This is a genomic window from Microbispora sp. H10836 (assembly GCF_012999525.1).
In the GTDB taxonomy this organism is placed as follows: domain Bacteria; phylum Actinomycetota; class Actinomycetes; order Streptosporangiales; family Streptosporangiaceae; genus Microbispora.
In genome coordinates this window covers 1-107,479 of record NZ_JABBWU010000028.1, presented here as the reverse complement: position 1 = coordinate 107,479, position 107,479 = coordinate 1, and the positions used below count along the sequence as shown (strand labels likewise).

Genomic DNA, 107,479 nt, shown 5'->3' with positions numbered 1-107,479 from the left:
CCTTCAGCAGCCCGTACACGGCCGGCACCTGCGCGCCGTGGCACACCAGCGCGATCGGGAGGTTGCGCGCGAAGAAGTGCTCGGTGATGCGCCTGACGTCGGCGTCGACCCGGATCCACTCGGGGGCACGTCCCCCAGGGATGATGAGGGCGTCATAGCGCTCGACGTCGACCTCGGCCCAGGGCACGTCGACCGGCAGCTTTCGGCCGTTCTTCTCCACGTAGGCGTCGGAGTTGGGGTCGAACTCGTGGATGACCAGCTGAACGTCACGCATCGTCCGTGACGAGACGTCGACGTCCCAGCCCCCCTCCTGCACGCGATAGTAGGGATACATGGTGTCGAGCTCCTCGGCGGCATCGCCGGTAAGGAGCAGTGCTCTGGGCACCTGCTTCTCCTCGCATATGGGGCGGGTGAGGTGGATCCGATCCGATCCGATCCGGTTGAGTCAGCATTCCTCGGCCCGGCCCGCCCGTCAAGCCTTTACGCCATTCCGTCCGCGTCCTTGACCTCGTCGAACAATCGGCGGAACCGCTCGCCGGACAGCAGGATGTGCCGGCGCATGGCGTAGGCGGCGGCGTCGGGGTCACGCGCGGCGATCGCGGCCAGAACCTCTTCGTGCTCGGCCATGGCCAGGTGAGTGACCTGGGTGTCGTGGAGAAGCCGGAACAGGTGCACGTGCGTGTGCAGGCGAGCGAGCGCTTCGCGGATGACCTGGTTCTCCGCGCTCAGGGCGACGAGATCGTGAAAAGCGGCGTCGCGTAGCCCGAAGGCGCCATAGGCCACGAGCCCGTTGCCCCCCTCCAGCTCCGCCATCTCCTCCAGCATTCGCCGCAGACCGGCCACCTGCTTCGAGGATGCGCGTTCGGCGGATCTGCGCGCCGCTGCCGGCTCGAGGAGCAGGCGGAGCTCAAGCATGTCCTCGAATCGCTGACGGGTGATTTGAGGGGGAATGCGATAGCCGGCATGGGGCACACGCACGACCAGGCCCTCGGCCTCCATGCGGTTCAGAGCGTCTCGGATCGGCGTCTGCGAGACCCCCAGCTCTCGCGCCAGGACGTCGATCGTGACGCGGGAGCCAGGCTCGATCCGTAGCGACATCAGCTGTCCGAGCAGCGTGTCGTACACCTCGTCGGCAAGCCGGCCGCGAGATCTTCGCGGCGGCGTTCCGCCCGTCATGGCCCCACGGCGCCGCGCGATCATCACTTCGTCGTCCATCGTGACGTGAGACCTTTCTTACGTTTTCGGAAACCTGTTGACTTCGGTCGCAACGCTGCGGGATGTTGACGCCCCCACTCGGATCGTATAGGAAAGGTGGCGGATGCCAGCCATCCTTCACCCTCGCGAAACCCCCCGTCATCGCTCCGCTTCGATCAGTTGGAGCTCCCTATGAGCATGCTCGACGTCCTACTCGGTTCGCCCCCGGGCCGATAAGGACCGAAGGACTTCTCGACTGCTTGAAGCGCCATTACGTCGCGGCGTACCCGTGACGCCGGTCTGCGGGTCAGCCCTGCGACAGCCGGCAACACGCCTGAACACCCCCCAGCAACTGCTCGGCGAAGCACGCAGCAGGGCTCCAGAGGTCCCCCCCAGAAAGCAGGCAAGAAGATGCGGTATCCGAAGCGAATAGGACGACTGCCCGTTCCCGGTCGAAAGGCGCGGCTGGCGACGGCGGCCATGTTGGTGGCCGCGGCCATGGCGGCTTGCGGCCAGGACGACGGCGCGACGTCGAGCGCCCCCAAGGCGCCGGCGACCATCCCGGAGCTCACCAAGGACCCGCTGACCCTCAGCTTCATCTGGTTCGACTGGCCCCCCGCCCACGCGCTGGAAGACTTCGCGAACGCGGAGTACACCAAGGACCGGCCGAACGTGACCATCAAGGTCAACACCGTGCCGAACGCGAACTGGCACGACGCGATGTTCACCCAGTTCGCAGCGCACAAGACCGACTTCGACATCCCGATCCTGGACTCGCAGCACATCGGCGAGGCCGTGACGAACGGCAACATCCTCGACATCACCGACTTCGTCAAGCAGAACATCGAAGTCAACGCCTACAACCCGTACCTCCTGGCGGCCTACGGCCAGTACCCCCAGGCGGAGACCGGGAAGCGCGACGAGAACGCCAGCCTGTACGGACTGCCGCTGCTCGGCGACACCTGGACGATGATCTACCGCAAGGACCTGATCGGCGACACGCCGCCGCAGACCTGGGACGAGATGATCTCAGTCGCCGAGAAGTGCCAGGCGGACAACCCCGGCGTCAGCGGGCTGGCTTTCCACCAGGCCAACGGCTCCGACGCCGCGGCCGTCACCTACAACACGGTCAACGGCGTCTACGGCGGCAACCTCTGGGACGCCAAGGCGCGCAAGATCGACGGCGTCGTCAACGACGCCGCGGGCCAGGAGGCGATGGACGTCCTGGTCAACAAGATGAAGCCGCTGACCGCCGCAGGCTCCGGCAACTGGTTCATCGACGAGGTGAACGCGGCGGTCGCCCAGGGCAAGGCATGTATCGCGTTCAACTGGATCGCCGCGAGCGGCGGCCTGCTCGACCCGAAGCAGTCGACGCTCGGCACCACGCGGGAGCAGATTCTCGACAAGCTGGGCTTCGCCCCCCTGCCGAGCCAGAAGACGAACCTGGTGCCTCTCGGCGGCATGGGGATGCACGTGTCGGCCTACTCCCCGGAGGCGAACCAGGCGGAGGCCCTGAACTTCATGAAGTGGTTCGAGCAGGCTGACATCCAGAAGAAGTGGGCCGCGGCTGGTGGCGTGCCATCGCGTACGGACGCCCTGGAGTCGCCCGAGTTCCTCAACGCCGGGCCGTTCAACAAGGTGTACACCGACTCGGTTTCGCGGATGCGGGACATGTGGAACGTCCCCGAGTACGCGCGCCTCATCGACATCGAGAACACCAACGTGAACGCGGCTCTCAACGGCGCGAAGAGTCCGAAGGACGCGCTCAACGACATCGCCAAGGAGCAGCAGGCCGTGCTCGACTCCAGCGGCCGCAAGGGCGGCGGCGGACTGTGAGTGACCCCGTCCCTCTGACGATCGACCAGCCCGGGCAGGTGGCGTCCGCGACGCCGCCTGCACCGGGCCGGTCCCGCCGCCTGAGCGACCGCTGGCTCGCCGGGGCCTTCATCTCCCCCGCGTTGCTGCTGTTGCTCGCGATGTCGGTGTTCCCGTTGCTGTGGGCGTTGTACCTGTCTTTCACCGACTACTCGGCCACCCGCGGGGGGCCCGCCCATTTCGTTTGGTTCGAGAACTACACCGCCATCCTGACGTCGGCGCAGGTCCACCTGAGGGCCTTTACGACGTTGATCTACGTGGTCGGCGCGGTCGTCTTGCAGACCGTGCTCGGCTTCACCATCGCCTACCTGATCTCACGGCGCACGCACGGGCGAGGACTGCTGACCACTCTGTTCCTGGTTCCGATGATGCTGTCGCCGGTCGTGGTCGGGCTGTTCTGGCGATTCATGCTCGACGCGCAGTTCGGTGTGGTCAACAGCATGCTCGGCTCGCTCGGCCTGGGGAAGGTGGAGTGGCTCACCCGGCAGGGAACGGCATTGCTTTCCCTGATCGTGGTCGACACCTGGCAATGGACGCCGTTCATCATGCTCATCGCACTCGCGGGCCTTACCGCGGTCCCCAAGTACCTGTACGAGGCCGCCTCGATCGACCGGGCGTCCGAGTGGTTCCGGTTCCGCACCATCACTCTTCCGCTGGTGTGGCCGCTGCTCCTCATCGCCGTGTTGTTCAGGGCCATCGAGGCCTTCCGCCTGTTCGACCTCGTCTACATCCTCACCAGCGGAGGTCCGGGGGTCTCCACCGAGACGTTGTCGTTCCACGTCTACAAGGTCGCGTTCCTGGGCTTCAACACCGGAACCGCCTCGGCGTACGGGATCCTCATGGTCCTCGTCGTCCTCGTCCTCACGCAGCTCTACCTGCGCTACTTGAACAAGCTCAAGGAGGACTGATGGCCGTCTCCGTCGACGAGGCCGTGTCCACAGGTCCTGGCCGGGATCACACGCCCTCCACGCGGCGCCGTGGCGGCCGGGGCCGCTCCGTGCTGGAGGTCGCGCTGCTGACCGTGCTGGCCGTCGTGATGCTCTTTCCGGTGCTGTGGATGATCGAGACGTCCATCAAGGAGAACCGGGACGTCTACGCCATCCCGGCCAAGTTCTTCGACTTCAAGGTCACTCTGGACCATTTCAAGGACGTGTTCGCCGGCTCCGGCGGCGGTCGCTCGGCCTTGTCCGTCTCGTTCCTCAACTCCGTCGTGGTCGCCGGGGTCTCCACGGCGCTGGCCACCGTGCTGGGGGTCCCGGCGGCCTGGGCCTACTCACGCTTCTCCGTGAAGGCCAAGAAGGACCAACTGTTCTTCATCCTGTCCACCCGCTTCATGCCGCCCGTGGTGGTCGTGATCCCGATCTTCCTCATGTACCGCCAACTCGGACTCATCGACAACAAGCTCGGCCTGATCCTCATCTACACCGCGTTCAACGTCCCGTTCACGATCTGGATGATGAAGGGGTTCGTCGACGAGGTGCCCGCAGAGTACGAGGATGCCGCCATGCTCGACGGCTACACCCGCCTGCAGGCGTTCTGGAAATTCACCCTTCCCCTGCTCCTGCCCGGCATCGCCGCGACGGCGGTCTTCGCACTCATCTTCTCGTGGAACGAGTTCGTGTTCGCCATCTTCCTTACCTCCAGCGACAGCGTACGGACGGCTCCACCCGCCATCGCCGGCCTCATCGGTGGAACCACTACGGACTGGGGTCTCGTGGCCGCCGCCTCCGTAGTGTTCGCCCTACCGGTGCTCGTCTTCGCCTACCTGGTGCGCAAGCACCTCGTCGCCGGTGTGACGCTCGGGGCGGTGCGACGCTGATGGCGGGCATCGAGGTGACCACCCTGCACAAGCGCTACCCGGACGGGACGGTCGCAGTCGAACAGGTGGACCTGTCCATCGGCGACGGTGAGCTGTTCGTGATGCTCGGCCCTTCGGGTTGCGGCAAGACGACCACGCTGCGGGCCATAGCCGGCCTGGAGAGGCAGACGTCGGGCGACATCCGCATCGGCGACACGCTGGTCAACGACCTGCCGCCCGCTGAGCGCGACATCGCCATGGTGTTCCAGTTCTACGCTCTCTACCCGCATCTGAGAACCCGCGACAACCTGGCGTTCCCACTGCGGGCCGAGGGACTGCCCAAGGCGGAGGTGCAGGAGCGGGTCGACGAGGCCGCCCGGCTGATGCGGCTTGGTCCGCTCCTGGACCGGCGACCGCACCGGCTGTCCGGCGGGGAGCAGCAGCGCGTCGCGCTTGCCCGCGCCCTGGTGCGACGACCGCGCGCATTCCTCATGGACGAACCGCTCACCAATCTGGACGCGGAGCTGAGGGCGGACATGCGCACGGAGATCAAGCACCTGCAGGGGGAGCTGGGGACGACGATGGTCTACGTCACCCACGACCAGGTCGAGGCGATGTCGCTCGGTCACAGAATCGCCATCCTCAACAAGGGCCGCGTCGAGCAGATCGGCACGCCGCTGGAGGTCTACGACCGTCCGGCGAGTCTTTTCTGCGCCGCGTTCATCGGCTCCCCGCCGATGAACCTGATCGAGGTGGAGGTGGCCGACGGGAAGCTGCGCGGTCAGGGCGGACTGGTCCTCACGCCACCGCCAGCCCTGCCGCGCGACCGTCGCCTGGTCGCAGGCGTCCGTCCGGAGGCGCTGGAAGTCACAGAACCGGGGGCGGAAGGTTCGGTCCCGGCCCGCGTGGTCTCGGCGGAGTGGCTGGGCGACGAAATCATCTACGTGGTCGACCACGGCGGCCAGCGCGAGGTACGAGTTCGGATGGCACCGACTGTCCGTTTCGCTGCTGACGCACCGGTCGGGCTGCGGCACACCGGCGGGCCCCCGCCGGTCTACGACGTGGACACGGAAGAGCTGGTGGCCTGATGGGAACCGTGGCAGTACACGGGCTGCGCAAGTCCTTCGGCAAAGTCCAGGCCCTGGACGGGGTGACGCTGGACGTGCCGGACGGCTCGTTCTTCGTCGTGCTCGGGCCCTCCGGGGCAGGCAAGACGACGACCCTGCGAGCGATCGCCGGCCTTGAGAAGCTTGACGCCGGGTCGGTGCATCTGGACGGGAGGGACGCGACCGGTGACACCCCGGCCGCACGCGACCTGGCCATGGTCTTCCAGAGCTACGCCCTCTACCCGCGACGCACGGCGTACGAGAACATCGCTTCGCCGCTGCGGGCCCGCCGCTGTTCTTCGAGCGAGATCGCCGCTGCCGTCGAGCAGATGTCGAGCCTGCTGCACATCGAACGTCTGCTGCAGCGTCGTCCCGCGCAGATGTCGGGCGGTGAGATGCAGCGTGTCGCCCTGGCCCGGGCGCTGGTCCGTCGCCCGCGCGCGTTTCTCATGGACGAGCCGCTGACGAACCTCGACCTCAAGCTCCGCGTCGAGATGCGCACCGAGCTCACCCGTATCCACCGGAGCCTCGGGGGGACCTTCGTCTACGTGACCAACGACCAGGTCGAGGCCCTGTCCATGGCCGACCAGGTCGCGGTCCTCAAGGAGGGGAAGGTGCAACAGGTCGGAACGCCGGCCGAGGTGTACGAGCGTCCAGCCAACCAGTGGGTCGCGGGCTTCGTCGGGAGCCCGTCGATCAGCCTGCTCGCCTGCCACGCCGAGGGAGATCGCCTGGTCGGGGCGGAGGGCTGGACGCTGCCGCGGCCCCGCTGGACCACGGCTGAGGACGGTCGTCCGCTGCTGCTGGGCCTGCGCGCGGAGGACCTGTCCGTCGAGCGGCGTGGGGACGCGTCGTTGCCGGGTGAGCTCTACGGCCTTGAGCCGCTCGGTGACCGAACGGTGGTCGACGTCCAAGTGGGGACGGAGATGCTCAAGGTCAAGGCACGACCCACCTTCACCGCTACGCCGGGCGAGCGGCTGCATGTCACGGTCGACCTGGACCGTGCGCACCTGTTCGACGCGGGCACCGGGCTGGCGCTGTCCGAGGCCGGGAGGTAACCGCCCGGGAGGTAACCGCACAGGGCGGCGACGTCGACATGCGCCCGCACGTGGCAATCGAGCCTCGGCGACCATCACCGGTGGGCACGGCCTGACGACGCTGAAGCAGCCATGGTCCGAGAAGGCGACCGGTGGCGCGGAGCGTCGCCCTGCAGCCGGGGCCAAGGCCACGTTCGACCCGCTCGGCAACCTCGACCCCGACGAGGTCGTGTGAGCCGTTCGTCAACGCGCGTGGCGCGATCGCCGAGGTCACGCTGGACATCACCAAGAAACATCGCAGGAGGCGACGCAATGAGTGACCCGATGAACGTCCTGGCCCCCGAGCACCGGCGGCTCCGGATCGGCGACGCCTGGCGCGACGCCGCCAGCGGAGCCACGTTTGCCGTCGAGGACCCGGCCACCGGCAAGACCATCGCCGAGGTGGCGGACGCCGGCGTCGTCGACGGGCTCGCCGCTCTGGACGCGGCGAGCAAGGCGATGGCGGAGTGGGCGGCGACCCCGCCGCGAAAACGGTCAGAGTTGTTGACCGCGACGTACCGGGCACTGACCGAGCGATCCGAGGAGGTCGCCCGGCTGATAACGCTCGAGATGGGCAAGCCGCTCGCCGAGGCTCGGGCAGAGGTGGCCTACGGCGCCGAGTTCTTCCGTTGGTTCGCCGAGGAGGCGGTGCGCGTCGAGGGGCGCTACAACACCGCTCCCAATGGTGGATATCGCATCCTCACCGTGCCGAAGCCGGTCGGACCGTGCGTCTTCGTGACGCCCTGGAACTTTCCGTTGGCCATGGGTGCCCGCAAGATCGCTCCTGCGCTCGCGGCGGGTTGTACGACGATCACCAAGCCGGCCGCCCAGACGCCACTCACCATGCTGTTCCTGGCCCGCATCATGGAGGAAGTCGGCGTTCCCGCGGGTGTCGTCAACGTCGTGACGACCAAGCGTTCCGGCGAGGTGGTCTCAGCACTGCTGGCCGACCGTCGGACCCGCAAGCTTTCGTTCACCGGGTCGACCGAGGTCGGGCGCGTGCTGCTACGACAGGCGGCGGACAACGTGCTGCGCACCTCCATGGAACTGGGCGGCAACGCGGCCTTGATCGTGTGTGCCGACGCGGACCTGGACGTCGCGCTCGACGGTGCCATGGTGGCCAAGATGCGCAACATCGGGGAGTCCTGCATCGCGGCCAACCGAATCTACGTCGAGGAGTCGGTGCGCGAGGAGTTCACGGCGCGCTTCGCCAAGCGTATGGGCGCGCTCTCGGTGGGCCATGGTCTCGACGACGGCGTGGACGTCGGGGCGTTGATCGACGAGGCCTCGGTCACCAAGATCGAGGAGCTCGTCGCCGACGCGGTCCATCGCGGCGCCCGTGTCCTGGTGGGCGGCGAGCGTCCGGATGGGCCGGGCCACTTCTATCCGCCTACGGTCCTCGTCGATGTGCCCGAAGACGCGCGGATACTGGAGGAGGAAATCTTCGGCCCGGTGGCGCCGATCATCTCGTTCACGTCCGACGACGAGGTGATCGCGAAGGCCAACGACACCGAGCACGGCCTGGTCGGATACGTCTTCACCCGTGACCTCCAGCGGGCGCTCCGGTTCACCGAGGGGCTGGAGACGGGGATGGTCGGCATCAACCGTGGTCTGATCTCGGACCCGTCAGCTCCGTTCGGAGGCGTGAAGCAGTCCGGGATCGGCAAGGAGGGGTCGCACGAGGGCATCCTTGAGTACCTCGACGTCACCTACGCGGCGATCGACCTACCGTGACCGGCCTGCTGCTCGGGGTGCCCGCCGAGGATCACCGCGCCCTGCGCACACATGACCTGACCGGCCTCCACCCGTGGGGCGGGACCCGGGCCATGGTCGGCACGAATCCGCCGGCACCCGGGGACGCCGTCGACTCCGCCGGTGTGCGCGCCACAGACGCGGCCGCGGCGGTGGACGGGGCGATCAGCCCTTTCGGCGCTCCCAAAGGCTACGCCCTCAGGCTCATGATCGAGGTGCTGGTCGCGACCTCGACTCGTACCGGCCTTGGCGACGATGTCCGCGGGACCCTCGACCCGACTGACCCGCCCACCAAGTACGTCTTCATCGCGATGGACCCGGGGGCGCCCGGGCGCGACCGAGTCCGGGAGCCCGGCGCGCGCCTGCGCCACCCGGCAGCCAACCTTGCCGACGCCGTCCCGGTCTCGCGGGTGACCTGGACGTCCGCCCAGCAAATCACCGCCGACGTTCCAGAGAGGCACTGACATGCTTGAGACCGTCCGCGGACCACGCCAGCTGATAGTGGGCGAAGGGGTCGCGCAGAACATCCCACGAGTGGTGGCCGAGTGTGGCTCGCGAGTCCTCATCGTGACCGACCGGTTTCTTCTGGGGCAGCCGGGCGTGGCCGAGATCGTGGCCGCCGTGCGGGAGAAGGTCGCAGTCGTCGGGGTGTTCGCCGACGCGACTCCGGACGTGCCACTCGCCGATGTCGCCCTGGCCGTCTCGGCCGCCGCAGAGGTGGACGCCGACGTACTCCTCGCCATCGGGGGTGGCACGGTGATCGACCTCGCCAAAATCGTCGGCGTAATCCGGCGCCACGGTGGGACGCCGCGTGACTTCTACGGCGAGTCGAAGGTGCCGGGGCCGACGATTCCTCTCGTCGCGGTCCCGACGACGTCAGGCACCGGCTCCGAGCTCACGCCCGTCTCGGTGTTGACCGACCCGGACCGCGAGCTGAAGGTGGGGGTCTCCAGCGTCCACATCGTGCCCGACTTCGCCATCGTCGACCCCGAGCTCACCTACACCTGCCCTGCGACCGTCACTGCCCACTCCGGCATCGACGCGTTTTGTCACGCGGTGGAGAGCTACACCGCGCGACCCCGGGCCCACGGACCGAGCGACCCGGTGGAGCAGGTCTTCCTCGGCCGCAACCCGATCACCGATCACTACGCGCTCCTGGCCGCGGAGCGGATCGCCCGCAGCTTGCCCCGTGCCGTCAGGGACGGAGGCGACAAGGACGCGCGCGCGGACATGTCCTATGGGTCCATGCTGGCCGGGCTCGCATTTGCCCACGCAGGCACCGCGGCTCCGCACGCCCTCCAGTACCCCATCGGCGCAGCCACCCACACGCCGCACGGCCTGGGCGTCGGGCTGCTGCTGCCCTACGCGCTGGACGCGGCCAGGGATGCCATCAGCGACCGGTTGGCCATCCTCGCCCGGGTGTGCGGGCTCGACGTGACCGATGCCTCGGATGCCGAGGCCGCAGATACGTTCCTCACCTGGCTCCACGGGCTCCTTGCCGACATCGGCATCCCTGCCAGCTTGGCGGACATCGGCGTGGCACGCGCCGACCTCCCGCGCTTCGCGGAGATGGCCAGTGGCGTCACCCGCTTGATCCAGAACCATCCGGGCCCGGCCGACACCGCCAGCCTGACCGCGATCCTCGAAGCGGCCTGGATCGGGGACCGGACCCGGCACGTCCTGACTCCGGAGCAGAGATAGTGACGGGCCTTTCACATGACGACGAGTTCTCTGCCCCACCTTAGGTAGGAATTGTCGGCTACGCCTTAATGGGAGCCGCCCATTCCCAGGCCTGGCGCACGCCTGCACGCCCACCAGGCCGGCCACCACCCCAAGATCATTTCACTACCCGCCTAACAGGTGGCCGGCGCTTCGGGCCTCGTCGCCCGTCTGCCCGCATGGCCCCCTGCGCGTCAAAACAGGGTGTCGCGCACGCGCAACGGCCGGTACCCCGTGGGTCCGAGCTGGGCCAGCTCGCCTTCGATATCGACCTCGATGGAACCGAAGAAGTTGATGTTCTCGCTGTGTGCCGGGGAGATGTGCGCCAGGACCTCCTCATCGATGAGCCGCCCAGCCTCGCGCATCGACTCCACCGCCAGGCCGTAGTACTCGGTCGTCCAGGCGACCACGGCGTTGGTGAGCAGGGTCAGACACCACGCCTGTTCACTCTGCTGTTCCAGATGGCGGCTGCGGATGGTGCCCTCGTGGGCGTGCAGCAGTCGCGTTTGAGCGCGTGCAGCGACTCGCCCTTGTTGAGCTGGCGGGAGATCTTGCGCCGGTAGGCGGGGTCGGCCAGGTAGCGGGCGGCGTAGATGGTGCGGCGCAGCGCGCCGTACTCCTTCAGCGCCGCCGCCAGCGCGTTCTGCCGGCTGGATGCGGAGAGTTTGCCGACCGGCAGGGATGCGGTCGGCGTGGCCGAACTTCAGCGACCCGGCCAGCCTGAGCAGGTCGTCGTAGTGCTCGGTGATCAGACCGGTGTTCAGCCGCCGAGTCGTTGACCAGCGTCACCCCGTGGGTGTCGGTCGCATGCTCGGTGATCGGGATGTCGGTCGCGTTGCCCAAGATCTCGTCCAGCACGTAGTGGGCCTCGCGGTTCGTCGCGACGATGATCTTCGTGCAGTAGGTGGTGTGCTGATCGGTCACATGGGTGTAGGTCGACAGGCCCTCGTGGGCGAAATACCTGCTCAACGCCCTGGCGGTGACCGACTTGCCGCGGGTGGGGAAGCGTTGCCCATCGCTGGAGGACAAGGTGTCGGCGCCGAAGATCGGGGTGAGCGGCAGCATCTCGGTCAGCTCGGCCTTCAGCGCGATCGCCTCCGCCGGCACGTCCTCCGCGGTCAACGGCGAGATCACCAGGTCGCCCTCCTCGTCCAGGCGCACCGGGCCGTCCCCGGCGGCCAAGACCTCCTCCAGTTCCCCCAGCGCCTCACCCAGCTCCCGCTCGGCCCCGGCTAGGGCACCGGAGGCCTGTACGGGCTTGCCGACCAGCCGGCAGAACTCCGCCCGCTGCGAGGACCACTGCCGCGGCGTCAGCAGGTAAGCCGCCGGGTCGCCATATCGGCGCGAGCCCGGCACGAACACATCCCCGCTGCGCGGGCCATCCCGCAAGGCCAGCAAGGTGCACAACTCCCAATAGTGCCGAAAATCGCTGGCGTTACCGCCGGTGGCCGCCGGGGGGCGGTGCCGTATGACCGGGTGCGGTCGTGCAACGGGGCGGGAACGCGCTCGATCTCCTCCTGATCGACCGCCTGGGGCTCGGCCTGGCGCCGGGCATGCTGCGCGACACCCTCGCGCACATGCAGCTCAGGCGTTGGGCTGCCAGGGTGCCTCGCTGAGCAGTCGGTCGCCGAGTTCGGTCCGCGAGTAGAGCACCTGCCGGCCCGCACGACGCGAGGTGAGCAGCCCGGCGGCGCGCAGCGCCTGGAGGTGCACGCTGAGCGTCGGCGCGGAGAGCGCCATCTGAGTGGCGGCCTGGCTGGTCGACATCGGCAGGTCGAGCTGGGCCAGCAGGGCGGCCCGGGTCTGCCCGAGCACGCCGGCAAGCGCCGAGCCGGTCTGCTCGGGGTGCTCCTCCCAGAGCCGGCCGAGGCCGCGCGGGGAGTAGGAGACGCTGGGGGCCTCTGGCTGCGCGGTCCGCAGCAGGACGTCCGGCCAGGCGAAGGCGCACGGCACGAGGAACAGGCCGCGCCCGCCGCAGTCGGCGTGGCCCTCGTAGTACTTGACGATCCTTAGCGTCTCGTCGGCGAACGTTACCGACGGATGCAGGTCGCTCATCATCCGGTCGACGCCGCCGTCGGCCAGGGCGTCGAGCCGGTAGGCGATGTCGTCGTTGAGTAACGCATCGATCCGCGGCCAGTCTGGGGCGATCGCGACCCGGTGGTACGCCTCGAGCGCCTCCGTGACGGGGCCGATGCCCGCATCCGGCCGGTCCACCAGCGCCTGGAGCAGGGCTCGCCGTCCTTCGCGGCCGGGCCCCTGCTGGGCGACCGGATGGGCCGCCAGGTGCGCCAACTCCTGCGCCACGATCTCCGGATCGGCGTCGGCGATCTGCGCCAGCGCATCCGCGAAGGTCGAGGACCGGCGACCGGGCGGCGGCACCAGGAAGTCGGGGATGTAGCCCTCCGGACGCACCAGCGCCCGCAGTAGGTCGAGGTCGCGCTCGCGCAGCCGGCCCGCTCGCTCGGCGAACCTGTCGATCCAGGGACGGTGCAGGTGCCGTCCTTGCCTGCGGGCGGCCAGCGTACGCAGGCTGGCGACGGTCTCCATGAGGGGCGAGGCGGCGAAGCGCACGCGGGTCAAGTCCGTCGCCGTGAAGTGCAGGTGGATCACGCGGCGCCCCTTCCGATTAGATCTGAGCCTAATCGTGGCCGTGCGCGTGAGGTCACCGCAGACTGAGGACATCCACCCCGACCACGGATAGGACATCGAAGATGCGCACGCTGATCTACACCGCCTTCGTCTCGCTGGACGGTGTCGTCGACTCTCCCGGCGGCGGCAGCCGCTCCGAGGCCCACCGCAGCGGCGGCTGGACCTTCAAGGACATCGAGTTCCTGCCCGAGGCGTACGAGCTCAAGGGGCGGGAGACCGAGGAGGCCACCGCGCTGATGTTCGGCCGGACCAGCTACGAGGTGTTCTCGCCGGTGTGGCCGGACATGGAGGAGTTCGCCGCTCTCAAGGAACTGCCGAAGTACGTCGTCTCGACCACCCTCGGCCAGGACGCCCTCGTCGACAACTGGGGTGACATCACGATCCTGCGCTCCCTCGAGGACGTCGTGAAGGTCAAGGAGACCGACGGCGGCTCCATCTTCATCCACGGCAGCGCCACCCTCGCCCGCAACCTCTCCGACGCCGGTCTGATCGACCGCTACCACCTGCTGGTCTTTCCCGTGCTGCTCGGAGCGGGCAAGCGGATGTTCAGCGACACCGACAAGGACAAGCAGATGCTGAAGGTGGTCGAGTCCGAGACGTACGCCAACGGCATCACCAAGCTCGTCTATGACGTCGTCCGCTGAGGTGGCCGTCATGACCCGCGAATCGATGATGGAGGTCCTGCCCGCAGCGTACGAACGACTGCACGCGTACGGGCCGGAGTTCGGCGGTGACGAGGAGGGCAACCACGGGCTGACCAACCACGGTCCGATGGCCGTGGAGGTCATGGTCCGGCGGGGGCTCGACATCGACGTCGAGGGCTGGCTCGACCGCTACGTACGCCGCCTGGCGGAGCTGCCCGGCACGAGCGCGGCCATCCAGCCCGGCGAGTGGGGCGCGGCGCTGGGCCAGGCGCGACGGCTGCCCGACTGGGCCGCGTACTTCCGGCACGAGCTGACCGAGCGCCCGTGGCAGGAAGTGCTCGCCGTGTGGTGGCCCCGGCTGCTGCCGGGCATCGTGGCCGGCTCGACCCACGGCGTGATCCGGGTCAGCCACGCGGTGCGTACACTGCGCGGCACCGCTTGCGCCCCAGCACGCCAGACCCTCGACGAGCTGGCCCACGGGCTGGCGTTCTGGGCGGCGCGCTACCGCGAGCTCGCCGGGGTGGTCGCGCCGGAGGGCGCCCTCACACCGCAACAGGCCCTGACAGCCGTCACCCGGCTCAACGACCAAAGCGGCTTCATCGCCCACCGGCTCGACCGGCTCGAGCGCAGCCCGGGCTGGACTGCGAGCCTGCGCGCGCTGATACCCGCCGCGTCCGCCGAGGAGGTCCCCGCGCGGCTGGAGTCGCTCGTCGACAGCGCCGCCAGGGCCTACCTCAGGCTCGGCCACGGCTCGCCGGTCCTGCTGGTCCACGCCGCTACCGCGCCCAACGCCGTGCGGCACGTGCTCCCGGTCCTGCCGGCCGAGCAGTGGCTGCCAAGTCTGACGGCGGCCTGGGCGGCCGTGGCGGCGGTCATCGCGACGTACGCCCCGGCCCGGCCGGCCCCGTGCGCGGAGATCGTCCGGGGCTATCCCGAGCTGACCCGCGAGGACGCGCTCCAACGGGCGGCTGAGCACGGCGACGAGCACGTCCTGAAGTTCGCCGACACCGCCGTCGAGTCATACGACCGCACCGGCGACCCCGAGCTGCTCGCCGCGACCCTGCACGTCGGCGAGCTGATCGACCGTCCCTGACGGGAGAAAGGTCAGATCCCTACGACGACCTTGGCGCGGACGTGCGCGACCTCGAGGTGTGAATTCGCGGTCAACGACGGTGCGCATGGCCGCCGTGTTCAAATGAGCTTCCTCGTCATCCAGGGAACTGTCCGTTTTGGCGGAATCCAGCGGCGGCGAATCTACTATGTAAAGGCCTGGGCTCTGCGTAGCCCTTCTCCGTGGTGCTCATAGGCCGGGGCTTCCGTGACCTGTAGGGCGTATGCAGCAGGGCGTGGGGAACAGAGGCTGTTAGCTGACTGCGGATGGCGGATCACTGACACCACCTCGACACCCTGTGACGCGAATACTCACTCGTGCCGTGCCATGCGGCGATATCTGTACGGAGCACCGTTATCAGAAGTGAGGCGAACGCCGGTTGATCACCTTCATGACCTTGAGTGGTTTTCTCGGGGCGGGCAAGACCACCACTCTCGTCGCGGTCGCGAAACATCTCCAGTCGCAGGGCCGCAGGGTCGCGGTCATCACCAACGACCAGGGCACCGAACTGGTGGACACCCAGCTCGCCAAGTCGGCGATCGCGGAGGCCGGCGAGGTCACGGGCGGATGTTTCTGCTGCCGGTTCGAAGACCTGCTGACCGTCGCGCAGCGCCTGGTCGACGGCCACCAGGTGGACACACTGCTCGCCGAGGCGGTGGGCAGTTGCACCGATCTGCAGGCCACCGTCATCCGGCCGCTCAGTGCTCACTACGGTGAACGTTTCGCGCCCGCCCCCCTCCTGGTTGTCGTCGAACCGGAAAGGCTTGACGCGCTCCGTACGTCGTTGCCGCTGGACGACACGGAGTCGGACATGTCCTACCTGTTCGGCAAGCAGTTACAGGAAGCCGACGTGATCGCGCTCAACAAGATCGACCTGCTCGACGCGGCGGAGGCCGCCGCCGTCATCGCGGATCTGCGCGAGCGGTACCCCACGGCCACCGTGCTCGGCTACTCGGCGAAAACCGGCGAGGGGCTGGAACAACTGGTGTCTTTTTGGCTGGGCTCGGAGCCCGTCGGGCGCGGTCTCGACATCGACTACGACCGCTACGCCAACGCCGAGGCCGCGCTGGCGTGGCTGAACCTCAGCCTGGACGTGACGGCGGCGGAGGGCTTCGACCCGGACACCTGGGCCCGTGCGCTGCTGGAGCACCTGTCCGCGACCGCCGCGCGCAACGGCTGGATGATCGGCCACGTGAAGATCAGCCTCGAGTCCGCAGGTGACCTGAGCAAGGTGAGCGTGACCGCCGGCGGTGCCGAGCCGACCGTGGACGCCGCGGTGGGGAGGACGTTCACCGGTGCGGAGGCACGGCTCAACGCCCGCGTCGCGTGCGAGCCCGCCGAGCTCGACGCCGCGGTGGTCGAGGCGGTGAAGGCGGTGTCCGCCGCCACCGGCACATCGGCCGTGCAGAGCGCCGGCGTCCCGTCGTTCAAACCCGGCTACCCGCGTCCCACCTACCGGATCCCCGCGGCGGCAGGATGAGGTGAAGCCGGGGGCGGCCTGGGCTCGCCGCCGCACCCGTCCGCGCGTGAAGGAGGCCGCCGTGGCTCACGAGGAGATCGTCGACCGTTACTCCAGGTTCGCCAGGAACGCGATGACCGGCCAGCCCGCCCACGCGTCCTTCGGTGAGGGCTGCGTCGGCGCCGCCGGCTACGACGACACCGCCGCCCTGCCCGACGGTGCCCTGCGCGCCAGCCTGGGCTGCGGCGACCCCGTCGCCGTGGCCGACCTCCACGAGGGCGACGTCGTGCTCGACCTCGGCTCCGGCGGCGGGATCGACGTCCTGCTGTCCGCCCGCCGCGTCGGCCCCACCGGCAAGGTCTACGGCCTCGACGCCAGCCCCGACATGCTGAGCCTCGCCCGCGACAACGCCGCACAGGCCGGTGTGACCAACACCGAGTTCCTGCACGGCACCATCGAGCACGTCCCCCTGCCCGGCCGTACGGTCGACGTGGTCATCTCCAACTGCGTCATCAACCTGTCCGACGACAAGGCCGCCACTCTGGCCGAGGCGTTCCGCGTCCTGCGCCCCGGCGGCCGCTTCGGCGTCAGCGACGTCGTCACCGAGGACGGCATCCCCGACCAGGACCTGCGCCGCCGCACGGAGACCCGCATCGGCTGCACGGCCGGTTCCCTGACCGTCGGCGAGTATCGCACCCTGCTCATGAACGCCGGCTTCACCGGCATCACCATCACACCGACCACCGACCACGGTGATGGCGTCCACTCCGCCATCGTCAAGGCCGGCAAGCCTCCCGTCGCTCCCGGCTTCGAGATCCGTCCCATGCGGGACGCGGACGCCGCCCAGGTCCTGGAGGTCTACCAACTCGGCCTCGACACCGGCCACGCGAGCTTCGAGACCACCGCCCCGACCTGGGAGACGTTCAGTTCCGCCCGCCTCGGCCATCTGCGGTACGTCGTCGCCGACACCCGTACGGGCCAGGTGGTCGCCTGGGTGGCCGCCTCCCGCGTCTCCGCCCGTCCCGTCTACGCGGGCGTCGTCGAACACAGCATCTACGTCCATCCCGATTACGGTTCCCGGGGCCTGGGTCGTGCCCTTCTGAACGCCTTCGTCACCGCCAGCGAGGACGCCGGCATCTGGACCATCCAATCCGGCGTGTTCCCCGAGAACACGGCCAGCCTGGCCCTGCACCAGGCGGCCGGCTTCCGCGTCCTCGGCACCCGCGAACGCATCGGCCGCCATCACGGCGTCTGGCGCGACGTCTTCATGATCGAACGCCGCAGCCCCGCCATCTGACGTCACCGGGATCCGGGGTACGGCCCTACAGCGCGACCAACGCATTCAGGCCCACTGCTGATGAAGCGTGGCAGTTACCGCCTCGATTTCAGAGTCAGAGGCTGAGCGCCACACCTCGCTGTCTTGATGTCGAACGGGTACGACAATTTTCGGGTGGATCGTCCATACGACCGTCCGGAGAGGACGCTGTTCCGTGATCACTTCCTGATGCGGTTGGGGCCGGTGCCCAGGGCGAGGAAGCCGGCGAGGGCGGACACGGCCGCTAGCAGGGCGAACAGGTGCGGGTAGCCGCCCAGGGGCGGGGCGAGAGTGGCCCCGGCGAAGGGGGCCAGAGCCGCCTCCGCGGCCGGTCGTCATCTCCGGTCGCGGCCGCGCTGGTGTGGAGGTCGGTCACCGCGGTCAGCAGCCGCCGGTGGAGGCGGGAGCGCCGATGCCGATCTGCAGGGTGGCCGGGGCGGCACAGCAGCCACCGGACGAGGAAGCCGCGTTCTCGGGCTGGTCGAACAGCCCGGAGCCGCCGCACACCCCGGTCTCGGGCAGGACCAGTTCGACGCGTTCGGCGGCCTCGCGGTCGCCGGCCAGGGCGGCGGCGATGGACCGGGTCTGCTCATAGCCGGTCATGGCCAGGAACGTCGGGGCGCGGCCGTAGGACTTCATGCCGACCAGGTAGACGCCCTGCTCGGGGTGGGACAGCTCGTTGACACCGTGCGGGTAGACGGTGCCGCAGGAGTGCAGGTTGGGGTCGATCAGCGGCGCCAGCGCGAGCGGGGCCTGAAGGCGCTCGTCCAGGCCGAGGCGGACCTCGGACAGGAACGACAGGTCGGGGCGGAAGCCGGTCAGCACGATGACCTCATCGATCGGCTCGGTGGCCCGGCCGTCGTCGGCGATGAGCACCAGGCGGTCGCCGTCACGCTCGATCGCGGCGGTGCGGAAGCCGGTGACCGCGCTGGCGTGGCCGGCCTCAACGGCGGCCTTGGCCGCCAGACCGAGGGCGCCGCGGGCGGGAAGCTGGTCCGCCTCGCCGCCGCCGAAGGTGTCGGCGCCGATGCCCCGCCGCAGGACCCAGACCGTGTGCGTGCCCGGCTCCTGGGTGGCCAGGTCGGCAAGGGCCGCCAGCGCGGTGAAGGCCGAGGCCCCGGAGCCGACCACCGCGGTGCGCCGCCCCGCGTACCGGGCATGTACGGCCGGGTCCCGCAGGTCGGGGACGCGGTAGGAGATGCGATCGGCCGCGCTCTTCTCACCGAGCGCGGGCAGACCGTCGCCGCCGAGCGGGTTGGGGGTGGTCCACGTGCCGGAGGCGTCGATGACCGCACAGGCACCGATGCGCTCTTCGCGGCCGTCGGCGGCGCGTACGTGCACGGTGAAGGGCTGCTCGTCGCGGCCGGAGTCGACCACCCGGTCTCGTCCGGCCTTGGCCACACCCGTGACGGTGGTGGTGTAGCGGACCCTGTCGCCGAGGGCGTCGGCGAGCGGCTGAAGGTACTGCTCGGCCCAGTATCCGCCGGTCGGGTACGTCGCCGCGTCCGGGCGGACCCAGCCGGTCGGGGCGAGCAGCTTTTCGGCGGCGGGGTCGACGACCTCACCCCAGGTGGAGAACAACCGCACATGTGACCACTCTCGGACGGCAGATCCGGCCGCGGGGCCGGCCTCCAGCACCAGCGGGTCGAGTCCGCGGTCGATCGAGTGGGCGGCAGCGGCAAGTCCGATGGGACCGGCTCCGATCACGACGACGGGCAGTTCGGCGGCGGGCGTGGTCACGGCGTCTCCTCTGATTCAACATTCGTTTATAAGTTGCGCGGCCAGCATGGCATCTGTTTCGATAACCGTCAACATAGACACTCATCAAATTAGGGACGGGGTTCGTCATGGACGCCGAGGTTGTGGTGATCGGGAGTGGCCAGTCGGGGCTGGCCACGGCGTACGCGTTGCGACGGGAGGGGTTGACGCCGGTATTGCTGGAGGCCGCGGACCGGCCCGCCGGGTCGTGGCCGCACTACTACGACAGCCTCACCTTGTTCTCCCCGGCCCGCTACAGCTGCTTGCCGGGCATGCCGTTCGGAGGGGACCCGGACCGCTACCCCCGCCGGGACGAGGTGGTCGACTACCTCACCGCCTACGCCGCCCGCCTGGACGCCGAGATCCGCACCCGCGCTCGCGTCGCGGAGGGCAGCGCGGAGGGCAGCGCGGAGGACGAAGGGTTCGGCATCACCCTGGACGACGGCAGTCGCTTCGCCGCGCGGGCCGTGGTTGCGGCAAGCGGAACCTTCGGCAACCCCTATCGGCCCCCGCTGCCCGGTCTGCGGGACTTCACCGGGACGATGCTGCACGCGGCCGACTACCGCGCCCCCGAGCCGTTCGCCGGCCGGCGGGTCATCGTGGTCGGGGCGGGGAACTCCGCGGTGCAGATCGCCGCCGAACTCGCAACCGTGGCGACGGTGACGCTGGCCACCCGCGCCCCGGTCCGCTTCGCCCGCCAGCACCTGCTCGGCCGGGACTTGCACTTCTGGCTCACCGTCACCGGGCTGGACACCGCGCCGCTGGGCCGCCTGCTGCGCACACCTCCGACTGTGCCGGCCCTCGATGACGGCCGCTACCGCTCAGCCCTGAACGCCGGTGCCCCGGATAGGCGTGCCCTGTTCACCGAGGTCGGCGACAGCAAGGTGACCTGGGCGGACGGCACGACCGAACAGGTGGACGCGATCGTGCTGGCCACCGGCTACCGCCCCGACCTGCCCTACCTGGCAGGGCTCGGCGCCCTGGACGCGGCCGGGCGTCCGCTGCACCGCGACGGCGCCTCGCTCACCCACCCCCTGCTCGCGTATGTCGGGCTCGAATGGCAGCGCAGCCTGTCGTCCGACTCGCTGCGCGGGGTGGGTCGGGACGCCGCCCGCTCCGCCCGGCGGCTGGCAGCCCGCCTGCGCCGCTGACCGGCCTGCAGCCGCCACCGGACGAGCGGACTGGGCTGGCCCTCACGTGTTGGTTCGATGTGTGTCAACATAGATGTATGTCGAACATGCGGACACTGCCGGTGCTGGAGCCCGAGGCCGTGGTGCCGTGCTGCCCGCCGCTGACCGAACGCACGCTCACGGCCGCAGAAGCCGAGCGGACGGCGGCGATGTTCAAGGCGCTCAGCGACCCGGTGCGGCTGCGCCTGTTCTCCGCGGTCGCCTCCGCGCCCGGCGGCGAGGCGTGCGTATGCGACATCTCCGATGTCGGGGTGTCCCGGCCGACCGTCTCCCACCATTTGAAGAAGCTGAAGGAGGCCGGTTTGCTGGCCTCCGAGCGGCGGGGCACGTGGGTGTACTACCGGGTCGAGCCGAGCGTGCTGGCCGGGATGGGCCGGCTGCTGACCGGCGCCGCCCCCGCCTGAGAACCACAGCCTGGGTCTGTATGCGGTGGGGCTGCTCCGGACTTGCCGGAGCGGCCCCCGTGCCGTCGACGGGGGTGTCTTGTCAGGGGGTGACGGGGGCGAATCTGCGGCGCCAGGCGAGGGAGACGTAGACCAGCGCCACCAGCACGGGGACCTCGATCAGAGGTCCTACGACCCCCGACAGGGCCTGGCCGGAGGTGACGCCGAAGGTGGCGATGGCCACGGCGATCGCCAGCTCGAAGTTGTTGCCGGCCGCGGTGAAGGCCAGCGTGGCGGTCCGGTCGTACGGCAGGCCCAGGGCCTTGCCGAGGGCGAAGGTGCCGAACCACATCAGGGCGAAGTAGGCCAGCAGCGGTAGCGCGATGCGGGCGACGTCGGCGGGCTCGGAAGTGATCGTCTTGCCCTGCAGGGCGAACAGGATCACGATCGTGAACAGCAGCCCGTACAGTGCCCAGGGACCGATCTTCGGCAGGAACGCGCTCTCGTAGCGCTCCCGACCTAGCCTGCGCTCGCCCAGACGGCGGGTAAGGAACCCGGCCAGCAGTGGAACGCCGAGGAAGATGACGACGTTGAGAGCGATTTTCCATGCGGAGATGTCAAGGTGCCGGCCCTCACCGAGGCCGAGCCAGCCGGGCAGCAGGTCGAGGTAGAACCAGCCGAGCAGGCCGAACGCCAGGACCTGGAACACGCTGTTGAGCGCCACCAGGACGGCGGCGGCCTCGCGGTCGCCGCAGGCCAGATCGTTCCAGATGATGACCATGGCGATGCAGCGGGCCAGGCCGACGATGATCAGGCCGGTGCGGTATTCCGGCAGGTCAGGCAGGAAGATCCACGCCAGGGCGAACATCACGGCCGGGCCGATGACCCAGTTGATGACCAGCGACGAGACCATCAGCTTGCGGTCGCCCGTCACGGCGTCGAGCTTGTCGTAGCGGACCTTGGCCAGCACCGGATACATCATGATCAGCAAGCCGAGGGCGATGGGCAGGGAGATCCCGCCGATCGCGACCTTCGACAACACATCATTCAGGCCCGGAACTGCGCGGCCCAGGCCGAGACCCGAGGCCATGGCGGCCAGGATCCACACCGCCAGGAAGCGGTCCAGCAGCGACAGCTTGCCCACCACCCCGCCGGGCGCGGCGCGCGCCGGCTCGGTGGCCGTCATGGGCAGGACCTCCTCCTGTCTGCGGCGGCGGTGGCGCGGGCGGTCTCGGCCAGTTCGGCGAACTGCCCCGCCAGAGAGGCGATGACGTCAGGCTTGAGCCGGTAGTAGGTGAACCGGCCGCACGGCTCGGTGTCCACCATCCCGGCGTCCCGCAGCACCTTCAGGTGGTTGGACAGGTTGGTCTGCCGCGCGCCGGTCTCGACCACCAGGTGCGTGGTGCACAGCGTCTCCCTGGCGAGCAGGGTCACGATCCGCAGCCGCAGGGGATCGGCCAGCACCCGCAACAGATCAGTGTCGTCTGACATCAGCATGTACTGATACTTTCACATCAGCCGGTGCTGATGCGAACCTGACGCCCCCGGCCGCCACCTCCTGCACGCCATCCGCGACGCGATCGACGCGCGCGTCACCGACCCGCTCGCCACCCTGCCCCGGGCCTGACCCCCACCACTATCGGCAAGAAAGAAAAGAAGATGCCCACGACCGCTACTGTCGCGTCCGTTCTGTTCGTCTGCGTGCACAACGCCGGCCGCTCCCAGATGGCCGCCGCCTTCCCCTCCCACCTGGCCGGCGACCGCATCGAGGTCCGCTCCGCCGGGTCGCTGCCCGCCGAGCAGGTCAACCCGGCCGCCGTGGCGGCGATGAAGGAGGTCGGCATCGACATCTCCGGACAGACCCCCAAGGTGCTCACCTCCGAGGCGGTGCAGGCCTCCGACTATGTCATCACCGTGGGCTGCGGGGATGCCTGCCCGATCGTCCCGGGAAAGAAGTACCTCGACTGGGCCCTGGACGACCCCGCCGGTAAGGGCGTTGAGGCCGTCCGCCCGATCCGCGACGAGATCAGAACCCGCATCCAGGCTCTGATCACCGAAATCGACGCGCAGCAAGAAAGCTGATCACGCCGCTCTTACCGCCGCCCCCGGAACGTCCCCGCACGGGCGCAGTCCCGGGCGGCGGCAGCGCCCCGTTACAACCCTCCTGCCAGGCGGCCAGCACCCCGGCGAGACGACGCCGCAGCGTAGTCATTGGCGTGTGATCAGCGTGGGGATAGCTCGCACCGCGAGCATGATCCTCGCGACGCTGCCGGTCAGCGCCACGAGCAGCAGCAAGGACGGCGGCGGCACAAGTGTGACGACCGTGCCCAGCATGACCGTGTCCAAGACGGCGACGGTTCCCGCGCCGCCCAGGGCGGCCAGCCGTACGGTGCGGTAGTGCCGCTGTTCCCGGACGGCGGTCACGAGCATGAGCACGGCCGAGCCGAGCAGGAGGCCGAGGGTCAGGCGTGAGGGCAGGGGGATCGCCGAGGCCCAGCCGTCGGCGGTGACGAGAGCGGTGCCCCAGCCCAGTCCGACGATCGGTCCGGCCACGAGCAGCGTGAATGCGGCGTGCCTGGCAGGTGAGGCGCGGACGAAGGCGGCGGTGACGGTGTCGGCGTCGCCGAAGTCCGCCAGTGCGGCCCGGGCCGCCGCGTCCGGGTCGCCGAGCCGCTTCAACTGGTCGTCGTAGGACGCCAAGAGGCCGTCGGCGAGTTCGTCGACCACGGGGTCGGGCAGCCGTTCGGTGAGCGTCTGCAGGTGGCGTTCGATCAGTTCGTGGCCGGCCACGGTCCACCACCCAGCGCCGCGGATATGACGGCGGCGAACTCCTGCCAGTGGTCGCGTGCTCCCGCCAAAGAGCGTCGCCCCTGCTCGGTCAGCTCGTAAGTGCGCCGTCTGCGGCCGCTCACCACCGACCAGCTTCCCTTGATCAGGCCCGCGTGCTCGAGCCGGTGCAGCGCCGGATAGACGGTGCCGGTGGGCAGGTCGAGTCTGCCGCCCGTGGCGTCACGCAAGGCTTCCTTCACGGCATAGCCGTGCTGCGGCCCCTCTTCCAGTGTGGCGAGCAGGAGACCGTCCAGGTGTCCTTTGAGTGCTTCCGCCCTCATAGGTAGTAACGCTACATCTGCTCTTCTCGGGTGCCAAGACCTGGAGTAGTGTTGCTACATGTAGGGTTACTACGTATTGGAGATGCGATGGGCCACATCGACATCCTGGGCACTCCGATTCCCGACGCCGGACCGGTCTTCTTCGCCGCACTCGCCATCCACGTCACTGCCGGGGTCACCTGCGTGAGCTGTGGGCTTCCCTTGCGCTGACGCGCAAGGGAAGCCCACGACACCGGCGACTCGGCCGCATCTACCTGTGGTCGTGGGCCGTCGTCTACATCACCCTGACCGTTATGTCGGCGATCCGCTGGCGGGAGAACGTCCACCTGTTCGTCATCGGCACCCTTGGCTTCACCGCCGCGCTGACGGGCTACGCCAACCGGCGGCACCGGCCCGACCTCCACATCCTCGCGATGGGCGCGTCCTACGTGCTGCTGTTGACCGGCTTCTACATCGACAACGGCCCCAACCTGCCGCTGTGGGACAGGCTCCCAACCGTTGCCTACTGGCTGCTCCCGGCTCTGATCGGCTTCCCCTTGATCGCGCGCGCAATCGCCCGCAGGCGCCAACGACGCACGCCGGCACAAGCATGATCCTCGGCGACAGCCACACGCCCTGCCGATTCGCCTTTCCAGGAGTGAGGCATCCCGCGCTGAATCGACGGCCGGCACTGCGAGGCCCTCATCACAATAGACGGCGCGCGGCCGGATCCCGGCGGTCCTGCCAACGGGCGGCCGTGATCGCTACTGATGGTCGTTGCCGGTCTCGGCTGCAGGGACGCGGCCGAGGTCGCAGTTCTTCAGGCGGTAGCTGTCTCCCTTCAGGCTGATGACCTCGGCGTGATCGACGACGCGGTCGATCATCGCGGCGGCCACGACATCATCGCCGAACACCTCGCCCCAGCGGCCGAACGGCTTGTTGGAGGTGACGATCAGCGACGCCCGTTCACAGCGGCTGGAGACCAGGTGGAAGAACAGGTTGGCCGCCTCGGCCTCGAACGGGATGTAGCCGGCCTCGTCGACGACCAGCACGGGAATGCGGGCCAGCTTGAGTAGTTCCTCTTGCAGCTTGCCGGCGGTGTTGGCCTCTGCCAGGCGGGCGACCCATGCGGCGGCGGTGGCGAACGCGACCGCCTCGCTCCCGACTTGCCGGAAGCCTGCTGGCTGCCGGAGCGGCGAGAGGAGGGGAGGCACAGTGACGCCTCCTACCAATCGTGACCGCAGTGGATCACGCTTCCGGCCCGCAACCCGGCGAGAGCGGCATCCGCAGGACGAAGCACGCTCCGCCCCATGCGCATTCCTCCACGTGGAGGCTGCCGTGATGCGCGGAGGCGATGGCGCGAGCGACGGCCAGGCCGAGGCCGGCGCCTCCTCTGTCCCGGCTGCGGGCGGCGTCCAACCGCACGAAACGGTGAAAGATCCGCTCGCGGTCGGCCAGGGGGATGCCCTCTCCGTCGTCGGCCACCATCAACTCGGCCCCATCTCCCGCGCGGCGCAGGCCGATCCGTATCGCGCGGACGGCGTGCCGCCGGGCGTTGTCGAGCAGGTTGCCGAGCATCCGGCTGATCTGCTCGCGATCACCGTCGACGATCACCCCGGGATCGAGCCGGAGATGCATGTGGGGCCCGTCCACCTGCCGGGCGGCCTCCGCCCGGACCAGCGCCGTGAGGTTCACCCGCTCCACTCTCCGAGGAACGGTCCCCAGGCGGGTCAGGAGGAGCAGGTCGGTGACGATGGCCTGCACCCGGTCCAGATCATGCAACGTGTGACCGAGGAGATCGTCCAGATCGATCTCGTCCGGATGCAGCTGCGCCTCCTCCAACCGCATGCGCAGCGCGGCGATGGGGGTGCACAGCTCGTGTGAGGCGTCCGCGGCAAACTGCCGCTGCCGCTCCCGGGCGCGTTCGGCGCGATCGCCGGCCTCGCGCAGCCGTTCCAACGTCCTGTTGACGGCCCGGGCGAGCCGGGCGACCTCCTCGCCCCCGCCTGTCTCGGAGACCCCGGTGCTCGCCTCCTTGAGGTTGATGGCGTCCAGTTCGAGGCGGATGGACGCCACCGCCCGCAGTGACCCGTCCCCCGCTCGCCGCGCCTTCAAGGCCGCCGGGAACCCGATCAGGAGTGCGTCGGCGACTCGCCCGGCCCGGATCCTTCGCAGGCGGCCTGCGAGCGCCCGTACGTGCCCGTTGCCGCCGCGAAAGATCACTGTCATGACCGCGCTCCTGCTCACCACTGGCCGTACTGCCGGGGCATCGAGTTCGCGGCCCGCGGATGCGGGCCGTCGAGCGCGGTGTCGCCCGGCGTGCTGTCGGCCGTCCCCCACACCGGTGTGGCCGTGACCGCGCGGGCGGCCGTCGGATGATACCGGCGAGGGATTGGACGATTTCGTCCAGCTTGTGATGGTATGTCCAGAATTGTCAAGAACTGTCCTCTGGCACGGCTCCGGCGGGCTCCCCGCCTCCAAAGGTGGGGTTGTCGCATGGCCGTTCGAGGGCCGAGGAAGGTTCTCCGAGGCTCACCGCGCACGGCAAATCGCGAGTGCATCGTCACCACCGCCGCCGACCTCATGTCCCGGCAGGGGTGGCGGCGACGGCCCTCGATCAGGTCCGCAACTCGACCGGGTGTGCTCGATGCGGAATCTCGAGAGGTGGCCCGACTCGCTCGTGAACGGGCCACCGGGAGTGCGGCGAGCCCTACAGATCCCGCCGAGACCATGCAGGACGAGCGGCCCGTGGTCGCCCTCGACATGGCGCTGGACCACCTGAAAGCACAGGTCAGGACCCCTGTCGCCGATTTGACACGATCGGACAAATAGCCTCAAAGTGGACGAAATCGTCCAATCTGCCCTTGGTGGTGGTCCACCGGGTGCGGCAGGGGAATGGTGAGGTCGATGCCGTCTCTGCACTCGATGCAGGCGTACTACACGACAGTGGCGACGACGTTGTTGCTCCTGCTCACGATCCTGGGCGGCGCGAGCCTGGACCTGGCGATCCGATACAGGATCGAAGACCAGGTGTTCTTCGACGCCGAGCAGGTCGCCGTCCAGTGGAGCGCGCAGGTGCGCGGCGGCGCGCTGCCGCGCCCCGCCTCCGTCACCGGCACCGCCGACCTCGTCCAGGTGGTGGACGCGCGGGGCAGGGTCGTGGACGCCAGCCCGGGCGCGACGGGGCGGCCACGGCTGAGCACGTTCCGACCCCCGCCCCACGACCGGCTCCAGCGGCGCGTCGAGTGCGGGCCGGGCGAGCGGTGCGTCCTGCTCATGGCCAACCGCGTGTCGCCGGCCCCCGACGCCCCCGTCGTCTACGCCGGAACGGCCGAGCCGCCCCTCCTGGCGACACACCACCTCGAATACCTCATCGCCGGGGCCGCGCTCCTCATCGTCCTGTCGGGTGGCCGCCTCATGTGGTGGATCATCGGTCGAGCGCTACGCCCGGCGGAGCAACAGTGCCGGCTCGCCTCCGTCACCTCCCACGAGCTCAGAACACCGATCGCCGGACTCAGGCTGCAACTGGAGGAAGCGCTGCTCCACCCCGACCACGTCGACCCCCGCGACACCATCCGGGGAGCGCTGTCGGCCACCGGCCGCCTGGAGGCGATCGTGCAGGACCTGCTGACGATTACCCGGCTACGCGGCGGCCAGCCGGCACCGCACGAGCCGATCGACCTCACGGCACTGGTTTCCCAGGAGACGGACGCTCACCCCGGCAGCACCCCGGTCGAGCTCCACACGACCGAAGACGTGTGGGTACACGGCTCGCGGATCCAGCTGATCCGGCTTGTGGGCAATCTGCTGAGCAACGCGCGCAGGCACGCGGCGACCGGTGTCACGGTCTGCGTCGGATCCGCCGGCGGCCAGGCGGTCGTGACGGTGACCGACGACGGGAACGGCATCGCACCCGCCGACCGCGAGCGGGTCTTCGAGCGATTCACGCGTCTGGACGAGGGGCGGCGCAGGGACGCCGGCGGCACCGGGCTGGGTCTTGCGATCTCCCGCGACATCGCCCGCGCCCATCGGGGAACCCTGCGTATCGAGGACTCCCCCCGCGGCGCGCGGTTCGTCCTCCGGCTGCCCCTCCTCGACCGGAACACGACCGGCGAGCGGAATCTCTCACAGCCGGGCGCGGTGCTCCCCCGGAAGCACTGCCGGAAGAATCTTGGAACGAATCTCCCGGGGCGTGGCGATCCGGGCTCGTCCCGCTCGAGGAGTGGGTGAAGGGCCGGTGAGGGACCGGGCCCGGCCTGAGGGAGAACCCCCCGTGACGCATTGCCACTCACACCGCCGCCCGCGCCTGCGACCGCGAGATCAGCATCACCCGCAGCCTGCTCGGTTACGGCGTGATCGCCGGCCCGGTCTACGTCGGGGTGTCGCTGACCGAGGCCCTGACCCGGGACGGATTCGACCTGACCCGGCACGCCCGGAGCCTGCTCGCCAACGGCGATTTCGGCTGGATCCACATCGCCAACTTCGTGCTGGCCGGGGCGGTGATCATCGCCTTCGCCGCGGGCCTGCGCCGGGCTCACAGCCGCGGCCGGGCCCCCCGCCTGCTGGCGGTGTACGGCCTGAGCCTGCCGGCGGCCGGGGCCTTCCGGGCCGACCCGGCCCAGGGCTTCCCGCGCGGCGTGCCGTGCTCGGGTGACTACGCTTGATCCGCAAGTTGGGGGAGGTCGCGATCTGTATGGGCGACGAGAACGGGCCTGGATTGTCTGAGCACGACGACACGCTCGGAGCCGAATGGGAGAGGCACCGGCCCGCGGTTTTCGGCGTGGCCTACCGGCTGCTGGGCAGTGTGGCCGATGCCGAGGACGTGACCCAGGACGTGTGGCTGCGGGCGGCCGGGACAGAGCTGCAGGATATCGATGATTTGCGGGCCTGGCTGGTGACGGTGGCCGCACGGCGGTCGTACGACATTCTCAAGAGTGCCCGTTTCCGCCGGGAGACCTATGTCGGGCCGTGGCTGCCGGAACCGCTGCTGACGGGGCCGGACGCATCCGAGCCGGTCCTCGTCGATGAGTCCGTCGGCTCGGCGATGCTCCTGATCATGGAGGAGTTGAGCCCGCTGGAGCGGGTGGCCTTCGTCCTGCACGATGTCTTCGGTCTTGAGTTCGTCCGGATCGCCGAAGTGCTGGATGTCTCCGTGCCGGGTGCCCGGCAGTTGGCCTCGCGGGCGCGGCGGCGGGTGGCCAACGCGAAGCAGTCTTCGCCGCAGGCGTCGAAGGCGGAGCGTGAACGTGTGCTGGCGGCCTTTCGCGCCGCCTACGAGGCCGGGGATCTGGCCAGCCTGGTCAGGTTGCTGCACCCCGACGCCGTCTACGTCACCGATGGCGGCGGCAAGGTCGCCGCGATGCGCAAGCCCGTCTACGGTGGTGAACGCGTCGCTGAGGTGATGGTGCGGGTGGGCCACCGGTGGCGTCCGGACCGCATCGACCTCGTCGAGGTCGGCGGCGAGCTCGTTCTGATGTGCCACCGGGAGGGCCGTGTCTACTCTGTGGACACGCTGCAGATCACAGACGGTCTGATCACTGCGTACCGCAGGGTCATCAACCCGGACAAGCTTTCTCACGTCTGAGCTGTCACAACTCGAGGGGCCACCTCGTCTCCCTGATGAGAACCCAAACGGGACAGACGAACGAACGCTCGCGAGCAGATGAAGTCGATCACGCCGGCCTGCACGCGTCCACCTGGGACGAACATCGGCAACGTCGCAACCCTCGACGATGCCGGCGCGGCCTTCAACCCGACCGAGCGGATCAGCGGGCAGACGATCACCGCGTTCGTCCGTGAGTGACGCGCGCCCATCAATGCACCAGATAGACAAATGACCGAGGAGACGATTTCCATGAAAGCGATCGTGGTGACAGACCAGGCTGCGGGAACGGCCGGGATGACGCTGGTGGAGCGGCCCGAGCCGCCGGCAGCGATAAACGACGTCGTCGTTGAGGTTCATGCGTCGGGATTCGTCCCGACTGAGATGGCGTGGCCCTCGACCTGGACCGATCGCCGCGAGCGTGACCGAACACCGTCGATCCCTGGGCACGAGCTGGCCGGAGTGGTCACCGCCCTCGGCTATGGCACGACAGGGCTGTCGGTGGGACAACGGGTGTTCGGCCTCACGGACTGGCATCGCGACGGCACCCTGGCGGAGTATGTGGCCGTCGAGGCACGCAACCTCGCGCCGCTCCCGGGCGACGTCGACTTCACGGTGGGCGCGAGCCTGCCGATTTCGGGGCTGACCGCGTGGCAGGGACTGTTCGAGCACGGCCGCCTTCAGGCGGGGCAGAGCGTGCTCGTTCACGGCGCGGCCGGCGCGGTCGGGTCGATGGTGACTCAGCTCGCGCGTGAGTTCGGTGCGTACGTCATCGGCACCGGACGCGCCGTCGACCGTCAGAAGGCGCTCGACTTCGGCGCGATGGAGTTCGTCGACCTTGAGAACGACGCGCTGGAAGACGTCGGCGGCGTCGACCTGGTGTTCGACGTCATCGGCGGAGACATACAGAAGCGGTCCGCGGGTCTGGTACGAGCCGGAGGGACGCTGGTGTCCATCGTCGGGCCGCCCGAGGCGCGGCCTGTGAACGGCATGGCGATCGACTTCGTTGTCGAGGCTGATCGTGCCCAACTGGGTGAGATCGTCCGGCGGGTGCGTGACGGACGGCTGCGGACGAACATCGGCAACATCGCAACCCTCGACGATGCCGTCGCCGCCTTGAATCCGACCGAGCGGATCAAGGGGAAGACGATCATCCGCGTTCGTCCGTGAGGACTCGGGGTGAGGGGGAACCCCCATGACAGCCGGCGACCTGGAGGATCGCGTGGTGCCCGGTTCGTCTTCCGGCTTCCAACCACGGACCGGCGTCCGCCAGCCCCGACACCCCCGCCGAGGGATCCACCACTCCACATGACGGGAGATAACGTGCGCGGCCGGACTGACCCCACATCAGGGGGCAGGCACCTGACGAGCCGCGCCTCACTGACCTCGAACCTGCGGCTGCTGACCGGCATGGGCTTCCTCACCTGGCGGACCAGGCCAGGTGAGCGCACCGTGTACTACCGCATGGCCGACGAAGCCTGGGCTGTCGTGGTCCGCCGCCAGGTCGCCGGGATCGCCGCGTTCCTCGACATCACTCGCCAGGGGCTCGATCTGGTCGGCGCGGAAAGCGATCGGGCCGCTCGAATCGGCCTGTTCGCCGGGTACGGTTCCTCGCTCGCCGTCGGCGGCGCCGATCTGCTCGGCGCCGCCCTCGAACGCGACGGAGACGACATCCCCACCGCGGTGACGGAATGGGAGGCGGAGCTGCGGCGGGAAGCCGAGAAGAAGCAGAAGCTCGGCCGCCGGGTCAAGGGCGTCTACGCGCCGCGCAGCCCCGTCGTGCTGGAACTCACCCAGCTGCCGCTGCGCCTGTCATCGTGGGGTCCGGTGCGCCGGATGATCGAGCGCAAGTTCCAGCTGCAGGGGTAGGACCGCAGATCTGAAAGGATGGAGCTCGTGCCTCCCGCCTTCTCCGCCGAGGAGCGAGCCCGCATCACCGGGCTCCTCCTGGACAACGGCCGGCGCCTCTTCGCCACCCAGGGCCTGCGCAAGACCTCGCTGGAGGACCTGGTCGCCGGCACCGCAATCGCCAAGAGCACCTTCTACGTCTTCTTCGACTCCAAAGAGGCGCTCTACCTGGAGCTGATGCTCGCCCAGATGGCGGAGGTCAAGCGCAAGGTCATCGATCAGGCGCTGCTGGGCGGGCCCGACATCCGCGCGGGGCTGCGGCGCTTCCTGCACGCCACACTCGCGGAATTGGAGAGCAATCCCTTGTACGGCAGGCTGATGACGCATCCCGAGGAGATGGACGCCGTCGTCAGGAAGCTCGACCCCGCCCGGGTGACGCAGGCGCAGGAGAACCCGGTCACCGCTCTGGCGGCCTTCCTCGCCCAGCACGACGAGGCCGGAGCGCGCCTTCCGACTGAACGCGGGCATATCCGGCGCTCACCGCGAGGACCGACCGCGACAAGGCGGCGGTCAGCGGATGTGATCGGTTCGGTCCCACCAGATGACGGTGCCGGCACTCCGGTCGCCCCGACGACGGCCACCAGCAGGTAGCCGACGAAACCGGGTGGATCCTGGTCCGGTCCCGCGAGGCCGGCGTACAGGCCGGGAACCGACCAGGGAAAGGAGGCGCCGAAGCCGAGGGCGGCGAGGACCTGCGCGGAAAAGAGCGCGGCGAACATGGCCCCGACTGCGGCCAGGTACCCGCGACCGAGGCTCGCGGCCAGCCCGAAGGGCGTGGTGAGCACGAAGGTCAGCGCCCCGGTCACCAGAACACGGATCATTCCTGAGGTGATCGCCTGGGCCGACCAGCCCGGCAGGCCGAGCACCGCCCCGATGAGCAGGCCGAGCAGGGCCGCGATCGCCAGTAACACCGACCACACGGCCGCGACCGTGAACTTGGCCGTGACGATCGCCATGCGGGAGGTGGGCAGGGCCAGCAGGCCCAGGTGGCCGGGCCAGTCGGCCACGGCCCCGCTGAGCTGCGCCTTGTCACCCAGCAGGCCAAGAGCGCGGGCACGTTACGGGTCCTGAAGGATGAACATGAACAGCCCGCACATCGCGGCGGCGATCGTGAACGCGAGAGCGGTGAGCCAGAGAAGGCGGCTGCGCCGTACCTTCAGCAGCTCGGCCCACAGTGCCTCACGCATCGCCGGCTCCCACCATCCGCAGAAAGTAGGTCTCCAGGTCCTCCTCCTCGATGAGGAGCCTGGTCGGCGGGCAGCCCGCGTGAACGAGGAGAGTGGCGATCTCCTCCGGGTGGGCGAGTGCCCGATCTTCGGTGAGTACGAGACCGTCGCCCGCGCCGCCGGGGGCGAAGCCGTGGGATTGGAGCCTCGGTGCGCGCTTTGGCATCCTGGGTGGTCGTCACCGCGAGGCGCCGCCGTACGTGGCGTTCCAGGCCGCGCGCTTCTCCGCGTACGGACTCAGCGCCAGCCGGTCGATCACCTCGTCGGTGCCGCCCTGCAGCCGGCGTAGCCTCCCGACGACCTCGAGGTTCTCCCGGACGGTCAGCTCGGGGTAGGCGGCCGGCGCCTCCACGAGGTAGCCGACGCGCGCCCAGGCGAACGTTCACCGGCGCTGACCGCCGCGCCCAGCACGGTGACCGACCCGCCGGTGGGCCGGATCATGCCGAGCAGCATGCGGATCAGAGTGGTCTTGCCCGCGCCGTTGAGCCCGAGCAGGGCGTAGATCTCACCGCGCTCGATGTTCAAGGTCACCTCGTCGACCGCGGCGAGGTCGCCGTACCTCTTGCTCAGAGCCGAGACGTGGACGACGGGCACGGACCAACTCTGCACCACTCGGGCGATCATCGGTAGGGTGGCCGCAGGTGAGCCGGGAAGTCTGGTCGGCACGTTCTGTCCCCCTATGTCACGAAGGACGTGTACGTGCGCGCCCGAGACCTGCTCGCCCCCTTCCCCACGGTCGACCTGGACACGCCCGTCCTCGACGCCGCCAGGCTCCTGGCGAACCAAGACCTGCCCGGCCTCGTCGTGGTCGACGCGGCAGGGACGCCGATCACCATCCTGCCCGGCCCCGAGGTCCTGCGCCTGGCCGTGCCCGCCTACTGCCAGGACGATCCGGCGCTGGCCCGTGTCGTGGACGAGGCGCACGCCGACACCTTCCTGAACGATATGAACGGCCGCAAGGTACGCGACGCCCTGCCCGATCCACCCCGCCAACTACCGGTCACCGACCCCGACGCCACCGTGCTGGAACTGGCCGCGCTGATGGCCCGCACCCACAGTCCCCTGGTCGCCGTGACAGAGGGCGGCCGGCTGCTGGGCGCGGTGACCCTGCAGGCGCTGCTCGACCGGGTGCTCGCGGCATGAGCATGCTCGCCTGGGTCACCGTGGCGGTGTTCCTGGCCGCCTACGCGCTGATCGCCACAGAGAAGGTCCACCGCGTCGCCGCCGCCCTCGGCGGTCATCATCGCCAGCCGGGGCGGACTGAGCTTCAACGACTTCCTCGTCCACATGACCCCGCTGGTCATCGTGCTGATGCTGGTCTTCATCGGACTGTGCCGGTTGATGTTCGGGCGCTCCCTGCGCTACGACCCCCAGCGGGCCGAGGAGGTCATGGCCCTGGACGAGCGCGAGGCGATCGCCGACCGGCGGCTGCTGTGGCAGAGCAGGCCCTGGCCGAGGTGGAGTGGCCCACGCTGGTCTTCTTCGCCGGGCTGTTCGTCATGGTGGGCGGCCTGGTGGAGACGGGTGTCATCGAGCGGCTGTCCCATATCGCCGTGGAGGCGACCTCCGGGCGTCCGGAGCTGACCACCATGGGTCTGCTCGGGGCTTCCGCGGGACTGTCGGCGATCGTGGACAACATTCCGTACGTGGCCACGATGAGCCCGATCGTCGCCGATCTCGTCCAGGCCGACGGTGGCGGCGGACCGTCGCGGGTGCTGTGGTGGGCGCTGGCCTTCGGGGCCGACCTGGGCGGAAACGCGACCGCCGTCGGCGCCGCCGCCAACGTCGTCGTCCTGGGCATCGCCGCGCGCGACGGCACCCCGATCAGCTTCTGGCAGTTCACCAAATACGGGCTCATCGTCACGGTCGTGACCGTCGCCCTGGTCGCGCCGTATCTATGGCTGCGCTATCTGTCGTAGCGTGCTCGTGCCCGTCAGCCGACGATCATTCCTTCCTCCGGGAGCTCGTACCGCCGGGTGCGCTCTTTCAGGGCGAGCGCGGAGCCCAGCGTGAGCGGGCCGATCCGGCCGACGAACATCAGGGCGACGAGCAGCAGGTGCCCGGCCGGCGGGATGGAAGCGGTGATGCCCGTCGACAGACCCGCCGTGCCGAAGGCGGAGACGACCTCGAACAGCACCCGGTCGAGACCGTGCGGGGTGAGCACCAGCAGGATGTAGGTCGAGAAGGCGACCAGGCCCACGCCGAGCACGGTGAGGGAGACCGCCTGCCGCTGCGCCGCCTCGGGCAGGCGGCGGTGGCCGATGTTCACCCGGCTCTCGCCGCGCATCTCGGTCCAGACGATGAACGCCAGCAGGCCGAGGGTGGTGACCTTGATGCCGCCGGCGGTGCCCGCGCTGCCGCCCCCTACGAACATCAGCAGGTCGGTGACCAGCCAGCTGGACGGATGCATCTGGGCGAGATCGAGGCTGTTGAACCCGGCCGTACGCGGCATCACGGCGGTGAAGAATGCCGCCAGCAGCTTGCCCGGCCCGTCCAACTGCCCCAGAGTGCGGGGATTGGCCCACTCCGTGGCGAGGAAGATCAGCGTGCCGCCGGCCAGCAGAACCGCGGTCACCGCGAGTGTGACGCGGGTCAGCAGCGACCAGCGTCCAGGCCGGCGCCAGGAGCGGCGCAGCTCGAACAGCACCGGGAAGCCGAGCCCGCCCACGATCACCGCCGCCGCGATGGTCAGGCAGATCCACGGATCGCCGGCGAAGCGGATCAGGCTGTCGGGCCACAACGCGAAACCGGCGTTGTTGAACGCCGAGACCGCGTGGAAGACGCCGAGGTAGGCGGCATGGCCGACTGGCTCCGCATATCCCGTCATGAACCTGAGCGTGAGGACGGAGGCCGTCACCGCCTCAGACGCCAAGCTGAACAGCACGACCTTGGCCACCACGCGCCGTAGGTCACTCGCGCTGAGCGCTTTGGTCTCCGCTTGGGCGGATAATCGGGCGCGCAGGCTCAGCCTGCGGGAGATCAGCAGGGTGAAGACGGTCGCGAGGGTCATGATGCCGAGACCGCCCACCTGGATCAGGACGGCGATCACCACCTCGCCGAACGCCGACCAGTGCGCGGCCGTGTCGACGACGGTCAGTCCGGTCACGCACACCGCCGATGTCGCGGTGAACAGGGCCGTGATCCATCCCGCGGGTCTCCCCGAGGCCGTGGCGAGCGGGGTGGACAGCAGGACGGTCCCCAGGAGGACCGCCGCCCCGAATCCAGTCGTGACGACCTGCGCCGGATGCCGGAACCGTCCCAGCACACTCCTGGCCCGCATCATGCCTCGTGATTCCGGCGTACGCGTCCGTGCAGGCGACGGGCGGCGCCATACCAGGCGGGGACCTCCCGCTCGTCGTCGAACCAGCGGGCCACCAGGATGTCGGTGGAGGAGTGCAGCAGGATCGAGGCCACGATGGTCACCGCGACAAGCTGGAAGACCTGCTGGGCGGCGACGATGCCGGAGCCCAGCACGATGAGCCCGTAGACGACCGAGGCGAAGCCCTTCGGCCCGAACCAAGCCGTCGCGGCCTGCTCGCGCACGCCCAGCCCCGAGCCGAGGAAGGACACCCAGATGGCCACCGGCCGGGCCACGACCAGCGCCAGGATGGCGAACAGCCAGCCCGCCCAGCCGACCGAGCCCAGCAGCGCGGGGCTGATCAGCGCGCCGAAGACCAGCAGGGCGCCGAGCTTGAACAGTTCGGCGATCAGCTCGCCGAAGTGCTCGAACGACTCGCGCTGCCGCTCGCCGAAGGTCGCCACGGTGATGCCGGCGCAGAAGGCGGCCAGGAACAGGTTGCCGTGCATGGCCTTGCCCAGCGCCAGCACCAGCAGGCCGATGGCCAGCGCGTTCAATGGCTCGTAGGCGGTGGAGGCGGAAAACCAGCGAGTGCGCTCCAGTCTGATGGCCAACCACGGAACGGCCACGCCGATCAGCACCCCGACGGCGAGCTCCAGTCCGAGCTCACCGAGGTGCAGGTTGTGCGAGCCCGCGGCGACCGCGAGGAACACCATCACAAACGGCAGAGCCAGCCCGTCGTTGACGCCCGACTCGACGTTCAGCAGCCGGCGCAGCCGGGGTGGCACCTTCTCGTTGCCGACCAGCGCGGCGGCGAAGACCGGGTCGGTGGGGGACAGGATCGCGCCGATCAGCAGCGACTCGATCCAGCCCAGCCCGACGAGATAGTGTGCGCCGACCGCGGTCACCAGCAGCGTGAGCGGCAGACCCCAGCCGAGGGCCCGCCCGGGCAGCTTCCACGCCTCGCGCAACTCGCTCCAGCCGACCCGCATGCCGTCGGTGAACAGCACCGCGAACAGCGCGAGCTCCGCCAGCGTGCCGACGATCTCGTCGTCCGGGACGATCGGCATCACGCCCAGCACGCCGTCACCCAGGACGAACCCGGCGACAAGGAACAACGCCGCGGTGGACAGGATCGTGCGGTTCGCCAGGCTGGACAGCAGCACAGCCAGCAGCAGGACACCGGCGAACGCCGGCAGCAGAGCGCTCACCGCCGGCCCGCCTCGATGTGGTGCCTACACGCCGTCTTGAGTGCCACCGAGAACCTCCGCCGAGTGCAACGCTGAAAGACGTCGCCGACCAGACTTCCCGGCACACCGCGCCTACCGTAACAACACAGTTGAAACACACGCATACGTGGCTTCCAACCGTCAGGGGAGCGGGCCGATCAGTCGCGCGACCACCTGCGGTCCCGGCCCGTGCGCGGGTGATCACCCCGGAGCCGGAGGCCCCGCCGGAGGCATGATGCGGCGAGGGGCGAGTAGTGGTGTGCGTCTGTACCGCGGTGACGAGCGCCTCGTGTGGCCGATGTTGCCGTACCTTGTCGAGGGACTGGGTTGTACGGCAGTGGCGTTTGCGGGTGGGAGGCGGTGATCGCGGTGCCTCCTAACGGGATCGTGTTCGACGTGGATCACGGCGCCTATGGCAGATGGGCGGTCGTGCACGTCACGGGAGATCTTGATTGGACGAGGTCCGCCAGTCTGCTCGACACGGTTGAGCGCCTGTGGGATCACCTCCGCAACGGTTGTTTGATTTTGGATCTCGGCCCGCTGCGCTTCTGCGTCTCCTCCGGGATCAGCCGGCGAAACCTACGCGTTTCCTACGTCTGACATTCTCCGGGTCCTCGGGTTGGTTCCTGACGCCACAGTTGAGTGATCGCCTAACTTACTGCGGTCGCGGAATATAAGTCGGGCCGCATCCAGCAGTTGCGCCTGTCGCGTCGTATCTGTAGCCGAGTGGCCTCCTGCACGGCTTGCCGTCGGCGGCGCCGTCGCGGAACCGGAGATGGAGGCCGCGCTGGGCGGGCGGCAGGCCGACGGAGGTTTCGACGGTGATCAGGTCGCATCCACCCTTGCGCGCGAACTACTTGGTGTTGCTGAGTACCGGTATCTAGCGTTACTGTGTACCGGTACTCAGCAGCACCAAGTAGCTGAAGGGGGGCGTCTCCATGGGCAAGCAGGCGACCGAGATGCTCAAGGGAACGCTGGAGGGCATCGTCCTGGCGATCCTGTCCGGCCGGCCCGCGTACGGCTACGAGATCACGGCGTGGCTACGGGAGCAGGGCTTCTCCGACATCGCCGAGGGCACCATCTACGCGCTGCTGGTCCGGGTCGAGCAGCGCGGCCTGGTCGACGTGGAGAAGGTCCCGTCCGAGAAGGGGCCGCCGCGAAAGGTGTACTCCCTGAACGCCCAGGGACGGGAGTACCTCGAAGAGTTCTGGAGGACCTGGAGCTTTCTCGCCGAGAGGCTCGAACAGCTCCGCGAAGGAGGTAAGTAGACATGGCCACAGGGCCGGACGAGTCGAAGAGCCGCTATCTGCAGTACCTGGAGAAGGTCACCGGGCCGCTGGAGGACAAGCGGCGCTACCGGCAGTACAAGGCGCGCGTCAAGCAGCTTCCCGAGAGCTACCGCACGGCGGCCGAGGCGATGGAGCGCTACCTGATGCTCCTCGGGCCGGCCGACGGCGCCGGGGCGATGGCGATGTACGAGGACCTGGCGGATCTGTTCGAACAGAGCGCGGCGGACGGAACCCCGATCCGCGACCTCTTCGGGGACGACCCCGTGGAGTTCGTGGAGGCGTTCGCGGCCAACTACCCACTCGGACAGTGGAGAAGCCGGGTGCGGAACCGCCTCATCAGCGCCATCGAGCGCGCCGCCGGCGAATAGCCCGGAAGACAAGACAGGACCGAGTGATGACGACACAGCTAGCCCCGGCGATCCAGGTGCAGGGCCTGGAGAAGTCGTACAAGGAACTGCGGGTGCTGCGCGGCGTGGACTTCGACGTGGCGCGCGGCAGCATCTTCGCCCTGCTCGGCTCCAACGGTGCGGGCAAGACCACGGCCGTGAAGATTCTGTCCACGCTGCTCAAGGCCGACGCGGGCACGGCCCGCGTCAACGGCTTCGACGTCGCGACGCAGGCGGCGGGCGTGCGGGAGTCCATCAGTCTCACCGGACAGTTCGCCGCCGTCGACGAGATCCTCAGCGCGCGGGAGAACCTGGTGCTGGTCGCCCGGCTGCGGCACCTCAAGAACCCGGGCAGGATCGCCGATGACCTGCTCGCCCGTTTCTCGCTGACCGACGCGGCCGCGCGGAAGGTGGGGACGTACTCCGGTGGCATGCGCCGCCGCCTCGACATCGCCATGAGCCTCATAGGGAACCCGCCGGTCATCTTCCTCGACGAGCCGACGACCGGGCTCGACCCCCAGGCACGCATCGAGGTATGGCAGGCCGTCAAGGAACTCGCCGCCCAGGGGACGACGGTGCTGCTCACCACGCAGTACCTGGACGAGGCCGAACACCTCGCCGACCGGATCGCGATCCTCCACGAGGGCCGGATCATCGTCAACGGCACCCTCACCGAGCTCAAGCGGCTGCTCCCGCCCGCCAAGGTCGAATACGTCGAAAAGCAGCCGACCCTCGAGGACGTCTTCCTCACCCTCGTCGGTACCGACGGCAAGAACGGCGACGCCCGGCGGACACCGCAGGTCAGTACGGACCAGTAAGGAACCACGATGGCCAAGCATTTCTTCGGCGACACCGTCGTCCTGCTGGGACGATCCCTGCGCCACATCACCCGCAGCCCCGACACCATCATCACCACCGCAGTCATGCCGATCGCCATGATGCTGATGTTCGTCTACGTCTTCGGCGGCGCGATCAGAACAGGGTCGGACTCGTACGTGAACTACATGCTGCCCGGCATCCTGCTCATCACGGTCGCCTCGGGCATCGCCTACACCGCGTTCCGGCTCTTCACGGACATGAAGGGCGGCATCTTCGAGCGCTTCCAGTCCATGCCGATCGCACGCTCGTCCGTGCTGTGGGCGCACGTGCTGACCTCGCTGGTCGCCAACCTGATCTCACTCGTGGTCGTCGTGCTCGTCGCCCTGCTCATGGGCTTCCGCTCGGCGGCGGGGGCGCCCGCATGGCTCGCGGTCGCCGGCATCCTGATCCTGTTCACTCTGGCACTGACGTGGATCGCCGTCATCCCCGGCCTCTCGGCCAAGACCATGGAAGGTGCGAGCGCGTTCTCCTACCCCCTCATCTTCCTGCCCTTCCTCAGCTCGGCCTTCGTGCCCACCGGCACCATGCCCGGCCCGGTGCGCGCCTTCGCCGAGCACCAGCCGGTGACCTCCATCGTCAACGCCATCCGCGACCTGTTCACCGAGCAGCCGGTCGGAACCGACATCTGGATCGCCCTGGCCTGGTGCGTCGGCATCCTCATCGTCGCGTTCGCCTTCGCCATGCGCACCTACCGCCGCAAGATCTCCTAGGCCGCATCCGGGCTTGTCCTGATCCAGATCGGTGGAGGTCGCTCCCGACGTGGTGGCGGCCGACGCCCAGGCCGAATGCCCGCATCGATCTCGCTTATCGCGCGTCGCGTGCCCCTTGACCGCCAGGCGGTCACTATCGATTGTGTAAGGACGGTCCACTACCTGCTGAGCCGGCCGGGTGGGACAGTGAGCACTATGAACACCGTCCTTAATGTCATCTGGCTGATCTTCGCCGGCCTGTGGCTCGCATTAGGCTATGTCGTGGCGGGGATCATCTGCTGCGTCCTCATCGTCACCATCCCGTTCGGCATCGCGTCGTTCCGGATTGCGGGCTACGCGCTGTGGCCGTTCGGCCGGACCGTCGCCGACAAGCCGTCCGCCGGCGCGTGGTCGGTGCTCGGCAACGTCATCTGGCTGCTCGTCGCCGGGATCTGGTTGGCGATCGGGCACATCGTCACCGCGATCCCGCTGTTCATCACGATCATCGGCATCCCGCTGGGGATCGCGAACCTCAAAATGATCCCGATCTCGTTGATGCCGCTGGGCAAGGACATCGTTCCCGTAAGCCGCGGGGGACTGTAAGAACAACGGTGTAACTCCTGATCAAGGAGACACCTGTGACGAGTACGGTGATCCAGGCATCCGAAGCGTTGGACCTGGAGGACGCCGCGGTGGCGCGGAAAGACTATGAAGCGTCGGACCGGGAGCTGGTGGCCCGGCTGATCGACCAGGCCCGCGCCGAAGGGCTGGAGCTGGTCGGTGAGAACGGGCTGCTGGGCCGGCTGACCAAGCTGGTGCTGGAGTCGGCGCTGGAGGGCGAGCTCACCGACCACCTCGGCTACGACAAGCACGATCCGGCCGGTCGGGGCAGCGGCAACACCCGCAACGGCACCCGCACCAAGACGGTCATCACCGAGGTCGGGCCGGTCGAGATCGATGTGCCCCGTGATCGGGACGCCAGTTTCGAGCCGAAGATCGTGCGTAAGCGGCAGCGGCGCCTGTCGGGTGTCGATGAGATGGTCATCTCGCTGGCTGCCAAGGGCCTGACCACCGGGGAGATCTCCGCGCACCTGGCCGAGGTCTACGGGGCGGAGGTGTCCAAGCAGACCATCTCCACCATCACCGACAAGGTGATCGAGGGCATGGCCGAGTGGCAGAACCGCCCCCTGGATGCGGTCTATCCGGTGGTGTTCATCGACGCCATCCACGTGAAGGTCCGTGATGGTCAGGTCGCCAACCGGCCCATCTACCTCGCTTTGGCGGTCACCGCCGACGGCGAGCGCGACATCCTCGGTTTGTGGGCCGGTGACGGCGGTGAGGGCGCCAAGTTCTGGCTGCACGTGCTGACGGAGATCAAGAACCGGGGTGTCGCCGATGTGCTCATGATGGTCTGCGACGGTCTCAAAGGGCTGCCGCAGGCCATCGAGCAGGTCTGGCCCCAGGCCGTGGTGCAGACCTGCGTGGTGCACCTGCTGCGTGCTTCCTTCCGCTACGCCGCACGCCAGCACTGGGACGCCATCGCCAAGGCGCTGCGACCGGTCTACACCGCCCCGACCGAGGCCGCCGCGCTCGAGCGGTTCACCGAGTTCGCCGACGCCTGGGGCGGTAGGTACCCGGCGATCGTGAAGCTGTGGCAGGACGCCTGGGCGGAGTTCGTGCCGTTTCTGTCCTTCGATGTCGAGATCCGCCGGGTGATCTGCTCGACGAACGCGATCGAGTCAGTCAACGCCCGGATCCGCCGGGCGGTCAAGGCCCGTGGCCACTTCCCCAACGAGCAGGCCGCGCTCAAGTGCGTCTACATGGCCGTCATGAGCCTGGACCCGACCGGAAAGGGCCGCAAACGCTGGGTGACCCGATGGAAGGCCGCCCTCAACGCCTTCGCCATCACCTTCGAAGGCCGCCTGACCCCAACCGCCCCGATAGAACCAATCAAGACCGAGTTACACCGTTGATTGGACAGACCCGGTCCTTTTTTTCCTTTTTTTGGCGCCCCCGGGACATCGCCTGCTACCTGGGCGACTTCACCCTCGGCACCATGTACAAACAGCTCTCACAATGTTTTCCGCCCCGATCCGTCGCGGCTATGGCTGTTGCTACGGAGACTCCACGCGGCCGCTCGCCACCGATCGGACGACGGCCTCGTAGGTCCGTACGGTCCAGCGCATCTCCTCTACGGGTATCGGGTAGGGAGAGCCGCCGAGCGCGGCCTTCGCCCACTGCTCGATATTGTCGCGAACGGCGGGGTGCGGCGGTACGAACTCGGTCACGGCGGGGGCGCCGCGGCGCTTGCGCACGACGTCCCAGCCCTGCGGTTCCTCGGGATGGTTGCGGTCGCGCACCTCGACCCAGCCTGATGACCCGACCAGCATCGCCCTGCCGAAGAAGGGTGTGGCGAGGACTGAGGTCAGCACCGCCGTGGCCCCGCTCTCGAAGCCGATGGTGACGGTGAGCGTGTCGCCGTTGGGCAGCTCGCTGCCGAGCGTCGCCATCCGCGCCCATACCTGTGTAGGAGCGCCGAGCAAAGCTACGGACAGGTCGACCAGGTGGACGCCGGTGGCCGACAGCGGGCCGACGGGTGAGACCTCCGGTGACAACCGCCAGTTGCCGGGGTCCATGCCGAGGAACTTGTCCTGGCTGAAAGCACCCTCGAACACCAGCGGCGTCCCGAATTCTCCCGCCCGGACCCGGCGCAGGAGGTCGACCACCGGCGGCTCGAACCGCCGCTCGTGGCCCACCCCGAGCGTGACGCCGTGCTCGGCCACCTCGCCGAGCGCCCACTCGGCTTCTTCCCCCGATGTGCACAGGGGTTTCTCACAGAACACATGTTTGCCGGCCCGGGCTGCGGCGACGATCTGGCCGGCGTGCGCCGTGTGCGGGGTGCACAGCACGACGCCGTCGATGTCCGGCGCTTGCAACACCTCCTCCAGACTGTTCGCCATGCGCAGCCCGAGCTCTTCGCCCGCCGTTCGGCCGGCTGCGGAGGGGTCGGCGCCGAGGACCACGCTGACCACATCGCTGCCCCTGAGCGCGGCCGCGACGGTGCGGCCCCACCAGCCGAGGCCGACGACGGCGACGCGGAAGTCCGCTGTCATGATGCGGGAGGAATGATCGGCACCAGCAGCCGGGCCGGTCGGCCGGGCCCGGCGTGCAGCGTGGTGCGACCGGTCAGGACCCGGGGGTCGCGGTCCACCGGATCGTCGTGCAGGAACGGTCCCGAGCCGCGCATCTGGTTCTTGAAGTTCGACATGCGGATCTCGGGCAGGTCCGGGTCGGCGAAGTCACGGCCGCCGACGGTCAGCGCCAGCCGGTGACCGGGCGGGATCACCAGACTGGTCGGCCACAGCTCCACCTCGACCTCGTAGACCACTCCCGGCTCGACCGGGTCGGCGCTCTCGTGCCGGTGAACCGGCCGGTACGGCAGGCTGCGTGCGGGGTCGAGCGCGCGATGGCTCAGCCGTAGCCATCCCTGGGTCGCCGGCGCGTGCGGATCGACCGCGCCCACGAAGGCGAGATGCCGGCCGGACTCGTCAAGCACCTTCAGGGTGAGGAACAGGTCGCAGTCGGCAGCCGTCGTCTCCACCCACAGGCGTGCGGCCAGCGGCCCGGTGATCTCCGTGGTCTCGGTGAACGGCGAGGTCTCGAAGGTCACGCCGTTCCCCATCGCGTCGAACTCGACCGTGCCCCCGGCGGGAACCGTTTCCGACAGCCGCCGGGCCGCTGGGTCGAGGAACATCTCCTGCCAGCGCGTCCGCGGGATCGGCCAGTCGTCCTCGAACCGCTCGGTGAAGGTGTCGTCGACATGGCGCACCTGCAGCTGGACCCGGGGGCGCCGGTCCCACCCGTTGTCGGCGCCTTTGAGGAAGTGGTCGAAGAACGCCAGCTGGATCTCGCGCCCGTAGTCCGTGTAGTACGTCGTCCAGTGCTCCAAGCCGTGCAGCTCCAGCCATTTCTGCTCCGAGGCCGCTTGCAGGAACCCTTCGACGTTGCCGCGCAGGTGCAGCCCCTGGCCGCCCCAGTTGCCGGCCGACAGCAGGGGGACGGTGATGCGGCTCCAGTCCGGTATGCGGGTCCGGTGGTAGTCGTCGATGAAGGGGTGCGCGCGGATGTCGCCTCCGAAGTCGACGCGGTTGGCCGCCATCTCCTCGTCGGTGAAGTCGTCGTCCCCGCAGACCTGCAGGCCCGTCACCGGATGACGTGGACCGCGGCCGCCCAGGCCGTACTGCACCGTCTTCACCTGCTTGTCGTACCAGTGCTGCCAGAAGGTCGACAGGATTCCACCGTGGTGGGAGGCGTCCCGGTAGAAGTCGCTCGCCCCCTCCCACACGCAGATCGCCCGCAGATGCTCGGGCTGGGTCGCGGCGACCAGCCACTGGTTCATCCCGAAGTACGACACTCCCGACAGCCCGACGTTGCCGTCGCTCCAGGGCTGTGTGCCCGCCCACTCGACGCAGTCGTGGTAGTCCCGCGTCTCACGGGCCGAGAAGTGGTCGACGACGCCGGGCGAGCGCCCGCAGCCGCGCGAGTCGACCCGCACGACCGCGTAGCCGTGCGGAATCCACTTCTCGGGGTCGACGACCTCCCAGTTCTGGTACTGGTTGGTGGATCCGGCGGCGACGTCCGGGTGCTGCTCGGACAGCGTCTGCCAGGCCGTCGGGTAGCCGTCCTGGAACGCGAGGCCCTTGGCGTACGGGCCGTAGCTGAGGAGCACGGGGTAGCGGCCCTCGTCCTCGGGCAGGAACACGTCCGCCCGGAGGACGACGCCGTCGTCCTGGGGGATCGGGACGTCCCACAGGACGCGCATGCCGTCACGGTGGTCGGGGACGATGTCGTACGCGGGGGTATCGGACACAAGCCTTCCTTCGGGATGCGGTGGGGAGGTCGAGACGGTGCGCCCGTCAGGGCATGGCCACCACGAGGTCGACCGTGACGTCGCAGTCGGGGATCTCGTGCGAGCGCGGCGGCACCTCGAAGAACCCGCTCGCCGGGTAGCCGTCGGTGAAGGGCTCCTTCCACGCGTCGAGGAACGTCGGCAGGTCGGACATGTCCGTCAGGAAGGCGTCGACCTTCACCGTGTTCTCGATCGAGGTGCCGGCGGCCTCGCAGATCGCCGCCACGTCGTCGTGGATCCGGCGTACCTGGTCGACGATGTGCCGCCGCGTGTGGGGCATGCCTCTGCGGGCCGCGGCCGCCTCGGGCGACAATCCCTCCGCGGTCCGCCCGAGCTGGGTGGACAGGAACAGCAACGGTCCGGACCGGACGGCCTGCACCGAATGCCCCAGCGCGTCGAGTGCGTTCGGCGCATGGATCACCTCACGGTCGCCGCCGTGCTCGGGCCTGGTGACGATCACGTAGATCTCGACGTTGCCGTGCTTGACTCCGCCGATGCCGGACACCGGCACGATCGCGCGGGCGGGCGGATCGACCGGCCACTGCTTCGCCCACACCTCGTCGATCGCCGGCAGGTTCCTGATGCCCTCCGGAGTGAGGTACAGCACGACCTTGACGACGTTCTCCCAGCGGCCGCCGGCCGCCTCCATCGCGACGCGGATCTGCCGCAGGGTCTCCTCGGTCTCCTGAGCCACCTGGTTGCCGTACCAGATGTGCTCGGGCACCCGGGCGTTCGGGTGCAGGCCGGTCGTGAAGTCGGTGGCGATGAACCCGGCCGAGAACAGCCACGGGCCGGCCTCGACGCCGATGGAGTACCCCCCGAGCGGGCTGTGGATGTCGTGCGCGTACGTCGACTTGGTGATGCCGGAGCCGGCGAGCAGGGACACGAGCTGGATCTCGATGTCGGCGTCGGCCCCGACCAGCCGGTCGACGGGCATGAGGCAGCTCGCCGGCCGATCCGACAGCAGGAACTCGTTGCGGCCCTGGATGTAGGCGTGGGCGACGCGTCGCCAGTCCTCCCAGTACAGCGCGTACGGGTCGCGGCCGGCGGGTTCCCGCTCCTGCAGGCCGTGGTACGTCGGCTGCCACTGGTTGATCGACACGCCGCGGTCCAGCGAGGAGCCGGCGGCCTGCAGGGCCAGGTCGAGCCGGCGATAGGCCTCGCGCACCTGGAGCTTGACCGGGTGGCCGGTGCTCAGCGGCAGGCCCGGCCTGGGGCGGGCGGCCTCGGCGAGGCCGCCGGTCCGCCAGTCGACCGCGCTCATGGAGGCGGTGAAGGCGAACGGGCCGGCCGTGGCGACCGGCGAGCTCGGGTACCACTCGGGGAAGTCGGCGCCGGGGACGCTGAACACCTTACGGGACGACATAGGAACCGCTCTCCTTCTCGAAGATCACACTGTCCGGGCGTTTTGTGGTGACAACGTCATACTCAACACGATTTGACCGCTTCCTGCAGCGGGGTCACGTCTACGGCGTCGGCCGAGCCGGACTTGCCGAGGGCCGCTCCGTCCGGCAGCGTCAGGCAGCCCTTCTTCATGGCCTCCTCGGCCTGCGTCACGGCCGCCTTGGCCTCCTGCGGCACCTTGCTCTCCAGCTCGTAGAACGGCGCGAGGCCGCCGATGTCCTTCAGGCCGAGCTGCACGTTCTCGTTCTTCCAGCCGCCGCCCGCGACGTCCTCGACGAACTGGCCGGTGATCTCGCCGAGGCCGTACAGCGCGCTGGTGAGGATCGTCTTGGGGGCCTGCTTGTGGTCGTCGGCGTACTGGGTGATGACGTAGTGATCGGCCTTGTCCTGCGTGACCTGCGCCATTCCCTGGGTGGCCTGGTCCGTGGCCGAGAAGATGAAGTCGGCGCCCTGCGACACGGCCGCCTCGGCGGCGGCCCGCCCCTTGCCGGCGTCGGTCCAGCTGTTGATGAAGCTGCGCAGGACCTTGACATCGGCGTTGGCGTAGCGGGCGCCCAGCGCGAAGCCCTCCATCTCGTTGTTGAGCACGGGGAAGTCGAAGCCGCCGATCGTGGCCACGGTGTCGGTCTTGGTCATCGTGCCCGCGAGCACTCCGGCCAGGAACGAGGTCTCCTGGAAGATCGGCGTCACGGTCCGGACGTTGGCCGGGATGTCGGGGATCTCCTGGGCGATGCCGCCGAACTTCACGTCGGGGAACTGCTTGGCGAGCTGCTTGACGGCGTCGGCCGCCGCGCCGTTCGCGACCACGATCAGGTCGTAGCCCTGCTGGGCGAAGGCGCTGCCGAGCTGCTGGAACTGCTGCGGCGTGTCGAGGTTGTCGGACACCTGGACCTCGGCGCCGAACTTCCCGGCCGCGGCCTTGGCGCCCTCGGTCACGGCCTGGCCCCATGACCCGTCCTGGGCCGTTCCCGAGGTCAGGACGGCGACCTTGAGCTTGCCTCCGGCGTCGCCGGAGGCGCTCGGCTCGCCGCTCGTCTCCCCGCCGCAGGCGGCGAGGAGGAGCGCGGCGGCCGCCAGCGCGGCCACTCGGACGGGTGTGTGACGGAAGGGCCGGGGGACGGTGCGCATGGTGACCTCCAGGAGGAGTGGGGCCGAGTACGGGACGGGGGTGGATCAGCCGCGGCGGGCGGCCGGCACGTACGGCCGGCCCACCGCGGCGGGGTAACGTGCGCTCCGGCTGAGCGTGACGGCGACGATGGTGGCGATGTAGGGCAGGGCGAGCCACAGCTGGCGGGGGTATCCCTGCGCGAACGGCAGACTCTGTAGCTGGAACTGGAACGCGTTGGCGATGCCGAAGAACACGGCGCCCAGGACGATGTACGCCGGCTTGAACCGGCCGAGGACGACGACGGCGAGAGCGATGTATCCCTGCCCGTTGGTGATGTTGGGCAGGAACGCGCCGCTCTGGGTGAGGACGATGCAGGCGCCGCCGAGGCCCGCGAGCGCGTTCCCGGCGAGCAGGGCCTTCCAGCGGACTCGGATGACGTCGATCCCGGCCGTCTCGGCGGCGCGGGGCTGTTCGCCGGCCGACAGCAGCCCGAGGCCGAACCACGTGCCGTGCACGGCCAGCAGCACCAGCACGGCGGCCGCGACCGACAGGTAGAACAGGGGCGTCTGGGTGAACAGGGACGGCCCGACGACCGGGATCCGCGACAGGAGCGGTACCGCGTAACGGGGCGCGGTGGACACCTCGCCGACGCCGTTGAGATAGCGGGCGAACAAGGTCGTGGTGAGGCCCAGCGCGACCAGGTTGAACAGGATGCCGGTCACGATCTGGTCGGTGCGCCGGGACACGTACAGGTAGGCCAGCACGGCCCCGCAGAGCGCTCCGACGGGCAGGCTGACCAGCGCGGCCGCGGCGAAGCCGGCGCCGGCCTTGACGACGAGGGCCGCGGTGGCGGCGCCGATGAGCATGACCCCTTCGACGCCCAGGTTCAGCGTGCCCGACTTCTCGACGATGAGTTCGCCGAGCGCGGCCCACAGCACCGGTACGGCGAGCAGCACCCCGGTCGACAGGATGGTCACGAGGGCGGCCTGGCTCATGATGCACCCCTTGAACGCACGGTGATGGCGCCCGTCGCGATCAGGCAGATCACGAACACGCCCTGGACGATGAGCGACGCCGACGTGGAGACCCCGGTCACGGCGGGCAGCGAGTTGGCTCCCACGGTCAGGGCGGCGAAGAGCACCGCGGCGAGCGGGACGAGCCGGGGCCGCAGCCCCGCGAGCAGCGCGACCGCGATGCCCGTGTAGCCGTAGCCCTGCGCCGGGTTCTGGATGAGCGCGTGGTTGACGGTGAACACCTGGACGGAGGCGGCGAGGCCCGCCGCGGCGCCGCCGACGAGCATGACGGCGACCGTCATGCGCCGCATCGAGATGCCGGCGCGCAGTCCGGCGTCCGCGTTGCCGCCGAGCACGCGGACGGCGAAGCCGAAGCGGCTCCGATCGAGCAGCACCCACGCCAGCCCCGAGACCGCGAGCGCGACGAGCAGCGCGGTGGCGAACTCGCCGCCCAGCAAGGGGATCTGCGGGAGGTCGGTGCCCTCGTCGAACGCGCGGGTCTGCGGCGCGAGCGTGTCGGCCCAGGGCCCGGCGATCACCCATTCGGCGAGCAGGGCGCCGAGGAAGTTCAGCATCAGCCCGACGATCACCTCGTTGGCGCCGAGCGCCGCGCGCAGCACGCCGGTGAGGCCCGCCCAGACGGCGGCGCCGATCATCGCGGCGGCGACCGCGAGCAGTACGACGCCCAGCCCGCCGCCTCCTCCGCCGACGGTGAACACCACGACGGTCGCGGCGGTCGCCCCGGCTGCCAGCTGCCCCTCGCCGCCGACGTTCATCACGCCGGCCCGGAACGGGATGAGGGCCGCGATCGCGACCATGGTCAGCACGCTGGCCACCTGCAGGGTCTGGTTCAGCGCGTACGGCGTGCCGAACGCGCCTGTCGCCATCGCCCGCAGGGCCTTCACCGGGTCGGCCCCGAGCACGGCGAACAGCACCGCCATGACCGCGAGCGCGATGACCAGCGCCGCGACGAACGCCAGTGGCCGGCGCAGCCGGGGCGGCGGCGTGAGACGCCGGCGATTCCCCTCGCCGCCTCCCGAACCGGCGTGCGCTGTCTGGACGGCGACGCCGCCCGCCCGCTCAGTCACGGCCCACCGCCGAAGGTACGTCGCCGCCTGTCATGGCCTCGGCGACCTGGTCGATCGTCAGATCCTCGGTGCGCCCCTCCAGCGCCACCCGGCCGCCGTTGAGCACGACGACCCGATCGGCGACGGCCCACAGCTCGTCGAGGTCGGCGGAGTTCAGCAGGATCCCGGAGCCCCGGTCGCGCAGCTCGACGATCCGGCGGAACACGAAGTCCGCCGCCCCGGCGTCAAGGCCGCGTACGGGGTGGGAGGCGAGCAGAAGGTCGGGGCCGTGAGCGAGTTCGCGGGCGATGACGACCTTCTGCTGGTTGCCGCCGGACAACGCACCCATACGGGCCTGAGGGTCGGGCGGCGAGACATCGTGGTCGTCCAGCAGCCGCCGCGCCCACACGCGCATCCGGCCACCGCGAAGCAGCCCGAAGCGGCTGAACCGGCCGGCGGGCACGTCGACAAGCGCCAAGTTCTCCTCCAGCGACATTTCCGTGACGGCGTCCCAGCGGAGCCGGTCGTCCGTGACGATGCCGACGCCGTGCGCGCGCAACCGCCGGGGCGAGATCCCGGTCACGTCGCGTCCGCGTAGCCGCACCGTCCCGGACGAGGGCGTGGCCAGGCCCGACAGGGCCCGCATGAGCTCGGTCTGCCCGTTGCCCTCGACCCCCGTGATCCCGACGATCTCTCCGGCCGACACCCGCAGTCGGACGTCGTGCAGCGGCTTCGTGCTCCGCCCCGCCGGAAGGCTGAGGCCCTCGACCTCCAGGACGGTGGGGGGCTCGGCGTCCGGGTGTGGACGCCGGGCGGGCAGAGCGGGCAGTTCACGGCCGAGCATCGCGAGAGCGAGGCCGGCTCGGTCGAGCTCTCCACTTCGGGCGGTGGCCGCGACCGCGCCCTGGCGCAGAACGGTGATCCGGTCGGCGACGGACAGTACCTCGGTCAGTTTGTGGGTGATGATGACGACCCCGCGGCCCGCGTCACACAGCCGGCGCAGGGTGACGAACAGCCGTTCGATCTCGACCGGCCCCAGCACGGCGGTCGGCTCGTCGAGGATCAGCAGGTCGGCGCCGCGGTAGAGCAGCTTGAGGATCTCGACCTGCTGCTGCTGCTCGACCGAGAGCAGCCGGACCGGTGTGCGTACGTCCAGGTGCATGCCGAACCGCTCGGCCAGTTCCGCCACCTCCGCGGTCACCCGGGTGCGGCGCAGGCCCAGGCGGTGCCGTCGCTCACCGCCGAGAGCGACGTTCTCGGCCACGGTGAAGTCCGGCACGAGCATGAAGTGCTGGTGAACCATGCCGATTCCCCGGGCCAGCGCGTCGCGGGGAGAGCCGAAGGAGACCGGCGTGCCGTCCACCTCGATCCGCCCGGCGTCGGGCCGGTACATGCCGAACAGGATGTTCATGAGAGTGGACTTGCCGGCGCCGTTCTCGCCGAGAAGCGAGTGCACCTCGCCGCGGTACAGGGTGAGGTCGACGTCGCGGTTGGCGCGCAGGTTCCCGAAGCTCTTGCTGATGCCGCGCATCGTCACCAGCGGTGTGGCGCCGCCGGTCACAGCATGCCGCCCGTCTCGGCGAGGATCTCCCGGGCGCGTGCCTTCGCCAGCTCGGTGTAGGCGAACGCGGCCCGTTTGGCGGCCGCGGTGTCCGCGGCTTCCAGCGCCTCGGTCAGTTCTCGCTGCACCTCGATGAACGCCTGCGAGGTGAGGGGGCTCGCGCCGAAGCTGCGCACCATCACCGCGCGCAGGCCGATCTGGCCGAAGGCGGCCGACAATGCGGCGTTGCCGGCCAGACTCACCAGGTATTCGTGAAAGGAGAGGTTGGCGTCGACGTACCGATCGAAGTCGATGAAGTGGTCGCCGACCAGCAGGGTCGCCATCGTCTCGAAGCGCTCACGCAGACCGCCGAGGTCGGCCGGCGTCAGCCGCCCGGCCGTCATGTCGATCACCCCCGCCTCGATGGCGCTGCGGGCGTCGAACGCCTCGTCGGAGGTACGGACGTCGAACGGCGCCACGACGTAGCCGCGCTCGGGATCGCGGCGCACCAGCTGGTCGACCGCGAGCCGGGTCAGGGCGTAGAACGCGCTCGCCTTGTCCACGTCGAGGTCGTAGGCGAACTCGTCGAGGCTGAGCACGGTGTCGGCGCCGTAGCGGCGCTCCAGCAGGAGGCGCCGGGCCCGCCGGTAGGCCTCGTCGTCGCGCTCGAACTCGAACCGGCCGAAGCCTCCCCGGAAGTAGGTCAGCGGGCTGCCCTCGCGGGCGCTCGCGGCGACGACCTCACCGATGAAGATCGTGTGCGTTCCGCCACGCACTCGTTCCACCACCCGGCACTCCAGATTGGCGAGCGCGGCACTCAACACCGGTGCGCCGAGCGCGCCCGGCACGATGTCGACACCGCGGAACTTGTCCCGGTGCGGTCCGGCGAACTGCTGGGCCAGATGCGCGGACCCCTCTCCCAGTACGTTCACCGCGTAGTGCCCGGCCTGCGACACCGCCGACGCCGTTGGGGCGGCGTTGTTGATGCACGCCAACATCAGAGGCGGCTCCAGTGACAGTGATGTGACCGAGCTGGCCGTCATGCCGTACATGTCGCTGCCGTGGCTGGTCGTGACGATGGTGACGCCGCTGGCCAGGTGCCCCACGACGCGGCGGAAGACGACCGGGTCCACCGGCGTGGGCATGTGTTCGAGCTGGATGTCATCCGGTCGAGTCATCGGGCGTTCCCTCGTACTCGGTGAGCCGGCGACCAGACGCCGCCGGTGGCTTGGAGAGGAGTAGACCGGTGCACGCCCATGACGCGGCATGGCGGAACCCGTGAACTCTGCGGTGCCCGGATGGCGGATTCCGTCAGTGGGGATACGGACGGCTCACGTCGATGACGGGTGGCGTGAGTGCGGACGGCGGCGATCTCACGCCGGCCGCCAGTGCGCGGGAGGCGGGTCCGCTCGTTGACTGGCCCTGCCGCACGCGTTCCGTAACCGCGGCGGCCAAGGCGCGCGGTGGTGCGCACGATCAAGGGACCTGGGAGCTCACAGTGAGACTCGGTTACTTCACGATGCCCGTCCATCCGCTGGGCCGCCCCTGGGCGGACACCCTGGCTGAGGACCGAGAGGCGGTGATCCTGGCGGACCGTCTCGGTTTCCACGACGCCTTCGTGGGAGAGCACCTGACCGACCGGCACGAGAACATCACCAACAGCCTTCTGTTTCTCGCCACGCTGATCTCCGACACCCGGCAGATCCGGCTCGGCACAGGCACGACGAACCTGTCGCACCAGCACCCGGTGCTCGTCGCGGTGAACTCGGCGATGTTCGACCACCTCAGCGGCGGCCGGTTCATCCTCGGCGTCAGCCCGGGCGCGCTGGCGTCGGACGCCGAGATCCTCGGGATCCTCGGTGAGGACCGCAACAAGCTGTTCGCCGAGGCGATCGACGTCATCACCCGCCTCTGGTCGGCGGACCCGCCGTACGACATCGCTCTGCCCGGCAACCGGTTCGAGGTCTCGACGGCGCGCACGATCGACCTGGACCTCGGCGTCGGCGTCGTCGGCCGGCCGCTGCAGACGCCGCGGCCGGAGATCGTCGGCACGGTGGTCGCGCCGTTCTCGAAGGGTGTGATCGAGATGGGGGCCAAGGACTTCCACCCGCTGTCGGCCAACTTCCTGCTGCCGCAGTGGGTGGCCACGCACTGGGGCAACTACGTGCGCGGCAAGGAGTCGGTGGGGGAGACCGCCCGGAGCGACGACTGGCGGGTGGCCCGCACCGTCTTCGTGGCCGACGACGCCGAGACCGCCGAGCGGTACGGCCGGACGGACGAGGCGAGCCCCTACCGCTTCTACTACCGGCAGATGGTCGACAAGATGCGGAAGATGGGCCGCCTGGAGCTGTTCAAGACCCGCCGCGACCAGCCCGACGACGAGATCACTCTCGACTACGTCCTCGACCGGCTGGTGATCACCGGTACTCCCGAGTCCGTCGCCGAGCAGGTGCTCGAACTGCGCGAGCAGACCGGCGACTTCGGGGAGCTCGTCTACGCCGGTCTCGACTGGGCCGACCCCGGCCTCGCGCGCCGATCCATGGAGCTCATGGCGACCGAGGTCATGCCGCTCGTCAACAAGGCGATCGAGGCGGAGGGGACCTCCTGATGATCGACCGGTCACACCGCCTGCCGCCGCCGCCGCGGGAGGAGGAGCTGACCCCAGAGCAGCGCCGGGCCGTAGAGGTGATCGCGTCCGGGCCGCGCGGCGCTCTCATCGGACCGTTCGCGCCGCTTCTGCGCAGTCCCGAGCTGATGACACGGCTGCAGAAGGTCGGGGAGTTCCTGCGGTTCGAATCCACGCTGCCTCCAGCGGTGCTGGAGCTCGCGATCCTGCTCGTCGCGCGCCGATGGAACCAAGGCTTCGAGTGGGCCTTCCATCGGCCGCTCGCGCTGCGCGCCGGGATCACCGCCGACGTGGTGGACGCCGTCGCCGTCGGCCGCCGGCCGGACGACCTGCCCGCCCGCCTCGCGGTGACCTGGGATCTCGTGGACGAACTGCAGCGCACCGGCGAGGTCGGCGACGCGACCTACGAGCGGGCCCACGGGGAGCTGGGCGAGACGGTTCTGGTGGAGCTCGTCACCACGGTCGGCTACTACACCACCCTCGCGATGATCATGAACGTCGCGGGCACGCCGGCGCCGGAGGAAGGATGATCGAGCCCGCGAAGTGGCATACGACCGGTTCGGGACGCGACGTCGTCCTGCTCCATCCGCTCGCCTCCAGCCACCGGTTCTGGTCCGGGATCGTCCCCCTGCTCACCGGCCGCCGGGTGCACACGTGCGACCTGCCGGGACACGGGGATGCCCCGGTGCCCCGCGGGCGCTACGGCGTCGCCGATCTGGCCGCCTGGCTCGCCGCCGGGCTGGACCGCCTGCGCGCGGATGGTCTCGGACGGCCCGACGGCAGGTTCGTGGTCGCAGGCGTCTCGCTCGGCGGCCTGGTCGCCCAGCACCTGGCCGCGGACCGCCCCGACCTGATCGACCGGCTCGTGCTGGCCGACACGGTGGCGACCTATCCCGGGACGATGCGGGACCTGTGGCGCGAGCGGGCGGCCGTCGCCCGTGCGCGCGGGATGGCCCCCCTGGTCGATCCAACGATCGCCACCTGGTTCACCGCGGAGGCGCTCGCTACGGGCGCGCCCGCCGTCGGCCCGGCCCGGCAGATCCTCCTGAACACCGACCCCGAAGGGTATGCCCGGGCCTGCGAGGCGCTCGAGACCGCGGACGTGACGTCGTCGCTGCCGCGTATCACGGCGCCGACCTTGGTGATCTGCGGCGACGACGACATGCCGGCGTTCGTGGCGGCGGCGCCGGCGCTGCGGGACGCCATCGTCGGCGCCCGCCTGGAGTGGATCGCATCGGCGCGCCACGCGGCCGTCGTAGAGCGGCCGGACCGGTTCGTCTCCGTGCTGGACGCGTTCCTCCGTGATGGCGGCGACGAGGAGCGGAGGTCATGAGCGGCACCGGAACCGTCGGCGTGATCGGCCTCGGCGTGATGGGCTCCGCGATGAGCTCCCACCTGCTGCGAGCGGGGCTCGACGTCGTGGGCCTCGACGTGGACCCGGAGCGAATGCGGGCCCACCGGGCCGCGGGCGGCCGCACCGTGTCGTCGGCCCGGGAGATGGCGGGGGAGTGCGGGGTGATCATCAGCTCACTGCCGAACGCCGAGGCGCTGCTCGATGTGCTCACCAGACCGGACGGCGTGCGGGCCGCCGGACAGCCGGTCACCGTCATCGAGACCAGTACGCTGTCGCCGGACGAGAAGCGACGGGCGTCGGAGGCCGCCGGCCCCCGTGTGCTCCTGCTCGACTGCCCACTCAGCGGGACGGGGCAGCAGGCCCGCGACGGGGATCTGATCGCCTATCTGAGCGGGGGTACCACCGCCGATCGCGAAGCCGTCCTGCCCATCCTTTCGCACACCACCCGCGCCTGCTACGACCTCGGAGAGTTCGGCAACGGCACCCGGATGAAGGTGGTGGCCAACCTGCTCGTCGCGGTGCACAACGCCGCCGCGGCCGAGGCGCTCCTGCTGGCCCAGCGGTCAGGGCTCGACCTGGGCCAGGTGCTCACCGCGATCGGCGACGGCGCCGGCAGTTCACGGATGTTCGAGATCCGGGGGCCGATGATGGTCGCGGGCGGCTTCGAGAACGCCACCATGCGCGTGGACACGTTCCAGAAGGACCTGCGGATCATCGCCGACTTCGCGGCGAGCGTCGCCAGCCCGACTCCGCTGCTGGCGGTCACCGCGGTGCTCTACCAGGCCGCGGTGGCGCAGGGCAGGTCACATCAGGACACCGCCAGCGTCTTCGCCGTCCTGCGTGGGCTGACTGGCGACTGATCGGCACGGCTCGTCCGGAACACCGGGGGAGCGGGCTCCCGTGGCTCACGGCCGATTGGCGAGCAGCGTCATCACGCGGAGCGCGACCTGCGTCTCCGTTCGCCGCTCGCCAACGCCGTGGCCGATCAGCTTCTCCACCTTGCGCAGCCGGTTGCGGATGGTGTGCTCGTGGAGGCCGAGGAACTCGGCGGTCGCCACGTGACTACCGAGGCGGAACCACGTGTCGAGTGTCTCCCTCAGCCGGGCCGTCTCGGGGTTGTCGAGGGCCAGCGGGCCGAGTTCGTCCTCGACGAAGCGACGGGCCAGATCGTGGTCGCGCATCAGCAGGACCTCGAGCCCCACCTCCGAGTAATTGATCACTCTGGGTGACCGTTCGGGGCCCCAGGCCGCCCGAATCCTCTCGACGTCCTGGGTTTGGGCGTACGTCCGGCGGAACCCCTCCAGGCCGGGCCGGCCCTCCCCGAGCGACGCGGTCACACCGGCCGTCGACAGGGCGGCGCGCAGCCTGTCGACCAGTTCGCCGGGCCACGGGGAGAGGCGGCTCAGCCACACCACCGTGCTTCTCAGCCCCGAGGGGTAGATGAGCGACTGCCGCGCCCCCGTCGCCGTCCGCATTCCGATCGTGAGCCGTCCTGCGGCGCCCTCGGCCACCTCGGGCAGGAGCACGGCGACGTGGTGCGCGTCGAACTCGTAGCCGATCGTCAGCAGATCGGAGGGGGAGAGGCGGTCCTCGTCGCCGTCGAGGAGGCCGCGGATCAGCCGCTGCCTGACGTGCGCGCGGGACCGGCTCAGTGCCTCGTCCTCACGGATATAGGTGTCGGCGACCTGCACCGCCACATGGTCCTGATAACCGAAGATCGCCAAGGTCAGGGCGGTCAGCGCGTCGCTCGTCTCGTCCCGGGAAATGTCGGCCGACTGCGCGTGCGCGCGCAGGCGCGCCGCCCATGTCTCCCACATCGCCACGAACCCCACGCGGTACGACCGCTGCAGCGCGCTCTGCGGAATGCGCAGTCGCGCCTGGACGGCACCGAACGTCAAGGGCTGGCGCAGCCGCACGTCGGACAGGCGCATCCTCGCGCACAACACGTCCTGGAGGGTCCGTAGATTCTCCCGGACGCTGGCGGTGAGGTGGTCGACGAACTCCTGGTCCTCGGCGTACGACGGGAACGCCACCTCGATGTCCCTGCGCACGACCACGTCGCAGAGGACGCGGAGGTCGACGTCGTCGGCGGCCTCTCGCGCCCAGTCCGGCAGCGAGGCACCCCCGGACGAGGGCCGGTCGGACAAGCGCCGGGAAGCAGGCTGCATCGGAATCTCCCTCGACGGACCCTGCCGGGCCAGGTTGCGCCCGGTAGTCGGTCTGGTGAGGATAGCGTCTGATCGAGTTTGGGCTGGTAGGAGGGCTTTCTCGGTGCACTGGGACGATCTGCGCGTACGCCGGTCACCGCGAGGCAGCTGCGCGGGTGGGTGCGCCGAGTCCGCTCAGGCGGCGAACAGGAGGAGCAGGCCCACGACGGTGTAGACCACCATCAGCACGAGCAGGGGAATCTGCCCGAGGACGGCGGTACGCCGAGGGAACAGGGCCAGCGCGCGGTCGTGCGCCAGGACGGTGCCCAGCACGTGGCCGACGACGATCACCGTCACCTGGAGGGTGGCGACTCCGGCCGGGGTGGTGCCGAGCGCCTGGATGGTCCACCCGGCGGTGCCGAGCCAGTCGGCGCCGGTGTCCAGCGGATCGGACAGCAGGGCGATGGTCCGCTGCCCTTCCAGCAGGAACAGGGTGTAGTAGTGGGCCACCACGTATCCGACGGCCACCGGAACGATCGAGTGGGCGATCTCGCCCGCCGTCGTACCCGGCTCCGCCGCACCCCACCGGCCGGCCAACGCCGTCGCGGCCCGGTACGCCGCGAGCACCAGAGCGATGACGGCGATCAGGCCGGCGGTGCCCGTGACCGGGGCCGGTACTGCGCTCTCCTGCATGAAGCGCACCCACACCGGGGCGTTGGACAGGCTGTCGTACATGGTGGAGCCCAGGAGCACGACCACCAGTACCGTCAGTCCCGGTGCCGGTCGCAGCCCGGCCATGCCGTCGAGGGAGTTGCGCCAGACCACGACGCCGTCGCGGCGTCTGCCCGCCGGGGCCAGCCTGCCCACGAGGTCGCTGTAGACCTCGAAAGGATCGGCGTGATCGAACCACCGCGAGCCGAAGACGACCGCCCCGGCGAGCATGAGCACGGCGTAGGCCGCGAGCCAGGCTCCGATCACCGGCAGGGTGGCCCGTTCGGGGGCGACCAGTTCCAGCCAGACGAAGGCGAACAGGCCGGCGCAGGCGGGCCAGTATCCGACGCCCGCGGGCAGCGGCCGCAGGCCGAGCTCGGGGTCGCGTCCGAGCCCTCTGCAGGCCAGCAGGTGCAGCGTCCGCAGCGGGTTCAGGCCGCGCCACACCGGGCCGAACAGCAGCGACAGCGGCACCAGGCCGACCCAGAACAGTACGTAGAACGCCCCGGCCGTGGGATTGTCGGCCCGATCGGGACCGAAGATCAACCCGATGCAGAAGTACGCCGCGGTGACGAGCCCGGCGATTCGCCAGACCCACCGCCAGGCCGGCGCGGTCACCGCCGCCTGTACGGCGGTGGGCAGCGAGCGGGCAGCGGTGAGGGCGGCATTCAGCCGCGGTTGTTTCCACAGCGCGCCGAGCGCCACGAACGACACCAGCAACGCGAGGGCCGCGCCGGTCAGCGCGGCCGAGAACGGGATCGGCAGGTCCTGACGGCCGCCGACGCCGTGAGCCAGCAGCATTCCGGCGGCCCTAACGGACAACGAGCTGGAACAGTTGCAGTCCCGACTCGTGGGTTTCCATCTCGAACAACCCGGTCTCGTCGGCGACGAACTCGATGCTGGCGGGGGTGCCGGGCTTCAGGCTTGCCTCCTTGTCGTACCCGTGCAGGTGTGCCTCGTCGGCGGCGTCGCCGGTGATCGTGATCCGCACCGTCTGGCCCTTGGCCACCTCGATCCGTCCGGGCGGCGGCGTGACCTTGCGACCGGCGACGGTGACGGTGATCTCCTTCACAGCCGAGTCGGCGGAGTCGGCCGAGTCGGTGGAGGCGGCGGCGGCCGGCTCGCTGGGGGCCGCGGGAGCCGACTCGGCAGGAGCCGGGGCAGCCGACTCGGTGGACACCGGAGCTGCCGACTGGGCGGGGGCGGCGGCATCCGAGCCGCCACAGGCCGCCGTGGCCATCACGAGGGCCACGCCGAGCGGGAGCGCGGCGAGCAGTGGGCGCAGGCGCGCAGGGGCGATCGTCATGGGGGGTTCTCTTCCTGAGGGGTGGGACGAGTCAGCGTCGCCTGGTGGATTTGGGACGCTGGGGAGTACGTGACGCCGGGGCGCGTGGGGGTTTCCCGGCCGCTGGGCGGCCGGACGACCGCCGGGCCGCCGGGGTGGCGGGCGCGGGCCGCCGCGCCGCCCGCACCACCAGGACGCCCGCTCCCACGACGAGGACCGAGGGCACCAGCCATACCGACAGCCCGGTGCCGGAGTCGGCCGGCTGCGCGGTCCGGGCGGCGGTGCCGGCCGTGCCGGTTTCGGTCACGGCGTCCTGACCGCCGCCGGTTTCGGGAACCGCGGCCGGGCTGGCGCCGGTCCCCGTAACCGCGGCCGGGCTGGCGCCGGCCTGGGGCGCCGCGGGGCCCAGCGCCGCCGGGCTGCCGCCGGTCTCCGGCATCGGGGACTGGGTGCCGCTCCCGGGCTCGTGTGAGTCGAGCAGGCTGGGGTCGGGCTCGTTGTCCGGGGCCTGCCAGCCCTTGGGCGGCCCTGAGGTCCTGCCCTTGTAGGTGAACCGCAGTTCTCCTTGCACCGGCTCCCCGTCGGAGGCGATGGACAGGTAGCGGACGACGTACTTGCCCCGCTCCGGCCAGTAGGCGACCGGGATCTCTGCCGGGTATCCGGTGTTGTACACCACCGGTTCCCACGTCCCGTTGACGAGGTTGTACTCCTGAACCGGCTCGTCGAGCCGTTCGGGCCGGCCGTGCGTCCAGGGCCGGTCGACGCGGGCGCCGCTGGGGGCGGTGACCGCGAAGTACGCGTTCGAGGCGGGCGCCTCGGTGAAGTAGAGCGCGAGGGACTCCATCGGCTCGCGCACCGTACTGTCCTTGACCGGTATCGACATCGCGAGCTGGCCGTGGGCGGAGGCGGGCGCCGCCAGGGCGGTCGTCGCCAGCACGCCGGCGACGATCAGCAGAAGCAACCGGCCCAGCCAGCGCGCCATCGTCACTTCTGCCCTCCACGAGGTACGGCCCCTGGAAGGGGAGATGCGACTCGGACCGGTGAGACCGATTGCGTCGAGGTTAACGACTTTTGCCACGAATGAACAGAACTCGATGCGGTTGCAACAGAAGTGGAGCTGGATCGGACGACGGAACCGAGGTGTTCGGCCCCGGACTCAGCGGTGGACGTGCCCGGTGAAGCGCCCCGAAGGCACTACGGCGGTGCTCAGGGGGAGGGGACGATCAGCGCGGATAGCCTTAGGCGTTCTCCTCTTCTCTGGAAGGGCAAGCCGTGAGATACGCGCACATCGTCATCCGCCTGTTCGCAGCCGCCGCTGTCGTGACCACCGTGATCGCCGGAGTGACGGGTCCCGCGGCCGCGCACACGGAGCTGAAGTCGTCGACGCCCAAGGACGGCGCGACGGTGGAAAAGGCGCCCTCCCACGTCGAGCTGGTCTTCACCGAGAGCATCAATCGCCAGTTCGTCACCATCGTGGTGACCGGCCCGGGCGGGCAGAAGGTCGCCAAGGGCAAGCCGGGCACCAAAGGGCCCGTCGTCACCCAGCCACTGACCGCCGATCTGCCCAACGGCCGTTATGCGATCGCCTTCCGCGTGGTGTCCTCCGACGGTCATCCCGTCAGTGGGGAGCTTCACTTCACCCTGAAAGCTGCCGCGCCCGTACCCTCGGCGACGCCGACGACCGCGAGTCCGGCTGCCGGCCCGTCATCCGCCGGGGTGGCGACCCCCGCAGGGGCCGCGCCGTCGTCCCCGGCGGCCGGCACGTCGGCGGCCGCCTCCTCGTCGTCAGGTGGCGGGTGGACCGCCGCACTGGTCGCCGCCGTCTTGGCGGTGGCGGTAGCCGCGGGGACCCTGGTCGTGCGCCGGCGGCGGCGAGGCGCAGCAGAGTCGTGATGCTGCCGGGCCCTCGATGCGGCGATGATGCCGGTCCGGCGGACCCACGCGCGCACCGTCTCAGCCACGGCTGTGAAAGCGCAGGTGTCTCCCGGATGCGCGTCAGCGGAGACGGCGCCGGAAGGGTGAGGGGAGAGGCGGGGCGGGCGCGAGTCGCACGCGCACGTCCACGGCCACCACTCCGCCTGGCGTCACGATGACGGGGTTGAGGTCGAGCTCGGCGATGTCGGGCTGGTCGTCCATGAGGCGGCCGACGCGGACGATCTGGTCGTCCAGCGCGCGGACGTCGGCTGCCGGGCGGCCCCGGTAGCCGTGCAGGAGCGGCGCGCAGCGCAGCTCGCCGATCATTCTCCCGGCCTCCGCTCGGTCGATCGGCGGCACGCGGAAGGCGCGGTCGGCGAGCAGCTCTGTGGCCACCCCGCCGAGCCCTGCCATGATCAGTGGCCCGAACGTCTCGTGCGCGACGCCTCCGATGATCATCTCGGTGCCCTCGGCGGCCATGGCCTGGACGATCGCCCCCTGCATGGCGGGGCCGAGGCGGGCGGACATCTCCCGGTACGCCTGCCGGATCTGCTCAGGGGTCTGCAAATTGAGCCGGACGCCGCCGACCTCGGACTTGTGGACGAGCCGGGGGCCGGTCGCCTTGAGCACGGCGGGCAGTCCGGTGAGCGCGGTGGCCTCGGCGGCGCTCTCGGGCCCGTTGACGGCGACGGACTCGGCGACGTGGACGCCGTAGGCCGACAGCAGGCGGGCTGCGGTGTGTTCGTCCAGCCAGCGTCCCTCGGGATGGGCGGACAGGTCCGCGGCGACGACGCGGCGGGCGAGCGGCAGATCGATTCCCGGTGGTTCCTCCGGTGAGGTCACCGGCCGGACGCGCCGGGCGGCGTACCCGGCCGCCTGGGCGAGAGCGTGCACGGCCTGCTCGGGGAAGGCGTACGCGGGCACCCTCCCGTCGATGAGCTCGTCGTGCCCGGCCAGGCAGGCGAGTACGGGCTTCGCCGCATCCGTGGTGGTGGCCGCGATCGCTTCCCTGGTCTCCTCCAGGCCCGAGCCGAACGGCGGGGTGTAGACGATCAGGACAGCGTCCACGCCCGGGTCGGCGAGGACGGTCGCGATCGTGAAGGCGAAGTCGGCGGCGTCGGCCTCGGCGGTGAGATCGACGGGGTTGCCGACGGCCGCGGCCGGGCGAAGACGGGCGCGAAGCGCCTCGGCGGTGGCGGGGCGCAGGTCCGGCACGACCAGGCCGAGCCGCTCGCAGGCATCCGCGGTCAGCGCCTGCGGGCCGCCGGAGTTGCCCACGATCGCCACCCGGGGGCCGTCCGGCAGCGGCTGGAAGGCCAGCAGCCGGGCGGTGTCGAGCAGGTCCTGGACGCTGTCCTCCCTGATCGCGCCGCATGCGCGTAGCAGCGTGTCCACGGCGACGTCGGGGGTCGCCGCGGCGGCGGTGTGCGAGCGGACTGCCCGGCTCCCCGAGGCGCTGCGTCCGCTCTTCACGACGACGATCGGTTTACGGGCGCTGATCCTGCGGGCGATCCGGCCGAACCTGCGCGGGTTGCCGAAGGATTCCAGATACAGGGCGATGACGCGGGTGGCCGGATCGTCTTCCCAGTATTCGAGCAGGTCGTTGCCGCTGACATCCGCCTTGTTCCCGACGGAGGCGAAGGAGGAGACGCCGAGGCCGAGTAGCCCGGCGCGTTCGATCAAAGCGGCCGCGACCGCGCCCGACTGCGACATCAGTCCCAGTGGCCCCGCGGGAGGACGTCCGGGCAGGAAACCGGCGTGCAGGCGGGCCGCCGTGTTCACGACGCCGAGGCAGTTGGGGCCGATCAGCCGCATGCCCGCCTCGCGGCAGACGCGTAGCAGTTCGCGTTCCGCCTCGCGGCCCCCGGCCTCGGCGAAGCCGGCGGTGAGGACGACCAGGGCGCGCACCTGGTGGCGGGCGCACTCGCGGGCGACGCCGAGCACGGCGGAGGCCGGAACGGCGACCACGGCCAGTTCCACCGGCCCGGGCAGTGAGGCGAGGCCGGGATAGGCGGCCAGGCCGCACACCTCGGCGGCCCGGGGATTGACGGGGTAGATCGGCCCGAGGAAGCCTCCGTCGACCAGGTTGCGCAGCACGCGATGCCCCACGCGCGCCGGATCACGGCTGGCCCCGATCACGGCCACCGAGCATGGGGTGAACACGTGCGCGAGGGAGCTGCGCTCCGCCTCGTGCGCCCGGGCCTCGATCTCGGCCACCAGGCTGTCGGTGGGCCGGGTGGCGATGCGGATCTCCACCTGCCCCTGCTCGTACTGCTTCTTCACCGGCAGACCGAGATCGTTCAGGACGCGCAGCATCGCGCGGTTCTCGGGCAGGACGGTGGCGACCAGGTCCTCGATACCCGCGTCCGCCGCGTCCAGCGCGATGTGCTCGAGCAGCAGCGTGCCGAGCCCTTGGCCGTGCACCAGGTCGTCCAGCAAGATCCCCACCTCGGCCTCCGGCCTGTCCGGGTGGGGGATGTATTCGGCCACGCCGACCATCAGGCCGCGGATCAGGGCGACCAGGGCGTGGCCGGGGTATCGCGGGCCGGTGATCCGGTCCATGTACACGTGGGCCGAGGTGGTGCCACCGGTGAAGAACCTCAGGTACGCCGAGTGCGGGGAGGATCTGGCGATCAGTGCGTGCAGGGCTTCCCGGTCAGATGGGCACAACGGGCGGATGTGCGCCACCCCGCCGTCACGCAGGAGGACGTCACATGCCTCGGCAACGGTTCGAGCCATGCTCCCAGCGTCGGCCACCGCCGGGCACACCTCCAGGGGCCTCCTCCCCCTCTCGGCAGGGACCCTGGTCCCGAGCCGGATGCCGCCCCCCGCCATCGTTTACGCGCGGATGCCGGCCGGCGTGGGCACCGTGGCCCGGAAGCGGCACCTCGCCCTGGCCGGTCAGCACCCCTCCCGGTACGACGGCCGTCTCACGCCGCGGCGTCGGCAGGCCGAGCGCTGTCACCGAGTTCGCGTCCGCCGATCTGCAAGGTGCGACCCCTGCGGGGGCATCACCCCAAGCAGGTGGAGGTGAACAATGGCTCGGTTGCGTGACTTCCTCCAGCGGTTCCGCCCAGCGGGTGTACCCGGCGCCGCGGCGCCCGCCGGCGTTCCGGCCGACTACGCGGTCGACCAGGCCGCCGAACTCGAGGCGGTCTTCTCCGCCCTCGAGGAGACATGGGCGAGGTGCGCTCATGAGCGGCTTCGTGCGCGGTCCAGCGCGGAGGAGACGCGAACTCGCGCACGTGCCCAGGCTGCCGCCGTCCTGTCAGCGGCGCGGCTGGAGGCGGAGGCGGCGCGGGCGGAGGCCGCCTCGGCCGCTCGTCGGACATCGGAGCAGGAGAGCGATGCTCTCCTGCGAGACGCCACGGGCTCTGCCGGCGTGATCCGCCGGCGTGCCGCCGCCCGCATGCCGGAGATGGTCGCCCGGGTTGTCGCGGAGGTGCGGTCCCTGGCCCGTGATGTGCCATGACCGCTTCCTGGGTCTCCGGCTCCACCCGGGCCAGAGCGCTGGTGCGTCGCGGCCTCGGGCTCCGGCGGGCCCGTCGGCTCGCCGCCTGCGGCTCCGCCGCCGAGGCGGTGGCCATGCTTGCACGCACCTCCTACGGGCACGATGTGCGGCCCGATCAGAGCCTGCCCGACGCCCAGCGGGCCGTCCTCGCCACACTCGCGTGGCATCTGCGCGTCCTCGCCGGCTGGCTGCCGCGGGAGGGCGGGCAGATGACGCGCGTCCTGGCCCGGTGGTTCGAGATCGCCAACGTGGACGAGCTGATGTGCCGCCTGACCGGACGGCCCGCCGAGCCCGAGTTCGTCCTCGGTTCGCTGGGCACGGCGTGGCCTCGGTTGCGGCGGTGCGGGTCACTCACCGACATCCGGGCGACGCTGGCCACCTCCCCGTGGGGCGATCCCGGCGGTTCCACCCGTCATGAGATCCAGTTGGGCATGCGCCTGGCCTGGGCGGAGCGGCTCGCCGACGTCCTTCCTCCCGCCACGCGAGGCTGGGTCATGGGCGCGGCGGCGTTGCTGGTCGCCCGTGAACGGCATGCGGAGCGTCGTGAGCCTTCTGCCGGAGCACGCGATCGCTGCCGGGCCCTCCTCGGCCCGGACGCCGTGGCGGCGATGTCCATCACGGAGATGACCGGACGCCTTCCCTCGGCCGCCCGGTGGGCGCTGCTCGACATCGAGGACCCCAGCCGGTTGTGGGAGGCCGAACGGCGCTGGTGGAAGCGCGTGGAGGAAGACGGCCGTGCTCTGCTGACGGGATCCGGTTTCTCGGCGGGCCCCGTTGTGGGGGCCGTCGCCGTGCTGGCCGCGGACGCCCGCAGGGCGCGGGCCGCGCTGGAGCTGGCCGCCAGGGGAGGCACCGCCGATGTCCTCATCTGACCGGCCCCACGTGACCTGGCGTGAAGCTCTGTGGCCCGTCCGGATGGAACGGGTCGCGATCGTGGCTCCCTGCCCGGCTATGACGGACGTACTCAGGCAGGTGGGGGGCGCGGGGGTGGTCGAGCTGTCCACGCCTGCCGATGCGCCGCTGGAGACCGTGTCGAAGGAGGCCGTCGTTCGCGATGACGTCGCCGCGCTCGCCGGCTGGATGCCCACCACGCTGGTGACCGAGTTGTCGAGCCGCCTGGCGCCCCACGGTGGCGTGGTCGTCCAGATCTCCCGGCCGGCGGGCGTCGAGGCGCCGTCCCTGCTGCGGTCGAACGGTCTGCGCGGCTTCCTGTCCCCGGTCGTCGCCACGTACGGAACGGTGCCCTACCGCGACATCGACCCCACTCCACTGGCGGCCGCCGCCTACATGGTCATGTTCGGCATGATGTTCGGCGACGTCGGCCACGGGACGCTGCTCCTCGTCGCGGCGGCCTGCCTGTACTACCGCCGTCCCAGGTGGCTGGCCAGGTTCCGCCGAGCGTGGCCGTTCGTCCTCGGGGCGGGTCTGACGAGCGTGCTCTTCGGCCTGCTGTACGGCGAGTGCTTCGGCCCGACCGGCGTCGTGCCGATGCTGTGGCTGGAGCCGCTCACTCATCCCGTCCAGCTTCTGCTCGCCGCCCTCGGCGTGGGCGCGCTGCTGCTCGGCGGCGCCTACGCGCTCGCGGTCGTGAACCGGTGGCGTGAGGGGGGATGGCCGGTCGCGCTCTACTCCTCGGCCGGGATCGCCGGTGGGGCGGTGTTCACCGGACTCGGCCTGGCCGCCGCCGGATGGTACGGCAAGCTGGATCTCCTCGCCGTGGCCGGTGGCCTGATCGCCGCCGCAGGTCTCGCGCTGGCCTTCGCCGGTTTCCTCGCCGAGGCCGGCGGCGGTGCGAGCGGGATCGCCCAGGCCGCGATACGGCTGTTCGACCTGGTCGTCCGGCTGGGCGCGAACCTCGTCTCGTTCACCCGGCTGGCCGCGTTCGGCCTCACCCATGCGGCCATCGGCTCCATCGTGTGGACGGGCACTTCCAGGTTGTGGGCGGGCCGCCCGGTCGCCGCAGCGATGATCTTCGTTGTGGGCAACGCGCTCGCACTCACGATCGAGGGGCTCGTGGTCGGCATCCAGGCCCTGCGCCTGGAGTACTACGAGCTGTTCTCCCGGCTCTTCCAGGCCGAGGGGCGCCCGTTCCGCCCCTGGCATCTTCCACCGACATCCAGGGAGGCGAGGCCATGTCCGTCTGGATCAGACGAGGCCTGCAGGCCGTGAACGCCGTCATCGTGCTCGCCGCCCTCGTTCTCCTCGTTTCGGCGCTCACCGCCGCCGGCGCCCCGCGGGCGGACGCGGGCGCCCCGGCCGCCGCTCGGGCCGTGAACGGGACGGCGCTGCTCGGCGCGGCGATCGCGGTCGCCGGCGCGGCGATCGGCGCGGGCATCGCCGTCGCCTACACAGGCGCGGCAGCCCTCGCCGCGATGAGTGAGCGGCCCGAACTGTTCGGCCGGGCCATCGTCATCGTCGGGCTCGCCGAGGGCATCGCGATCTACGGTCTCGTCATCGGCGTCATCCTCATCGAACGGGCGTGACCGGGCATGGGGACCGTGGCAGTCATCGGGGAGACCGTCCGCGTGGCCGCTTTCGGCCTCGCGGGCGCCCTGGTCCGCCCCGCCGAGGACGCCGAGGCGGTGCGTGAGGCATGGCGAACCCTGGAAACCCACGTGGCCGTGGTGATCCTCACCCCTCGGGCGGCCGAGGCCCTCGGTGACGCGGTCGCCGGTGCGGCGACCGGCGGGCCGCTGACGGTGGTGATGCCGGATTGATCGCGATGCGGGACGTGCTGGCACCTGTGGCCGAAGCCCTCCTGCGGCAGGCACGGCTGGACGCGGACGCCGTCATCCGTGCGGCCGAGCGCGACGCCGCCCAGACGATCGAGGACGCGCGACGGCAGGCTCGCGAGATCGTCGCCGCCGCCCGGGGACAGGGGGAGGCGGAAGCGGAGGCGTACTCGGCCGCCGTGCGCGCACGAAGCGCGCGACAGGCCCGCGGCATGGAGCTGGCCGCCCGGCGGGAGGCGCTGGAGGAACTGCGCAGGCGGGCGGGCGTGGCCGTACAGGCGCTCCGCGACGACCCCTGCTACCCGCGGCTCGTCAAACGCCTGGGCGAACTGGCCCGCGAGGCGGGCGGCGACGACCTGGTGGTGCGCGAGCACCCCGACGGCGGCGTCGTGGCGGAGGGGCGGGGCCGTCGCGTCGACTGCTCGCTGGAGGCGCTGGCCAACCGGGCCGTCGATGCCCTCGGAGCGGAGGTGGAACGCTTGTGGGCACCGTGACGCGGGTCAACGGCCCGCTTGTCGAGGTCGAGGGCCTGACCGGAGCGGCGATGTTCGAACTGGTCGCCCTCGGACCCCACCGCCTGCCCGGCGAGATCATCGCCCTGCGCGGGGACCGCGCCACAATCCAGGCGTACGAGTACACGGGCGGGCTGGCCCCCGGCGACCCCGCCCGCCGCGGGGGCTCGCCCCTGTCGGCGCGACTGGGCCCGCACCTGCTCGGCGGGGTGTTCGACGGACTGCTCCGCCCGCTCGGCGGGGCGGGCATGTGGCTGGACCCCGCCGCCCCGCCGCCCGCCCGCGCCGCCCGCGCTGGGCGCTCCTGGCCGTTCAGGCCGCTGGTCGAGGAGGGCCGGACGGCGGCGCGCGGGACACCGATCGGAAGCGTCGACAGCGGATCGTCGCCGCCCTACCTGGTGCTCTCGCCCGGTGGTGCGGTGTCGCGGGTCCGGGAGCCGGGCCCCTGCCCCTCCGGGGACCCGGTCGCGGTCGTCGGCGGCGTTCAGGTGACCCTCGGACGCGAACAGCCGGTGCGGCGGGCCCTGCCGTACGACGTCCGTCATGAGGAGCCGGTCCCCTTGACCACCGGGCAGCGGGTCATCGACCTGCTGCTGCCGGTGTCCCGGGGTGGCACGGTCGCCGTTCCCGGCGGCTTCGGCACCGGCAAGACCGTACTGCTGCAGCAGATCGCGAAGTGGTGCGACGCCGACGTGGTCGTCTACGTCGGCTGCGGGGAGCGCGGCAACGAGATGGCCGACGTCGTCGCCGAACTGGGCCGGCTCACCGACCCGCGCACCGGCGGCCGGCTGGCGGACCGGACCGTCGTGATCGCGAACACCTCGAACATGCCGATGATGGCCCGCGAGGCCAGTATCTACACCGGCGTCACGGTGGCCGAACACTTCCGCGACATGGGCTACGACACCGTGGTCATCGCGGACTCGACCTCCCGATGGGCGGAGGCCCTGCGGGAACTCGGCTCCCGCAGCGGCGCGCTCCCCGCCGAGGAGGGCTACCCCGCCGATCTCGCGTCCGCGCTCGCGGCCTTCTACGAACGGGCGGGACGGGTGACCACGCTCGGCGGCGCCACGGGGTCGGTCACCATCATCGGCGCGGTCTCCCCGCCCGGAGGGGACATGACGGAACCGGTCACCGCGCACACCCAGCGGTTCGTCCGCTCCCTGTGGACACTCGACCGCGACCTCGCCTACGCGCGCCACTACCCGGCGGTGTCCTGGGCAGGCTCCTTCGCCCGCGACGCGGGCGCGATGACGGCCGCGGTCCCCGGCGCCGCCCAGCGGCGTGGCCGGGTGAGCGGCCTCCTCGCCGAGGCCGACCGCCTGACCGCACTGGCCGAGCTGCTCGGAGCCGGAACGCTCCCGGCCCACGAACGCATCGTCCTGCTCGCCGGACGCCTCATCCGGGAAGGCTTCCTGCAGCAGAGCGCGCTCAGCCCTCGTGACTCCTTCTGCCGGCCGGAGCGCACGACCCTGATCGCCGACGCGCTTCTCGCGGTCGTCGACCGCTGCCAGACCCTTGTGGAGAACCAGGTGCCGGTCGCATGGATCGAGCAGCAGGACTTCTCCCCGATCCTCCGGGCCAAGGAGGCCCCGGAGGAGGAGATCGCGGCCCGGCGGGACACGGTGCTGGACGCATTGGAGAGATCGCGATGACGGTCTGGGCGCCCGTGGAGTACACCGACGTGGCGGAGCTGCGCGGTCCGCTGGTGATGGTCCGCGGCACCAGGGGCGTGGGCTGGGACGAGTACGCGTCGATCGAGCTGGAGACCGGAGAGCGCCGGCACGGTCTCGTCCTGGAGGCCGATCACGATCTGGCCGTCGTCCAGGTCTTCGAGGGAACCGCCGGAATCCGGGCCGAGGGCACCCGGGTGACCTTCGCCGGCCGCCCGATGCGGATTCCCGTCGGCCCAGGCTGGCTGGGACGGGTCTGCGACGGAGGCGGCCGGCCGCTGGACGGAGGCCCCCCGGTCGCCGGGGCGGCCGACGCCGCCGTGAACGGCTTTCCCCTCAATCCCACCCTGCGCGAGCCCCCGTCGGAGCCGGTGCTGACCGGAATCTCCGCCATCGACCTGCTGACCACGCTGGTGCGCGGTCAGAAGATCGCTGTCTTCTCCGCCGCCGGGCTGCCCCACCTGAAACTCGCCGCCCAGATCGCCGCTCAGGCCGGTGCCGGCGGCGAACCGTTCACCGTCGTGTTCGCCGCCATCGGCCTGACGCACGCCGACGCGGCGACCGTACGGGACAGATTGGCGGAACGGTCCGCCGCCGGGGAGCTGACGCTGCTACTGAACCTCGCCGACGACCCCGTGATCGAACGGATTCTCACCCCGCGGCTCGCCCTGACCATCGCCGAACATCTCGCCTTCACCGTGGGACGCCACGTCCTGGCGGTGCTCGCCGACATGACCAGCTACTGCGAGGCGTTGCGGGAGGTCTCCGCCGCGCGCGGGGAGATTCCCGCCCGGCGGGCCTACCCGGGCTATCTCTACAGCGACCTCGCCTCTCTGTACGAACGATGCGGACGGGTGCGGGGGCGCCCCGGGTCTCTCACCGTGCTGCCGGTGCTGAGCATGCCGGCGGGGGACATCACCCATCCGGTTCCCGACCTCACCGGCTACATCACCGAGGGCCAGATCCTCCTGAGCCGGAACGTCTCCGCCTACCCGCACATCGACCCGCTCTCGTCTCTGTCGCGGATGATGCGGGCGGGAGCAGGACCAGGTCGCACGCGGCCCGAGCACGTCGATCTCGCCGCACAGATCATCGCCGCTCTGTCCCGTGCGCGGCAGGCACGGGAACTGGCCGAACTCGTCGGAGAAAGCGCCCTCAGCGCCGTCGACCGCCGTCACCTCGCCTTGGCGGAGGCGTTCGAACACCGGCTGCTCGCGCAACGGGGAGACGAGCTCCGCTCACTGGGGGAGACCTTCGACCGTGCCTGGGACGTCGTCTCCATGCTGCCTCGCCGGGAACTGACCATGCTGTCGTCCGACGCGCTGGACGCGGGCTACCGGGAGGAGAGATGAGACTGAGCGTTCCTCCCGGCAGAGCCGGGCGGCTGTGGCTCCGGCGTCGCCTGGTCGTCCTCCGGCACGGACTGGCCGTACTGGACCGCAAACTGCGAATCCTGCGGCAGGAGCGGGACCGCCTCGCCCTCGACGCGACACGCACCGGCCGGGAGTGGGAAGCGGCCTGCCGGGCCGCGGAGGCCTGGTCGCTGCGCGCGGCACTGCTCGGCGGCCGGAGGGTGATCCGGCTCGCCGACGACGGGCGGCTCGCCGAGGTGCGGGTGGACTGGGTGGACGCGATGGGAACGAGCTATCCCGGCCGCACCTCCTTCCAGGCGCCAGAGGAACCCGGCCCGTCCACCCCGCTCCCGCTCACCGCTGCGCTCGTACCGACCCGGGACGCGTACGGCATCGCGCTTCGCGCCGCCGTCGAGCATGCCGCCGCCAAGGAGGCCGAGCGGATCGTGTCCGCGCAGGAGGAGGCGACCAGCCGCCTGATCCGCGCGCTCCGCGACCACATCCTTCCCGGCGTCGAGACGGCGCTGACCGAGGTCGAACTGTCCTTGGACGAGATGGAGCGAGCCGACGGCGCCCGGGTCCGCCGCGCGATCGCCTCCCGAGAGCCGCGGCAGCGGTGACGACCGACCGGGAGGCGGTCCTCCGGCTGCATCGCCGACGTGGGCCCCGCATCACCGGCGGCCCTCGGTACGGAGGTCCCTCGGTTGCGGGACCTCCTGCCCTAAGCAGTAGGGGCGAACCCGGCCAGGCTGAATAGCGGCGATGGGGGTGAGCCATATGCTCACGTTGAGCGTCATCAAGGCCGGCACAGGGGGTTCGCCGGCCACTGCGGCGTCCATCCCCGGCTGCCGGCCGAGGCCCGGCGAGAGCGCCCCGGCGCGTCACGTGATCCGCAGACCCCGGTCGGCTGCGGGACCGAACAAGCCCATTGGGGAGAGATGAGGCAGCCATGAAAGCGGCAGTCGGCGACCGATTGATCATCGAGAGCCGTCACCTCGACGGGCCTCGCCGCACCGGCATCATCACGGGCCTCCAGCACAGCGACGGGTCCCCGCCCTATGTGGTCAGGTGGTTGGACGAGAAGCACGAGACTCTCATTTTCCCGGGCCCAGGTGCCCACGTGGAGCACCGTCGCGAATACGGAGAGCGCGGTAGGTGACAAGACGCCTCCGGGTGTTTCACCGTAGAAGCGCCGGATGCGGGGCCCTGCCGCCTCCGCCGTGTCAGTGCCGGGGGAGAGGCGCGTCGACGTCGCCCGCGCGCGACGTCTGTTGCCGGTGAGATGCGGCAGATCCGGCGCGGCCCCGAACAGTCGTGGGGAGGCAGGATGACGACCAAGCGCTGGAACATCGGCATCGACATCACCGAGCAGGACGACGAGACCTACGCCTGCGCCACGCTGACCACGGCCGACGGAGTCAACGTCACGGGCGCCGGTCACGCTCACCGCAGCCCGGACGACCGGTCGATTCCCGAAGTGGGCGACGAGATCGCCACGGCCAGAGCCCTGACCAGGCTCAGCCATTGTCTCAACCAGATCGCGGTCAGGAAGATGGCCCCCCAGCAGCACGCGCTCCAGGAAGTGGTCGAACTGAACCTCCCCTGGGAGCTGCCTGAATAAGGCCTTCTGCTCCGGATCGACCACCAACGCTCGCGACGGGAGGACACGCCATGAGCAAACTCATCGTGGTCGGGGTGGACGGATCGGCACAGGCCCTGGGCGCTGTGGACTGGGCCGCCGCCGAAGCCGGGCGCAGGCATCTGCCGTTGCGCATCGTGCACATCGCGGTCCGCTGGGAGTACAACGTCGCGATCCGCGAACCCGGCCTGGAGGCGCCACGGCCGGAGGCCGCAGGACTCGCGGTCCTCAGGATCGCCGAGGACCGCGCCCGCACCTTCGCGTCCATCGACGTCGGCTGCAGGCTCGGGATCGGCCCCATCCCCGTCACGCTCCTTCAGGAGGCGGCCGACGCCGCCCTGCTGGTGCTGGGCTCGCGCGGCACCGGGGGCTTCACCCGGCTGCTGCTCGGCTCGGTGAGCCGCCAGATGGCGGAACACGCCGCGTGCCCCGTCGTCATCGTGCCCGGGAATGCTGGAACCGGGTCCGGGCCATCCGGGATCGTCGTCGGCGTCGACGGCTCGGAAGCCTCCGTCGACGCCGTGGGGTTCGGGTTCGAGGAGGCGTCCCTGCGCTCGGTCGGCCTGCGAGCCGTGCACGCCTGGGTCCATCCGGCATGCCCTCGGGAGATGCGCCCGGTCCGCTACGACACGGCGGCGGTCGCACGAGAAGGCGCCAGGCTCCTGTCGGAGTCGCTCGCGGGTTGGAAGGCCAAGTACCCGGACGTTCCCGTGGACGAAGAGGTGATCGAAGGCGCCCCCGCGTCGGTTCTGGCCGACGCGTCGAACGACGCGGAACTTCTCGTCGTCGGAGCCAGAGGACGTGGCGGCTTTCCCACGCTCCGCCTCGGCTCGGTCAGCCACGCGGTCCTCCACCATGCGAAAGGACCGGTGGCCGTCGTACGCGGACCTCATCCCGGGCGGCGGTGAGCGGACGCCGTCCCGCCGCCGCGAAGCGTTGTCCAGCTCGTGACGGTTCAGGGCGCCTGACCAGGGTTGTCACCGTGGGTGTCGCCGGCGTGGTCAGCCCGGTTCCATCCGGGGACGCCGAAACCGCCGTGGCACGCCCGCCCAGCGGGCGTGGATCGCCGCCATCGCCCGCTCCAGCGTCTGTTCCTGCGGCGCATCGGTGTCGATCTCGGTCGCGTCCGGCCAGGGCGCCATCGTCGCCGTCATCGCCGCGGCGATCGTCTGGTCCGCGTCCGATATCCCGCCGGTGCGGCGCGCGAGGCGTTCGGCGGTCACCTGCGGAGCGGCGGTGCAGCACAGCGCCAGGAGATCGGCGCAGGCACGCCGGGCCAGGCCCACCGCGGCCGTGCGGTGCGCGTCGTCCGTCCAGGAGGCGTCGACGACGACCGGCTCGCCGAGACCGAGCAGCCTCTCGGCCCTGGACAACAGCTCGGTGTAGGTCCGTCGGGTGGACTCCGCGCGGTAGATGCCTTCGCCGAAGGGGGCGGCCGCGGGCTGGTGTGGCGATATGCCGGCGAGTTCCTTGCGAAGGCGGTCGCTGGTCAGCAGCGTGCAGCCGAGCCGGTCGGCGACGGCGGCGGCCAGGGTCGACTTGCCGGTCCCCGGGAGCCCGCCGACGAGGACCATGGTGACCGCGCCCGCCTGGAGATGGCCCAGCGTGATCTCGGCCAGACGCCGGGCCTCCCATCCCGCTGCGGTGTCTCCCTGGCCATGGCGCAGGCAGGCGACCTTGGCGCGGACGAAGGCCCGGTAGGCGACGTAGTGATGCCACAGCGAGGGCGGCGAAGGGTCGCCGGAGAACTCGGCGTACCAGCGCAGGAACAGCTCTGCCAGGCGAGGTGCGCCCAGTCGCTCCAGGTCCATGGCCAGGAAGGCGGCGTCGTCCAGGCCGTCGACGAAACGGAGCAGGTCGTCGAATTCCAGGCAGTCGAGGATCCGAGGCCCGTCGTCCAGGCAGAAGATGTCGTCGGTGAGCAGATCGCCATGGCCGTCCACGATCCGGCCTTCCGCGACCCGGCCGGCGAAGAGCGGTTCCCGGCCGCCGAGGAAGCGCAGCGTGAGCCGTTCGATCTCGCCGAGGACCTCGGTGTCGATCACCGCCTCGGGCAGCGCCCGCACCTCGCGGAAGCTGGCGGTCCAGCGATCTCGCAGCGCCTGCCCGCCCCCTTGTTCGTCGATGCGGGGACTGTGCGGGGATCGGGCGTGCATGCCCGCGATCATTCGCGCGACCCGGCACACGGCGTCCTCCACCGGTTCTCCCGCGCGGACGAGTGCCGATAGGCGGCGTTCGTCCGGCATACGCCGCATCACCACGAGGTGCTCCCAGACCCGTCCGTCCGGGCCGGCCACGTCGGCCACTCCTTCGTAGACGTCCGGCGCCAGCCGGCGGTTGAGTTCGACCTCCTTGTGGCACATCGCCCGCCGGGCCTCCAGCGTGGTGAAGTCCAGGAAGCCCAGATCAACGGGCTTCTTCAGCTTGAAAGCGTGATCGCCGAGGAGGATGACCACCCCGGCGTGCGTCTCCTTGACCTGCGCCCATGGCCTCATCGAGGTGCCCCCGTCCCCGGCCGGTGCCAGACGGCGTCTCCACGTCTGCTTCCCGGAGACATTCCCCGCGCACCGGCTTCTCCCCTCGGCTGTGGCCACAGGGCGCGGAACGTCCCGCCGGAGAAGCACTTGACGCGGTCAGTGGCGGACCACGATCACGGGTGCGCGCGCGTGATGCAGTACGGCGTGAGCGGTGGCGCCCAGGCCCAGCCGGGCGGCCATCCCCGTATGGGCCCCGATGATGACCAGGTCGGTCTCCACCGAGGCGTCGATCAGGGCCTTGGCCGGGTGTTCCCGCACGACGCGCTCGGTGAGCGTCACGTCGGGGAAGTTCTCCCGCCGGCCGGCGATGCTCTCCGCGAGCAGGCGCGCCTCCTCCGCCCCGACGCTGTTCACGTCGTAGACGAGCGGCTGCATGTCGCCCGGCGCCGTCGCGACCGGATGCGTCCAGGCGTGCACGGCAAGCAGGCCGGCCTGCCGCAGCGCGGCCTCGTGGAAGGCGAAGTCCAGGATGGGTTCCTGATCGGGACGCCCGGTGACGCCGACGGTGATCTCCCTCCGGTCACCATCTCCCGGTTGCCTGACGACGGCGACGGGGCAGGGGGCCCGGGCCGTGACGTAGCGGCTCACCGAACCCAGCAGCAGCTCGGCGAACCCGCCACGGCCGCGATTTCCCACGACGACCAGCTGAGCGCCCTCCGCGGCCGCGACGAGCGCCTCCGCCGCCGCGCCGTCGACGATCTCAGCCGACACGGCCAGACGCGGCCTGCCCGCTCTGGCGTGGGTCGTCGCTTGGTCGAGCACGGCTCGCGCCGCCGCCTCGGCATCGGCTCCCCAGGTCGCGGGCTGCGGGACGAGTGGCACGTAGTAGGGCCAGCGCAGCGTCGCGTACACGATCCGCAGCGGCGCACCGCGGAGCTCGGCTTCCTGACCGGCCCAGCCGGCGGCCTGGAGCGAGGGCGTCGATCCGTCGACGCCGACGACGATCGGTTCTGCCATGGCGCCACCCCTCACACGTTGCCGGTAAGGCTCCTACAGAGGTTGTGCCCGCCTCCATGCCGTTCGTGCAGCGCGTCGCGCCCGAGGGTCCTCCTACTTGAGGAACGGATAGCGCCGCACCAGCGCCGTGTTCCCCCACCATTTGCCGATTCCAAGAGTGTCCCCCGCGTCGATCAGGGCCAGTCCCACTATGACGAGTGCGTAGAGCAGGCGGTAGTCCATGAATGGGTTGTGCTCGGGCGGCAGTTCGGCGGCCCACATGAGAAGTAGCAGCAGCCCGCCCAAGACGGCTGTCAGGCGCAGTCCGACCCCCAGGATGAGCGCCACGCCGATGCCCAAGAGGCCGATCATGAAAAGCCAGTCGGCCCAGGCGTGACCGGCCAAAGGAGAGAACACCGCGCCGAGGGGTTTTCTCGCGGTGCCTTTCAGGTATCCGGTCGTCGGGCTCGCGCCCATGATCCAAGCCTTGTCCGCGGGGGTACTGAAGCCCCAGCCGAAGGCCTTGTCAAGGAACGCCCAGAGGAACACCCAGCCGATCGAGATCCGGACGAGCGCCCAGACGTAATCGCTGAGACGAGCCGCCGTACCCCCCACGCGGTGCCGAGCGGTGTGAACGGTCGCGGCCCCACCTCTGTTTTCGGAACCGGCCATCGCAGCTCTCCCAGGAGTGTCACGCGGTCCCCGGCGAGGATGTCCGCCCTGCCTGCCCGTGCTCGGCGTAGGCGAAGGCCTCGCCCTTCATCGCCACAAGGGGCCTCCCGACGGTGGTACCCCAACGCGCCGGTGGAACCTCACAAAGCACCCCGGGTTAGGCCGTGATCAGGCAAAGCTATGGGGACGTTGTCGCGGGTGATGATCTGGGGCATCGCGGGAATCACCAGCCGGTACGACCACGGCGTCGGCTACTGCTCATGGCCAGGGTGGGTATAAGGGCCGGGACGCGAGTCATCGAGTGTGTCGGGGGCACCGATGAGCGTAACGGATATGGGCAAGAAGGCACGGGACGTGATGCACGAAGGCGTTCAGTGCATCGGTGAACACGAAACGCTGCGTACCGCCACGCAGATGATGGCCGACCTGGGAGTCGGTGCGTTGCCCATCTGCGGGGACGACGACCGGCTCAAGGGGATCATCACCGACCGCGACATCGTGGTCATGTGCTGCGCGCACGGCATGGACATCGACCGGACGACCGCCGGCGAACTGGCCCGTGGCCTGGTGTGGGTCGATGCCGACGCCAGCGTGGAGGAGGCGCTGTTCGCGATGGAGGAGCACCACATCAAGCGCCTGCCTGTGATCGAGCGTCATCGTCTGGTCGGCATCATCAGCGAGGCGGATCTGGCCAAGGAGCTGCCGGACAGCAAGCTCGCGGAGTTCGTCCACCGCGTCTACGCGCTCGACTGACCGCCGGCGGCCGCACCTCCGCTGACCGGAGTTGAGCTGGGCGACGCAGTGCAGGACTGGAACCAGGCCGATGGCGGAGGTGATCCGGTATGGACCGCCGTTCTCCGGGGAGCGCGCTCGATCCTTCCGAGGTACAGGTGGAGACCCGGGGATCGGTCCCGGCCGGTTCGGCCGACGAGGCCCGCGAGACGGTCGCGGGCCTCACCGCGCTCGCGCACGAACCGGTGCTCTACGCCCGGGTGAAGCTCGGCGTCTCGGCCGACCCGGCCGTCCCCCGTCCCTGCGTCGCCCAGGCCAACCTCGACGTGAACGGCCGGCTCGTCCGGGCCCAGGCGGTCGGGGAGCACATGCACCAGGCGATCCGCCTCCTGGAGGACAGGCTTCGGACCCGGCTGCGCCGTACGTCACGGGACTGGGAGGACCTGCGCGGGCGATATCCCCTGGACGTCGACCAGGAGTGGCGGCGGTCGAGCCCGCCTCGCCACCCGCTGCCCTACTTCCCCCGGCCATCCGGCGAGCGGCAGGTCGTACGGCACAAGGCGTACGAGCTCGCCTGGGCGACCCCGGACGAGGCCGCCTTCGACATGGAGCAGCTCGACTACGACTTCCACCTGTTCCGGGAGGTGGACACCCGTCAGGACAGCGTCATCTACCGCAGCGGAGAGGGATACCGGCTGGCGCAGGTGTCACCCCGTCCCGATGGTCTGGGCCCGGTGTCCGTACCGCTCACCGTCAGCACCACGCCCGCACCGGTTCACACGGTGGAGGAGGCCACGGCGCGGCTGGAGACGAGCGGCCTGCCCTTCGTGTTCTTCGCCGACAGGCGGACGGGCCGGGGCAACGTCGTCTACCACCGCTACGACGGCCACTACGGGCTCATCACGCCCAGCGTCTGACCGGCGTTCCGCACGCGGGCCGCCGGGCGACGGTACGGGACGCCGGCACTCAGGCCGGCGGCCACGACTGCGCTCCGCGGACGGCCGGGGCAGGTTCCCGGCGCTCCTGTCCGCGCTCGGCCGCGGCGACGTTCTCCTTCACCGAGAAGAAGCTGTCGGGTGCGACGGAGATCGAGTCGATGCCCGCCTCGACCAGGAACCGGGCGAAGTCCGGGTCGTCGCTGGGCCGTTGCCCGCAGAGCCCGACCTTGCGCCTCTTCGCGTGCGCGGCCGAGATGAGGTGCTCGATGCTGCGGGTGAGGGCGGGATTGCGTTCGTCGAACAGGTGCGCCAGCTCGGCGGAGTCCCGGTCGACCCCGAGGGTGAGCTGGGTGAGGTCGTTGCTGCCGATGGAGAACCCGTCGAAGCGGTCGGCGAACTCCTCGGCCAGGATGATGTTGGCCGGGATCTCGGCCATGGCGTAGACCTCCAGGCCGTCTCGGCCCCGCCCCAGGTTCTCCTCGGCCATGACCCGCAGGACCCGGTCGGCCTCCTCGACCGTACGGCAGAACGGGATCATCACGATGACGTTGGTGAGTCCGATGCGCTCCCGCACCCGGCGGATGGCACGGCATTCGAGGGCGAAGCCCTCCCGGTACCCCTCCGTGTAGTAGCGGCTGGCCCCGCGCCACCCGAGCATCGGGTTCTCCTCGTGGGGTTCGAACCGCCGCCCGCCGACGAGCCGGGCGTACTCGTTGGTCTTGAAGTCGCTCATTCGTACGATCACCGGGTCGGGCCAGCGGGAGGCGGCGATGCGGGCGATGCCGTGGGCCAGCCGCTCGACGAAGTACTCGGTCAGGTCGTCGTAGCCCCGGGTGAGCTCGGTGATCCTGCGGCGGGCGTCCTCGTCGACGCGGCCGGGGTGCACGAGGGCCATGGGGTGGATCTTGACGTGGTTGTTGACGATGAACTCCATCCGAGCCAGGCCGACGCCGTCGGCGGGCAGCCGCCACCAGCGGAAGGCCGCGGCGGGGTTGGCCAGGTTGAGCATGACCCTGGTCCTGGTGGCCGGGATGTCCTCCAGGCTGATCTCCTCGTCCTCGTAGTCGCGCAGGCCCTCGTAGACGAAGCCCTCGTCGCCCTCCGCGCAGGAGACGGTCACCGTCATGCCGTCACCGAGCAGGGCGGTCGCGTCGCCGGTGCCGATGATCGCGGGGACGCCGAGCTCGCGGCTGACGATGGCCGCGTGGGACGTGCGGCCGCCGTGGTCGGTGACGATCGCCGCGGCCCTCTTCATGATCGGCTCCCAGTCGGGGTCGGTGATCTTGGTGACGAGCACCGATCCGTCCACGAACCGGTCGATCTCCGCCGCGCTGGTCAGGTTGCACACCGGCCCTGCCGCTATCGCGTCTCCGATGGCCAGCCCCTTCACCAGCGGCTCGACCATCGGCTCACCGGCGTCGCGGATGCGGTAGGTGCGCAGCAGCGACGCCTCCCGGCGCCTCTGGACGGTCTCCGGGCGGGCCTGGACGAGGAAGATCTCGCCGGTCCTGCCGTCCTTGGCCCATTCCATGTCCATCGGGGTGCCGTAGTGGCCCTCCACCGTGGTGGCCCACCGGGCCAGCAGCAGGATCTCCTCCTCGTCCAGCGCGTACCGGACCGCCTCATCCTCCGTGGTGTCGAGCTGGCGGGTTCCTCCCGCGGAGTCGTAGACGACCTTGCGCTCCTTCCGCCCCCGGGTCTTCGACACGATGGGAAACAGGCCCGGGTCGCCAAGGAGCGGCTTGAACACCACGTACTCGTCGGGATCCACCCTGCCGCCGACCACCGTCTCGCCCAGCCCCCAGGAGGCGTCGATCAGGACCGAGCGGGGGAAACCGGTCTCGGTGTCGATCGAGAACATCACCCCGGCGGCGCCCAGATCGGAGCGGACCATGCGCTGCACCCCGACCGACAGGGCGACGTCCAGGTGACCGAACCCGCTGTCCTCCCGGTAACTGATCGCCCGGTCGGTGAACAGGGACGCGTAACAGCGAAGACAGGCGCCGAGCAACGCCGCCACACCGCTGACGTTGAGGAAACTCTCCAACTGCCCGGCGAAGCTGGCCTCCGGCAGGTCTTCCGCGGTCGCGCTGCTCCGCACCGCGACGTCCGGGTCGATGGTGCCCAGGCGATCGGCCAGCTCACCGTACGCCTGCTCGACGGCTGCCGTGACCGCCGCCGGAAGTTCGGCCGCCAGGATGGCGTCCCGTATCGCATGGCCGACCTCCGGCAGATCAGTCCCCCCGTGCAGGCGGCCGATGTGCTCAGCGATCACTTCGTTCAGCCCGTTCACCTGGATGAACTGGCGGTATGCCTCGGCGGTGAGGGCGAAGCCCTCCGGCACGCGAACCCCCGCTCGGGCCAGGTTGCGCGTCAGTTCTCCCAGGCCCGCGTTCTTGCCGCCCACGAGGCCGACGTCCGTCCGGCCCAGCTCGGCGAACCACTTGACCAACCGCGACATGGCCCACCCCGCTACATGTCGACTACGGAAGTCCCTCCCACCCTGTGCCTCGCGCAGCCGGCGAGGTAGGGAACTTGGTCTCCTGCCCGCGGACGAACGTCCCGCCCTGCCGGAGGCTCGTCCAGTCGAAGTGAAATCACATCGGTCCGTGGGTACGGAGCCAGGGATCAGGGGGTGGATACGCGAGATGCCCAGTCACGTTTTCCAGGACGAGATGCGGCAGGTGCTCGACGAGGTATACCGCGAACGTGAAACGGTCGCGGTCCGGGATGTCTACGCGAACGCGTCGGCGCGTCTGCACCTGACCGCCGACATGCTCGCGCACCTGAACGAGATCCCGGAGGGCGCCTACACCAGGCAGGAGATGATCGAGGCGATCAACAGAGTGATCCTGCACCGTAACGAGCAGGACACTCTCGGCCTGATCGAGGAGCCTTCCCGGACCGGGGAAGCGGGGGACACGGCCGAGACGTAACGCGGCGCCGACCCGGGAGGCGCCGCGATGACCCGCCATCGGGGGCCGGGCAATGTCCGGACCCCTCCCGGATCGACCGGGGCAGATCCGAGAGGAGCTGCGGTGGATCCGTGGTCACTGGCTTACGAGGGGTTCGATCCCGGTCACGAGGGACTGCGCGAGGCGCTGTGCACGCTGGGCAACGGCCGGTTCGCCACGCGAGGTGCGGCACCCGAAGCCGAGGCCGACGCCGTCCACTACCCGGGGACGTACGTCGCCGGATGCTACGACCGGCTCACCTCGAACGTCGCGGGCCACCAACTGTCCAACGAGGACATGGTCAACCTGCCGAACTGGTTGCCGACGACCTTCGCGACACCCGGCTCCGCGTGGTTCTCACCGAGTACGGCGGACCTGCTCCGGTATCGGCAGGAGCTGGACATGCGCCACGCCGTCCTGCACCGGCTGATCCGCTTCCGGGACACCGAGGGCCGTATCACGTCCGTACGGCAGCGCCGCCTGGTCTCCATCGCCGACCCCTACCTGGCCGCACTGGAGACGACCTTCACGGCCGAGAACTGGTCGGGGCCTGTCCGCGTACGCTCCGGCCTGGACGGGCGCGTGGCCAACACGGGAGTGGCCCGATACCGCGAACTACGCGGCGACCATCTGACGCGGCACGCGACGGGGACCCGTGAGCCCCTGACATGGCTGCGCGCGCGGACCCGCTCCTCCGGCATCGAGGTCGCCCTGGCCTCGCGGGTCGACACCTCTCCGAGCAGCGGAGGTGAGCCCGAGGTCGAGCGACACGACGATCACGTCATGGAGATACGCGTGCTGCGGCTGGAACGGGGTCGCCCCGTCACGGTCGTCAAGACGGTGGCGCTCACCACATCGCGCGATCTCGCGATCGCCGATGTGACCTCGGCCGCGCTGCGGCGGGCCGAGCTCGCGCCCGGGTTCGGCGAACTGCTGGAACAGCATGAGATCGCCTGGCGTGACCTGTGGGAACGGGCCCGGCTGGAGGTGACGGGCCCGCGCGTCCAGCGGGACATCCGCCTGAACACCTTCCACCTGCTGCAGACCCTCTCACCGCACACCGCCGATCGCGATGTGGGTGTGCCCGCACGTGGCCTGCACGGCGAGGCGTACCGGGGACATGTGTTCTGGGACGAGCTGTTCGTGCTGCCCTGGCTGAGCCTGCGGTTCCCCGAGATCGCCCGCGGGGTGCTTCGCTATCGCCTGCGGCGGCTGCCGGAGGCGCGGGCGGCCGCCCGCGCCGCGGGTCTGCGCGGGGCGATGTTCCCCTGGCAGAGCGGCAGCGACGGCCGCGACGAGACCCCACGGCTCCACCTCAACCCCCGCTCAGGCCGGTGGACACCCGACCACACTCACCTGCAGCGGCACGCCGGGCTGGCCATCGCCTACAACGCCTGGCAGCACTACGCGATCACCGGCGACATGGAGTTCCTCGCCGGGACGGGCGCCCGCCTCCTGGTCGAGATCGCCCGCTTCTTCGCCTCGCTGGCGCGGCTCAACCCCGTGTCGGGCCGCTACGAGATCCAGGGCGTGATGGGGCCGGACGAATACCACGACGGCTATCCCGGCGCCGCGTCCCCGGGCCTGGACAACAACGCGTACACCAACATCATGACGGTGTGGCTGCTGTTGCGCGCCCGTCAGGCGCTCGACCTGATGCCGCGACGCGCGCGGGAGGACCTGCGCCGCCGCCTCGGCCTGACGGACGTGGAGACCGAGCGCTGGGAGGAGATCACCCGGCGGATGCGCGTGGACTTTCACAATGGCGTCATCAGTCAGTTCACCGGGTACGAGCACCTCGCGGAGCTGGACTGGGATCGCTATCGCGGCGTGCGGCGGCTGGACCGGGCGCTGGAGGCCGACAACGACAGTCCCAACCGATACCGGGCGTCGAAGCAGGCCGACGTGCTCATGCTGTTCTACCTGCTCACGGCCCGCGAGGTGAGGCAGATCCTCGACCGGCTCGGCTATCCGGCGGCGCCGGGCCTGACCCGCCGCACCATCCGCTACTACCTCTCCCGCACCTGCCACGGTTCGACCCTGAGCGCCGTGGTGCACGCCTGGGTGCTGGCACGATCGGACCGCACCGGCTCATGGCGGTTCTTCACCGAGACGCTGACCGGCGACATCACCGACGTACAGGGAGGAACCACCGCCGAAGGGGTCCACCTGGGCGCCATGGCCGGCACGCTGGACCTGGTCCAGCGCTGTTACCTCGACCTCGAGGCCCGGCCCGACGGCCTGCACCTGAACCCGGTGCTCCCCGAACAGCTCACCACGCTGTCGCTGTGCCTCCGCTACCGGGGCGCGGAACTCGCCGTCGAGGCCGATCCCACCCGCGTGCGGATCACCCGGGCCGATGACGGCCCTACCGCCCTGGATTTCGTGGTGCACGGCCATCACGCCCGGCTTCGGCGTGGCGACAGCCGTAACTTCCCCCTCCCTGAACGGAAGCGCGACGAGTGATCAGCGGCCGAGCGCATCGAGGGCCAGGACCGCAGGACGTCGACGCCGATCTCCCCACGTTGCCCAGCGGAGCGGCAGGCCGAGGCCGACGATGTCCGCTGGGTCGCCTGCCGGAGCCGTCTTCGTCGGGAGGAGGACGGTGGCCTCGCCGGTCGTCGTCTCCACGTCGTCCTGGTCGACGATCGACAGGCGGATCGTCACCTCGCCGCACGCGCCGAGCTCGCCGCCCGCCCCGGCAGCGACACCTTCGCGGTCTTCGGATTGCTTGGCCTGCGGCAGCCCGGCTCCACCGCGATCGACGTCGAGAGGCTCTTGTCCGCCGCGACCGGTCTGCAGGGCGGGGCTCCGCCCGACTCCTGGCAGGTGCACCCCGACAAGGACCTCAGGCGTGCTCGGCCTGACCGGTGTCGAGCCCGCCGGCTGCGGCGCGTCTTCGTGAGGGTTCACCCTTTTCGCTCACACTCTCGTACGCACCGGGCTCTTCACCTGAGAAACCCTGCGTGTGGCACACGCACGCGCCCATGGCCCGTAAAGTTGCCCATGACTGAAAGTGGTGACACCGGCGTGACCATTGTGTCAGGATCGACGCCCCCGCCCGAGGGCGAGCGGCATCTCTCCCGGCAACTGTCCAACCGGCACATCCAGCTCATCGCGATCGGCGGTGCGATCGGAACCGGCCTGTTCATGGGGTCAGGTAAGACGATCTCGCTGGCCGGGCCCTCGGTGATCTTCGTTTACATGATCATCGGCGTGATGCTGTTCTTCGTGATGCGGGCGATGGGCGAGCTGCTGCTGTCCAACCTGCGCTACAAGTCCTTCGCCGACTTCGCGGCCGACCTGCTCGGCCCGTGGGCGGGCTTCTTCACCGGCTGGACCTACTGGTTCTGCTGGATCGTCACAGGCGTCGCCGACGTCATCGCGATCGCCGGGTACGTGTCGTACTGGTGGCACGACATCACGCTGTGGATACCGGCGCTGGCCGCGGTCGTCGTGCTGATCGCCTTGAACCTGCCCACCGTGAAGGCGTTCGGTGAAACCGAGTTCTGGTTCGCGCTGATCAAGATCGTCGCGATCGTGGCGCTGATCGTCGTCGGGCTCGGCATGGTGTTCAGCCAATTCCAGGCGCGCGGGGGCGCCGCCGCGAGCTTCTCCAACCTCTGGAACGACGGAGGCTTCTTCCCGACCGGCCCCATGGGATTCGTCGCGGGTTTCCAGATCGCGACCTTCGCCTTCGTCGGCATCGAACTGGTCGGCACCACCGCGGCCGAGGCGAAGAACCCGGAACGGAACCTGCCCAAGGCGATCAACTCGATCCCGGTGCGTGTGATGCTGTTCTACGTGGTCGCCCTGGTCGTGATCATCTCGGTCACGCCCTGGCGCGAGATCAGCGCGGACCGCAGCCCGTTCGTCGTGATGTTCACCCTCGCCGGTCTCGGCGCCGCCGCCTCGTTGATCAACTTCGTCGTGCTGACCTCGGCCGCCTCGTCAGCGAACTCGGGCATCTACTCCACCTCGCGGATGGTCTACGGGCTGGCCCAGGAGGGCGACGCCCCGGCGCGATTCGGCCGGCTCACCTCCAGGAAGGTCCCGGCCAACGCCCTGTTCCTGTCCGGGGTGTTCCTGCTCGCCGGTGTGGTCATGCTCGCCATGGGCAACTCGATCATCGAGGCATTCACCTTGGTGACCACCGTCTCCGCCGTGCTGTTCATGTTCGTCTGGTCGATCATCCTGATCAGCTACATCGTGTACCGCAAGCGCCGTCCTCGCCTGCACGAGGCGTCGACGTTCAAGATGCCCGGCGGCATCGCCGTGTGCTACGTCGTGCTCGCGTTCTTCGTGTTCCTCATCTGGGCGCTGACCCAGAAGCCCGACACGCTGCAGGCACTGCTGGTGACCCCGGTGTGGTTCGTCATCCTCGGCCTCGCATGGGCAGTGCTCCGCCGTCGCCCCCGCCGTCTCGCCCATGAGGCTGCCGTCCGCTCCGAACCCGAAGCCGAGCATCAGGACTAGACATCGCGGCCATCGAGTCCGTAGACCGGTACGGAAGGCGAGCGGCGTCCCGGAAGACGGGGACGCCGCTCGCTTCCGGGAAGTGCGACCACTCGCGGCGGAGACCGATGGTGGTGGCAGGCCGGCGCAGCCGCTCGTTGGCGGAGATCTCCCGCCAGGTCGGTCGCCTGGACGTCTCGCCGACCAGGAGCAACGGGCGCGAGCTTTCGCGGTCGCTGCGCGGCGCTCTCCGCCTCCAGAAAGTAAGCCGGCAGGTGGGACCGTACCTCTTCGACCGCCGTTTTCAGCCCGGCTCCGGCCCCGCACATGTCCAATACGAGAAACAGGTTGCGGAACCGGTCCTGGGCGTCCAGATCGGCGAGCGACCGCAGCAGGTCGGCCATGGTGAGCGCCGTCGAGGCCCGGTTGCGGTGCGAGCCGACGGTGTGGGCATAGAAGCGGCGCTCGCCTTCGGCCGTCTGCTTGGCCTCACCGTGCCCGGTCACGTAGACCGCGAGGATGTCGTCGGGTCTCTTGGTCGCGAGCCAGGCGCGGAAGTCGTCCTGCGCATCCCTCGCCGAAGGGTCGCGGGTGACGTGGTGATGGCGACGGGGATAGCCGCTCCGACAACACGCGCACGGTCGCGGGCGCGCGCAGGTAGCTGTGGGCGCTGTGTGCCCATGCCCGGAAAGGAGCCGCCTCGTCGATCAGCGGCGGGCCGAAGACGTCCCGGAGCTGCTTGGGCCAGGCGATCGGGTCGTGGCGGCTCGCCACGTTCACCCACTGCTCGCACGTGCCGGGGAAGGCGGGGGAGGGACGGAGCCGCCGGGCGATCGGGTACGACCCCAGCGGGGAACCGAGTGTCAGGAACAGGCAGCCCGCCCCGACGTGAGCGGATGCGGGTGTGTGCAACCACTCGTAGGCGACGACCGACCCCATCGAGTGCCCGATGAGCACCGTCACGGGATCGCTTCCCGCGACGGCGTCGTAAACCAGCTCGAAGGAGAATCGCGAAGTGACCGCACCCGATTCGGCGAGACCCCGCTCGATGGTCCCGCGCCAGGTCGCCGCCACGTCGGACGCCCCGCGACGGTGCTGGTTTACACCGTGAACACCGATGACCCGCATTCGCACCCCTCCGCGTCCGGAAAACGCTGGTTGTCCGCGACCACCCCCGCCCCTACGGCACCCCGCCTGCTCGCGTGCCGGCGGGCGGGGACGTGGTCGCCCCCGCCCGTAGTGCGGGATGAGGATCACGTGGCTCCGCGACGCCGCCGGGACCCGCGCGGGGGAGTGGCGGCGCGGTCGAGGCCGGGAGACCCGCTCATTCGTCCAGGGCCGTGAGCGCCTCGGAGATGCGGCGCCGGTAGTCGTCCTGTCCGGCGCGGTTGGGATGGAACGTCCCGCTCACACCCCTCTGTCCGAGCCCGGACTCCGAGAGGGTGACCACCCATTTCGCGGCGGGGGAGGCGCAGTATCCGTGCGGCAGGAAATCGGACGCGGGCCCGCCGACGTAGGTCCAACCGTTGCGGGCCGCGGCGGCCCGCACCACGTCGTTCAGTTTCGTGACGACCTCGGCCTCCGCCCACCTGGACTCGTCCGCGGACCAGAACGGGAGGATCGTGCAGTAGCGGCCCTGCTCATCGTGCAAGGGGTTGAAGTATTCGGTGAGATAGACCGGCCCGTTCGGGGTGAGCTTCTCCTTCAGCTCGCCGGCGAGCCTGTTGTAGCTATTGGAAAGCTTCGTCAGGGCGTTCGGCAGCTTGCGTGCGGCCTTGCTCCCGGCGCAGTGCGTCGGCAGGAAGCACGCTTCCGCCACATCCTGGAAGCCGATGTCGTTGGCGCCCACCGACAGCAGTACGGCGTCGGGAGTCCTCGTCCCCACCAGTTCGTGTGCCTTGTCGACCTGCGCGGGGAGCGGATCCCGCTTCTCCGCGCCGCGCGGGTCGATCCCGGTCCACCCGCCGATCAGCCCATCCTCGATCGTCGCGCCTGAGCAGGCGAGGTCGACGAAGGTCACCGAGCTGCGCGGATCGGACTTCTCCATCTCGAGCGCGGCCTGGAACCCGCCCGCGGCGGCCGAGCGGTGACAGCGGCGGTCGATCCAGGGCGGGTTGCCCTCGCCCGCGGCCACCGAGTCGCCCAGCGACACGATGAGCCTGTCGTCTATCTCGATGGTCCGGGCGCCGGACGAGACCGTGCGGCCGGCGACGGCGGCGGTGACCTCGACGGCCTGCGGCCCCTCCGAGGGGAAATCCGCCGGCAACTCGCAGGTGCCGGTGCCGGACCGGGTGACATCGCCGTACCGCAGGGTGTAGGTGAGCGACGGATCGCACACCGCTCCGCCGGGGAAGGCCACCTTCACCGTGGCCGGGTAGGCGTGGGGGGTGACCTGCCCGATCGTCGTCGCGGGCTCGCCGGTGAACCGGTCGGGCACCGTCCAGTCCAGCTCCAGCGGCTTGGCGCAGCCGGCGCCGTCGACCGGATACCCGGGGTAGGAGTCCGGGCAGCGATCGTCGCTGTCGGGCACTCCGTCGCCGTCCGCGTCGAGGTCCGGATCGGGGCTGGGGGACGGGACCGGGCCGGGGAGCGGGATCGGGCCGGCGGAGTAGGAGTCACCGGCGCCCGTGGACCCGGAGTTGTCCAGGACCACGACCAGGCGCTCGGTGCCCCTGCCGTCGCCGAGCACGACCGTGCTGCCGTCGGGGAAGCTCTGGGTGTAGGGCATCGGCAGGGTGAATGTCGCGGTGCCCGACCCGGAGGAGTCCGTGGTGAGGCCCGCGCCGCTCACGCGCAGGGCGTTGTCCGAGTAGCAGCCGGGCGCCTCCTCCCACGCTTCCACGGAGAAGGCGTGCGAGGGGTACTGGGTGTCGTCGACCTGCACGGTGACCTTGAGCGCGGTGTCGGAACGCTCGAGGGTCACCGTGCCGGCGGCCTCGTTCTGCGGTTTGCCGTCACAGCCGATGGCGCCCACGCGGTACAGCGTGGCGGTGGCCGTCGTCACCGCGGCGTTCCCGGCGGCGGCCGGCATCAGTGTGGCCGTGGCGGTCACCACGGCCACCACGAAGGCCCGAATCCGATGTCTCATGCGCCTTCCCTTCTCGGCGAGGAGTAAGGCGAGTAAACGGGTGGGGAACGGTGTGACGGAAGTCGGTTTTTCGACTGACAGCCGAACGGGGGTCATGCGGCGAACCGGCGGGATTACGCATGCTAGAAAGGCATACAACTGCATCAATCGCAAAGATGGTGGTATAGGTGATAATTCATACGAATCTACCGAGTGATATTCCGGTCGGGATTCGCACCACCATTGCTGGAATATTCCATGTCGCCGGCCGTAAGATGAGGTCGCACGCTGTGCATATGCCTCGTACGCGGATGGTCGCCGCATGGCTTTCGATTGGCGTATTTTCCGGACAAGCCACCGCAATCCCGCGGGTTCGGAGCTGGACCGGATCACCGCGTACTGCGGCGGGGCGATGCGCGGTGTCGTCGGAGTGGTCGCCGCGGCCGCCGGACTTCTGGGCGCCGCGCCGCCGGTGTCCTTCGCCTGGCTGGGCCCGGCGATCGCGATCGAGCTGGCCTGGACCGCGGTGTTCGTCTGGGCGGCACTGCGCCGCCGTCGGCTGGCCTCCTGGCCGATGGCCTGCGACATCGCCGTCACCATCGCGCTGTGCCTCACCCAGGCTCACCTGGTATCGAACGACGCGTTGCCGGGCGGGGCGAGCTGGGTCGCCGCGGTGACCACCATGACCATCGTCTGCGCCAACTTCACCTGGAGGCCGCACCTCGGCGTGCCGGCCGGCGGCGTCGTGGCGTTGGCCTATCTGGCCGGCGTGGGGCTCGCCGGTGCCACCGACGGCATCGTGACCGCGGGCATCCACCTGGTTCAGATCACCGCGACCGCCACGCTGATGACGCTGCTGCGCACACAGTCCGCCGTGGCCGACGACGAGCTGGGCAGGCTCCGGAACGTCCAGCAGGCCGAGATCGTACGACGGGAGCGCCGCGCCGACGAACGCGCGCAGAACCGCCGCGTGCACGACACCGCCCTGGCCACGCTCACCGTCATCGGCACCGGCGGGATCGAGAAGACCTCCCTGGTGCTGCGCGACCGGGCGGCGGCCGATCTCGCGGACCTGGAGCACATGGCGGCCACCGCCCAGCCACCGGCCGGGCCGGTCCTGCTCGACGAGCGGCTGCGTGCGCTGATCGCGCGCAGCGGCCTGCGGATCAAGGCCGAGCTGACGCGGTGTACGGTGCCGTGGGAGGTCGGCGAGGCGTTCGCCGGGGCCGCGGCCGAGGCGCTGGGCAACGTGGCCCGCCACGCCGGGGTGGACACGGCGTTGCTGCGGATGACCGTCGCCCCGGACGAGGTTCTCGTCGAGGTCGTCGACGAAGGACGCGGCTTCGACCCCGGCCGCGTGCCGCCGCACAGGTACGGCCTGCGTGAATCGATCGAAGGCCGAATGCGGGGGGTGGACGGGAGCACGGAGATCACCTCCGGCCCGGGCGGCACCCGCGTGGCCCTCGGGTGGCGGCCGTGACCGGAGACCCGGCGGCCTACGTCGCCGGGCGGTACGAGCGGGGCAGCGTCGTCGCCGCGCTGGTGATCGCCGCCTGCTGGCACGTCGGGTACGACCTGACCGCCCTGGTCGTCAACTGGTCCGTCTACCGCTGGCCCGCCGCCGTGGCGGGTTCCTGGCTCGCCTACGTCGTCATAGGCGTGGTGGCCGCCCACGCGCTGCTTCGCACCAGGCGGACGCCGGGCGCCGTGTGGGGCTTCGCGGGTGCCGCGCTGGGCATCGACGTGATAGTGCTCGCCGCCTGCCCCGCCGGCGAGGTGCTCGGGCCGGGCGACTGGTCCTGGGGTTCCATCGGCTGGCTCGGCGTCCTGCTGTTCTGGTGGCGCCGCGGCCCGCACGAGCTGATCGTCTTCCTGGTGCTCAACGGAGTCGTCATGTTGACCGGCATGGCGCTGAACGGGGTCCTCGACCGCATCTCGCTCGCCAGGTTCCTGATGGTGCTCGTCGGAAGCGTCACGCTGCAGCTCGGCTACAGCGTGGCGACGCACGCCCTGACCTCGGCCGCCCAGCGCGCGGCGCAGTTGTCCGCCGCCCGCGCGGAAGCCGACGCGGCGCGCCAGGCCGCCGAGCAGGTGCACGCCGACCGGCTGGGCAGGTACGCGCAGGTGCGCAAGGCCGCCGCCGAGTTGCTCGCCGCTCTGGCGGACGGGGCCGACCCCGCCGACCCGGTCCTGCGCCGCGAGTGCGCGACCGGAGCGGCGTGGCTGCGCCGGCTCATCGCCGAGACGGACGACGTACCCGACCCGCTCGTGCACGCGCTGCGCGCCTGCGCCTATGACGCCGAACGGCGCGGTGTCGTGGTGTCGCTGCTGCCCCGCGGCACCGTGCCGGAACTCCCCCTGGACACGCGTCGCGCTCTCACCGAGGCCCCGCTGGAGGCGTTGAGCAGGGCGCGCAGCGAGGCTCGCGTCACGGTGTTCGGGGGTGCCGGCGAAGTGGTGGTCAGCGTGGTCGCCGACGCCGACGACTTCCCCATACGCCGGATCGAGGGCATCAGGGTCACCGAACATCGGGAAGGAGAAGTGCTGTGGATCGAGAGCCGCTGGCCCGACCGGTGACGGTCGCGGTGGTGGACGACCACCCGATCGCCAGGGACGGCATCCGCACCTGGCTGTCGCGCGATCCTCTGGGTCGGGCGGAGTTGATAGCCAGCGGCGCGACCATCGAATCCGTCCTGCGGGGGCCGGGCGCGACGGCGGACGTCCTGCTGCTGGACCTCGAACTGCACGGTGTGATGGTGATCGACCGCATCGCCGAACTGTGCGCCGAAGGCCGGCGCGTCGTCGTCTATTCAGGGCACGAGGATCCGGAGACGATCCTGGCCGTGCTGGACGCCGGAGCCTCGACCTTCATCGCCAAGAGTGAGAACGAACAGCACTGCGTGGACACGATCGTGACCGTCGCGACCGACCGGCCCTATGTCCCGCCCATGATGGCGGGGGCGTTCCTGTCCGACGCCCGCCCGCAGCGGCCACGGCTATCGGAGCGCGAGCGAGAGGCTCTGCTGCTGTGGTTCCAGTCCATGTCCAAGGCGTCGGTGGCCCGGCGCATGGGGCTGACCGAGGCGACGGTGCGCCAGTACATCGACCGGGTGCGCGTGAAGTACGCCAAGATCGGCCGTCCGGCGCCGAGCAAGGCGGCGCTGCTGGCGCGCGCGATCGAGGACGGCCTGATCCAGGCGCATGAGATTCAGGAGTACCGCTCCTTCGCCGCCGATCCCGAATCGGCTCCGTGACCACGACCCATTCATGACCCCCGTTCGGCTGATGACCGAACGGGGGTCATGCGGCGTATCGCCCTGCCATTCATGCTGAAAAGCACAGACCCCGGATCGCCGGCGTGGCTCACCCACGACGGCGCCGGAAACCCGGGTGTCGCATTTCCTTGAAACGGAGGGGCGCACAGGTGTCCGTGGCAGGCGTTCGCCTTCGCACATCGGTGGATGTGAAGGCTCGTTCGTGTACTTACCTGGTGAATGAAATCAACCGGATCTTCTACGAGGCGATCCAAGCCGGCGGACTCGATCCCAGCGAGTACGCGAACAATCAGGAGACCGTCGAAGCCGGCCTGCGTACCTGGCTGACCACGCGTCATCTCGAGACGGCCTATCTCGAGATCTTCGACCCCGCCACCGGGCGGGTGGCGACGCGGATCGATCTGAACATCGCGTATTCCGGGACCGGAGAGGAGGCCTACCACACGGCGATCGAGGAGGTCAGGGCCGCGATCAGCCAGGCGGGGAAGCTCGCCGGATGCCGATACCGGGTGGTGGTCACGACCAGTCCGGGTGCGGCCCCGGTGAAGGGGTGGGAACCCACCGATCTCCAGAGCGTGGACCACCTCAAGCAACACGACGTCGGAAAGGTCATCGAGACGGCGGCCAACTCGGCCGGCATGTCCGTCTGGTACTGACCGCCGATCCCGCGGCCCCGCCCCGATGCGGTGGCGCCGGGCCTTCGCCGGACGAAAGCAGAAGACCCTCGGAGCCGGTAATGCTCGTGAAGTACAGAATCTCGGAGTCCGCTCACGCTGTCGAACTTCCCGATTCCGACGACCTCGCCGTTCTCTGCGCACAGGCGGAGGAGCGGATCAAGCAGGATCACCCGGAGCTGGCACAGCGGGGGTTCCTGACCGAGCGGATCGTGGACGGACTGCTCAACAGCCTCGCCGCGAACGCGACCGAAATCGACCTTGGCGACCTGGCCGCGGATTCCGCTCGGCCGGGGACCCGACCCGTATCTCCGTGAGAAAGACGTAGCCGATGCCTCCCGTTGCACGTGACAGATTCTTCGACGTCTATCGGTTCCCCGACGCGGCCGGCGAGTTCATCGCCGACTGGTCCGCGGTGATCGTCCCCGGGGAGATCAAGACGACGCTGCTCTCCTACGCGACCACGCTGCGGCGTCTGGAGAAGGCGCCGCCCACCGCTCTGGCCCTGCGCAGGGCCGTGCTCCTCTACGGCCCTCCCGGTTGCGGGAAGACGAGCCTCGCCAGGGGGTTGCCCGCGGTGTGGGGCGCGATCGAGAGAGAGACCACCGGCTTCGTCCACATCAACACGCACGCGCTGTTCAGCGGTGTCCGGGGCGAGGGGCAGAAGAACGTGCTGGCGACCTTCGACAAGATCTCCGACCTGGCCTCGCACGGACGGCCGCTGTTCGTTCTGGTCGACGAGGTGGAGACCCTCGCGTCGGATCGTTCCAGCATCAGCATGGAGGCCAATCCGCTGGACGCGCTCTACCAGGTGACCGCGTTTCTGGAATCCCTGGATCGCTGCGCGCGGGAGCGCCCGAACGTCACCCTCGTGTTCACCACGAACATTCCCAGGGCGATCGACCGGGCCGTGCGGGAGCGCGCCGACTTCGTCCTGGAGATCCCGCTCCCGAGCAGGGAGCACCGGTCCCTCATCCTCGCCGACGCGATCCGGGCGATGGCGGTCGCCTTCGACGTCGGTGACCTGCTCGCCGAGGCGGAGGACCGCGACTCCGAGGGCTGGTCGCGGGTGCTCGACGCCACCGAAGGGCTGTCCGGGCGGGCGCTGCGCCACCTGCTGGTGATCGCGGCGACGTCGGCCGCGGGGGAGCGCGTGCTGCGGGCCGGCCACCTCCGCGGGGCGGTCGAGCAGGTGACCCTGGCCGAGGCCGGGCTGGTGCGCAGCCGAGGGATGTACGTCGAGAGCTACCAGGAGAAGGGGGCGGCGAAGTGAACGTGACGCGATCGGTGTCGGCCGGTCCGACGCGCTCGGTGGAGCAGACCTGTGCTCGCCTCGCCAAATTCACCGAGGAGATCCTCCTCGCCTACGGTCACCCGGGCGCTCGCCTGGCACGCGCGAGGTTCACAGCCGTCCTCCCGCTGCTGCGCTTCCTGCTCACCACACGCACGTTCGCGGATCCGGCGCTGACGGTGTCCACGGCGGAGCTGCACGTGGACATCCGCGTCGAACACGATCCCAGCGCCGGCGAGGACCTGTCCGTCCCCATCATCGGGTTGCTGGCCGCGCCCGGACCGCAGGCCCCCGTGATGATCACGATCCACGGAGTGAGGGAGGTCACCGGCGAGCTCCGCAGGGCGATGGCCGCGGCATCGGGAGACGGCTTCGTGTTCGCCTTCGCGGTGCGGGGGACGCGGCCGGCTCCGGTCATCGCGGGCCTGGACGGGCCGGCGAAGGTGACCGGCGAGAGCATCGCCGAGCGGGTGAGCGAAGAGTTCGAAAACGCCCTCGCCGGGTTGGGCAGATTCAATCTCGCGATCTTCGGCAAGACGGGCGTGGGCAAGTCGACCTTGGTCAACGCCATCTTCGGGGAGGATCTCGCCGAGACGGGCGTGGGCGCCGCCGTGACCAAGCAGCTGACGCTGTACAGCAGGCCGGACGGCATCCTCCGCGTCTACGACTCACGGGGCTTCGAGACGGGCGAGTCGCGGGAGCAGATCCTGGACGAGGTGGCGAAGCAGGTCGCCAAGACCCGCGTGGGCAACGTGGACGATTACATTCACGTCGTCTGGTACGCGGTCCGAGCCGCCGACCGGCGGCTGGAGGAGGGCCAGGAGGAGATCATTCGCCATCTGGCGGGCCTCGGGCTTCCGGTGCTGCTGGTGCTGACCCAGACTCCTCTCGTGAACGGCCGGCCCGACTCCAAGACGCTGGAGTTCGCGAGAAGCATCCAGGACCGCCACCTGCCGCTCTCGCCCCCCGGGCAGGTCTTCCTCACCAACGCGCAGGCCGACCAGCTTCTGCCGTACGTGCACGGCCTCGACGAGTTGCTGACCGCGACCTTTCACGTCGTGCCGGAGGCCGCCCGGTCGGCCCTCGTCGCCGCTCAGCGGATCGACCTGTCCCGGAAGAGGGAGAAGGCCCTCCGGGTAGTCCGCAGTTCGGTGGCCGCCGCGGCCACGATCGGCGCCAGCCCGATCCCGTTCTCCGACTCGGTTCTGCTCGTGCCCAACGAGATCCAGATGATCGCGCGGATCACCGCGGCGTACGGCCTGGGCGCGCAGCTCAGCACGGTCAGCGGGGCGGTCGCGGCGTTTCTCAACGGCATCCTCTCCCAGGTGGGCGCCTCCGTCGCGGGCAACCTGCTGAAGCTCGTCCCCGGTGCCGGATCGATCATCGGCGGCGCCGTCAACGCGGCGACCGCGAGCTCGGTGACCTGGGCGCTCGGGCGTTCCTGGATGGCGCTGTGCGAGACGGCAGTCGAGAACAGCGAACATCTCGAGGAGCTTCTCGGCTCTCCCCAGACGATGAAACTGCTGGAGTTGGGTTTCAGGGAATTCTGGGACAAGCGCAACCAGCGCGACGGATTCTGAACCGGCTCAGTGAGGTCCATCCTCCCCAGATGAACGTCTCGGCCGTGTCGATGACGGTGATCTCGATGAGGCCGTGGACGCAGAAGTGATCGAAAGTGATCCACCGTCCGCGGCCGCGGGGGCCGTGGACGGCGGGTTCTGCTCACCTCGATCCGGGAACGACTCCGCACAGGTAGGTGGACTCCTCCAGCAGTTTGGGTTTGCCACCGGATCAGCTCGTCAAGCGTCACGCGAGAGCGGTCTTCGACCCGCGCGCCGAGCCGGGTCAGCAGTTCCTCGGGCTGGTGCCCACGGCGAAACCGGCGGCTTTTCAATCCTCGGATTCGTTTCGATGAATCCACTGTCTCTGTACAAGAGTTTCGGCATACGGTGTTGATCCCTAGTGGGGTCTTCAGTCAAGGTGGGGGCGCCCGTGGCCAGGAGCCGCCGCGCAAAGCGTGACAAGACGCTGCGCACCGCCGCGAATTCGGACACCGCGCGGGACACCGCGGACACGTCGCGGCCGGGCACGGAGGCGGAATCGGCCGGGCGGGGAGTTTGGAAGGCGGTGCTGGCATGGGTGGCCGGGATCGCCGGAGCCGTGATCGTGGCCGCGGTGGGCGTGATGTTCACCACCTGGTTCAATGAGCACGGATCGGACGCGATCGACCGGATCGGCGGCGCTCCCGCTATGAAGGTTCCCCACGTGGAAGTCCACTACGGCAGCAAGGACCTAGCCCTGCGGGAGACGGTGACCGACCCCAGGGACCGGGCCGTCCTGCTGGGGAGCGCCGACCTGGGGCATGACGCGTTGCTGGAACGCCATCATGCCGCCCCGGTCGGACAGATGGATGTCACCGTGGTCCTGGAGGGCAACCGCAGCAGCCTCCGCGTCGCCGACATCAAGCCGCGTGTCCTCACCCGGAAACCGGTATCGGACGGTGCCTATCTGATCGCCGTCACTGCCGGCGAGGCCGACACCATCGAGATCGCGGCGGATCTCGACAGGCCCGACCCCCACTTCACCACGGGTGACAAGCCGCGCACGTCGTACTTCTCGACCAAGCAGATCGACCTGAAGCAGGACGAGCGGGTCACATTGAGCCTCTCGATCACCGGCCGGAAGGCCTACTACGAGTTCGACCTCGTCGCCACCGTGGTGACGGAAGGTCGCGCCGAGCAGATGGTGATCAAGACGCCGGGCGGGGCCCCGTTCCGGCTGACCGGTCGCGCCGCCGACTACCGCTCCTTCTATATCGCCTCCCCGAACGGCGGTTGGATGCAAGCCTCCCGTGGCGCGGTCTGCGCCGAGTTTCCCAAGGCCAGGCGGTGCTGACCCGGCGGGCCCTGCGCGCTTTGGGGGGCCTGTCGGTGATGGCCCTGCTGGCGTACCTGGCCGTGGTGGCCGACACGCCGCGCCTCCTTCAGGTCCCCGTAGGCTGGCGGGCCGTTTGGTCGGTGGCCGCCGACCTGGACCCTGAAGACGTCGTGGGGCACGCACACCCCAAGGTGTCCGATCACGCCCTGGTGGTGGCGACCCGTCCAGGCGCGATAGCGGTCCACAACCCGCAGACCGGTGATCTCCGGTACACGATCGCCCCGGATCCCACGCTTCCCCGGATCGCCGGCATGTGGATCGCCACCGGGACGCTCGTCGTGTCCAGAGCGGTGCCCGACCGGGATGACCGCGTCCTGTCCGGCTACAACCTGGCCACCGGCGCCGCGCTGTGGCAGCGTACGGTCGCCATATCGGGGGACGATCCAACGAAGACCGGACACGTCGGCACCTACACAGGGCCGGACGTTCTGGTGAACCGGCGGGACATCGTGGTCTTCCAGCGGTCGTCCGAGCCCATCGAAATGCAGGTTCTCGATCCCAGGACCGGGACGACCAGGGCGCGCATGACCTATCCGCGGCGCTGCGATCTGGACGCCACAGTCGCTGAGCGGTCGGTGGTCCTCCTCGATTACTGCGAGGGCGGCGGGCTGCGTCTCGCGTCGATGGACCCTGCCACCCTGCGGCCTCGGTGGACGCGCGAACTGCCGTCCCCGGTGAACGAGTCACGGCTCACCGACCTGCTGCATCGTGTGACGATCGACGCGGAGGGGTTCGTCCACGTCAGGATCGAGGGCACCGCGTCCATCTACACGCCGGACGGCCGGCTCCTCACCACCGCCAACGAGGCCTTTCTGGTTCCACAGACTCCCGGCTCCCGTCAGCAGGCGAGGGGCGTCGATCCGGTCACCGGCCGCGTCCGCTGGACCCGGCCCTCGTATTTCGAGTCGTCCACCGTCGTAGCCAGGGGACGGTCCGTCTATTTATCCGACGGGTGGCCGAGTCCCGTATTCCTGATCTCTCTGGACGCAGGCACCGGCGACCTCAACGGATTCCCCCTCGACATCCCCCACAGGTCCCAGCCCGCCCTTCTGGGCACGACCGACGACCTGGCCCTCGTCTATGTTCCGGCCGGTGACCACGATGGCAGCGGCCGCGTCACCGCTTACCGGATGGCGTACGGCGCTTCCGCCGGGCCTGCTTCGCTCGGCGGCATCGAACCGGGCGCCTGGCCGGATGCCTGCGCTCTTCTGACCGACGGCGACCTGAAAGTCATCGCGGACGGCTACTTCGCCAGTCCGCATGCCCGGGTTCTGGGGGATGTGGCGCTCCCGAATCCCGCGGCATGCGACTGGATTCCGTCCGTTGACGAGGGCGTCACCGTGTCGGCTTCCATCATGTGGGTGGCCTCCTCGAACGGCGACGCGCAGAAGCTGTTCGCCGACGAGGTGGCCCTGGCGAAGCAGCGGGACACATTCGATCCGACCAGCGAGAGCTCTCAGATTTTCCAGTACACCGAAGGCTCGCCGGCGGGCGCTCTCGGTGCGGCGCTCGTCAACGTGGGTCCGGTCATCGTCAAGCTCACGGCCACCTCGCGACTGGCGGTGCGACTCCTCGCTCCGCTGCTGCGGGACAACCTGCTGGCCCGCTACCCGCAGCGGGCCGGTGCCTCGGTGGCAGCCCCCGCATCGAGAGTCCGCTGGAGTTATCCGACGGACAACGGCATCCACTCCAGCGCGGTGGTGTCCGCCGGTGTCGTCTACGTCGCCAGCGGCGGCCGGGTGTACGCGCTGGACGCCGTCACGGGAAAGGCCCTCTGGAGCCACCCCGCCGCCGACGACACCATGCTGGTGTCCGGCGGCGTCGTGTATGTCGCCGGCTTCGACGGCCGGGTGTACGCGCTGGACGCCGTCACCGGGAAGGAGCGTTGGAGCCCCCGGATCGACGAGTCCGTCCTCTCTGTCCCGGTGGTGTCCGGTGGCATGGTGTACGTCGGCAGTAAGAACAACCCCGCCGCCAGCAGGGACTACTCCGTGTACGCGCTGGACGCCGTCACCGGGAAGGTGCGCTGGAGTCACCGGATCGACGCGCCCGTCTTCTCCGACCCCGTGGTGTCGGGCGGTGTGGTGTACGTCGGCTGTGAGGACGGCCGGGTGTACGCGCTGGACGCCGCCTCCGGCGAGGTGCGGTGGAGTCGCCGGGTGGGCGGCTGGGTCGCTTCTCTGGTGGTGTCGGGCGGCACGGTATACGCCGGCAGCTTCGACAACTCGGTGTACGCGTTCGACGCCGCCTCTGGAAAGGTGCGGTGGAGTTACCGCACCAACGATGCGGTCGAGGCCCCTCCGGCGGTGTCCGGCGGCATGGTGTACGTCGGCAGCAGGGACAACTCGCTGTACGCGTTGGACGCCGTCACCGGGGAGGTGCGGTGGAGTTACTGGATCGGTGGCTGGGTCAGCGCTCCGGTGGTGTCCGATGGTGTGGTGTATGTCGGCAGCAGGGACAACTCGGTGTACGCGTTGGACGCCGCCACCGGGAAGGAGCGGTGGAGTTACTGGACCGATGGCTGGGCCAGCGCTCCGGTGGTCTCCGGCGGTGTGGTGTACGTCTCCAGCTGGGACGACTCGGTGTACGCGCTGGACGCCGCCTCCGGGAAGGTGCGGTGGAGTTACCGCACCGGCGGTGCGGTCGGCGCCCCTCCGGTGGTGTCCGGCGGCATGGTGTACGTCGGCGGCTGGGACGGCAACGTGTACGCGTTGGACGCGCGATGACCCGGATACGACCGCGCCACCGCGAGCGGCATGGCTGACTGAATGGCACGTCCGTCCCCCCCGGCAGAGCGTCAAGCCGGCGCGAAGACGTCGACCGGGGCGGGCCGGGTGCGGCTGGGCGGAAGGTCAGTCCCGCGTGGTGATGCCCTCCAGCACCAGCTCGAGGAAGCGGGCGCTGCCGTCCCGGTCCGGGGTCGCCTGTTCGCGCACCCAGGCGGCGCCGCTGAGGAGGTCGAACAGCTCGTCGGGGGTCAGATCGGGCCGCACCCTGCCGGCCGCCTGGGCGGTGCGCAGCAGGTCCGCGCCGCCGCGGTGCATGGCGCTGCACATGGTGTGGGAGGGCGTGCCCTCGTCGTACATGCTCTGCGCGAGGATGCCCACCAGGCCGCGGAAGGTGCTGAAGTGGACCACCGCCTCACGCATCCAGGTGATCAGCGCGTCGAGCGGGTCCGGCCCGGCGGCCAGCCGTTCGGCGTGGGCGACGAGGTTCTCCAGGCCGTCCCGGGTCGCGGCCTCCACGAGCGAGGCCCGCGTGGGGAAGTGCCGGTAGAGCGTGCCGATCGCCACCCCGGCCTGGCTCGCGATGTCCTCCAGGGATGCGTCGGCGCCGGCGCCCTCGAACGCCTTACGGGCCGCGGCCAGGATCGCGTCGTAGTTGCGCCGGCCGTCGGCCCGCTTGGGGCGCTGGGCGATGTAGGGCTTGCCGTCCACCGGTACCTCCCGCTTGACATCCTGAGGATGCCTCAGCTTGAATCCCCTTACGCAACCTGAGATGACCTCAGTATAAATGCGCCCGCTAACCTGAGGGTGCCTCACTCTCGGCTCTTTCGGCGAACCGTGGAGGTTCCATGACCACCGAACGTGTCTCCGGCGACGTCTCGGCGGACGTGTCACGGGCCGGCCGCGCCCGGGCCCTTGTGCTCGCGGCGATCGTGGGGGCGGAGTTCATGCTCCAGCTCGACGGCACGATCGTGAACGTCGCGCTCCCGGCCCTCCAGTCCGACCTCCACCTGTCGGTGGCCGGGGGATCGTGGGTGCCGAACGGCTTCTTCCTCGCCTTCGGCGGCCTCCTGCTGTTCGCCGGCCGCCTCGGCGACGTGCTCGGGCACCGCAGGGTCTTCCTCTCCGGGATCGGGCTGGTCGTGGTGGCCTCCCTGGTCGCCGGGCTCGCACCTAACCTGGAGGTGCTGCTCGCCGGCCGCGTCCTGCAGGGCGCGGGCGCGGCGATCGCCGGTCCCACCGGGCTGGCGCTGCTGGCGATCGTCTTCCAGGGGGAGCGGCAGCAGCGGGCCTTCGGTCTCTACTCCACGGTGACCGGGCTCGGCGCCTCCGCCGGCATGGTGCTCGGCGGCGTGCTCACGTGGGCGGGGGACTGGCGCTGGAGCCTGCTGGTGAACGTGCCCATCGGCCTGGTCGTCATCGCGGTCGCCGCCCGGGCCCTCGGCCTGCGGGACGAGGCGACCCGGTCCCGCCCGCGCGGCCTGCCCAGTGTTTCCGGTATGTGCAGCGCGCTGCTCAGCACCGCCACCCTCGCCGCCGCCGTGTACGGCCTCGTGCACGCGGCGGAGAAGGGCTGGGGCGACCGCTGGACGCTGGCCGCCCTCGGCGCCGCGGTCGTGCTGGCCTTGGTTTTCCTGCTGGTGGACCGGCGGGCCGCCGAGCCGCTGCTGCCCCTGGCCGTCTTCGCCGGTCGCGAGAGGGCCGGCGTCTTCCTCGCCCTGCTGCTGCTCGCGGCCGTGCTCACGAGCTTCCTGATCTACCTGGTCCAGTACCTCCAGGGTGTGCTGCGCCTCACCGCGTTGCAGAGCGGCCTGGCCATCCTGCCCTTCGGCCTGGCGCTGCTCGTCAGCACCCAGATCCTCACCAAGCGCATCGCCGGGATCGGTCTCAAGACGCGTGCCGTGGCCGGCCTGCTCGTGGTGCTGGCCGGGGTCGCCTGGCTGACCCGCCTCGACGGCGGCGGCACCTACGTCGGCGGCGTGCTCCCGGGCCTCGTCGTCATGGGGCTCGGCGTCGGCGTGGCGATCATCCCGTTCAACATGATCGTGCTGACCACCGCGCCGAAGGAGTACGCCGGGGTCACCGCGGGGGTGCTGCAGACGGCGCTCACGATCGGCGGCTCGTTCGGCCTGGCCGTGATGCTGATCCCGCTCACGCAGGGCACGGGTGGTCTCGCCGAGACCATTTCGGCGGTGTTCCTCTGGGCCTGCGGCGCCCTGGTGATCGCCCTGCTCGTCGCGCTGGTCTTCTGGTACCGCCCCGGCTCGCGGTGGCACTGAGATCGGTCTCCGTGCTGACACGGATCAATTCCAGTCGCCGGCGAGCCTAACTTGAGTGCCTGGCCCGCGAAGGAGGAGACGATGCGTACGTCGCGGAAGATCACGGCGGCCGTCACGATGGTCCTGGCCGCTGTCTCGGTGGCCTCGCCCTCGGCGTCGGCGGATGCCCGTGCCGAGACCGCCGCCGCATACAAGTACCGCGCCCATCACGACGTGAGCGTCCAACGGGTGTGGGACAGGGTCCCCACGAAGGCCTCGGGGTTACGTCCGGTGGTTCTCACGGTCGGACGGCAGAGCGTACAGGAGAGATGGGCCATGTTCTCGGACAACAGGCCCGGGCCGGATTGGCACCTGACCGTGACGGCCAGGGGGGAGGCCGCCTACCAGGGAGCGTTCGACAAGTTCACGGCGATGGGCTACCAGCCGACCATGGTGACCGCGACAGGCAGCGGACCCGACGCCACGTTCACCGCCATCTGGGAGAAGAAGGCGGGCAGGGGAACCGCACGCCACGGCATCGACGCCGGGCAGTTCAGCGCGGCCAATCTCAATGCGCGACGCGACGGTTACATCCCCGTCTCGGTCAACGTGTACGGAACGTCGTCCAGCCCGCGGATGGTCGCAGTTTGGGCGGAAAACCCCTCGCGTGTCTCCTGGAGCGTGACAACCTCTGTGCCTGCATCCGAATACCAGCGGGTCTTCGACGCACGGGTCAGCGCCGGATATCGGCCGTCCGCGATCGCGGTCGAACCTGGCGGACTGTCCTACACCACAATCTGGCGAAATGACAAGATCGGCCGCTGGTATGCCTTCCACGGGATGAGCGCCGCCCAGTATCAGGCGCGGTTCGACGAGATGACGGCCAAGGGGCTGTACCCGGCCTGGATCGACATGGAGAACGGCGTCTACGCCGCCATCTTCGGCGCCAGGTGACGATGGCGGCAGCCTCCGCGCATGGCGCGACGAAGTACGGCGAACAGCCCGACCGGCGGCTGACGGGCGTGCCCGGGCGGTGTGGTTGGCTGGATGTGCTGGTGAGGAGGGGAGGCCGCATGCGTATCGCCAACGTTTACCGTCCAATGGTGTTCGGCTGCCCGGTGAGCGCGAAGCTGCCCGAGGTGGCGCGCCAGATGACGGAGAAGAACATCGGCGCGCTCGCCGTGCTCGAGGCGGACCGGGTCACGGGAGTGATCACGGAACGGGACCTCGTGGGGGCGCTCGCCACATCCGCCGACCCTGCCGCGCTGAGCGCGGGGATGTGCGCGTCGTCGGACATCAAGACCGCGACCCTGGACGAGGACACGCGCGAGGTGGCCCGTCGCATGCTCGATTACGGCATCCGTCACATCCCGGTGGACCAGGACGGGCGCCTGATCGGCATGGTGTCGATGCGCGACCTTCTCGCGTTGGAGACACTCGCGCCTTAGCCGACGGCGTCTCCCTCACGTGAACGGAACGGGGCCCGTGTCAGGCGGGGCGGAGGAGGGCGACCAGGAAGCTCGAGTCGTCCCTGAACGGACGCAGGTCCCAGGTGGACAGCAGCAGGTCGGGTTCGAGCGCCGCGGCGGCCGCGTCCGCGAGGAACTCGCCGAACTCGTAGTCGCGGCCGGCGCCGAAGCCGATCGCGGCCCGGCCGTCCGGCGCGAGGTGCGCACGGAACCGTCTCAGCACCTCACGACGGGTGCTCGGCGCGAGGAACGTCATCACGTTCCCGGCGCAGACGACGGCGTCGAACGGTGTGCTGATGCCCCGCGCGGGAAGGTCGAGTTCGGCCAGGTCGCCGACGAGCCAGCGCGGCCCGGGGTGATCCTGCTCGGCGGCCTCGATCAGAGCCGGGTCGACGTCGACGCCCACGACATCGTGGCCGGCCTCGGCCAACGCGCCACCGACCCGGCCGGACCCGCAGCCGGCGTCGAGGATGCGGGCGCGGCGCGGCACCAGGGCGTCCACGAGGCGGGCTTCCCCGGCGAGATCGTCACCGGCGCGAGCCATGGAACGGAAGCGCTCGATGAACCAGGTGGAGTGATCGGGGTCCGCGGCGACCTTCTGCATCCAGATGCTCTGTTCAGCCATGCCTTCATTCTCCCGGGCTGGAGGAGAGGATGGGCGACCGGCGGACGAGGGCACTCCGCGACATCGTGTTCAGATGCGCTTCCTCGTCATCTCGGATCCTCGTCGGAGGGGCGGGACTGCAGGTGGGCCTGGATGGCTTCCATGACGGCCTGGGGGGAGGACGAGCGGCTGAAGGTGGCGACGACGACCTCGTCGCGCTCGTCCTGTGGCCGTTCGAGGTGGCGGAAGGTCGCGATGACGTACCCGAGGGCGTGGTCGAGGAGCCCTGAGGGGTCGTAGGTGCCGCCGGCGCGCAGCCAGCCGCGCAGGACCTGGTTGTGCGCCGCGACGACCGAGGCGGCCATGAGCTCGGCGCGCAGGTCGGCGTCGGGGGTCCCGGCCAGCCATTTGCCGATGAACTCGCGGAACAGCCGCTGGTAGCGGGCGACGCTGGCGTTCTCCCGGTCGCGGAGGGCGGGGACGCGGCCGACGAGGCGGTAGCGGCGCAGCGACACCTCGGCGTCCGCAACGTAATGCGCGAGCACGATGCGGACCGCGTCGGACACCGCGACGATCGCCGTGTCCGCGGTCGAGGCGCGCAGGCGGGCGTCCACCTGGGCGAGCAGCGTGTCGTGGTCGGGGAAGATGGCGTCCTCCTTCGACCGGTAGTAGCGGAAGAAGGTGCTGCGGCTCACCCCCGCGCGGGCCGCGATGTCGTCGACGGTGGTCTCGTCGTACCCGTTCTCGTCGAACAGGGCCACCGCCGCCTCGGCGAGGCGGTGGCTGATGGGCGGTGTGGCCATGGGGCCATTGTCGCGGACCCCGGGCTTGCCCACGGTCGCGAGACTGAGTATCGTCATGGTGAAACTCAGTCCTATCGCCGAATGTGGTGATCGATGGAACCGCATGGCACCGCGGCCAGCCTCAGCCGGCTCGAAGAGCGTCTGGACGAGGCGGTCCGCGCCGCCGAGAAACGGGCGGCCGGCAAGCAGCACGCCAAGGGCAGACTCACGGCCCGCGAGCGGATCGAGCGGCTGCTCGACCCCGGGTCGTTCGTCGAGCTGGATGCCCTGGCCGTGCATCGCAGCATGTCGTTCGGCATGGAACGCACCCGCGTGCCCGGCGACGGCGTGGTCACCGGCCATGGGACGGTCGGCGGCCGCCCGGTCTGCGTCTTCTCCCAGGACTTCTCCGTGTTCGGCGGGAGCCTGGGTGAGGTGTACGGCGAGAAGATCTGCAAGGTCATGGACCTGGCGGTGAAGATCGGGGCACCGATCGTCGGCATCAACGAGGGCGCGGGCGCGCGCATCCAGGAGGGCGTCGTCTCGCTCGGCCTGTACGGCGAGATCTTCCGCCGCAACGTGCACGCCTCGGGCGTCATCCCGCAGATCTCCCTGATCATGGGGGCCTGCGCGGGCGGGCACGTCTACTCCCCGGCCCTGACCGACTTCACGATCATGGTGGACGAGGCGTCCCACATGTTCGTCACCGGGCCGGACGTCATCAAGACGGTGACCGGTGAGGACGTGACCTTCGAGGAGCTGGGCGGTGCCCGCGTGCACAACAGCCGCAGCGGCAACGCCCACTACCTCGCCGAGGACGAGGACGACGCGCTGGACTACGTCCGCGTGCTGCTGTCGTACCTGCCGGGCAACAACCTCGACGACCCGCCGTCCACCGGGTTCGAGGCGGATCTGGAGATCGACGAGGGGGACCGGGCCCTCGACACGCTGATCCCCGATTCGCCGAACCAGCCGTACGACATGCACGAGGTCATCGCCGCCCTGCTGGACGACGGCGAGTTCCTGGAGGTGCAGGCGCTGTTCGCGCCGAACATCCTGGTCGGCTTCGGCCGCATCGAGGGGCGTTCCGTGGGCGTCGTCGCCAACCAGCCGATGAGCTTCGCCGGCACGCTCGACATCGCCGCCTCCGAGAAGGCCGCCCGGTTCGTGCGCACCTGCGACGCGTTCGGCATCCCGGTGCTGACGCTGGTGGACGTGCCGGGCTTCCTGCCCGGCACCGACCAGGAGTGGAACGGCATCATCCGGCGCGGCGCCAAGCTGCTGTACGCCTACGCCGAGGCGACCGTGCCGCTGGTCACGGTCATCACCCGCAAGGCGTACGGCGGGGCCTACGACGTCATGGGGTCCAAGCACCTCGGCGCGGATGTCAACCTGGCCTGGCCCACCGCGCAGATCGCCGTCATGGGCGCGCAGGGCGCGGTGAACATCCTGCACCGCAGGACGCTGGCCGAGGCCGACGACCCCGACGCACTGCGGGCCGAGCTGGTGCGTGAGTACGAGGACACCCTCGCCACGCCATACCTGGCGGCCGAACGCGGCTACGTCGACGCGGTGATCGCGCCCCGCGAGACCCGGCGTGAGGTCGTGCGCGCGTTGCGGATGCTGCGCGGCAAACGGGCCGCCCTGCCGCCCAAGAAGCACGGGAACATCCCGCTGTGAACGGGTTCCAGGTCATACCAGGGTTTCAAGTGATACAGGGCGCCCCGTCGCCCGAGGAACTGGCCGCGCTGGCCGTGGCGCTGCTCGCGGCGCGGCAGACCGGCCCGGCCGCGCCGTCGGCATCCTCCGGCTGGTGCGTTCTGGCGCGGCGGCACGCGATGCGCCGCCCGCTCGCGACCGGCCCGCAGGGGTGGCGGGAGTCGAGATGGAGTCTTGGAGGACGTCTGTGAGCACAACCATCCGGAAGGTCCTGATCGCCAACCGCGGTGAGATCGCCGTACGGATCGCCCGGGCGTGCGGGGACGCCGGCCTCGCCAGTGTGGCGGTCTACGCCGACCAGGACCTGGACGCGCTGCACGTGCGGGTGGCCG

General features: G+C 70.1%; 112 protein-coding genes and 2 pseudogenes. 69 read left to right on the top strand and 45 right to left on the bottom strand.

Features of this window, described 5'->3' with window-relative positions:
• A partial coding sequence (locus HHX30_RS36045) for a DJ-1/PfpI family protein (protein WP_169988094.1) occupies positions 1-385 on the bottom strand: 385 nt, incomplete at its 3' end.
• A 95-nt stretch (positions 386-480) separates the two neighbouring features.
• Complete coding sequence (locus tag HHX30_RS36040; RefSeq protein ID WP_169988092.1) at positions 481-1,215, bottom strand: GntR family transcriptional regulator; 735 nt, start codon at positions 1,213-1,215, stop codon at positions 481-483.
• A gap of 390 nt (positions 1,216-1,605) precedes the next feature.
• On the opposite strand from HHX30_RS36040, the gene HHX30_RS36035 reads away from it, so the two are divergent.
• The 8 genes from HHX30_RS36035 (at position 1,606) to HHX30_RS36000 (ending at position 10,502) form a co-directional block, all read left to right on the top strand.
• Positions 1,606-3,030 carry an extracellular solute-binding protein gene (locus HHX30_RS36035; RefSeq protein ID WP_169988090.1) on the top strand — a complete coding sequence of 475 codons (1,425 nt, stop codon included), beginning with the start codon at positions 1,606-1,608 and terminating at the stop codon, positions 3,028-3,030.
• Positions 3,027-3,977, top strand: coding sequence for a carbohydrate ABC transporter permease (locus tag HHX30_RS36030; RefSeq protein WP_169988088.1), 951 nt, complete (start codon positions 3,027-3,029; stop codon positions 3,975-3,977). Before HHX30_RS36035 ends, HHX30_RS36030 begins: the two co-directional genes overlap by 4 nt.
• Positions 3,977-4,888, top strand: a complete 912-nt coding sequence (locus tag HHX30_RS36025) for a carbohydrate ABC transporter permease (protein WP_169988086.1) — start codon at positions 3,977-3,979, stop codon at positions 4,886-4,888. Before HHX30_RS36030 ends, HHX30_RS36025 begins: the two co-directional genes overlap by 1 nt.
• Positions 4,888-5,955, top strand: coding sequence for an ABC transporter ATP-binding protein (locus HHX30_RS36020; RefSeq protein WP_169988084.1), 1,068 nt, complete (start codon positions 4,888-4,890; stop codon positions 5,953-5,955). Before HHX30_RS36025 ends, HHX30_RS36020 begins: the two co-directional genes overlap by 1 nt.
• A complete protein-coding gene (locus HHX30_RS36015; protein WP_169988082.1) occupies positions 5,955-7,031 on the top strand; it encodes an ABC transporter ATP-binding protein in 1,077 nt (358 codons plus the stop codon). The genes HHX30_RS36020 and HHX30_RS36015 overlap by 1 nt, the downstream gene beginning before the upstream one ends.
• Positions 7,032-7,322: 291 nt before the next feature.
• Positions 7,323-8,783 (top strand): NAD-dependent succinate-semialdehyde dehydrogenase, encoded by a 1,461-nt coding sequence (locus HHX30_RS36010; RefSeq protein ID WP_169988080.1) that lies wholly within the window; start codon positions 7,323-7,325, stop codon positions 8,781-8,783.
• Positions 8,780-9,265: an Ldh family oxidoreductase gene (locus HHX30_RS36005; RefSeq protein ID WP_169988078.1), complete on the top strand. Its 486-nt coding sequence runs from the start codon at positions 8,780-8,782 to the stop codon at positions 9,263-9,265. Before HHX30_RS36010 ends, HHX30_RS36005 begins: the two co-directional genes overlap by 4 nt.
• A gap of 1 nt (position 9,266) precedes the next feature.
• Positions 9,267-10,502 carry an iron-containing alcohol dehydrogenase gene (locus HHX30_RS36000; protein WP_169988076.1) on the top strand — a complete coding sequence of 412 codons (1,236 nt, stop codon included), beginning with the start codon at positions 9,267-9,269 and terminating at the stop codon, positions 10,500-10,502.
• A 212-nt stretch (positions 10,503-10,714) separates the two neighbouring features.
• Here HHX30_RS36000 and HHX30_RS41000 read toward each other — a convergent pair.
• From HHX30_RS41000 to HHX30_RS35990, 3 genes and pseudogenes are all read right to left on the bottom strand, one after another.
• A pseudogene (locus tag HHX30_RS41000) lies at positions 10,715-11,157 on the bottom strand (Tn3 family transposase).
• Positions 11,142-11,927: a Tn3 family transposase gene (locus tag HHX30_RS40990; protein WP_211593192.1), complete on the bottom strand. Its 786-nt coding sequence runs from the start codon at positions 11,925-11,927 to the stop codon at positions 11,142-11,144. Before HHX30_RS40990 ends, HHX30_RS41000 begins: the two are co-directional and overlap by 16 nt.
• A gap of 177 nt (positions 11,928-12,104) precedes the next feature.
• The gene (locus HHX30_RS35990) at positions 12,105-13,130 is read right to left on the bottom strand and encodes a DUF5937 family protein (RefSeq protein WP_211593190.1); all 1,026 of its coding nucleotides are present in this window, start codon (positions 13,128-13,130) and stop codon (positions 12,105-12,107) included.
• Between the two features lie 101 nt (positions 13,131-13,231).
• On the opposite strand from HHX30_RS35990, the gene HHX30_RS35985 reads away from it, so the two are divergent.
• The 4 genes from HHX30_RS35985 (at position 13,232) to HHX30_RS35970 (ending at position 17,680) form a co-directional block, all read left to right on the top strand.
• Positions 13,232-13,813, top strand: coding sequence for a dihydrofolate reductase family protein (locus tag HHX30_RS35985; protein ID WP_169988071.1), 582 nt, complete (start codon positions 13,232-13,234; stop codon positions 13,811-13,813).
• Positions 13,814-13,823: 10 nt separating this feature from the next.
• Positions 13,824-14,906, top strand: a complete 1,083-nt coding sequence (locus HHX30_RS35980) for a questin oxidase family protein (protein ID WP_211593188.1) — start codon at positions 13,824-13,826, stop codon at positions 14,904-14,906.
• A gap of 397 nt (positions 14,907-15,303) precedes the next feature.
• Positions 15,304-16,404 (top strand): GTP-binding protein, encoded by a 1,101-nt coding sequence (locus HHX30_RS35975; RefSeq protein ID WP_283246963.1) that lies wholly within the window; start codon positions 15,304-15,306, stop codon positions 16,402-16,404.
• Between the two features lie 61 nt (positions 16,405-16,465).
• Positions 16,466-17,680: a GNAT family N-acetyltransferase gene (locus tag HHX30_RS35970; RefSeq protein ID WP_211593184.1), complete on the top strand. Its 1,215-nt coding sequence runs from the start codon at positions 16,466-16,468 to the stop codon at positions 17,678-17,680.
• A 399-nt stretch (positions 17,681-18,079) separates the two neighbouring features.
• Here HHX30_RS35970 and HHX30_RS35965 read toward each other — a convergent pair whose 3' ends face one another.
• A complete protein-coding gene (locus tag HHX30_RS35965) occupies positions 18,080-19,438 on the bottom strand; it encodes an NAD(P)-binding domain-containing protein (RefSeq protein ID WP_169988067.1) in 1,359 nt (452 codons plus the stop codon).
• 107 nt (positions 19,439-19,545) lie between these two features.
• Between HHX30_RS35965 and HHX30_RS35960 the strand changes: the two genes are divergently transcribed.
• Together HHX30_RS35960 and HHX30_RS35955 are read left to right on the top strand one after the other, a co-directional pair.
• Positions 19,546-20,607 carry an NAD(P)/FAD-dependent oxidoreductase gene (locus HHX30_RS35960; RefSeq protein WP_169988065.1) on the top strand — a complete coding sequence of 354 codons (1,062 nt, stop codon included), beginning with the start codon at positions 19,546-19,548 and terminating at the stop codon, positions 20,605-20,607.
• A 77-nt stretch (positions 20,608-20,684) separates the two neighbouring features.
• Positions 20,685-21,050 (top strand): metalloregulator ArsR/SmtB family transcription factor, encoded by a 366-nt coding sequence (locus tag HHX30_RS35955; RefSeq protein WP_169988063.1) that lies wholly within the window; start codon positions 20,685-20,687, stop codon positions 21,048-21,050.
• An 82-nt stretch (positions 21,051-21,132) separates the two neighbouring features.
• Here HHX30_RS35955 and arsB read toward each other — a convergent pair whose 3' ends face one another.
• Positions 21,133-22,215 carry an ACR3 family arsenite efflux transporter gene (arsB, locus tag HHX30_RS35950; RefSeq protein ID WP_211593182.1) on the bottom strand — a complete coding sequence of 361 codons (1,083 nt, stop codon included), beginning with the start codon at positions 22,213-22,215 and terminating at the stop codon, positions 21,133-21,135.
• Positions 22,212-22,526 carry a helix-turn-helix transcriptional regulator gene (locus HHX30_RS35945; RefSeq protein ID WP_169988061.1) on the bottom strand — a complete coding sequence of 105 codons (315 nt, stop codon included), beginning with the start codon at positions 22,524-22,526 and terminating at the stop codon, positions 22,212-22,214. The genes arsB and HHX30_RS35945 overlap by 4 nt, the downstream gene beginning before the upstream one ends.
• 162 nt (positions 22,527-22,688) lie before the next feature.
• On the opposite strand from HHX30_RS35945, the gene HHX30_RS35940 reads away from it, so the two are divergent.
• Positions 22,689-23,111: an arsenate reductase ArsC gene (locus tag HHX30_RS35940; RefSeq protein ID WP_169988059.1), complete on the top strand. Its 423-nt coding sequence runs from the start codon at positions 22,689-22,691 to the stop codon at positions 23,109-23,111.
• 126 nt (positions 23,112-23,237) lie between these two features.
• On the opposite strand, the gene HHX30_RS35935 is transcribed toward HHX30_RS35940, so the two are convergent.
• On the bottom strand, positions 23,238-23,819 hold the full coding sequence (locus HHX30_RS35935; RefSeq protein WP_169988057.1) for a hypothetical protein: 582 nt from the start codon (positions 23,817-23,819) through the stop codon (positions 23,238-23,240).
• Positions 23,801-24,139 carry a PadR family transcriptional regulator gene (locus tag HHX30_RS35930; protein WP_169988056.1) on the bottom strand — a complete coding sequence of 113 codons (339 nt, stop codon included), beginning with the start codon at positions 24,137-24,139 and terminating at the stop codon, positions 23,801-23,803. Before HHX30_RS35930 ends, HHX30_RS35935 begins: the two co-directional genes overlap by 19 nt.
• Positions 24,140-24,226: 87 nt before the next feature.
• On the opposite strand from HHX30_RS35930, the gene HHX30_RS42995 reads away from it, so the two are divergent.
• Entirely contained in the window at positions 24,227-24,349 is a 123-nt protein-coding gene (locus HHX30_RS42995; RefSeq protein WP_283246962.1) for a hypothetical protein, read from the top strand.
• 83 nt (positions 24,350-24,432) lie between these two features.
• Positions 24,433-24,732 (top strand): hypothetical protein, encoded by a 300-nt coding sequence (locus tag HHX30_RS35925; protein WP_169988054.1) that lies wholly within the window; start codon positions 24,433-24,435, stop codon positions 24,730-24,732.
• Positions 24,733-24,882: 150 nt separating this feature from the next.
• Here HHX30_RS35925 and HHX30_RS35920 read toward each other — a convergent pair whose 3' ends face one another.
• The gene (locus tag HHX30_RS35920) at positions 24,883-25,332 is read right to left on the bottom strand and encodes an ATP-binding protein (RefSeq protein ID WP_311923004.1); all 450 of its coding nucleotides are present in this window, start codon (positions 25,330-25,332) and stop codon (positions 24,883-24,885) included.
• Positions 25,333-25,366: 34 nt separating this feature from the next.
• Positions 25,367-26,347: a cell wall metabolism sensor histidine kinase WalK gene (locus HHX30_RS35915; protein WP_169988052.1), complete on the bottom strand. Its 981-nt coding sequence runs from the start codon at positions 26,345-26,347 to the stop codon at positions 25,367-25,369.
• A 678-nt stretch (positions 26,348-27,025) separates the two neighbouring features.
• Between HHX30_RS35915 and HHX30_RS35910 the strand changes: the two genes are divergently transcribed.
• From HHX30_RS35910 to sigJ, 3 genes are all read left to right on the top strand, one after another.
• Positions 27,026-28,348 (top strand): cell wall metabolism sensor histidine kinase WalK, encoded by a 1,323-nt coding sequence (locus HHX30_RS35910; protein ID WP_169988050.1) that lies wholly within the window; start codon positions 27,026-27,028, stop codon positions 28,346-28,348.
• 122 nt (positions 28,349-28,470) lie between these two features.
• Positions 28,471-28,782 (top strand): DUF998 domain-containing protein, encoded by a 312-nt coding sequence (locus tag HHX30_RS35905; RefSeq protein WP_211593180.1) that lies wholly within the window; start codon positions 28,471-28,473, stop codon positions 28,780-28,782.
• A gap of 29 nt (positions 28,783-28,811) precedes the next feature.
• Positions 28,812-29,702, top strand: coding sequence for an RNA polymerase sigma factor SigJ (gene sigJ / locus HHX30_RS35900; RefSeq protein WP_169988048.1), 891 nt, complete (start codon positions 28,812-28,814; stop codon positions 29,700-29,702).
• Here sigJ and HHX30_RS35895 read toward each other — a convergent pair.
• Complete coding sequence (locus HHX30_RS35895) at positions 29,693-29,974, bottom strand: hypothetical protein (RefSeq protein ID WP_169988046.1); 282 nt, start codon at positions 29,972-29,974, stop codon at positions 29,693-29,695. The genes sigJ and HHX30_RS35895 overlap by 10 nt on opposite strands.
• Here HHX30_RS35895 and HHX30_RS35890 point away from each other — a divergent pair.
• The 3 genes from HHX30_RS35890 (at position 29,973) to HHX30_RS35880 (ending at position 32,219) form a co-directional block, all read left to right on the top strand.
• Positions 29,973-30,890 carry an NADP-dependent oxidoreductase gene (locus HHX30_RS35890; RefSeq protein WP_169988044.1) on the top strand — a complete coding sequence of 306 codons (918 nt, stop codon included), beginning with the start codon at positions 29,973-29,975 and terminating at the stop codon, positions 30,888-30,890. The two genes, HHX30_RS35895 and HHX30_RS35890, sit on opposite strands and share 2 nt — an antisense overlap.
• Positions 30,891-31,043: 153 nt before the next feature.
• Entirely contained in the window at positions 31,044-31,589 is a 546-nt protein-coding gene (locus tag HHX30_RS40985) for a hypothetical protein (RefSeq protein WP_211593178.1), read from the top strand.
• Positions 31,590-31,616: 27 nt separating this feature from the next.
• Positions 31,617-32,219 (top strand): helix-turn-helix domain-containing protein, encoded by a 603-nt coding sequence (locus HHX30_RS35880; RefSeq protein WP_311923003.1) that lies wholly within the window; start codon positions 31,617-31,619, stop codon positions 32,217-32,219.
• Between the two features lie 179 nt (positions 32,220-32,398).
• On the opposite strand, the pseudogene HHX30_RS43875 reads toward HHX30_RS35880, so the two are convergent.
• The 5 genes and pseudogenes from HHX30_RS43875 to HHX30_RS40965 all read right to left on the bottom strand — a co-directional run.
• Positions 32,399-32,584: pseudogene (locus HHX30_RS43875) on the bottom strand (hypothetical protein); the annotation flags it as partial.
• A 102-nt stretch (positions 32,585-32,686) separates the two neighbouring features.
• Positions 32,687-32,815, bottom strand: a complete 129-nt coding sequence (locus HHX30_RS42990) for a hypothetical protein (protein WP_283246960.1) — start codon at positions 32,813-32,815, stop codon at positions 32,687-32,689.
• On the bottom strand, positions 32,808-33,020 hold the full coding sequence (locus HHX30_RS40975) for a hypothetical protein (RefSeq protein ID WP_211593175.1): 213 nt from the start codon (positions 33,018-33,020) through the stop codon (positions 32,808-32,810). The genes HHX30_RS42990 and HHX30_RS40975 overlap by 8 nt, the downstream gene beginning before the upstream one ends.
• A gap of 12 nt (positions 33,021-33,032) precedes the next feature.
• Complete coding sequence (locus HHX30_RS40970; protein WP_211593174.1) at positions 33,033-33,206, bottom strand: hypothetical protein; 174 nt, start codon at positions 33,204-33,206, stop codon at positions 33,033-33,035.
• A complete protein-coding gene (locus HHX30_RS40965; protein ID WP_211593173.1) occupies positions 33,176-33,448 on the bottom strand; it encodes an ATP-binding cassette domain-containing protein in 273 nt (90 codons plus the stop codon). The genes HHX30_RS40970 and HHX30_RS40965 overlap by 31 nt, the downstream gene beginning before the upstream one ends.
• Positions 33,449-33,553: 105 nt before the next feature.
• Between HHX30_RS40965 and HHX30_RS35865 the strand changes: the two genes are divergently transcribed.
• Positions 33,554-33,997: a CBS domain-containing protein gene (locus tag HHX30_RS35865; RefSeq protein WP_169988042.1), complete on the top strand. Its 444-nt coding sequence runs from the start codon at positions 33,554-33,556 to the stop codon at positions 33,995-33,997.
• Between the two features lie 290 nt (positions 33,998-34,287).
• Positions 34,288-34,773, top strand: coding sequence for an SLC13 family permease (locus HHX30_RS43870; protein ID WP_396706476.1), 486 nt, complete (start codon positions 34,288-34,290; stop codon positions 34,771-34,773).
• 14 nt (positions 34,774-34,787) lie between these two features.
• On the opposite strand, the gene HHX30_RS35855 is transcribed toward HHX30_RS43870, so the two are convergent.
• Entirely contained in the window at positions 34,788-36,137 is a 1,350-nt protein-coding gene (locus HHX30_RS35855) for a TrkH family potassium uptake protein (protein WP_169988040.1), read from the bottom strand.
• A complete protein-coding gene (locus tag HHX30_RS35850) occupies positions 36,134-37,363 on the bottom strand; it encodes a sodium:proton antiporter (protein ID WP_169988038.1) in 1,230 nt (409 codons plus the stop codon). The genes HHX30_RS35855 and HHX30_RS35850 overlap by 4 nt, the downstream gene beginning before the upstream one ends.
• A 378-nt stretch (positions 37,364-37,741) precedes the next feature.
• Here HHX30_RS35850 and HHX30_RS35845 point away from each other — a divergent pair, with 378 nt between their 5' ends.
• The 7 genes from HHX30_RS35845 (at position 37,742) to HHX30_RS35815 (ending at position 42,597) form a co-directional block, all read left to right on the top strand.
• The gene (locus HHX30_RS35845) at positions 37,742-37,981 is read left to right on the top strand and encodes a hypothetical protein (RefSeq protein ID WP_169988036.1); all 240 of its coding nucleotides are present in this window, start codon (positions 37,742-37,744) and stop codon (positions 37,979-37,981) included.
• Positions 37,982-38,319: 338 nt separating this feature from the next.
• Complete coding sequence (locus HHX30_RS35840) at positions 38,320-38,649, top strand: PadR family transcriptional regulator (RefSeq protein ID WP_169988034.1); 330 nt, start codon at positions 38,320-38,322, stop codon at positions 38,647-38,649.
• Positions 38,650-38,651: 2 nt separating this feature from the next.
• Positions 38,652-39,038: a DUF1048 domain-containing protein gene (locus tag HHX30_RS35835; protein WP_169988032.1), complete on the top strand. Its 387-nt coding sequence runs from the start codon at positions 38,652-38,654 to the stop codon at positions 39,036-39,038.
• A 26-nt stretch (positions 39,039-39,064) separates the two neighbouring features.
• Positions 39,065-39,874: an ABC transporter ATP-binding protein gene (locus HHX30_RS35830; RefSeq protein WP_169988030.1), complete on the top strand. Its 810-nt coding sequence runs from the start codon at positions 39,065-39,067 to the stop codon at positions 39,872-39,874.
• A gap of 9 nt (positions 39,875-39,883) precedes the next feature.
• Positions 39,884-40,645, top strand: a complete 762-nt coding sequence (locus tag HHX30_RS35825; protein WP_169988028.1) for an ABC transporter permease — start codon at positions 39,884-39,886, stop codon at positions 40,643-40,645.
• Positions 40,646-40,840: 195 nt separating this feature from the next.
• Entirely contained in the window at positions 40,841-41,227 is a 387-nt protein-coding gene (locus tag HHX30_RS35820; RefSeq protein ID WP_169988026.1) for a YccF domain-containing protein, read from the top strand.
• A 74-nt stretch (positions 41,228-41,301) separates the two neighbouring features.
• Positions 41,302-42,597, top strand: a complete 1,296-nt coding sequence (locus HHX30_RS35815) for an IS256 family transposase (RefSeq protein WP_396706504.1) — start codon at positions 41,302-41,304, stop codon at positions 42,595-42,597.
• Between the two features lie 141 nt (positions 42,598-42,738).
• Here the strand turns inward: HHX30_RS35815 and HHX30_RS35810 are convergent, their stop codons facing one another.
• The 8 genes from HHX30_RS35810 to HHX30_RS35775 form a co-directional block, all read right to left on the bottom strand.
• A complete protein-coding gene (locus tag HHX30_RS35810) occupies positions 42,739-43,737 on the bottom strand; it encodes a Gfo/Idh/MocA family protein (protein ID WP_169988022.1) in 999 nt (332 codons plus the stop codon).
• Positions 43,734-45,494 (bottom strand): CocE/NonD family hydrolase, encoded by a 1,761-nt coding sequence (locus tag HHX30_RS35805; protein WP_211593172.1) that lies wholly within the window; start codon positions 45,492-45,494, stop codon positions 43,734-43,736. The genes HHX30_RS35810 and HHX30_RS35805 overlap by 4 nt, the downstream gene beginning before the upstream one ends.
• Before the next feature lie 46 nt (positions 45,495-45,540).
• Positions 45,541-46,899: a RidA family protein gene (locus tag HHX30_RS35800; RefSeq protein WP_169988020.1), complete on the bottom strand. Its 1,359-nt coding sequence runs from the start codon at positions 46,897-46,899 to the stop codon at positions 45,541-45,543.
• Positions 46,900-46,961: 62 nt separating this feature from the next.
• Positions 46,962-48,065: a BMP family protein gene (locus HHX30_RS35795; RefSeq protein ID WP_169988018.1), complete on the bottom strand. Its 1,104-nt coding sequence runs from the start codon at positions 48,063-48,065 to the stop codon at positions 46,962-46,964.
• 45 nt (positions 48,066-48,110) lie between these two features.
• Positions 48,111-49,040, bottom strand: a complete 930-nt coding sequence (locus HHX30_RS35790) for an ABC transporter permease (RefSeq protein WP_169988016.1) — start codon at positions 49,038-49,040, stop codon at positions 48,111-48,113.
• Positions 49,037-50,146 carry an ABC transporter permease gene (locus tag HHX30_RS35785; RefSeq protein WP_169988014.1) on the bottom strand — a complete coding sequence of 370 codons (1,110 nt, stop codon included), beginning with the start codon at positions 50,144-50,146 and terminating at the stop codon, positions 49,037-49,039. Before HHX30_RS35785 ends, HHX30_RS35790 begins: the two co-directional genes overlap by 4 nt.
• On the bottom strand, positions 50,139-51,686 hold the full coding sequence (locus tag HHX30_RS35780; protein ID WP_169988012.1) for an ABC transporter ATP-binding protein: 1,548 nt from the start codon (positions 51,684-51,686) through the stop codon (positions 50,139-50,141). Before HHX30_RS35780 ends, HHX30_RS35785 begins: the two co-directional genes overlap by 8 nt.
• Complete coding sequence (locus HHX30_RS35775; RefSeq protein WP_169988010.1) at positions 51,683-52,843, bottom strand: flavin reductase; 1,161 nt, start codon at positions 52,841-52,843, stop codon at positions 51,683-51,685. The genes HHX30_RS35780 and HHX30_RS35775 overlap by 4 nt, the downstream gene beginning before the upstream one ends.
• A gap of 320 nt (positions 52,844-53,163) precedes the next feature.
• On the opposite strand from HHX30_RS35775, the gene HHX30_RS35770 reads away from it, so the two are divergent.
• The 4 genes from HHX30_RS35770 to HHX30_RS35755 are packed head-to-tail and all read left to right on the top strand — an operon-like array spanning position 53,164 to position 56,505.
• Positions 53,164-54,273: an LLM class flavin-dependent oxidoreductase gene (locus HHX30_RS35770; RefSeq protein WP_169988008.1), complete on the top strand. Its 1,110-nt coding sequence runs from the start codon at positions 53,164-53,166 to the stop codon at positions 54,271-54,273.
• Positions 54,273-54,821 carry a carboxymuconolactone decarboxylase family protein gene (locus HHX30_RS35765; RefSeq protein WP_169988006.1) on the top strand — a complete coding sequence of 183 codons (549 nt, stop codon included), beginning with the start codon at positions 54,273-54,275 and terminating at the stop codon, positions 54,819-54,821. Before HHX30_RS35770 ends, HHX30_RS35765 begins: the two co-directional genes overlap by 1 nt.
• Positions 54,818-55,624: an alpha/beta fold hydrolase gene (locus HHX30_RS35760; protein WP_169988004.1), complete on the top strand. Its 807-nt coding sequence runs from the start codon at positions 54,818-54,820 to the stop codon at positions 55,622-55,624. The genes HHX30_RS35765 and HHX30_RS35760 overlap by 4 nt, the downstream gene beginning before the upstream one ends.
• The gene (locus HHX30_RS35755) at positions 55,621-56,505 is read left to right on the top strand and encodes an NAD(P)-dependent oxidoreductase (RefSeq protein ID WP_169988002.1); all 885 of its coding nucleotides are present in this window, start codon (positions 55,621-55,623) and stop codon (positions 56,503-56,505) included. Before HHX30_RS35760 ends, HHX30_RS35755 begins: the two co-directional genes overlap by 4 nt.
• A 45-nt stretch (positions 56,506-56,550) precedes the next feature.
• On the opposite strand, the gene HHX30_RS35750 is transcribed toward HHX30_RS35755, so the two are convergent.
• The 4 genes from HHX30_RS35750 to HHX30_RS35735 all read right to left on the bottom strand — a co-directional run bounded on the left by HHX30_RS35750 (position 56,551) and on the right by HHX30_RS35735 (position 60,770).
• Entirely contained in the window at positions 56,551-57,813 is a 1,263-nt protein-coding gene (locus HHX30_RS35750) for a CdaR family transcriptional regulator (protein WP_169988000.1), read from the bottom strand.
• Between the two features lie 174 nt (positions 57,814-57,987).
• A complete protein-coding gene (locus HHX30_RS35745) occupies positions 57,988-59,304 on the bottom strand; it encodes a hypothetical protein (protein WP_169987998.1) in 1,317 nt (438 codons plus the stop codon).
• 10 nt (positions 59,305-59,314) lie between these two features.
• Positions 59,315-59,809, bottom strand: a complete 495-nt coding sequence (locus tag HHX30_RS35740; RefSeq protein ID WP_169987996.1) for a hypothetical protein — start codon at positions 59,807-59,809, stop codon at positions 59,315-59,317.
• 31 nt (positions 59,810-59,840) lie between these two features.
• Complete coding sequence (locus tag HHX30_RS35735) at positions 59,841-60,770, bottom strand: copper resistance protein CopC (RefSeq protein WP_249350801.1); 930 nt, start codon at positions 60,768-60,770, stop codon at positions 59,841-59,843.
• A 290-nt stretch (positions 60,771-61,060) separates the two neighbouring features.
• Here HHX30_RS35735 and HHX30_RS35730 point away from each other — a divergent pair, with 290 nt between their 5' ends.
• Positions 61,061-61,681 (top strand): copper resistance CopC family protein, encoded by a 621-nt coding sequence (locus HHX30_RS35730; protein WP_169987992.1) that lies wholly within the window; start codon positions 61,061-61,063, stop codon positions 61,679-61,681.
• 102 nt (positions 61,682-61,783) lie between these two features.
• Here the strand turns inward: HHX30_RS35730 and HHX30_RS35725 are convergent, their stop codons facing one another.
• Positions 61,784-64,441 carry a GNAT family N-acetyltransferase gene (locus HHX30_RS35725; RefSeq protein ID WP_169987990.1) on the bottom strand — a complete coding sequence of 886 codons (2,658 nt, stop codon included), beginning with the start codon at positions 64,439-64,441 and terminating at the stop codon, positions 61,784-61,786.
• A 298-nt stretch (positions 64,442-64,739) separates the two neighbouring features.
• On the opposite strand from HHX30_RS35725, the gene HHX30_RS35720 reads away from it, so the two are divergent.
• From HHX30_RS35720 to HHX30_RS35665, 12 genes are all read left to right on the top strand, one after another.
• Positions 64,740-65,174, top strand: coding sequence for a hypothetical protein (locus HHX30_RS35720; RefSeq protein ID WP_169987988.1), 435 nt, complete (start codon positions 64,740-64,742; stop codon positions 65,172-65,174).
• A complete protein-coding gene (locus HHX30_RS35715) occupies positions 65,171-66,085 on the top strand; it encodes a hypothetical protein (RefSeq protein ID WP_169987987.1) in 915 nt (304 codons plus the stop codon). The genes HHX30_RS35720 and HHX30_RS35715 overlap by 4 nt, the downstream gene beginning before the upstream one ends.
• 79 nt (positions 66,086-66,164) lie before the next feature.
• Positions 66,165-67,382: a V-type ATPase 116kDa subunit family protein gene (locus HHX30_RS35710; protein WP_211593171.1), complete on the top strand. Its 1,218-nt coding sequence runs from the start codon at positions 66,165-66,167 to the stop codon at positions 67,380-67,382.
• Entirely contained in the window at positions 67,346-67,696 is a 351-nt protein-coding gene (locus tag HHX30_RS35705; protein WP_169987985.1) for an ATP synthase subunit C, read from the top strand. Before HHX30_RS35710 ends, HHX30_RS35705 begins: the two co-directional genes overlap by 37 nt.
• 15 nt (positions 67,697-67,711) lie before the next feature.
• The gene (locus HHX30_RS35700) at positions 67,712-67,930 is read left to right on the top strand and encodes a V-type ATP synthase subunit F (RefSeq protein WP_211593169.1); all 219 of its coding nucleotides are present in this window, start codon (positions 67,712-67,714) and stop codon (positions 67,928-67,930) included.
• A complete protein-coding gene (locus HHX30_RS35695; protein WP_169987912.1) occupies positions 67,927-68,439 on the top strand; it encodes a hypothetical protein in 513 nt (170 codons plus the stop codon). The genes HHX30_RS35700 and HHX30_RS35695 overlap by 4 nt, the downstream gene beginning before the upstream one ends.
• Positions 68,427-70,112, top strand: a complete 1,686-nt coding sequence (locus HHX30_RS35690) for a V-type ATP synthase subunit A (RefSeq protein WP_169987981.1) — start codon at positions 68,427-68,429, stop codon at positions 70,110-70,112. The genes HHX30_RS35695 and HHX30_RS35690 overlap by 13 nt, the downstream gene beginning before the upstream one ends.
• A complete protein-coding gene (locus tag HHX30_RS35685; protein WP_169987979.1) occupies positions 70,109-71,482 on the top strand; it encodes a V-type ATP synthase subunit B in 1,374 nt (457 codons plus the stop codon). Before HHX30_RS35690 ends, HHX30_RS35685 begins: the two co-directional genes overlap by 4 nt.
• Positions 71,479-72,102 (top strand): V-type ATP synthase subunit D, encoded by a 624-nt coding sequence (locus HHX30_RS35680; RefSeq protein ID WP_169987977.1) that lies wholly within the window; start codon positions 71,479-71,481, stop codon positions 72,100-72,102. The genes HHX30_RS35685 and HHX30_RS35680 overlap by 4 nt, the downstream gene beginning before the upstream one ends.
• A 329-nt stretch (positions 72,103-72,431) precedes the next feature.
• Positions 72,432-72,641 carry a DUF1918 domain-containing protein gene (locus HHX30_RS35675; protein ID WP_169987975.1) on the top strand — a complete coding sequence of 70 codons (210 nt, stop codon included), beginning with the start codon at positions 72,432-72,434 and terminating at the stop codon, positions 72,639-72,641.
• Positions 72,642-72,809: 168 nt separating this feature from the next.
• Positions 72,810-73,103 (top strand): dsRBD fold-containing protein, encoded by a 294-nt coding sequence (locus HHX30_RS35670; RefSeq protein ID WP_169987973.1) that lies wholly within the window; start codon positions 72,810-72,812, stop codon positions 73,101-73,103.
• 50 nt (positions 73,104-73,153) lie between these two features.
• Positions 73,154-74,029 (top strand): universal stress protein, encoded by an 876-nt coding sequence (locus HHX30_RS35665; RefSeq protein ID WP_169987971.1) that lies wholly within the window; start codon positions 73,154-73,156, stop codon positions 74,027-74,029.
• Between the two features lie 93 nt (positions 74,030-74,122).
• Here the strand turns inward: HHX30_RS35665 and HHX30_RS35660 are convergent, their stop codons facing one another.
• The 3 genes from HHX30_RS35660 to HHX30_RS35650 form a co-directional block, all read right to left on the bottom strand.
• Complete coding sequence (locus HHX30_RS35660) at positions 74,123-75,616, bottom strand: AAA family ATPase (RefSeq protein WP_169987969.1); 1,494 nt, start codon at positions 75,614-75,616, stop codon at positions 74,123-74,125.
• A 138-nt stretch (positions 75,617-75,754) separates the two neighbouring features.
• Positions 75,755-76,615, bottom strand: coding sequence for a universal stress protein (locus tag HHX30_RS35655; RefSeq protein WP_169987967.1), 861 nt, complete (start codon positions 76,613-76,615; stop codon positions 75,755-75,757).
• A 93-nt stretch (positions 76,616-76,708) separates the two neighbouring features.
• On the bottom strand, positions 76,709-77,266 hold the full coding sequence (locus tag HHX30_RS35650) for a DoxX family membrane protein (RefSeq protein WP_169987965.1): 558 nt from the start codon (positions 77,264-77,266) through the stop codon (positions 76,709-76,711).
• A 333-nt stretch (positions 77,267-77,599) separates the two neighbouring features.
• Here HHX30_RS35650 and HHX30_RS35645 point away from each other — a divergent pair, with 333 nt between their 5' ends.
• The gene (locus tag HHX30_RS35645) at positions 77,600-78,019 is read left to right on the top strand and encodes a CBS domain-containing protein (protein WP_169987963.1); all 420 of its coding nucleotides are present in this window, start codon (positions 77,600-77,602) and stop codon (positions 78,017-78,019) included.
• 89 nt (positions 78,020-78,108) lie between these two features.
• Entirely contained in the window at positions 78,109-78,915 is an 807-nt protein-coding gene (locus HHX30_RS35640; protein WP_169987961.1) for a sigma 54 modulation/S30EA ribosomal C-terminal domain-containing protein, read from the top strand.
• Between the two features lie 49 nt (positions 78,916-78,964).
• Here the strand turns inward: HHX30_RS35640 and ppsA are convergent, their stop codons facing one another.
• A complete protein-coding gene (gene ppsA / locus HHX30_RS35635; RefSeq protein WP_169987959.1) occupies positions 78,965-81,397 on the bottom strand; it encodes a phosphoenolpyruvate synthase in 2,433 nt (810 codons plus the stop codon).
• Between the two features lie 187 nt (positions 81,398-81,584).
• Here ppsA and HHX30_RS35630 point away from each other — a divergent pair, with 187 nt between their 5' ends.
• Positions 81,585-81,872, top strand: coding sequence for a hypothetical protein (locus HHX30_RS35630; RefSeq protein ID WP_169987957.1), 288 nt, complete (start codon positions 81,585-81,587; stop codon positions 81,870-81,872).
• Positions 81,873-81,974: 102 nt separating this feature from the next.
• Positions 81,975-84,356 (top strand): glycoside hydrolase family 65 protein, encoded by a 2,382-nt coding sequence (locus HHX30_RS35625; protein WP_169987955.1) that lies wholly within the window; start codon positions 81,975-81,977, stop codon positions 84,354-84,356.
• Here HHX30_RS35625 and HHX30_RS35620 read toward each other — a convergent pair whose 3' ends face one another.
• Entirely contained in the window at positions 84,357-84,725 is a 369-nt protein-coding gene (locus tag HHX30_RS35620; protein ID WP_169987953.1) for a hypothetical protein, read from the bottom strand.
• 195 nt (positions 84,726-84,920) lie between these two features.
• On the opposite strand from HHX30_RS35620, the gene cycA reads away from it, so the two are divergent.
• Entirely contained in the window at positions 84,921-86,366 is a 1,446-nt protein-coding gene (gene cycA / locus HHX30_RS35615; protein ID WP_211593164.1) for a D-serine/D-alanine/glycine transporter, read from the top strand.
• Here cycA and HHX30_RS35610 read toward each other — a convergent pair.
• The 3 genes from HHX30_RS35610 to HHX30_RS42985 all read right to left on the bottom strand — a co-directional run bounded on the left by HHX30_RS35610 (position 86,363) and on the right by HHX30_RS42985 (position 89,433).
• Positions 86,363-86,851: a hypothetical protein gene (locus HHX30_RS35610; RefSeq protein ID WP_169987949.1), complete on the bottom strand. Its 489-nt coding sequence runs from the start codon at positions 86,849-86,851 to the stop codon at positions 86,363-86,365. The genes cycA and HHX30_RS35610 overlap by 4 nt on opposite strands.
• Complete coding sequence (locus HHX30_RS35605; RefSeq protein ID WP_169987947.1) at positions 86,835-87,419, bottom strand: alpha/beta fold hydrolase; 585 nt, start codon at positions 87,417-87,419, stop codon at positions 86,835-86,837. The genes HHX30_RS35610 and HHX30_RS35605 overlap by 17 nt, the downstream gene beginning before the upstream one ends.
• Positions 87,420-87,669: 250 nt before the next feature.
• Positions 87,670-89,433 carry an SGNH/GDSL hydrolase family protein gene (locus tag HHX30_RS42985; RefSeq protein WP_169987945.1) on the bottom strand — a complete coding sequence of 588 codons (1,764 nt, stop codon included), beginning with the start codon at positions 89,431-89,433 and terminating at the stop codon, positions 87,670-87,672.
• 301 nt (positions 89,434-89,734) lie between these two features.
• Between HHX30_RS42985 and HHX30_RS35595 the strand changes: the two genes are divergently transcribed.
• From HHX30_RS35595 to HHX30_RS35565, 7 genes are all read left to right on the top strand, one after another.
• Positions 89,735-90,892 carry a sensor histidine kinase gene (locus HHX30_RS35595; protein WP_169987942.1) on the top strand — a complete coding sequence of 386 codons (1,158 nt, stop codon included), beginning with the start codon at positions 89,735-89,737 and terminating at the stop codon, positions 90,890-90,892.
• Positions 90,889-91,989 carry a hypothetical protein gene (locus HHX30_RS35590; RefSeq protein WP_169987940.1) on the top strand — a complete coding sequence of 367 codons (1,101 nt, stop codon included), beginning with the start codon at positions 90,889-90,891 and terminating at the stop codon, positions 91,987-91,989. The genes HHX30_RS35595 and HHX30_RS35590 overlap by 4 nt, the downstream gene beginning before the upstream one ends.
• 11 nt (positions 91,990-92,000) lie before the next feature.
• Entirely contained in the window at positions 92,001-92,666 is a 666-nt protein-coding gene (locus HHX30_RS35585; protein ID WP_311923001.1) for a response regulator transcription factor, read from the top strand.
• A gap of 104 nt (positions 92,667-92,770) precedes the next feature.
• Positions 92,771-93,343, top strand: coding sequence for a hypothetical protein (locus HHX30_RS35580; RefSeq protein ID WP_310742311.1), 573 nt, complete (start codon positions 92,771-92,773; stop codon positions 93,341-93,343).
• Between the two features lie 86 nt (positions 93,344-93,429).
• Positions 93,430-93,678, top strand: a complete 249-nt coding sequence (locus HHX30_RS35575) for a hypothetical protein (protein WP_169987934.1) — start codon at positions 93,430-93,432, stop codon at positions 93,676-93,678.
• A gap of 14 nt (positions 93,679-93,692) precedes the next feature.
• The gene (locus HHX30_RS35570) at positions 93,693-94,634 is read left to right on the top strand and encodes an AAA family ATPase (RefSeq protein ID WP_169987932.1); all 942 of its coding nucleotides are present in this window, start codon (positions 93,693-93,695) and stop codon (positions 94,632-94,634) included.
• Positions 94,631-96,232, top strand: a complete 1,602-nt coding sequence (locus HHX30_RS35565; protein WP_169987930.1) for a GTPase — start codon at positions 94,631-94,633, stop codon at positions 96,230-96,232. Before HHX30_RS35570 ends, HHX30_RS35565 begins: the two co-directional genes overlap by 4 nt.
• Here the strand turns inward: HHX30_RS35565 and HHX30_RS43865 are convergent.
• Entirely contained in the window at positions 96,189-96,284 is a 96-nt protein-coding gene (locus HHX30_RS43865; RefSeq protein WP_396706501.1) for a hypothetical protein, read from the bottom strand. The two genes, HHX30_RS35565 and HHX30_RS43865, sit on opposite strands and share 44 nt — an antisense overlap.
• A gap of 360 nt (positions 96,285-96,644) precedes the next feature.
• On the opposite strand from HHX30_RS43865, the gene HHX30_RS35555 reads away from it, so the two are divergent.
• Together HHX30_RS35555 and HHX30_RS35550 are read left to right on the top strand one after the other, a co-directional pair.
• A complete protein-coding gene (locus HHX30_RS35555; protein ID WP_169987928.1) occupies positions 96,645-97,547 on the top strand; it encodes a hypothetical protein in 903 nt (300 codons plus the stop codon).
• Positions 97,541-100,315, top strand: coding sequence for a PQQ-binding-like beta-propeller repeat protein (locus HHX30_RS35550; RefSeq protein ID WP_169987926.1), 2,775 nt, complete (start codon positions 97,541-97,543; stop codon positions 100,313-100,315). The genes HHX30_RS35555 and HHX30_RS35550 overlap by 7 nt, the downstream gene beginning before the upstream one ends.
• Positions 100,316-100,441: 126 nt before the next feature.
• Here the strand turns inward: HHX30_RS35550 and HHX30_RS35545 are convergent, their stop codons facing one another.
• On the bottom strand, positions 100,442-101,026 hold the full coding sequence (locus HHX30_RS35545; protein ID WP_169987924.1) for a TetR/AcrR family transcriptional regulator: 585 nt from the start codon (positions 101,024-101,026) through the stop codon (positions 100,442-100,444).
• 137 nt (positions 101,027-101,163) lie between these two features.
• On the opposite strand from HHX30_RS35545, the gene HHX30_RS35540 reads away from it, so the two are divergent.
• The 3 genes from HHX30_RS35540 to HHX30_RS35530 all read left to right on the top strand — a co-directional run bounded on the left by HHX30_RS35540 (position 101,164) and on the right by HHX30_RS35530 (position 104,021).
• Positions 101,164-102,594: an MFS transporter gene (locus tag HHX30_RS35540; protein WP_169987922.1), complete on the top strand. Its 1,431-nt coding sequence runs from the start codon at positions 101,164-101,166 to the stop codon at positions 102,592-102,594.
• 81 nt (positions 102,595-102,675) lie between these two features.
• The gene (locus HHX30_RS35535) at positions 102,676-103,527 is read left to right on the top strand and encodes a hypothetical protein (RefSeq protein WP_169987920.1); all 852 of its coding nucleotides are present in this window, start codon (positions 102,676-102,678) and stop codon (positions 103,525-103,527) included.
• Between the two features lie 2 nt (positions 103,528-103,529).
• Positions 103,530-104,021, top strand: a complete 492-nt coding sequence (locus tag HHX30_RS35530) for a cyclic nucleotide-binding/CBS domain-containing protein (protein WP_249350790.1) — start codon at positions 103,530-103,532, stop codon at positions 104,019-104,021.
• A gap of 40 nt (positions 104,022-104,061) precedes the next feature.
• Here HHX30_RS35530 and HHX30_RS35525 read toward each other — a convergent pair whose 3' ends face one another.
• The gene (locus HHX30_RS35525) at positions 104,062-104,667 is read right to left on the bottom strand and encodes a bifunctional 2-polyprenyl-6-hydroxyphenol methylase/3-demethylubiquinol 3-O-methyltransferase UbiG (RefSeq protein WP_169987916.1); all 606 of its coding nucleotides are present in this window, start codon (positions 104,665-104,667) and stop codon (positions 104,062-104,064) included.
• Between the two features lie 86 nt (positions 104,668-104,753).
• Positions 104,754-105,506 carry a TetR family transcriptional regulator gene (locus tag HHX30_RS35520; protein ID WP_249350789.1) on the bottom strand — a complete coding sequence of 251 codons (753 nt, stop codon included), beginning with the start codon at positions 105,504-105,506 and terminating at the stop codon, positions 104,754-104,756.
• A 36-nt stretch (positions 105,507-105,542) separates the two neighbouring features.
• Here HHX30_RS35520 and HHX30_RS35515 point away from each other — a divergent pair, with 36 nt between their 5' ends.
• From HHX30_RS35515 to HHX30_RS35505, 3 genes are all read left to right on the top strand, one after another.
• Positions 105,543-107,108, top strand: a complete 1,566-nt coding sequence (locus HHX30_RS35515) for an acyl-CoA carboxylase subunit beta (RefSeq protein WP_169987914.1) — start codon at positions 105,543-105,545, stop codon at positions 107,106-107,108.
• A 29-nt stretch (positions 107,109-107,137) separates the two neighbouring features.
• Positions 107,138-107,338, top strand: a complete 201-nt coding sequence (locus HHX30_RS35510; protein ID WP_311923000.1) for an acyl-CoA carboxylase epsilon subunit — start codon at positions 107,138-107,140, stop codon at positions 107,336-107,338.
• A gap of 8 nt (positions 107,339-107,346) precedes the next feature.
• Positions 107,347-107,479, top strand: a 133-nt coding sequence (locus HHX30_RS35505; protein ID WP_169988096.1) for a biotin carboxylase N-terminal domain-containing protein, incomplete at its 3' end; no start/stop codon positions are given.

What these genes read in the sequence shown, in the direction of transcription:
- HHX30_RS36040 (WP_169988092.1), bottom strand. Translation starts at nt 1,215, where the DNA reads ATGGACGACGAAGTGATGATCGCGCGGCGCCGTGGGGCCATGACGGGC.
- HHX30_RS36035 (WP_169988090.1), top strand. Translation starts at nt 1,606, where the DNA reads ATGCGGTATCCGAAGCGAATAGGACGACTGCCCGTTCCCGGTCGAAAG.
- HHX30_RS36025 (WP_169988086.1), top strand. Translation starts at nt 3,977, where the DNA reads ATGGCCGTCTCCGTCGACGAGGCCGTGTCCACAGGTCCTGGCCGGGAT.
- HHX30_RS36020 (WP_169988084.1), top strand. Translation starts at nt 4,888, where the DNA reads ATGGCGGGCATCGAGGTGACCACCCTGCACAAGCGCTACCCGGACGGG.
- HHX30_RS36015 (WP_169988082.1), top strand. Translation starts at nt 5,955, where the DNA reads ATGGGAACCGTGGCAGTACACGGGCTGCGCAAGTCCTTCGGCAAAGTC.
- HHX30_RS36010 (WP_169988080.1), top strand. Translation starts at nt 7,323, where the DNA reads ATGAGTGACCCGATGAACGTCCTGGCCCCCGAGCACCGGCGGCTCCGG.
- HHX30_RS36000 (WP_169988076.1), top strand. Translation starts at nt 9,267, where the DNA reads ATGCTTGAGACCGTCCGCGGACCACGCCAGCTGATAGTGGGCGAAGGG.
- HHX30_RS35985 (WP_169988071.1), top strand. Translation starts at nt 13,232, where the DNA reads ATGCGCACGCTGATCTACACCGCCTTCGTCTCGCTGGACGGTGTCGTC.
- HHX30_RS35980 (WP_211593188.1), top strand. Translation starts at nt 13,824, where the DNA reads ATGACCCGCGAATCGATGATGGAGGTCCTGCCCGCAGCGTACGAACGA.
- HHX30_RS35960 (WP_169988065.1), top strand. Translation starts at nt 19,546, where the DNA reads ATGGACGCCGAGGTTGTGGTGATCGGGAGTGGCCAGTCGGGGCTGGCC.
- HHX30_RS35955 (WP_169988063.1), top strand. Translation starts at nt 20,685, where the DNA reads ATGTCGAACATGCGGACACTGCCGGTGCTGGAGCCCGAGGCCGTGGTG.
- arsB (WP_211593182.1), bottom strand. Translation starts at nt 22,215, where the DNA reads ATGACGGCCACCGAGCCGGCGCGCGCCGCGCCCGGCGGGGTGGTGGGC.
- HHX30_RS35945 (WP_169988061.1), bottom strand. Translation starts at nt 22,526, where the DNA reads ATGCTGATGTCAGACGACACTGATCTGTTGCGGGTGCTGGCCGATCCC.
- HHX30_RS35940 (WP_169988059.1), top strand. Translation starts at nt 22,689, where the DNA reads ATGCCCACGACCGCTACTGTCGCGTCCGTTCTGTTCGTCTGCGTGCAC.
- HHX30_RS35930 (WP_169988056.1), bottom strand. Translation starts at nt 24,139, where the DNA reads ATGAGGGCGGAAGCACTCAAAGGACACCTGGACGGTCTCCTGCTCGCC.
- HHX30_RS42995 (WP_283246962.1), top strand. Translation starts at nt 24,227, where the DNA reads ATGGGCCACATCGACATCCTGGGCACTCCGATTCCCGACGCCGGACCG.
- HHX30_RS35925 (WP_169988054.1), top strand. Translation starts at nt 24,433, where the DNA reads ATGTCGGCGATCCGCTGGCGGGAGAACGTCCACCTGTTCGTCATCGGC.
- HHX30_RS35915 (WP_169988052.1), bottom strand. Translation starts at nt 26,347, where the DNA reads ATGACAGTGATCTTTCGCGGCGGCAACGGGCACGTACGGGCGCTCGCA.
- HHX30_RS35910 (WP_169988050.1), top strand. Translation starts at nt 27,026, where the DNA reads ATGCCGTCTCTGCACTCGATGCAGGCGTACTACACGACAGTGGCGACG.
- sigJ (WP_169988048.1), top strand. Translation starts at nt 28,812, where the DNA reads ATGGGCGACGAGAACGGGCCTGGATTGTCTGAGCACGACGACACGCTC.
- HHX30_RS35890 (WP_169988044.1), top strand. Translation starts at nt 29,973, where the DNA reads ATGAAAGCGATCGTGGTGACAGACCAGGCTGCGGGAACGGCCGGGATG.
- HHX30_RS35895 (WP_169988046.1), bottom strand. Translation starts at nt 29,974, where the DNA reads ATGGAAATCGTCTCCTCGGTCATTTGTCTATCTGGTGCATTGATGGGC.
- HHX30_RS42990 (WP_283246960.1), bottom strand. Translation starts at nt 32,815, where the DNA reads ATGCGTGAGGCACTGTGGGCCGAGCTGCTGAAGGTACGGCGCAGCCGC.
- HHX30_RS40975 (WP_211593175.1), bottom strand. Translation starts at nt 33,020, where the DNA reads ATGCCAAAGCGCGCACCGAGGCTCCAATCCCACGGCTTCGCCCCCGGC.
- HHX30_RS35855 (WP_169988040.1), bottom strand. Translation starts at nt 36,137, where the DNA reads ATGATGCGGGCCAGGAGTGTGCTGGGACGGTTCCGGCATCCGGCGCAG.
- HHX30_RS35840 (WP_169988034.1), top strand. Translation starts at nt 38,320, where the DNA reads ATGGGCAAGCAGGCGACCGAGATGCTCAAGGGAACGCTGGAGGGCATC.
- HHX30_RS35835 (WP_169988032.1), top strand. Translation starts at nt 38,652, where the DNA reads ATGGCCACAGGGCCGGACGAGTCGAAGAGCCGCTATCTGCAGTACCTG.
- HHX30_RS35830 (WP_169988030.1), top strand. Translation starts at nt 39,065, where the DNA reads ATGACGACACAGCTAGCCCCGGCGATCCAGGTGCAGGGCCTGGAGAAG.
- HHX30_RS35825 (WP_169988028.1), top strand. Translation starts at nt 39,884, where the DNA reads ATGGCCAAGCATTTCTTCGGCGACACCGTCGTCCTGCTGGGACGATCC.
- HHX30_RS35820 (WP_169988026.1), top strand. Translation starts at nt 40,841, where the DNA reads ATGAACACCGTCCTTAATGTCATCTGGCTGATCTTCGCCGGCCTGTGG.
- HHX30_RS35810 (WP_169988022.1), bottom strand. Translation starts at nt 43,737, where the DNA reads ATGACAGCGGACTTCCGCGTCGCCGTCGTCGGCCTCGGCTGGTGGGGC.
- HHX30_RS35800 (WP_169988020.1), bottom strand. Translation starts at nt 46,899, where the DNA reads ATGTCGTCCCGTAAGGTGTTCAGCGTCCCCGGCGCCGACTTCCCCGAG.
- HHX30_RS35795 (WP_169988018.1), bottom strand. Translation starts at nt 48,065, where the DNA reads ATGCGCACCGTCCCCCGGCCCTTCCGTCACACACCCGTCCGAGTGGCC.
- HHX30_RS35790 (WP_169988016.1), bottom strand. Translation starts at nt 49,040, where the DNA reads ATGAGCCAGGCCGCCCTCGTGACCATCCTGTCGACCGGGGTGCTGCTC.
- HHX30_RS35775 (WP_169988010.1), bottom strand. Translation starts at nt 52,843, where the DNA reads ATGACTCGACCGGATGACATCCAGCTCGAACACATGCCCACGCCGGTG.
- HHX30_RS35765 (WP_169988006.1), top strand. Translation starts at nt 54,273, where the DNA reads ATGATCGACCGGTCACACCGCCTGCCGCCGCCGCCGCGGGAGGAGGAG.
- HHX30_RS35760 (WP_169988004.1), top strand. Translation starts at nt 54,818, where the DNA reads ATGATCGAGCCCGCGAAGTGGCATACGACCGGTTCGGGACGCGACGTC.
- HHX30_RS35755 (WP_169988002.1), top strand. Translation starts at nt 55,621, where the DNA reads ATGAGCGGCACCGGAACCGTCGGCGTGATCGGCCTCGGCGTGATGGGC.
- HHX30_RS35750 (WP_169988000.1), bottom strand. Translation starts at nt 57,813, where the DNA reads ATGCAGCCTGCTTCCCGGCGCTTGTCCGACCGGCCCTCGTCCGGGGGT.
- HHX30_RS35745 (WP_169987998.1), bottom strand. Translation starts at nt 59,304, where the DNA reads ATGCTGCTGGCTCACGGCGTCGGCGGCCGTCAGGACCTGCCGATCCCG.
- HHX30_RS35740 (WP_169987996.1), bottom strand. Translation starts at nt 59,809, where the DNA reads ATGACGATCGCCCCTGCGCGCCTGCGCCCACTGCTCGCCGCGCTCCCG.
- HHX30_RS35735 (WP_249350801.1), bottom strand. Translation starts at nt 60,770, where the DNA reads ATGGCGCGCTGGCTGGGCCGGTTGCTTCTGCTGATCGTCGCCGGCGTG.
- HHX30_RS35725 (WP_169987990.1), bottom strand. Translation starts at nt 64,441, where the DNA reads ATGGCTCGAACCGTTGCCGAGGCATGTGACGTCCTCCTGCGTGACGGC.
- HHX30_RS35720 (WP_169987988.1), top strand. Translation starts at nt 64,740, where the DNA reads ATGGCTCGGTTGCGTGACTTCCTCCAGCGGTTCCGCCCAGCGGGTGTA.
- HHX30_RS35715 (WP_169987987.1), top strand. Translation starts at nt 65,171, where the DNA reads ATGACCGCTTCCTGGGTCTCCGGCTCCACCCGGGCCAGAGCGCTGGTG.
- HHX30_RS35710 (WP_211593171.1), top strand. Translation starts at nt 66,165, where the DNA reads ATGACGGACGTACTCAGGCAGGTGGGGGGCGCGGGGGTGGTCGAGCTG.
- HHX30_RS35705 (WP_169987985.1), top strand. Translation starts at nt 67,346, where the DNA reads ATGTCCGTCTGGATCAGACGAGGCCTGCAGGCCGTGAACGCCGTCATC.
- HHX30_RS35685 (WP_169987979.1), top strand. Translation starts at nt 70,109, where the DNA reads ATGACGGTCTGGGCGCCCGTGGAGTACACCGACGTGGCGGAGCTGCGC.
- HHX30_RS35680 (WP_169987977.1), top strand. Translation starts at nt 71,479, where the DNA reads ATGAGACTGAGCGTTCCTCCCGGCAGAGCCGGGCGGCTGTGGCTCCGG.
- HHX30_RS35675 (WP_169987975.1), top strand. Translation starts at nt 72,432, where the DNA reads ATGAAAGCGGCAGTCGGCGACCGATTGATCATCGAGAGCCGTCACCTC.
- HHX30_RS35670 (WP_169987973.1), top strand. Translation starts at nt 72,810, where the DNA reads ATGACGACCAAGCGCTGGAACATCGGCATCGACATCACCGAGCAGGAC.
- HHX30_RS35665 (WP_169987971.1), top strand. Translation starts at nt 73,154, where the DNA reads ATGAGCAAACTCATCGTGGTCGGGGTGGACGGATCGGCACAGGCCCTG.
- HHX30_RS35660 (WP_169987969.1), bottom strand. Translation starts at nt 75,616, where the DNA reads ATGAGGCCATGGGCGCAGGTCAAGGAGACGCACGCCGGGGTGGTCATC.
- HHX30_RS35655 (WP_169987967.1), bottom strand. Translation starts at nt 76,615, where the DNA reads ATGGCAGAACCGATCGTCGTCGGCGTCGACGGATCGACGCCCTCGCTC.
- HHX30_RS35650 (WP_169987965.1), bottom strand. Translation starts at nt 77,266, where the DNA reads ATGGCCGGTTCCGAAAACAGAGGTGGGGCCGCGACCGTTCACACCGCT.
- HHX30_RS35645 (WP_169987963.1), top strand. Translation starts at nt 77,600, where the DNA reads ATGGGCAAGAAGGCACGGGACGTGATGCACGAAGGCGTTCAGTGCATC.
- HHX30_RS35640 (WP_169987961.1), top strand. Translation starts at nt 78,109, where the DNA reads ATGGACCGCCGTTCTCCGGGGAGCGCGCTCGATCCTTCCGAGGTACAG.
- ppsA (WP_169987959.1), bottom strand. Translation starts at nt 81,397, where the DNA reads ATGTCGCGGTTGGTCAAGTGGTTCGCCGAGCTGGGCCGGACGGACGTC.
- HHX30_RS35630 (WP_169987957.1), top strand. Translation starts at nt 81,585, where the DNA reads ATGCCCAGTCACGTTTTCCAGGACGAGATGCGGCAGGTGCTCGACGAG.
- HHX30_RS42985 (WP_169987945.1), bottom strand. Translation starts at nt 89,433, where the DNA reads ATGAGACATCGGATTCGGGCCTTCGTGGTGGCCGTGGTGACCGCCACG.
- HHX30_RS35595 (WP_169987942.1), top strand. Translation starts at nt 89,735, where the DNA reads ATGGCTTTCGATTGGCGTATTTTCCGGACAAGCCACCGCAATCCCGCG.
- HHX30_RS35570 (WP_169987932.1), top strand. Translation starts at nt 93,693, where the DNA reads ATGCCTCCCGTTGCACGTGACAGATTCTTCGACGTCTATCGGTTCCCC.
- HHX30_RS35540 (WP_169987922.1), top strand. Translation starts at nt 101,164, where the DNA reads ATGACCACCGAACGTGTCTCCGGCGACGTCTCGGCGGACGTGTCACGG.
- HHX30_RS35535 (WP_169987920.1), top strand. Translation starts at nt 102,676, where the DNA reads ATGCGTACGTCGCGGAAGATCACGGCGGCCGTCACGATGGTCCTGGCC.
- HHX30_RS35530 (WP_249350790.1), top strand. Translation starts at nt 103,530, where the DNA reads ATGGCGGCAGCCTCCGCGCATGGCGCGACGAAGTACGGCGAACAGCCC.
- HHX30_RS35525 (WP_169987916.1), bottom strand. Translation starts at nt 104,667, where the DNA reads ATGGCTGAACAGAGCATCTGGATGCAGAAGGTCGCCGCGGACCCCGAT.
- HHX30_RS35520 (WP_249350789.1), bottom strand. Translation starts at nt 105,506, where the DNA reads ATGACGATACTCAGTCTCGCGACCGTGGGCAAGCCCGGGGTCCGCGAC.
- HHX30_RS35515 (WP_169987914.1), top strand. Translation starts at nt 105,543, where the DNA reads ATGGAACCGCATGGCACCGCGGCCAGCCTCAGCCGGCTCGAAGAGCGT.